Raw genomic sequence first — 113,401 nt, 5'->3', positions numbered from 1 at the left:
GGCGTCGATAAGCATTTTGTCTGCCATGTAAGCTGTGCTCCTCGGCGCAGCCTTGTTTTATACGAGAACAGGCCCGCCATAGGGACGGGCCTTTCATATGAGTGCAAGGATGTGCCGGAAATGAAGTCTCCTGCCGGGCGTCTGTAAACTGGCAGCATCCGGACCGACGGCGAGGCGCTTGGCCTGCTCCTGGTATCCGGTTCATGTGAAAACTGCTGCGACATCATTGGCCAGGCGGAACGACAATAATATATAGACCCCTTGGGGTCCGATGAATTTGCTCTCCTCAGAGCGGCGGTGGCAGCGCCACCGGGGTAGGTCTCCGGCCACGGCCGGAATTGATCCAGTTTCAGGATAAATGTAACGACGGCAGATGATTGCCCGATTTGCAGCGCCAGCGTCTTTTTCGATTGGCAGCCGGCGGGCATCTATCCCGTCAACACTTTTAACCCTCATTCGTGTTGTATGTTTTCTCTGTCATAATAGCAATAGGCTGGCTAAATATGCCATATTGTTGGTGGAATTTCCGGGTTAACAATTGGTTCACCAACGCCTGCGATTGTGGGGCGCAAACGCGCAAACAAACGTCCGGCGTGGTCGAAACGGTGCCGTTACCGGTGCTTTTCCGCCCCATTTATCGAAAATGACTGAAATACGGAATTTCTTGAAGACCATGAATTTCACGCGCAGCGCAGCGATATTCGGTGGGGCAGGGTCGCTTGGCGCGCGAATCGCGCGGCTTGCAGGCGCCCTTGCATTTTCCGTCGCGGCCCATGTCTCCGTCATCCCCGCAGCCCATGCCACCGAGCCGCTTGTCGCCCAGGAGGCGCGCATCATCGGCGACGAGGCACGAACGCGCATCGTTCTCGATTTTGCCGAGGAGCCGGAGTTCGATGTTCATTACCTCGATTCGCCGGCGCGCATCGTCGTGGATTTCCCGGCGGTCAATTTTGCCTTTCCCGCATCCGACCTCAAGCCGACGGGCCTCTTTTCGGATATACGCTTCGGCGGCATGGGGCAAAACAGCGCCCGTATCGTCTTGACGGCGAAAAAACCGGTGCAGGTGGCGATCGCCGAAACGAGGCAGGGTGAAGACGGCGCCTCTTTCCGTTTCGTGCTTGATACCGAAATCACCACCAAGGCAAAATTCGCGGAACTGGTGAAGGACCAGCAATGGCAGGCGCCCGCCCCGGCGACCACAGCCGCGATCACGCCTGACGACAAGACATCGCGGCCGGCGGAATTCGTCATCGCCGTCGATGCCGGCCATGGCGGCATCGACGCCGGCGCCACCGGCGGCACGACGGGTACGGAAGAAAAGGTCATTACGCTGATGTTCGCGAAGGAACTCGCGGAACGGCTGAACAGGGAGCCCGGCATAAAAGCGTTCCTGACGCGTGATTCCGATACCTTCCTCGCCTTGTCGGAACGGGTGACCATCGCCCGCCAGAACAACGCCAATCTCTTTATATCGCTACATGCCGATACGCTGAAGCAGAAGGGCATCCGGGGCGCCACCGTTTATACATTGTCTGACCGCGCATCGGACCGGCAGGCGCAGGAGCTGGCGGAACGCGAAAACAAGTCCGACCAGATCGCCGGTGTGGCGGCCTCCACCGAGCCGCCGGAAGTCGCCGATATCCTGCTTGATTTCACCCGCCGCGAAACCCAGGCCTTTTCGGTGACGCTGGCTGAAAACATCGTCTCTTCCTTCGAAGGGCAGGTCGGCCTCATCAATAATCCGCATCGTTACGCCGGTTTCATGGTTCTGCGCGCCCATGACGTGCCATCGGTGCTGCTGGAACTGGGTTTCCTGTCCAATGCGGAAGATGAAAAACTGCTTCTCGATGCCGAATGGCGCAAGAAGGTCGCCGACACGCTGGCAACCGCAGTGGGACGATACCGGGCCAAGGCCATGGCAAACGGCGGTTGAGCGCCCCGCACGGCACGGCGATGTTTGTGGTGATGTTGTTGCCGCCGTGCCGCTAAGGTCCAAAAAGCTGTTCAATTCTTGGGTCTTGCGGATGATTAAGGGCGCAAAGCCCTATTTTACTCACATTCGCCGCGTTACTCGGAAAGCGGATTCGGTGGCGATCCGCAAAACGGTGGAAACGCGATTTGCGGCGGTTGGTCCGGTAACATATCGGAGAATGCTGCCCGATCCGGCTTGTCATCGAAGGTATGGTGTGCAAAACGGCACGCGATATGCAAGGATGCGCCCGTATATCGTCGGGCGTTGATGGTTACGATTCGAATTATCGGTAGCTTGGTATGATCAGACTGATTGGATATTTTTTCGGCTTGGCCAGCGTGCTCTTCTTGTGCGCCGCCGCCGCCGGTGCGATTTATTTGCACGGCGTGACGAAGGACCTGCCGGATTACGCAGTTCTGAGCACCTATGAACCGCCGGTGACGACCCGCGTGCATGCCGGCAACGGCGCGCTGATGGCGGAATACGCCCATGAAAAGCGTCTGTTCCTGCCGATCCAGGCCATTCCCGACCGGGTGAAGGCGGCTTTCCTTTCGGCGGAAGACAAGAATTTCTACAATCACCCGGGCGTTGATATCTTCGGTCTTGGCCGCGCCATTCTCGTCAATATCCAGAACTTTGGCTCGGGCCGTCGTCCGGTCGGCGCTTCCACCATCACCCAGCAGGTGGCGAAGAACTTCCTTCTGACCAATGACCAGACCATCGACCGCAAGCTCAAGGAAGCCATTCTCTCCTTCCGTATTGAGCAGACCTATTCCAAGGACAAGATTCTCGAACTTTATCTCAACGAGATTTTCTTCGGCCTGAATTCCTACGGCATCGCCGGTGCGGCGCTCACCTATTTCAACAAGTCGGTGACGGAACTGACGATCGCCGAGACCGCCTATCTCGCATCGCTGCCCAAGGGGCCGGCCAACTACCACCCGATCCGCCGTGAAAAGGCTGCTCTCGAGCGCCGCAACTGGGTGATCGACCGTATGGCCGAAAATGGCTATATCACCGTGGACGATGCGACGGATGCCAAGAAGCAGCCGCTCGGCGTCAATCTGCGCCGCGGTGGCGCCCATATTTTCGCATCCGATTATTTCGCCGAGGAAGTCCGACGCCAGATCGTTGAAAAATACGGTGAGGAAGCGCTTCTCGAAGGCGGACTTTCGGTCCGCACCTCGTTCGATCCGCAGATCCAGATGGAAGCGCGCAAGGCCCTCCAGGACGGTCTGATACAATATGATGAACGTCGCGGTTTCCGCGGACCCGTCGAACAGATCGATACGACGGGCGACTGGACGGCGGCGCTCGCCAAGGTCAAGGGTTTGCGCGACGTTCCGGAGTGGAAAATCGCCGTGGTCCTCGCCGTTGCGGCCGATGGCGTCGATATCGGCGTGCAGGCGGATACGGAAACGGAAGAGGGCGACAAGCGCACCCGCGGCCACATCTCCGCAGAAAACATGCGCTGGGCCTATCGCGACGCGACGGGCAAGAAAGCGACCGCCAAGTCGCCGGTCGGCGTTCTGGCAGCCGGTGACGTCATCTATGCGCAGCCGCTTGCCAATTCCGGCAATGAGTACCGCCTGCGCCAGCCGCCGAAAGTGCAGGGCGGCATGGTCGTGATGGACCCGCATACCGGCCGCGTTCTGGCCATGGTCGGCGGCTTCTCCTATGCGCAGTCGGAATTCAACCGGTCCACGCAGGCGATGCGCCAGCCGGGCTCCTCGTTCAAGCCGTTCATCTACGCGGCGGCGCTCGACAATGGTTACACTCCGGCATCGGTCATTCTCGACGCGCCGATCGAGGTGGTTTCCGGCGGCCAGGTCTGGAAGCCGCAGAATTACGGCGGGGGTTCCGCCGGTCCGTCAACCCTGCGTCTCGGCATCGAAAAGTCCCGTAACCTCATGACCGTGCGTCTCGCGCAGGACATGGGCATGAATCTGGTGGCGGAATATGCCGAGCGCTTCGGCATCTATGACAAGATGCCGCCGCTTCTGTCCATGTCGCTCGGTTCCGGTGAAACCACCGTCATGCGCATGGTTTCCGCCTATTCGGTCATCGCCAATGGCGGCAAGCAGATCAAGCCGACCCTGATCGACCGCATTCAGGACCGTTACGGCAAGACGATCTTCCGCCATGAGGAGCGCGCCTGCGAAGGCTGCAATGCGACAAGCTGGCAGAACCAGGACGAGCCCGTCATCGTCGACAATCGCGAACAGGTTCTCGACCCGATGACCGCCTATCAGACGACCTCCATGCTGGAAGGTGTCGTGCAGCGCGGCACGGCGGCGGGCAAGATCAAGGTCGATCTGCCGGTTGCCGGCAAGACAGGCACCACCAACGATGAAAAGGACGCCTGGTTCGTCGGTTACACGCCGGACATGGTCGCCGGCCTCTATATCGGCTTCGATTCGCCTGCGCCGCTGGGTCGCGGCGGTACCGGCGGTTCGCTATCCGCGCCGATCTTCGGCGAGTTCATCGCCGATGCGGCAAAGCACATGGAGCCGAGCAAGTTCATCGTGCCTGCCGGCATGAACTTCGTCGCCGTCAACCGCAAGACCGGCATGGCGGCGGTCGAGGGCGAGCCTGACACCATCATGGAAGCCTTCAAGCCCGGCACCGGCCCGGCCGACAGCTTCTCCGTCATCGGTGCGGAAAACTACATGTCGCAGGAAGACATTCTGAAAACCTCGCCGCAGGCGCAGCAGGCCATCACCGGCGGTGGCGGCGGTCTTTATTGATCGCAAGTTCCGGAATCATCGGGGGGCGCGGGTCTTTACATCCGCGCCCCCCGCATTTATTTGAGCAACGAGTTTCAATGAAGGTGAAGAACCAGCGAAATGCGCAATGAAATCGTGAACGTAGTCGACGAAATCAAGCAGGCCATAAGCCTGCTGAGGAGGCATCTTTGACTGGGACCAGGCGATAAGACGACTGGACTGGTTGAATAACAAGGCAGAGGACCCGACCCTCTGGAACGATGCCACCGAGGCCCAGAAGCTGATGCGCGAGCGCCAGCAGCTGGATGACAGCATCAATGGCGTCAAGGCGCTGGAGCAGCAGCTCAAGGACAATATCGAGCTGATCGAACTCGGCGAGATGGAAGGTGACGACGAGATCGTCAAGGATGCCGAAGACGCCCTGAAGGCGTTGAAGAGCGAGGCGAACCGCCGTCAGGTGGAGGCCATGCTGTCAGGCGAAGCCGATACCAATGATACCTATCTCGAAGTGCATTCGGGCGCCGGCGGTACCGAAAGCCAGGACTGGGCGAACATGCTGCTGCGCATGTATACCCGCTGGGCGGACCGCGAAGGCTTCAAGGTCGAAGTGCTCGAAGTGCATGACGGCGAAGAAGCCGGCATCAAGTCTGCGACGATCCTCGTCAAGGGCCACAATGCCTTTGGCTGGCTGAAGACGGAATCGGGCGTGCACCGCCTCGTTCGTATTTCGCCCTATGACAGCAATGCGCGTCGCCACACATCGTTCTCTTCCGTCTGGGTTTACCCTGTCGTCGACGATTCGATTCAGATCGACATCAACGAGAGCGATTGCCGCATCGATACCTATCGTTCGTCCGGCGCGGGCGGCCAGCACGTCAACACGACGGATTCGGCCGTGCGTATCACGCATATTCCGACCGGTATCGCCGTTGCCTGCCAGCAGGAGCGGTCGCAGCACAAGAACCGCGCCAAGGCGTGGGACATGCTGCGCGCCCGCCTCTACGAGGTGGAGCTGCAGAAGCGGGAAGAGGCGGCAAACGCCCAGGCCGCATCCAAGACCGATATCGGCTGGGGTCACCAGATCCGTTCTTACGTTCTTCAGCCCTACCAGCTGGTCAAGGACCTGCGCACGGGCGTGGAAAGCACCGCGCCCGGCAACGTGCTGGACGGTGACCTGAACGAATTCATGGAAGCCGCTCTCGCCCATCGCATCAGCGGTGGTGCGGACGTGGAAGTCGCGGATATCGACTGAGACGCTTACGCGTCGATCGGGAAATTGCCCCTCGCAAGCCGATTGCGAGGGGTTTTTCGTTGGAGGACAGGCATGAAACAGGTGCTCTACATCGTCGACGTCCAGCCGAGCTTCAATCCGCCGGCTGCGCTGGTTGAGGAGATATCCGCGCTCGCCCTGACCATGCCGAGCATCGCCACCGTCGAGCGTCATGATGAGAGCGTAACGCCCTTCGAGCGGCAACTGGGCTGGAAGCCGGGCAGGGATGACATGTCGCTCGTCGCGGCGCACCACATCTTCATCAAGCATGGTTATGCCCCGCCAAAGGCAGCAATGGACCATCTGCTGTCCCTCAGGCCTGACAGGGTGCTGGTCTGCGGTATTCAGGCCGATACCTGCGTGCTGGCGGCCGGTTTTGCCCTGTTCGACGCGGGGCTGCATCCCACGTTGCTGCCATGGCTGACGGTCGGCTCCAGCCTCGACCGCAGCGGCGAACTCGGCGCAAGATTATGGAAACACCATTTCGGCGCGGTTCTGGCCGGGCCGCATGAGCTCGGCGTTTAGAAGTATTTCCAGGAAAAGTGGAGCCCGGTTTCCCATGCGGAAACGCGTGAGAACAAGGGGTTGGGACGTTTTCCCGATGCAGGGAAAAGCGAAAACGCTCCGGCGTCAGTTCGAGGCTTTTTCGATCTTCATCTCGCCAAGCTCGTCGATCAGGATCGTCCAGCTTTCGGCTTCCTTGGCCATCGGGTCCGTTTTCAGATAGACGGTGACGAACAGGCCGGGTGAATCCGATGCGCCATTCGAGCTTTCGGGACGAATATCCGTGACATAGGATTTCATCTGGTTGAACTCGTCCAGCTCGACATTCTCAAGGAGATTTGGTCCATCCGCCGTAAAGGCGATGCGCTGCAGGTAAATCTTGGCCGTCCCGTCGCCCTGGCGGATTGCGATCACCTTGTAATAACCGCGCGTGGGCGATGCCGGCGGCGGCCGCAGCTGGCCGTCAGTGCCTTCCCGTGGCTCCAGGTTCCTGTCTTCCCACATGCCGCTGCTGACAACGAATATCGCGGAGACAGGCAGTGTGTCGATCGCCGCTGTCTGTGCCCGTGCGGGAAGCACGGCGGTGGCGAAAATGAGGGCGGCGAGGATGAATTTTCTAGGTTGCATGGCCGTTACGAATGGTTGGCTTCAATTGTTGAACTGTTCGGCGAGAACCCGGTCGGACCATGAACGGTCCGGGTCCGAGAGAATTCGCGCTGTCCTGTCCTGCGATTGTGCGATTCGAACATGACGAACGGATTTCACCTCCGTATGGTCGGCCACGGCGTTCACCGGGCGTTTGTCCCGTTCCAGAACATGAATGTCGACAGTCACCTTATTCGGCAAAAGCGCGCCGCGCCAGCGCCGTGGCCGAAATGCGCTGACGGGGGTGAGCGCGAGAAGCGGCGATTCCAGCGGCAGGATGGGCCCGTGGGCGGAAAAGTTGTAGGCTGTTGACCCTGCCGGTGTCGCCACCATCATGCCGTCGCAGATCAGTTCCTCCAGCCGCACCTTGCCATCCACCTCGACACGCAGTTTGGCGGCCTGGTGCGATTGCCGGAAGAGGCTGACCTCGTTCATGGCAAGGGCGGTAAACTCGTCGCCATCGGAATCCGTCGTCGTCATGCGCAGGGGATGAAAATCATTGCCGCTCGCCACCGCGATGCGTTCGAGCAGGCCTTCCACCCGGTAATCATTCATCAGAAAGCCGACCGAGCCGCGGTTCATGCCATAGACCCGCTTGCCGGAATTCATCGTCTCGTTGAGGATCTGCAGCATGAACCCGTCGCCGCCGAGCGCGACGATCACTTCCGCCTCTTCGAACGGCGTATCGCCATAAACGCGTTTCAGTTCTTCCAGCGCCGTCTGAGCCTCCTCGGTGGTGGAGGCGACGAAGGACAGTGAACAGTTAGATTGCGACATCCGCTTCCCTCGACAACGGCGCAGGCGCATAGGGCCCGCAGACGATGCTGTAACCTGTTGAAGCGGCTTGCAATCTTGAAACGTTGAAGAAAACGCCGGGATCGCGAGCCGCAAGACGCATCCTTGGTACATGAAGACGGCGCCACGCGACAAGGCCTTTCGGGTAGCGAGGCGTTCCCCTGCCGCGCCATTACGCCACGCCGTTCCACAGCTTCTTGATTTCCGGCCCCTGACAAGGGTTGCGATGCGGGGCGGCGTGATGCAGTTTGCGCAGGGCAGGCCGAATGATGAATGGCAGGAGACGGATGTGCTGCTGAACTACAATATCTACGATGTCTTTACCGAGACGAAAATGGCGGGAAATCCGCTCGCGGTCATGTATGACGCTGACGATCTCGATCAAGCGACGATGCAGGCGATCGCAAGGGAAATGAACCTTTCCGAGACCGTCTTCATCAACCGTTCGGGCAACCCGGCCCACGCCGCCTCGCTGCGCATTTTCACCCCATCAGGTGAACTGCCTTTCGCGGGGCATCCGACCGTCGGCGCCGCCGTCGCCATTGCTGAGCGCAACCGCAAGGATGGCGATGACGATGTCGACATGGTCTGCGTGCTCGAAGAGAAGGTGGGTCCCGTCCGCTGCGCGGTGAAGATGCGTGCCGGCGCGGTCAGCTTCGCCGAATTCGACCTGCCGCGCAAATCGTCGCGCGTCGAGCTGCCGCTCGACCACGCCGCTCTTGCCGATGCGCTGGGCGTCAGCGAGGGGCATATTGGCTTTGAAAATCACGTGCCATCGATCTGGACGGCCGGCGTGCCGTTCCTGATGGTGCCGATGCACAACATCGCCACGGTTCGTGACATGGATTTCGACGCCAATCTGTGGCTGCGAACCGCGCCGCTGGTCGAAGGACTGCTGACGGCAGCCTACATCTACTGTCGCGGCGGCCTCAATCACGCGGCGAAATTCCATGCCCGTATGTTCTCCCCGGAAATGGGAATTGCGGAAGATCCCGCCACCGGCTCCGCCGCCGCTGCTCTTTCCGGCGCCATCCACCATTTCGACGGCCTGACGGACGGCCACCATCCGCTCCTGATAGAGCAGGGCGTTGAAATGGAAAGACCGTCCCACATCCACCTGCGCATGGACATCAAGGACAATGAAATCGCCCGCGCCCGCATTGGCGGCCACGCGATACGCGTCGCATCGGGTACGTTCGAGATTTGAGGTGAGCGTGACGGAATAAGTTCGCGCCGTTGAACAGCGACGCAACAGCCCGCAAGCTAAAGAAAAACCCCGGCCTTGACCGGGGTTTTATCATTTCAGCGCTAATTCAGTTCAGTTGAACCGCCCCGCCGCATGGGCAAGCATCGTATAGACCTTGCCGGTATCGGAGGTGAGGTAGGACTGGGTGACGGTGCGATCGCGGTCCGTGCGGGCCACGTCGGCAAGCAGCTTTTCGAAATCGGTGATGTAACGATCCACGGCGGTGCGGAATTCCGCTTCCCGCTCATATTTGCGCTTGATCTCGTCAAACGTCGTCTGGCCCTTCAGCGTGTAGAGGCGACGGGTGAAGACGTCGCGCTCGCCGCGCTGGTAACGGCGCCACAGTTCCACCGAGGCGTCGTGGTCGATGGCGCGGGCGATGTCGACCGAGAGCGAATTCAGCGATTCCACCATGTGCCGCGGGTTGCGGGTGTCGGCCGCACGGGTCGGCTGCTGTTCGGCGCTGGTGCGGGGAGCGGAAGCGGCAGAGGTCTCCTGACCGTCACGCGAGGCGCCGCGCAGCAGATCGCTGATCCAGCCACCGCCTTCTTCGCGACGTCCGGCAGGGTTGGCTGCAACCGGCTGAGCGGGTGCGGGCGCCTGACGGTTTTCGGTCTGCCGGTTTTCGACCTGGCGGTTTTCAAGCGGCAGGGAACCGCGTAATGCGGCCGGCGCGGGGGCAGGCTGCGGCTGCGCCGGGCGCTGCTGCACCGGAGCGGCTGCTGCCGGCTGCGGACGCGTCTCGACACGGCGCTCGGCGGCTGGCTGGGTAGCGGCAATGGCGCGGGCGACCGGTTCGGACACTTCCATCTGGTGGGCCGAACGGCCGACGAGCTGGGAAATATCCTGCAACGCCTTGATCTGCTCGGAAACGGCGCGACGCATGGCGGCAGCACTTTCCTTGGCTTCTTCCGGCAGGTCGAAGGCGCCACGTTTCAGTTCGGCGCGGGTTGCATCCAGTTCACGGCGGATATCGTGGCTGGAGCGGCGGATTTCGTCCGTCGCGCCGGCAAAGCGGCTGACGGCTTCCTCGACGGCCTGACGCAGCGTCTCCTTGAGGTTGGCGGCGGCGGCGTTGGATTTCTCCGAGGCGCTGCCCAGCAGGTTGTCGACCTCGGAAAGCGAGGACTCGACACCGCCGCGCAGGCGGCTGACCAGCTCGTCGGAATATTTCTGCGCGTCGGTCAGCGTGCTTTCAATCGAGCGGCTGGCATCCTGACCGGCAGAGAGCAGGGCGCCCCGCATGGTCTGTGCCGCCGAGCGGGCGCGCTGTTCGGTCTCATCGAGCGAACGGCCGATATCGGAGAAGGACGCCTGCAGATTGTCACGCAGATTGCCGGCAACGTTCTGCGAACGCTCCTCGGCCTCGTTGAGCGTGGTTTCCACCACACCGATGACGTTGCGCATGGCGCTTTCGATTTCCTCGGACCGCTTGACAAGGCCAACCGACAGGCTGCGCAGGGCGTCCTGACGTTCTTCCAGCGTGCCGACGAGGCTCGACTGGGCCGCATTGAGCAGTTCGGACGCCTGGCTCAGCACCTTCGAGTGTTCTTCGAAGCGACCGACGATGCCGGCAACCTGTGCCAGCGTCTGGCCGGAAATATTCGACAGGCGGTCGATCTTTCCTTCGAGCAGGCGGCTGGAGCTGGACACCATGTCGGCGGCCTGCGAAGCGCTATCGGAGAAGCGGGTCGCAGATGCATTCAGCGCTTCGTCGGCCGAACCGAATTCCTGCGCGGCCCGCTCCACGGCGGCGTTGAAGTTGGTCGCCGACTGCTCGACGATCTCGGCCATGCTGTTATGGGTCTGCGACAGCATATCCGTGCTCTGGCGGGTGGCGGCAACCAGCTTGTTGGCCGCATCGCTGCCCGAGCGGGCATATTTCTCGATACCCTGTTCGACGGCATCCGCCATGGCGGTATGCGTCTGCGACAGCATGTCGGTGCTCTGGCGGGTGGCCGCAACCAGCTTGCTGGCCGCATCCGTGCCGGCATTGGCGTAGTCGCTGATCGCCTGTTCGACCATGCCGACCATGCCGCTGTTGCTCTGCGACAGAAGATCTGCGCTTTGCTGGGCGGCGGAAACGATCTTTTCGGCGGCTTCGCGGCCGATGGTGGCATATTCGTCGACGACGGGCTTGGCCTTTTCCTCGATCAGGCGCGACAGTTCGGCAGAACGGCTGGCCAGCATCGAGTTGAGTTCGCGGGTGCGGTTGTCCAGCGCCGAGCGGATGGATTCACCGCGTGCGTCGAGGGCGGATTCGACACCCGTGAGCGTCTCGGAGATGACGCCAACCTGCGAACGGACGACGGCTTCAGCCTCGGCAACCTTGTTGACGATGATGTTGCCCGCTTCGGAGAAGGTCTGGGCGACGGCTGCGGCCTGGCCGGAAAGGCGTGTCTGCGCATCCGAGATGCGGGTGACGATCTCGCCGGAACGCTCCTCGATGGCCTTGGTGAAGGCCTCGTTCTGAGCCTGGACCTGTTCGGCAAATTCCGAGCCGGATTTGGCAAGCAGGGCAGAGGAGCGAACCGCTTCATCGCCAATGCTCTGGGTGGCGGATGTGACCGCGCCGCGCAGGCTGACAGCGAGATCGCTTGCCTTGCCTTCAATGGTGCGGTTGACGTTTTCGAGGCCGATCGTCAGCGCCCGGTCCATGGTGCCGAGGCGTTCGTCGATACGGGCCGTACCGGTATCGAAAGTTTCGGCCAGACGGCTGGTACGGTTTTCGAACGTGTCCGCGACACGCGTGGTCTGCTCGTCCAGAATGCCGGTGATGCGCTCGGCTGCCTCATCGCTGGTGCGGGCAAACACAGCCGTCTTGTCTTCCAGCGCTTCGGCAAAGCGGCGGCCGGCATCTTCGATCGAGGTGTTCACATTGGCCAGATCGCCGCCGACGCGTGCCTGCAGCGTATCGAGCGAAGTTTCGATACGGGCGCCGGTCTCGTCGAGACGGGTGGTGACATTGCCAATGGAAGTTTCGATTTTCGAGGACAGGGCATCCGTCGCACCGCCGATTTCGCGGGCGGCTTCACCGATCTTGACGGCGATGTCGCCGGCGCTGTTGCGAAGGCGCTCCTCCAGCGTTGCGGCACTTCCGTCGATTGCCTTCTGCAGCGTGTCCTGCTGGGTTTCGAGCGACAGTTCGAGCATGCTGGCGCTGGAGGCGACAGTGGTGCCGATCATCATCGCCTGCTCGGACAGCATATCGCCCATCTGGGTCGTGGCGGAGCTGAGCGTTGCGGCAAGATCCGCCTGGCGCTGGTCGAGTGCGGTGCGGATATCCTCGTGCGATTGCGACAGGTTGCTTTCGAGACGCGAGACGCCTTCTTCCACCGTCTGCGCAAAACGGGTGCTGCCGTCTTCAACGACGCTTTCGATGCGGTTGGCCGCGCCCGAGACGCTCTGCTCGATCAGGCCGCTATTGCGCTCCAGCGAGCCGGCGATGCGTTCCGCCTGCGAGCCGAGCATGGTTTCCAGCCGCTCGTGACCGCTGGCAAGAGCGTTTTCAAGCGTGAAGGCGGTGGCTTCGAGACGCTGGCCGACGCCGGCGGCTGCAAGCGAAAGCGACGATGCCCTGGCATCCATCGCCTCGGCGATCCGCTCTTCGACACCGGAAATCGTCATGTCGAGCGCCATGGTGCGGCTGTCGAGTGCCTCTGCGATGCGTTCTTCCGCACCGGAGACGATGCCGGAAAGGGCGGCTGTACGGCTGTCCAGTGCGCCGGCAATCCGGTCCTCGACGCCGGAAACGGCGCTGTGCAGGGCGGCCGTACGGCCATCGAGAATATCGGCGATCTTTTCCTCGACACCGGAGAAGCTCATGTCGAGCGCCAGCGTGCGGCTGTCGAGCACGTCGGTGATCCGCTCTTCCGCGCCGGAAACGACGGTCTTCAGCGAATCGGTGCGGCTGTCGAGTGCGCCGGCGATACGGGTCTCGGCGCCAGCCACCAGCTCGCCAAGGGCTGCGGTGCGCGTGTCGAGCGCTTCGGTGATTTTTTCCTCTGCGCCGGAAAATGCCATGTCGAGCGCCATGGTACGGCTGTCGAGCGCATCGGCGATGCGTTCTTCCGCACCGGAGACCACGGCGTTGAGTGCGGCGGTACGGCCATCGAGCGTTTCCGCGATCCGGGTCTCGGCACCGGCGACAACGTCGCCGAAGGTGGCCGTGCGGCTGTCGAGCGCGCCGGCGATCTTCTCTTCGGCGCCGGCAACAATGCCGGTGAGGGCGGAGGTGCGGTTGTCGAGCGTTTCCGAAAGCCGTTCCTCGACATTGGCGAAGGTCATGTCGAGCGACAGGGTGCGGCTGTCCATGGTGTCGGCGATGCGCTCCTCGACACCGGAAATCGCGCTGGAAAGAGCAGCGGTGCGGCCGTCGAGCGTATCGGCGATACGGCTTTCCGCGCCGGAGACGACATCGTGCAGGGCGGCCGTGCGGCTTTCCAGCGTGTCGGAAATACGGTCCTCGATGCCGGAAACCGCGCCGGTGATGGCGGCGGCCCGGGTCTCGAGCGTTTCGGCAAGGCGGCGCTCGACATCGGCAACGACGGTGTTGATCGCGGCGGCGCGTTCGTCAAGCATCGCGGCAAGACGCTCGGCCGTGCCGGAAACCGAGCCGGTAATCGCCATCGAACGGCTGGCGAGAGCCTCGTCGAAACGGTTCTGGCTGGCAGAGAGAGCACCGAACAGGGCGTTGCTGCGTTCCGCCAGCACGGCGTCGATCTTCTCGTGCGAGGTGGTGAAGGCGTCGGTGATTTCGGCGGTGCGCTGGCCGATCGCGTCGCTGAAGGCGCGGGTACGGCTTTCAAGCGCGCTTTCCAGCATTTCCTGACCTGTGCCCAGCGCGGTTGCGAGCGCCAGCGACTGGTCGGTCATGGTGCTGCCGATACGCTCCAGGCCGGCGTTCAGCATTGTATCAAGCGCTTCGGAGCCGCCGGCAACGGTTTCGTTGATGCGGGCGAGGCTTTCCATCAGCTTGCTGTCGAGGCTGCCGGCGCGCTGGTCGAAGGCGCTGGCGAATTCCGCCACATGCTCGTCGAAGGCCGAGTTGACCTGGCCGACGGTCGCCTGCAGCCGCTCCTCGTAAAGGCCGGAGCGAAGATCGAGATCCATGATCGCATCGTCTGCCGTGCTCTGCAGGCTCTGGCGGAAGGAGAGGCCCTTTTCCTCAAGCGTCGTGGACAATTTGTCGAGAACGGTATCCAGCGAACCGCCGATGATCTGCTGGCCGCGATCGATGTTGCGGTTGAGTTCGAGCGTGCGCGTGGACAGCGTTTCGTTGAGCTGACGGGTGCGTTCCTCAAGCGCGCTGTTTAGGCTTTCGACACCGCTGTCGAGCGTCGAGGCGTGGATCGCGAAGCGTTCGAGCAGCACTTCACCGCGCTCGTCCAGCGTCGAGGTGAGGTTGTGCAGGCGCATGTCGAATTCGTTGGAAATCGTCGTGCCGGAGGAATTCAGGGCCTGAAGCAGATTTTCGGTCTTGGCGGCGATCAGGCTGCCCATCGCTTCGGTGGAGGCGCGCGATTTTTCCAGCAGCGCGGCCGAGCGGGTGTCGATCATCGAGGCGAAAGCTTCGCCTGTCGTGGCGATCCGCATGGAAAGCTCTTCGCCGACGATGGACAATTCTTCCTTGATCTGTTCCTGCGCGCCGACGATGGAGGAGCGGATGCGCTCCGCGTGGTTGACAATGGCGTCACGCTCCGCGGTCAGTTCCTGCACGAGGCTGCGCACGCGCAATTCATTGTCGGCATAGCTGCGCTCAAGCGCGTTGACTTCGGAATGAACCAGCGTTTCGAGTTCCGTCGCGCGGGCAATGGTGCGCTCGATACCGTCATTCATGGCCGAAACTTCGCGGCGAACCGCCTGGCCGACGGACATGATGCGGTCGGAGGCAACGGTTTCGGGCTCTGCCAGGCGAAGGGCGACTTCGGCCATCGACCGGGCGGCGTTGCGCAGGTCGCGGGCGCGCGCCATCATGATCGCGAAGGCGAAGAACAGCATGACGGGGACGAGGATGCCGACGACGATCGCCATCAGGCCGGGAATTGCCGTGAGATCGGCAAGCGAGCCGATGTTCCAGAGGGCGTTGCCGTAAAGAAGATGCGCGACGCCAAGGCCGCCAAGCGCCCAGATCACCGACATGATCGTCGCATTTCTGATCGCGCCGCCGATGGAGCCGCCCTCGAGTGATTTCAGGATCACGGCCGGGCTGCGCTTGGAGCCGTCATTGGCCGCTTCCAGATTGGGCGATCGGGGCGCCTGTTCGGCAGGCGCACGCGCGGCGGCCTCGGGAGCAGGGGTCTGTCTGCTTGCTTCCTTCAATCTGGCCTCCGGCTGCTTTGGCGCTGCGGTTTTCCGCGATTCCGGCTTTTCTTCGAAAGCGCCGAGCTGCAGGGCGTCTTCCAACGCCTGAAATGCAGTCTCGTCGACAGAGTCGCTGATCTTGTTATTCGCCATGCGGTTACGCCTCGTTACACATACGCCCGGCTTCATGCCGTTGACCACTTGCGACCCGCAAGCGGACTGCCGCCATCATGCCAGCGGAACGTTGTCCCCGTAAAAGGGACGAATTCCGCCACTTACCAAATCCCGAATTGCTGGTGATCCAGCTTTCGGGCGAAATTACATCACTGTGCCGTAATAACAAAGCTTGTGCTTAAGCCCTGCGGGAACGGCAGTACCGTAGTGACACATTTAGGTGTTCGAAACAATTAATGCGGATTTGCGGCGGTCGCGAAGTGTCGGCTTTTTAACAGTTTTTAAACCTGAGTTTCACGCTGAACGCCTTGTTTCGCATAAGTTTAACATAAATTAACCATAGCAGAAGATTTTCGCCCGCGTCACGCCGTAATTTAAGCCGATAGCACCGGTTTGAATGCCTGAATACGACACAGATGTGACACGAAACAGGAAACGGTGAGACAAGGAATTTCAGCCATGGCAGCGGTCAGTATTGCTTTCGAAGCTCCGGATAATTGCGGCGGCGCGCCGGTCGCCACGAAGAAGCCCATCGATTTCGATCATCTCGGTCGCCAGACGATGGGCGACAAGGATCTGGAGATCGAGGTGCTGCAACTTTTCAGCCGCAACGCCCGCGCCGCCCTGCACGAGATCGCCGACGCCGACGACAGGGCGGTAAAGGCAAGCGCCCACCGCCTGAAGGGTGCTGCGCAGGCCGTCGGCGCTTCCGCCGTGGCCGCGGCCGCGGCATCGGTGGAGGACAAGGGCAAAGACAGCGCGGCGATTGCCAAACTCGCGGCAGCCATTGTCGAAGCGGAAAACTTCATCCTCAAGCTTTGCCGCTGAGGCCGAACTTATCAAATCTGCCATTTTGCAAGGCCGGTTGCGTCTGGACGCCCCTGAAGCGGGTTGCCAAGCGCTACCGGCCTTTCTATGTGTTTAGAACAGTTCTTAGATCACCATTTTGGATTCCGGCATGACAAAACTGACCATCGTTGCCTTTGACGGCACGCCCCATGAACTCGATGTGAGCAACGGTTCCACCGTCATGGAGAATGCGGTACGCAACTCCATTCCCGGCATCGATGCGGAATGTGGCGGCGCCTGTGCCTGTGCGACCTGTCATGTCTATGTCGACGACGCCTGGACGGAGCGCGTCGGCGGCCCGGAACCGATGGAAGAGGACATGCTGGATTTCGCCTTCGACGTGCGCCCGACCTCGCGTCTTTCCTGTCAGATCAAGATGAATGACGAGCTTGACGGTCTCGTCGTTCACGTTCCCGAGCGTCAGGGCTGAGGGTTTCAGCTTTATTGCGCGCAGAAAAAGCCCCGCTCACCTGGTAGCGGAGAGCGGGGCGAGGCGGGTACGCAGCATGCAGGCGAGGGAGGAAACACCTGCGAGCCCTCAAGTGCGCACCGGGAGAACCGGAGATGGTTCCAGGCGCCAGACCCGCTGCGGGCCACAACCACCAAAACCATATCAACAAGCTACAATGAGTCTCGGCGACGGCACCATGACGAGAAGTCACGGGTGAGATCGGACATGACGTAACGTCATGTCCGCGTCTTTGGCCGTAAGGGCCCGCGTCTTTAGCCGTAAGGGAAGGACAGGACGCCCCTGCGTCTAGCGGCGGCTCTGACCCTGTTCGAGCCGGTTTTTCAAAAGCCGCGTCATGCGTGCATCGAAATTTCTCGATTCCACCACATCGAAACGCATCTGATCCCGGTCGTGTTCGTCCATCACCGTCTGGGTGATCTTACCGACCATTTCCTGAAGTGTTTCGCAATTCTTCTGCGGACGAAGCGCCTTCAGTTGCCTTTCGAGCGAGCGGGCGTGGGTGCGGGCGATTTCCGCGTGGCGTTCCTCATGGCGCTTGATATCGGCAAGCAGCGTATCCCAGATGAAGGCGAGTTCCGCCGTGGTGCGGCGACGGTTTTTCCATCGTGGCAGCAGGATACGGGTGTTCAGAAGCACCTTGGCCGTTCCGACGCTGCACTGGCCGTTCTTCTCCACATAGGTGAGCTCGCCGCCGAACTTGATCTCGGTCGCGCCGGGATGGCGCGCGCCGGTATTGCGTGTCAGCGGACCATGCCTGGAAAGCTGCTGGTCGAGGTCGGCGGCGGTTTTACCGGTGATCGAGAAATAGGAGTAGGTCTTGCGGACAATGGTCTCGGAAAAAGCCGGTCCGGGCGAAGAAAGTGCCAGCGCGCCCGCAAGGGCGGCGCAAAGAGCACGTGATGATTTGGTCATGACCCGGCCTTCCGGTTGAACTTGAAAAACGTTTGCTGCATAGGCGGAGCGGAACCTATAAGAATTGGCATAACATTCCGTTATTCCCGAAAGGCGCGTGTTACGTGATAACAGCCGGCAGCAACGTGTGGCAAGCGGCCCATGGCCGCTCCCTGAAACTTGATGGGCGTGGCCGTATTATGGCCATCGTCAATGCCACGCCCGATTCCTTTTCCGATGGCGGCCGTTATCTTGCCGTCGATGCGGCTTTTTCCCATGCGCTGACCTGCGTGGAAGAAGGGGCCGACATCATCGATATCGGCGGCGAATCCACCCGTCCGGGTGCCGCCCCGGTGACGGCGTCCGAGGAGCAGGACCGGGTGTTGCCTGTCATCGAGAAACTGCGCCGCGAGACGGACGTGCTGATTTCCGTCGATACCTATCGCGCCTCGACCGCAAGGCTTTCGATCGAGGCGGGCGCGCATATCGTCAACGACGTCTTCGGCCTGCAGAAGGACGGGGAAATGGCCGGCGTGGTCGCCGCCGCCCGCGCCGGCATCTGCATCATGCATACCGGCCGCGATCGGAAGAAACGCGACGATGTCATCGAGGACCAGTTCGAATTCCTCAATCGCTCGCTCGAGGTTGCCGACGATGCGGGTATTGCCCGTGATGCCGTCGTACTCGATCCCGGTTTTGGTTTTGCCAAGGACGAGGCGGAGAATGTCGAACTGATGGCGCGTTTCGGAGAGCTTGCCGCTTTCGGCCTGCCGGTTCTGGCCGGCACGTCGCGCAAGCGTTTTATCGGGTCGCTGACGGGCCGGGATGCGGCGGAGGGACGCGATATCGGAACGGCGGCGACCACCGCGATCCTCAGGCTGGCGGGCGCTTCGATTTTTCGCGTGCACAATGTCGCCGCAACGCGTGATGCACTGGCAATCGCCGATGCGGTTCTTGCCAAAACGTCGGCAAAGGCCGATGCCTGGAGTTCGTCAGGTTCAATCTGAACCTGACGAACTCCAGCTTATTTTGTTTTCGTTTGTCTTTTCGGGAAAGCCGGTTCCAGTTTTCCCTGACAAACTCTAGATCAACGAGTGCCGGAATGCCGTGTCCCGAAGAAGGCGCGGCTCTCCGGTAAAACAGTCCTGCCATGGAGGCGATGCGATGAGCCGCTATACCATCATCCTGAAAAACTGTTCCTTTTTCGCCCGTCATGGTCTTCTCGAGCAGGAGGAAGTGCTGGGCCAGCGCTTTTTTGTCGATGCCGAGATGGAGGTCGAGGCCGGTGATGCGCTGGAAACCGACGATATCGAAAACACCGTCGATTATGGCGTGGCCTTCGCCGTCATCGAAAAGATTGTCGTCGGTCAGCGCCGTTATCTCATCGAGGCGCTGGCGAATGACATCGCCAAGGCGCTGCGCGCCCGTTACCCGCAGATCGTCTGGCTGCGCATCACGGTGCGCAAACCGTCGGCACCTGTTCCCGGCATTCTCGATTATGCGCAGGTGAGCGTTGAACACCGTGCCTGAGAAGATGACCGTCGCCGCCCTGGGTCTCGGCGGCAATATCGGCGATCCCGCCGCCGCCATGGCAAGAGCGCTGCGCGAACTCGACGCGCATGGTGATTGCCACCTGCTGGCCGTCTCCAACCTTTACCGCACGCCGCCATGGGGCAAGACCGATCAGGCCGATTTCTTCAATTGCTGCGCGCTGGTCGAAACCTCGCTCACGGCGCCCGCGCTGCTGCAATTATGTCTCGACATCGAAAAGGGCATGAAGCGGGTGCGGACGGAGCGATGGGGGCCGCGCACCATCGATATCGATGTGCTGACCTACGGGAATGAGTCTATCGTTACGGAAAGCATCGAGGTGCCGCATCCGCGCATGACGGAGCGGGCTTTCGTGCTGATGCCGCTCGCCGATATCGCGCCTGACCTCGAAGTCAAGGGAAAGCCGGTACGGCAATGGCTTCAGCAGGCGGACAGGAGCGGCATCGTCAGCGCAAATGAAAAGCGGGAGTGGTGGACACTCCCGCCTGCTGATGTCTGAAAGAACGATGGCTCTTATGGCTTGATGGAGCCGACGGCGATCTGGTCGATGTCGCGGGCCAGCGTCACGCCGATGACCGGGATCATCTGGTCGGCGACCTTGACCGAAATGGTGATATTCATCGAATTGTCGTTCGAGACACGGGCGACCATGGCGCCATTGAGCTTGGAGCGGTTGATGCCGACGACGACCTTGTCGCCACTGACCTGTCCGGAGGTGATGTCCAGTCCCTTGCCTTCGGCGCCATCGAGGAACTTGCCTTCGTAGCTGCTGCCCTTCTGGCTGATGATGGCGGACATGGGCTGGCTGAAGACGCCGACGCGGCAGGTGCCGCCAAGCTTGATGCCGGTCTTTTTGTCATCAAGCGGTTCGCCCGTCAGATCGCAGGTGAATTTGGTGCCCTTGTATTTGCCCGCGACGATTTCGCCCGGACCTTTCCAGACACCGGCAACGGAGCGGAAGAACACGTCGTCGCGATCGCGCGATGCCGCATGGACGTCAGACAGGCCAAAGCCGCCGCTGACGGACAATATGGCGGCAAGTCCGCCCACAAGCGAAAAGAAGCGCGAATACATGATACTTTCCCCGGCGAAGAAGCCTGTTCGATAGGCGGCAATCTACCGGCGGAATGGTTAATGCTTGGTTTATTTCACTCTCATTTGCGGCCTTGTCCGTAACCTTTTGAACCGCCCATGCCTTGCCACTCAGGCTTTTTCACCGCTTTTTCCGCCGCTTAAATCGGGGGTGAGGTCAGACATGAAATCGCCGATCCCCGGCCGCTTCACCGCCCTGAACGGCAGCGGGCGGCAAAGATCCATCGCCGCAATGCCGATTCGCGCCGTCATCAGGCCGTTGATGACGCCTTCGCCGAGTCGTGCCGAGAGTTTCGAGGCGAGGCCGTGGCCAAGAACCTGCTGGGCGAGCCCGTCACCGACGGCGATCGAACCTGTGACGGCGAGATGGGCGACGACGTCGCGCAACAGCCTGAGCATGCCGAGCGTGCCGGGGCGGCCGCCGTAAAGCTCCGCCATGGCCCGCACCAGCCGCGTCACCTCGAACAGCACGTAGGCGAGATCGACTATGGCACGCGGGCTGACGGCGGTGACAACGGAGACCCGCTTGGAGGAATTGAGGATGAGGGCGCGGGCCTGCCGGTCGAGCGGTGCGAGCAATTCACGCTCGGCAAGCTCGATCAAATGTGGGCCATCGATGACATCGTTTTCCGTATCCTTCAGCGCTGCGCGCCCCTTGGCTGTTTCGGCGCGGTGGGAAAGCACGGCATTGAGGCGGGTGATGACGGCGCGGGCGGGTTTAGGGCTCTTGTCGAGGCTTGCCGTCTCGGCATCGGCCTTGAGCGACTGCACGGCGTTGAGCCGCATGATGCCGAAGACTTCCCGCCCGACAAGGACGAGAACGGCGAAAAGCGCCACGATAAGGGCGATGCTGGCCGTATAACCCAGCCAGTCGGAGCGGGAGAACAGGTTGCGGATAAGCTGATCCGCCCAGAGGCCGAAGGCGAGCGAGAACAGGATGCCAAGCGCGCCGAGCGCGAGCTTGGCGAAAGAGAAGCGGCTTTTCTTCGGCGAGGCCACCGGCAAGGCAGCGGCATCGATTTCCTCCGGCGCCAGAAACGGATCGTCCTCGTCCGGCGTCAACGAAATCTCGGTGTCGAAGCTCCTTGGCGCGCGTTTCTGCGCCGGCGACGGCCGTGCCGTCTCCTCGGTCTCGAGCGTGAAAGCCGCCGGGCGCCGGGCCTGCGGGTCGTTTTGTGTGGGAGCCTTCATGCGAGCTTGTCTCCGAACAGGAACTGCATGGCGCGGTCGAGCCTGATATGCGGAACCGAAAGCCGGATGCCGCCGCTGCCCGGCTCGTCGACGTTGGGTGGGCGGAAACGCACGACATTGACATCCGGCAGCGATGCCTTGTCGCCATCCTGATCGATGCTGCGGAAAAGCGGCTCGGGGTCTTCGGGCAGGTCGCCGGGAAAGATCGCCGTCTTGCGATTACCGTCGAAGGTCTCGCCATTGATCGTTTCACCGGCCATTGGCGTGCCGACGATGACGGGCAGTTCGTGGCCATCCTGTCGCACGCTTGCCTCTCTGGTGGCGCGCACGGAAGCGAGCGCCATGACCTCGATGCCGGCACCGTTCATGCCGATGGTGGTGATGGCGCGGTCCACCAGACGGCGGGTCAGCCGCTCCAGCCGGTCATGGCTTTCATGGTGCAGATGGTCTGCCTTGGTGGCGGCGATCAGCACCTTGTCGATGCGCCGGCCGATCAGCGAGGATAACAGACTGTTGGTGCCGGGGCGGAAACAGGCAAGCACATCGCCCAGCGCCCGCTCCAGATCCTGAACGGCTTCCGGACCGCGATTGACGGCCTGCAGCGTGTCGATCAGCACGATCTGACGGTCGAGACGGGCGAAATGCTCGCGGAAGAAGGGTTTGACCACGATCGACTTATAGGCGTCGTAACGCCGCTCCATCATCGCGCGCAGCGAACCCTTGGGTGCCTTCTCGTCCGTCAGGCCCGGAAGCGGCGCGAAGGTCAGCGCCGGAGAACCCTCCAGGTCGCCGGGCATCAGGAAACGGCCGGGCGGCAGGGTGGAGAGCGATCTCTCGTCGGATTTACAGGCCTTCAGATAGGCCGCGAAACTCTCAGCCAGACGGCGGGCCGTCATTTCGTCGGCCGGTGCATTGATGTCGAGCGATGAGGCGATCGCCAGCCATTCCTGCGCCAGCTCGGCGCGGATGCCGCTCCCGGCAAGTGCGACGGTCGCATCGCTGAACTGCTTGTAGTCCTGTGACAGAAGCGGCAGGTCGAGCAGCCATTCGCCGGGATAGTCGACGATATCGATGGAAAGCTTGCCGGCCGAGAACCACCGGCCCCAGCCGCTGGCGCTCTGGTAATCCAGCGTGATCCTGAGTTCCGAGATTGCCCGCGTCGAATCCGGCCACAGCCTGTCGCGCACCAGCGCCTGAATATGGTCTTCGTACTGGAAGCGCGGAATGGCGTCGTCCGGCTGCGGTTCTAGGCGCACATTCGAGACGCGGCCTGACCGCATGGCCTCGAACAGCGGCAGCCGACCGCCATTCAGGAGATTATGGACAAGGGAAGAAATAAAAACCGTCTTGCCCGCCCGTGACAGGCCGGTGACGCCAAGCCGTAATGTCGGATGGGTGAGGTTGCTCGCACGGTCGGCCAGATTATCGAAAGCGATCAGCGCGCTGTCTGTCAGGGACGTAAGAGAAGGCGGCAATGGCGGTTTCCTGGCTGTGTTTAACGGTCACGGCTGCAATATAGGAAGGTGCGGTTGCCCAAAAAAGAAGCGCCCCGGTCGATTTTCACGAGAGCTGCCATCGGCGGCAACATCCTGACGCTTCGTTGCGGCTAATTGCCCGGTGAGAGAAAATCAATGAGCCGCCAGCGATCCCCGCCATTTGCCGCGCTGTCATCATGATCAAGCACGGCAAGCCCAGACGTCGGAAAACCGGAGGGCAGGGCGGCGTGCAGCAGATCCTCGCCGATCATCGCTTCCAGCGTCGCCTCCATGGTGGGGTTGTGGCCCACCAGCATCACCGATCCCACATCCGTCTGTGCGGCGATGAGGGAAAGATAGGTTTCGCTGCGGGCATTATACATCTCATCGACATAAGCGATTTCGATGCCTTCGTTGAAGGCGCGCTGCCAGGCCTGCGTGGTCTGCCGGCAGCGTGCGGCGGTGGAGGACAAGAGCATGTCGGGGCGGTAACGCCGGTCGGCGGCAAGGTCGGCAACGATCTCCGCCTCGGCAAAACCCGCCTCGTTCAATCCACGGTCGAAATCGCGTTCCCCCGGCGCCGCCCAGGCGGCCTTGGCGTGGCGCAAAAGATAAACTCGCTTCGGGTGAGAATCTGTCAAGGGCGGGAACCGGCGTTCGAAACTTAAGGCACGGCCCGGATGCTACAGGATAGGATCGCGGGACCGCAAGTCCTCTTTCCTGTTGGCAAGTCGCATTGAAGTGATCGAAGAACAGATCGCTTCGACGCCAATAAAGAATAAAAATTAGTCATTTAGATGATTTTTGTGTCAGTTTTAAAAATGCCTGAAAACTGATCTGCAGACTTGAACCGGCCTATATCATTGGAGTATACACCGCCGCATTGAGATGTTCTTCGAGGAGAATCGCGTTGAGTGAGAAGATCGATCTTAGCAAATATGTACTCTCGGAAGACGACGAGTTCATGAATGCCAGCCAGCGGGCCTACTTCCGCGCGAAGCTGGTCGCCTGGAAAAATGACATCCTGAGAGAAGCGCGCGAGACCCTCGGACATCTCGCCGAAGAAAGCGCCAACCACCCCGATCTCGCTGACCGGGCTTCTTCCGAAACAGACCGGGCGATCGAACTTCGCGCCCGTGACCGTCAGCGCAAGCTGATTTCCAAAATCGATGCGGCTCTTCAGCGGATCGAAGACGGCACCTACGGTTTCTGTGAGGAAACGGGTGAACCTATCGGCCTCAAGCGTCTTGACGCCCGCCCGATAGCGACACTTTCCATCGAGGCGCAGGAACGTCACGAGCGTCGCGAAAAAGTTTATCGCGACGAATAACAAGGCTGCTGTGCCGGACGCTGCGGCGAACCGGCCATCTCAAGCACCGGATATACAAAAGGGCACGGAATTATTCCGTGCCCTTTTGCATTGAAGCTTCATGCGTGCCGCCTCAGCGGTCGCGGGTAACGGAAAGCTCGCCGAAAATACGCGCCATTTCTTTCTGCACGTCACCATCCGGCGACGCTCCGGTGACGGGTGGCGAAACGGGTTCGTTTTTCTGCTGCTTTTCCGGGGCGGCGTCAATCGACGGTTCATTGTCCGCCTCCCGGCTCTTGGCTATCTCCGCTTCGAGAAAGCTCTCGAAATCGCTGGCCAGCTCATCGGAAAATTTCGGCTCAGCGTCATTGGACGCAAGGAGCGGATTTTCCGGTTTCGGCGGGAAGGGGGCCGGCGGTGCATCCTGCTCGGACTTGAGGCCGGGAAGAACCCGCTCGCGCGCCGCGTCGAGAAAATCTGCGGCGCTGGATTGATCGAGTACCGGCTCACGTGCGGCAAAAACCGGTGGAGCGATTACCGTCGGCCGTTCTTCTTCCACCTTTGCCTGTGCGGGAGCTGGCGATACCACGGGTGTCGGTGCCTGAACCGGAGCGGGTATGAAAGGCTCCGTCCGACGCGGCTCGTTTCTTTCGCTGGCGACATCGAGCGATGCAGCTGCGACGGGCAAAACGGCAGCTGCGGGAGCTGCCGCAACAACCGGTGCGGGCGAAGGTGCAGGGCGCGGGGTTTCCCTCTCGGTTGCGGCCTGCCTTGCCGCCGGAGCGGGCTCGCGGACAGCAACGGGCGGTGAGACGGGTTGGGGCTGGGGTGGCGTCGACGGGCGCGGCGGCAGCGGCGCGGCCGTGGTCGCTGGTTGTGCCGGGCGAGGGGCGGCGGTGGCCGGCTCCGGCCGTTGCGGCTGCCTTGCCGGTTCCTGCGATACGGAAACCGGGGCTGCTGCCGGAACGGGCTGCTGGGGCGGCAGCGCGGCGCGGCGCTCCTGCGGGATCGGCGGTTCTGTCCGCTTCTGCTCGCTTTCCTGACGCGGAAGCGCCTTCAGTTCGGGCTCCTGCACCTCCCTGACAATCGGGATCGCCCCGATGCCGCTCTCGATGACGATATCGGTCGGTCCGCCGATCATGACCAGATGTTCGACGTTGTCGCGGCGCACCAGCACCAGCCGGCGGCGTGCATCCACGGCTGTCGCGTCGAGAACCTGCAGGCGCGGCTGGCGGTTGCGGCCGCCGCGGATAAAGGGCGCCGAGCCGCTGCGCCTGCGCAATATCCACAAGGCAATCGCCAGAACGAGAAGCGCCACACCCACACCGACAACGGCGACGATGAGACGGTTTCCATAGGTGCCGATAAAATCTTCCATCATGGAGATCATCCCTTCAGATTTTTTCGGGCAATTAATATTGCCGTGGTTCTTATAGTGTGAACGTCAAGCAGGAAAAGACGATTTTTTTGGGCGCGATACAAGGTTTATCCGCCGTCGTCCCTCTTGAACACAAAACCGGTTGACGTGGCTTTCGGTTCCCTCGCCGTCTGAAAGGCCTGTGTATTGCGCCTTTCAAAGCGTTTTCGCTGTGCGTTTTTAAGCCTTTGTGGCCCGGCGGAGCTTTTTGATGCTCAAGCGAGTTGCTACAAGAAATTTTAACGCCCGATTCCGTCGAGGACCCGTGGCTGACCGAATGACGACCTGCACGACTGCGAGGCCAAGATGACACGGGTGCGCGAGACAAGCGACAACGACCTTCCGCTGGTGGACAGGCGTGCCCGTTCCGGCACGGTCTTGCGTATCCTGCTGCTCGCACTGGTGTTGATCGCCGCTGCCGCCGCCTTCGTTTATTTTAAGAATTCCCTGGAAAACGAAATCGTGCTCGGCATTCTCGGCGTGCTGGCCATGATGGGTATCTTTTTTCTGGTCTCGTCGATCATCGGTTTCATCGAGGTCATGCCGCAGTCACAATCGGACGGGCTCGCCCGCCGTTTCCTGTCGGCCCATCCCGAAGGCACGCTGATCACCGATGCCAAGGGGCATATGGTCTATGCCAACGCCACCTATTGCCGCATGAGCGGTACCACGAAGGCGAGCGACATACAGAGCCTCGAGGCGCTGCTGTCGCGCAGCCGGGAATCGACCGAAGCGCTCTACCGGCTCATCAACGTGCTGCGGGAAGGCCGTGACGGTTACGAGGAATTCCGGCTGCTGAAACCGCTGGGTGAAGATGCGAGCGCAGGCCCCCACTGGTACAGGCTTAAAGGCCGGGTGCTGAAGGATGCGGGCGGCGAGGGGCTGCACGTCTTCCAGATCGCCGACATCACGCCGGAGCGCGAGGATCAGGAACGGTTTTTCCGCGAATTGCAGAATGCCATCGACTATCTCGATCACGCACCCGCCGGTTTCTTTTCCGCCGGCCGTAAGGGTGAGATCGTTTATCTGAATGCTACTTTGTCGGAATGGCTCGGTATCGATCTGGCGCAGTTTTCGCCGGGCTCGATGACGGTGGCCGATATCGTCGCCGGCGAGGGCATGGCGCTGATCGAATCCGTTCATCCGCAGGGCACCGCCAAGCGCACCGAAATCCTCGATCTCGACATGCGCCGGGTGAACGGCCAGAGCATGCCGGCCCGTCTTGTGCATCAGGTCACTTCCAAGGACGGCGCGCCGGGTGAGAGCCGGACAATCGTTCTGATGCGCCCCAAGGGGCAGGAGGATACGGAATCCTCTTCCGCCATGCGTTTCACGCGCTTTTTCAACAATACGCCCATGGCGATCGCCTCGCTTGATGGCGAAGGCCGCATTTTGCGCATCAACGCGCCCTTCCTCAAGCTGTTCTCCGGTGTTGTCGGACGTGACGATATCGACCGCGGTGTGGCGCTCGAAACCGTCCTTCATGACAACGAGAAACCTCGGCTGGAACAGTCGCTGGCGGAGGCCAAGGACCGGCAGGGCGATATCGCGCCCTTCGATTCCCGTCACCCGAGCGACGAGACCAGGCATTTCCGTTTCTACGTCAACGCCGTCATCGATCAGGACGACGAGGCGCCGGAAGAGGTGGCGATCGTCTACGCCATCGAGGTGACGGAGCAGAAGGCGCTCGAAACCCAGATGGCGCAGACGCAGAAGATGAACGCCGTCGGTACGCTGGCGGGCGGCATCGCCCACGATTTCAACAATGTGCTCACCGCCATCCTGCTGTCTTCGGATCACCTGCTGCTGCAGGCCCGGCCCGCCGATCCGAGCTTTGCCGACCTCATGGAGATCAAGCGCAACGCCAACCGCGCGGCGGTTCTGGTACGCCAGCTGCTGGCCTTCTCGCGCAAACAGACCATGCGCCCGGCGGTGCTGAACCTGACCGACGTGATCGGCGATCTGCGTATGCTGGTCGACCGGCTGATTTCCGGCACCAATGTCAAGCTTGAGGTGGATTACGGCCGCGATCTATGGCCGGTGAAAACCGATCTGTCGCAATTCGAGCAGGTGCTGATCAATCTCTGCGTCAATGCGCGCGACGCCATGCCCGATGGCGGCAAGATCACCATCCGCACGCGCAATGTGGATGCGCAGGAGGCAGCCGCGCTCGGACGGCCGGAAGTTCCGGCGGAAGACATGGTCATGGTCGAGGTCGGCGATAACGGCACCGGTATTCCGCCTGAAATCATGGACAAGATTTTCGAGCCTTTCTTCACAACGAAGGAAGTCGGCAAGGGCACCGGCCTCGGCCTGTCGATGGTCTATGGCATCGTCAAGCAGTCCGGTGGTTACATCTATCCCGAATCGGAAGTGGGTAAGGGAACCGCCTTCCGTATCTACCTACCGCGCCATGTGGCGGAGGCCGTTCAGTCTGCCGGGCAGCAGCCCGGCGAGGCGGCGCTTGCCCCCGTCACAGTTGCCGAACCGGTGAAGGAAGAGCCGCTCGACCTGACCGGCAATTCCGCCGTCGTGCTTCTGGTGGAAGACGAGGAGGCGGTGCGGCGCGGCGGCAAGCGCATGCTGGAAACCCGCGGTTACACCGTGCACGAGGCGGGCTCCGGCACCGAGGCGCTGGAGGTCATGGAAGAGCTGGAAGGCAAGGTCGATATCGTCGTTTCGGATGTGGTCATGCCGGAAATGGACGGCCCATCGCTTCTGAGGGAGCTGCGCAAGTCCTATCCGGACCTGAAGTTCATCTTCGTGTCCGGTTATGCCGAAGACGCCTTTGCGAAAAACCTGCCGGCGGATGCCAAGTTCGGATTCCTGCCCAAGCCCTTCTCCCTGAAGCAGCTGGCGATTGCCGTGCGTGAAATGCTGGATGACAAGAAGTAGCGGCAGGGCGCAATGGCGGGGATTCGCGCTTGCCGTGGGTTGCCCTATCGTTTTTCATCGCGTCTGAAAACGCGCCGGCATCGCCCATTTCCGCCCGATTGCCCGCAGGATGCCGTAACGTCAGCACTTTTCCCGAGGTTTGCCTCTTCGCAAACGCAATAGTGATTGCACGCTTTCGCAAGGGGCTTAAAATCGCATCTTAACGACCTAGATATGAAGAGGCGAAGTTCTCCCTCCTGGCGATGAGCTGTCGGTTCGAGAACAGTTTGGAGAATGATGAAAGATGATCGCTAGGCCGATCTACATGCAGGGCGAGGGCGAAGGGGAAGACGGCGGCACCAACCGCGGAACGTCTGTTATCACCCGCGTCAAGCCAAAGACGAAAAGACCGAATTTGTACCGTGTTCTTTTACTGAATGACGACTACACTCCCATGGAGTTCGTCATCCACATTCTGGAGCGTTTTTTCCAGAAGGATCGCGAAGCGGCGACCCGCATCATGCTGCACGTGCACCAGCACGGCGTGGGCGAATGCGGGGTGTTTACATATGAGGTCGCAGAGACGAAAGTAAGCCAGGTCATGGATTTCGCCCGACAGCACCAGCATCCGCTGCAGTGCGTCATGGAAAAGAAATGAGGATCGCAACGTGCCAACTTTTTCCCCGAGTCTCGAGAAGGCGCTGCACCAGGCACTGACCTTTGCAAATGAGCGTCATCACGAATATGCGACGCTGGAACATCTCCTTCTGGCGCTGATTGACGATGCGGATGCCGCCGCCGTGATGGGCGCCTGCAATGTCGATCTCGATGCGCTGCGCAAGACCGTCAGCGATTACGTCGATAACGAACTGACGAACCTCGTGACCGGTTACGACGAGGATTCAAAACCCACATCCGGTTTCCAGCGGGTCATCCAGCGGGCCGTCATTCATGTTCAGTCATCCGGCCGCGAGGAAGTGACCGGAGCCAACGTGCTCGTGGCGATTTTCGCCGAGCGCGAAAGCCATGCCGCCTATTTCCTGCAGGAGCAGGAAATGACCCGCTACGACGCGGTCAACTACATCTCCCACGGTATCGGCAAGCGCCCGGGCACGTCGCAGACACGCACGCCGCGCGGTGCCGACGAAGCGGAAAGCGAAAACAAGGCGAGCCGCAGCAACCCCGAGGAAGAAGGGTCGTCCGCCAAGAAGCAGCAGGACGCGCTGAAGGCCTATTGCGTCAACCTCAACGACAAGGCACGGAACGGCAAGATCGACCCGCTGATCGGCCGTCACGAAGAGGTCAACCGCACCATCCAGATCCTCTGCCGCCGTTCCAAGAACAACCCGCTTTATGTGGGTGATCCCGGCGTCGGCAAGACGGCGATCGCCGAAGGTCTCGCCAAGCGCATCGTTGAAGGCAAGGTGCCGGAAGCGCTCGCCAACGACACGATCTTCTCGCTCGACATGGGCACGCTGCTCGCCGGGACCCGTTATCGCGGCGATTTCGAGGAGCGGCTGAAGCAGGTCGTCAAGGAATTGGAAGAGTTTCCGGGCGCGGTGCTGTTCATCGACGAAATCCACACCGTCATCGGTGCCGGCGCTACCTCCGGCGGCGCGATGGATGCATCGAACCTGTTGAAGCCTGCGCTGTCTTCGGGCGCGATCCGCTGCATCGGCTCGACCACCTACAAGGAATATCGGCAGTTCTTCGAAAAGGACCGCGCACTGGTGCGTCGTTTCCAAAAAATCGACGTCAATGAGCCGTCGATCGACGATACCATCGCGATCATGAAGGGTCTGAAGCCCTATTTCGAGGATTATCATCACCTCAGATATTCCAATGAGGCGATCAAGGCTGCCGTTGAACTGTCGGCCCGCTACATTTCCGACCGCAAGCTGCCGGACAAGGCGATCGATGTGATCGACGAAACCGGTGCCGCGCAGATGCTGCTGCCCGCTTCTAAGCGTCGCAAGCTGATCACCGAAAAGGAGATCGAGGCCACCATCGCAACGATGGCCCGCATTCCCCCGAAGACGGTGTCCAAGGACGACGAGATGGTTCTCGCCAATCTCGAAAAGGAGCTGCGCTCGGTCGTTTATGGTCAGGACATCGCCATCGAGGCGCTGGCAACGGCCATCAAGCTCGCCCGTGCGGGCCTGCGTGAACCGAACAAGCCGATTGGCTCCTACGTCTTCTCCGGCCCGACGGGCGTGGGCAAGACGGAAGTGGCCAAGCAGCTCGCCGCCTCGCTCGGTGTCGAGATGCTGCGCTTCGACATGTCGGAATATATGGAGCGCCATACCGTGTCGCGCCTGCTCGGCGCACCTCCCGGTTATGTCGGCTTCGATCAGGGCGGTCTTCTGACCGATGGCGTCGACCAGCATCCGCATTCCGTGGTGCTGCTGGACGAAATCGAAAAGGCGCATCCTGACATCTACAACATTCTGTTGCAGGTGATGGACCACGGCTCGCTGACCGACCATAACGGCAAGAAGATCGACTTCCGCAACGTCATCCTCATCATGACGACCAATGCGGGTGCGTCCGAAATGGCCAAATCGGCCATCGGTTTCGGTTCTTCACGCCGCACGGGTGAGGATGAAGAGGCGATCAACCGCCTGTTCACCCCGGAATTCCGCAACCGTCTGGATGCGATCATTCCGTTCTCGCCGCTGCCGACTGCCGTCATCCACAAGGTCGTGCAGAAGTTCGTCATGCAGCTGGAAACCCAGCTGTCCGAACGCAATGTCACCTTCGACCTGCATGAGGATGCCATCTCCTGGCTGGCGGAGAAGGGTTACGACGAAAAGATGGGCGCCCGCCCGCTGTCGCGCGTGATCCAGGAGAACATCAAGAAGCCGCTTGCCAATGAAATCCTCTTCGGCAAGCTGAAGAAGGGCGGCGTGGTCAGCGTCACCGTCGGCAAGAAGGATGATGGCTCCGATGGCCTCAAGCTCGAGGTCCTGCCGGAGACCGCTCCGGTGAAGCCGAAGCCCGAGGCGGAGCTGAAGGCGGCCAAGTCGCCCGGCAAAGCGAAGGCCAGGGCAAAACCGGCCTCGAAGGCGGCGAAGACCGCCGAGGAGGCGGATGTTCTGGTTGCCGAGGCCGACAAGTCGGACGAAGACAACAAGCCGCGCCGCAAGACCAACACGGTGCCGAAAGTGCCAAAGAAGAAGTGATCGCGGTTCTTGACCAATAACCGGTGCCGGGCGAAAGCCCGGCATTTTCATGCATAATGGATGACGAATGCAAACTGCCGACAGCGATGCCATCCCCCTGCGCGGCTGGTTCTTCAGGGGAATGCGGGGCATATTCTCGCTGCCCTCGCTCATTCTCATGACATCCTTCGTCGGTTTCAGTGCCTTTGCGCTGGAGTCCGGGGTGCCACGCGGCGAAGCGGTGTTCATGACGCTGATGATCTGGGCCTTGCCGGCCAAGATGATCCTGATCGGCTCCATGGTCGGCGGCGCCAATCTCGCCGCCTGTTTCCTGGCGGTGACGCTGTCCTCGGTCCGGATGATGCCGATGGTGGCCTCCATCGTGCCGGAGATGCGCGGTGCGAAGACGCCGACATGGATATTGCTGTTTCTCTCCCATTTCGTCGCGATTACAGCCTGGGTTTTCGCCACGCAGAATCTGTCGAAAGTGCCGCGTGAGGCGCGCGCCGCCTGGTTCGCCGGCTTCGGCATCACGCTCACCGTCGTCAACGCCGTCATCGTCGGCCTGTGTTACGGTGTTGTCGCGGCCTTTCCGCCGCTGGTCGCCGGCGTGCTGTTTTTCCTCACGCCGGTCTATTTCGTGGCCTCGATATGGGCGTCGGCCCGTCATTCCGTCGTCAAGGTGGCTTTCGTCATCGGTGTGATAGCCGGCCCCACCTTTGCGGTTATCGCGCCCGAATTCGATATTCTCTATGCCGGCATCGGTGGTGGGACGCTTGCCTATATGATCGACCGCTTCGTCTTCCGCCGAAAGATCAGAGCCGTGTCGCCGGAGAGTGAGCCATGATGACCGAGAACTGGTGGGCACCCTATCTGTTCATCGCCATCGCCGGCTGGCTGGCGACCGATCTCTGGCGCTGGCTCGGCGTTCTCGCCGGTAACCGGCTGAAAGAGGATTCCGAAGCGCTTTATTGGGTGAGGGCGGTTGCCACCTCGCTGGTCATGGCCGTTACCGCCAAGCTGATCGTCTTTCCGACCGGAACGCTGGAAACCACGCCCCTATGGCTGCGCATCGGCGCGGCAGCACTCGGTTTCCTGGCATTTCTGCTCGCCGGCCAGCGTGTCATCGTCGGCGTGGCGGTTCCGATCGTGCTTCTCGCCAGCGGGCTCTTTGTACTCGGTTTTTAATACGCGCCTTATCCGAATATTAAGCCCATTGTCGTATTTTGCCGCTGTCTGGAACAGGGGCGAAATTCCATGCGACTATTTTCGGCAGAACGATTTGTACTTGGCTTCATCGCCATGTTATTCGCTATCGATGCAATATTGATTGCCGCCAAAGGCATACGTGTCGATTATGCCGGATATCTTGTGTGCGTGCTGGCCGGCGCCGGCGTGTTCATCCTCGGCCAGATCTATCGCAAAAGCGGACGCGATTTTCGCATTGCCGCAGCCCTGACGTCTGGAGGGCTGTTCATCCTCTTCACGCTTGCCGCCTCGGTCTTTAATTACATGTTCCTGCCCGTCGCCTTTCCGGCGATCGATCATGTGCTTTTCAGTGTGGATGCTGCGTTTGGTTACAGTTGGGCAGGTATCGTCCTGTGGGCGGCGACACATCCTTGGATCGGAACAATCCTGTTCTTCGTTTATGCGACATCGCTGCCGCAGCTTCTGGTGATTGTTCTGACGCTGGGTTTTACCGGCAGGGAACGGCAGCTTCACCACTTTCTCGTAACCGGGGTGCTCGGCGCCTTTGCCAGCATTGTCTTCTGGATATTCTTTCCGACATTCGGACCGTCTGCCTATGTGCAACTGCCGCAGTGGATTTCGCAGGCGATCCCCCTGGCGGTCGACAATGGCTATGGCCAGGAACTCAACCGCCTGGCGGCGGAGGGCGTTAGCTATCTTTCTCCCAAAAACGTGCTGGGTCTCATCGGCTTCCCGTCGTTCCATATCTTCATGGCGGCAATGTCGGTCTGGTTCGTGCCGCGTCACTGGCTGGCGATGGCGGTGATCCTGCCGCTGAACCTCCTGATGCTGCCGGCCGTTCTTGTGCAGGGCGGCCATCATCTTTCGGATATTTTCGGCGGTCTGGTCGCTTTTGTCATCGTCTGCGCCGTCTCCGGCCGGCTGCTTGACCGGCTGTCGGCGAGGGAGCTTATTGGCGCGACGGCGACCGTTCCCGCTCAGGTCGTTGCGGCGGAATAATCACCCCGGCTCGCGCGGGCTTCCGCCACCAGCCAGTCGGCCAGAATTTTCGCCGGTGCGGTCATTTCCTCTGGCCGGATGAGCCAGTAATATTTGTCCGTATCGGCAGCCCGGTCGAAAAGCACGGTCAACTGGCCGCTAACGATCTCCTCTTGAAGAAGCTCAGTCGGACAGAGGCCGATGCCCTGTCCGGCTTTCAGCGCCGTGACGAGCAGATTGAAATCCGCGAAAATAGGACCCGCGCCATAGGGCAGGGACATGCCGGCGGCCGCAAACCAGTCCCGCCATGCCGTCTCCGTATCGTCGTGCAGCAATTCCGCCCGCAACAGGCTGGCCTCATCATTGAAGGGGCCGGAATTGGTCAGGTAGCCCGGCGTACAGGTCGGGCGCGTTTCGGCGCTGAACAACGCCACGGCATTTTCCCCGAAGGAGATTCCATGTCCGATGGTCAGATCGACCGGGCTTGCATGCGACCCGCCGGAGTAGCTGATCGACACCTGTATGTCTGGATGCAGGGCCCGGAAGCGAGGGAGCCGTGGCGTCAGAAAATGCGCCACCACCGAAGGCAGGCTGGCAAGGCGCACGGTCGTGCGGTTGCCGCCCCGGCGGACCCGTTCCACGCCGGAGGCGATCTGTCGCAGGCTGGCTGAGACCGTATTGCCAAATTCCTTTCCATCCGGGGTCAGCCTGACACCCCGCGCATGACGCTCGAAAAGAGCAACGCCAAGCCATGCTTCCAGATTGCGCACATGCTGGCTCACCGCCGTCGCCGTCATGCCGAGTTCCTGCGCGGCCAGGGCAAAACTTGCCTTTCTGGCGGCAGCTTCGAAAGCACGGAGGGTGGCGAGCGGCGGTAGTGTCATGATTGACAAGGGTAAGTGAGGCTTGGTCTGAGCGCAAGAAAAACCAATCTTGTCAGCCGGGCGACCGTGGCGCAATTTCACCTCGACAATATTTTTCTCCGAGGATTTCATGACTCCCATGCCTGTTACCGAACCCATGGATGCAGCCACACGCCGCGCCGTCCGTCCCGTTGTTGTTTATCCGAATGGCACGCTGGAAGTACCGGACCTTGCGCGTCTGGAGAAAGCGCGTGAAGGCATGGAGAAGATCGACGAGGTCATCGTGCCGCCGCGCGACGGTCGTACCTTCAATGTCCCCAAGGGACATTTCTTCCGCATCGTGAGCATCGAAGGTCCGCAGGTAGGGGATTTGAACCTCTGGAACGCCCATGATCTGACCGAACGGTTTTTCAGCGGCAAGACCCGCGCCCTGCACGCCACCCATGTTTCGGTTGGCAACCGGCTGTGGAGCAACCTGCCGTCCCTGCGGCCTATGGCGACCATCACCCATGATACGCTGTCATGGTATGGCTGGGATGAGGATGGCGGCGGCGTGCATGACGTGATCGGCACCCGTTGTGATCCCTATACCAACAGGCTGCTCAGCGGGGGTGACTACCACCATTGCTGCCATTCCAACCTGACCAATGCGCTGGCCTCCGCCAGGGGGCTGTCGTTCCGGCAGGCGGAACCACATGTGCATGATGTGCTGAATGTCTTCATGTGCACGGGTTTTACCCGCGACACGTACCAATATTTCATGAAGGCGAGCCCCGTGCGGCCGGGTGACTATCTGGAGCTTTTTGCGGAAATCGACCTCATCGGTGCGCTTTCGGCCTGCCCGGGTGGCGATTGCGGCTCGGCCCATTCCAGCGATGCGGCTGCCTGTTATCCGTTGAAGGTGGAAATATTCCGGCCGGATATGGCGGTGCTTGAGGGCTGGCCGTGGCCGGAAAGGAATGCCTATCGCCCTGTGGAGTGATGGCAAACATCACTGTCGTCATGCCGGACCAGATCCGGCATCCAGCCACGGCGCTTCTGCGCCGTGAGGAGTCTTTTGCGATCAAAGGCTTGATCGCACTGGACCCCGGATCCAGTCCGGGGTGACGGGATGCGGATGCCGAGGTACTGCCCAACGCCTGGGCGTCTTGGCACGCCTCAAGAAGCCAACGCCGCCTTTATCTTCTCCGCATGGGCCTTCAGCACTTCGCCATCGGCCATGGTGCCGGAATGCGGCTTCAGCGGCTCGCCTTCCTTGCGCGGAATGACGTGGAAATGCAGGTGGAACACGGTCTGGCCGGCCGCCGGCTCGTTGAACTGGGCGATGAAGACACCATCCGCATCGAAGGCTTCCTTCGCAGCGACGGCGAGTTTCTGCACCACGGGAATGGTTTTGGCCAGCACTTCCGGGTCGGCATCGAGCAGGTTGCGCGAACCGGTCTTCGGAACGACCAGCAGATGGCCGGGGGCCTGCGGCATCACATCCATGAAGGCCAGCGTGTGTTCGTCTTCGTAAAGCTTGTGGCTTGGAATTTCGCCACGCAGGATTTTAGCGAAGATATTGTTGTCGTCATAGGCGCTGGCCGTCATCGTGGTCTCTCCTCATGGCGGACTATACGTCCGGTTCCTGTCTCTCGCCCTTGCGGAAGGGCGTGTGTTCATCAAGATAATCGCCGATATGCTCGACTTCTTCGCGCTCGCGCTGAAGATAGTCGGCAATGGCACGGCGCAGGCCCGGATGGACGATGAAATGCGCTGAATGGGTGGTGACCGGCACGTAACCCCGTGCCAGCTTGTGTTCGCCCTGGGCGCCGGCTTCCACCCGTTTCAATCCCTTGGAAAGTGCGAAATCGATCGCCTGATGGTAACAGACCTCGAAATGCAAATAGGGATGATCCTCGATGCAGCCCCAATGGCGGCCATAAAGCGCATCCGAGCCGATGAAGTTGATCGCACCGGCAATATAGCGCCCCTCGCGTTTCGCCATCACCAGCAGCACATCGTCAGCCATGCGCTCGCCGATCAGCGAATAAAACTCCCGGGTCAGATAGGGCCGGCCCCATTTACGGCTGCCGGTATCCATGTAGAAGGCGAAGAACTGGTCCCATATGTCTTCGGTCAGATCGCTTCCGGTCAGCCAGTCGATCTCGATACCGTTTTCCAGCGCCGCGCGGCGTTCCTTTTTCAGCCCCTTGCGCTTGCGCGAGGAAAGCGCGTCGAGAAAATCGTCATGGTCACGATAACCGTCATTGATGAAGTGGAATTGCTGGTCTGTCCTGTGCAGGAAATCACGGGGCATAAGGGCTGAAAGGTCGTCTTCGGGCAGAAACGTCACGTGTGCGGAAGAAACGCCGATCTTTTCCGTCACCTGCGCGAGACCGGAGGCCAGAAGCGGCTTGAAGCGCGTGGCGTCTACTGTCTCGGAAACCAGCAGCCGCGGCCCTGTGGCCGGTGTGAAGGGAACCGAACATTGCAGTTTCGGATAATAATGGCCGCCGGCCCGCTCGAAAGCATCCGCCCAGCCATGGTCGAACACATATTCGCCCTTGCTGTGGTTCTTCAGATAGGCCGGTATCGCCCCGACCAGATCACCGGACGCGTTTTCGAGAAGTAGATGGTTTCCAAGCCAGCCGGTCTTGGCTGTCGCCGATCCGGACTCTTCCATCGATGATAGAAATGCATGGGAAATAAAAGGATTGTACGGTTTTCCTAACGTATTGCGCGAAGTGCCGGAAAGCTGTTTCCAGCTTTCCGGGTCGATATCCCCGAGGGATTGCGCAACGCGAATGGAATAGTCTTCTGTCATGCCGTGGCGGACGGGTTCTCTCTCGGGTCGAAACCTTCGAATGTCATCTGGTCCGCATATTTATAGGTAGTCTCGCGCGCATTTTCATCCCTGACGGTCCAGGTAATTACCGGAAGTCCGAGTTTTCTTTGCGCCTCGATGAAGCTGTTGGGCAGATGACCCCAATGATAGGAGATGAAATCGAGCCCCAGCTGCATCGCTTCGTCATGCTTGAAGAAGTCTTCCGGCTTGTCGCCTTCGGCGGTGAGCCCCAGCGGCCAGGGTGATCCCGCAGCCTTCAGGTCCCTCAGCAGATGGTGGTCGAAGCTCATCAGCGCCACATGGCCCTTATAGCCCTCGAGGTCTTCCAGAACCGCCTCGGCAAAACCGTCATCAACGCCTTCGCCGGCGCGGCCTTTCAGCTCGATGACCAGCGGCACCTTGCCGGCGCAGAGCGCGAGAAGCTGCTTGAGGGTAGGGACCCGGTCCCCGGTCTGGCCAACGGCAAGAAGGGACAGCTCGGCCGATGTGCGCTCGCGCACGTCGCCCTTGATGCCGGTCAGGCGGGCCATGTCGTCGTCGTGAAAGATCACCGGCACGCTGTCGGCTGCCAGCTGCACGTCGCATTCGATGGCGAAACCGGCCTCGATGGCACGGGAAAAGGCGGAAAGCGTGTTTTCCCATACCGCCTTGTTGAGATCATGATAACCGCGATGGGCGACGGGCTGAGCCGTCAGCCAGGAGAGTTTCAGCGTCATGCGTCGATTTCCACGATGGCGTCGATCTCGACGGCGGCATTGAAGGGCAGGCAGGCCATGCCGACGGCGGCGCGGGCATGTTTGCCGGCATCACCGAGAACATTGGCGAGAAGATTGGAGGCGCCGTTGATGACGAGGTGCTGTTCCACGAACTCCGGAACGGAGGCAACAAAGCCATTCAGCTTGATGACACGGCGGATTTTCGAGAGATCGCCATTCAACGCGGCCTTGACCTGTGCGAGAATGTTGACGGCGCATAATTCGGCGGCGCGCTGGGCGCCTGGCACGTCGACATCGCGGCCAACGAGGCCCGTCACCGCAATCTTGCCCGATTCCATCGGCAGTTGACCCGATACATAAAGCAGATTGCCGCTGATGGTGAACGGAACGTAGTTTGCGGCTGGTGCTGCCGCGACAGGAAGCGTAAAGCCAAGTTCCTTGAGGCGGCCTTCGATGACGTCCGACATTTTCGTCTCCGGTTTTGTTGTAAATCCTTCAAGAATCCGGCATTCAGAAGATGTTGATCCAAAAGCCGGGCGGTTGCTTGTACAATATGAGCGGCGAGTCCAACAGGAGATATTGCATGTTTGTCAGGACGCTTGGTTTCGTTGCCGCAACAGGGCTTATGACCGGCCTGTCAAACGCTGCCAATGCCGTGCCGGTCACGGTTCCCGATCTCGTCGCCCATCGTGCCGTCTACGATCTCGAACTCAAGGATGCGTCTGATCGCTCCGGCATCGAGGGCATGACGGGCCGCATGGTCTATGAATTCACCGGCTCGGCCTGTCAGGGCTACAAGACGGATTTCCGTTTCGTGACCCAGATCAACACCGGTGATGCGGTTCGCATGACCGACCAGCAGACCACGACTTTCGAGGATCTGGCCGCGAAGAAATTCACCTTCGAGACCAAGTCCTACACTGACGACAAGCTGGACAAGGAAGTGCAGGGCGCTGCGACTGACGGCACCGATGGCGTGAAGGTCGATCTGACCCGCCCGGATGCCCGTCAGGTCAATCTCGTCGCCAGCGAATTCCCGACCCAGCATATGTTTCAGGTCATCGAACATGCCAGGCAGGGAAAGCGCATCTTCGAATCCAGGATATTCGATGGTTCCGATGATGGCGATGAAAGCCTGATCACCTCGACACTGGTCGGCAAATCGCAGATGCCGAAGGATGGCGACGCGGACGCCGGCAAGGCGGGCGACTTCGCCAAGGCGGCATTCTGGCCGGTGACGATCGCCTATTACAATGACAAGACCGGCACCGACGCCCTGCCGATCTACCGCATGTCGTTCAAGCTTTACGAAAACGGAATCACCCGCGATCTGACGATGGATTACGGCGATTTCGTTCTGACGGGGAAGCTTGCGAAGCTTGATATTCTCAAGCCCGAAACCTGCGAAAACAAGCCTGTCCGCTGAAAGGCGGCTATTTCGCCGGTTTTTTCGCATAAATGCTTGCATTTTCATGCGGGCGACTGTATGCGGCTCACCATTCCACACGCGAAGCTTGGGATGTTCCGGGAGAAATCCGGTCCGTTCCGCCCGGTGGTGTCGATGAAAATCGGCGCTGTTCGCTTCGCGGGGGTTAAACCGGAAAAGGAGTAACAAGGCATGGCATTGCCCGATTTTTCTATGCGCCAGCTTCTGGAAGCTGGTGTTCACTTCGGCCACCAGACGCACCGCTGGAACCCGAAGATGAAGCCGTACATCTTCGGCGACCGTAACAACATCCACATCATCGATCTGGCTCAGACCGTTCCGATGCTGTCGCGCGCCCTTCAGGTCGTGTCCGACACCGTTGCCCGTGGCGGCCGCGTTCTGTTCGTCGGCACCAAGCGTCAGGCGTCCGAAATCATCGCCGACAGCGCAAAGCGTTCGGCCCAGTACTACGTCAACTCCCGCTGGCTCGGCGGCATGATGACCAACTGGAAGACCATTTCGAACTCGATCCAGCGTCTGCGCAAGGTTGACGAAATCCTGAACTCGGAAGGCTCCGGCTACTCCAAGAAGGAACGCCTGAACCTTGAGCGCGAGCGCGAAAAGCTTGAAAAGGCTCTCGGCGGTATCCGCGATATGGGCGGCGTTCCGGACCTGATGTTCATCATCGACACCAACAAGGAAAAGATCGCGATCGAAGAAGCCAAGCGTCTTGGCATTCCGGTCGTTGCGATCATCGACAGCAACTGCGACCCGGACCACATCGATTACCCGATCCCCGGTAACGACGATGCCTCGCGCGCCATCTCGCTTTACTGCGACCTGATCGCCCGCGCTGCCATCGACGGTATCGCCCGTCAGCAGGGCGCTTCCGGCCGCGACATCGGCGCTTCTGAAGAAGCTCCGATCGAGCCCGCTCTCGAAGACGAGGCTGGCGCCTGATATAGGCCCTGTCTGGCGGCGATTTCTTGTCGCCGTCTCCTCAACCAGGATATGACAAGGCCGTCAAAGACCTTCAGCGGGTTGACGGCCTTGTTCGTTTCAGACTGCTCCGCCACGTTTTCAGGAAACCGCTGGCGTCCGATGTAGTTGAAACGGAAGGCAGTCTTCATAACGCTGTCACACTTCGGCGGCACCCATCATCTCGATGTATGGCGACGCCGCAGCACTTGGGAATGCGCATGCCCCTTCTCGGAACCTTGCCGGTTTCAAAGGGTGTGCGGCCGGGTACAGTCATCACCCAGAACTTCGGCACGGCAAATTCCGCCTGCTGACCGATCGAACCGATAAGAGGCACACAATGACCGAAATCACAGCCGCAATGGTGAAGGAACTGCGCGAGAAGTCCGGCGCAGGCATGATGGACTGCAAGAAGGCTCTTGCTGAAACCAATGGCGACATGGAAGCGGCAATCGACTGGCTGCGCGCCAAGGGCATCGCAAAGGCCGACAAGAAGTCCGGCCGCACGGCTGCCGAAGGTCTGATCGGCGTCGCCACCATGGGTCACAAGGCTGTTGTTGTCGAACTCAACTCCGAGACCGACTTCGTTGCCCGTAACGACGCGTTCCAGGACCTCATCCGCGGTATCGCCCAGGTTGCCCTCACCACCGACGGCACCGTTGAGGCTGTTTCCGCCGCCAACTACCCGGCGACCGGCAAGAACGTTTCCGACAGCATCAAGGACGCCATCGCCACCATCGGTGAAAACATGACGCTGCGCCGTTCTGCAGCGCTTGAAGTTCCGCACGGCGTTGTCGCGACCTACATCCACAACGCTGCCGGCGACGGCATCGGCAAGCTCGGCGTTCTCGTCGCGCTGAAGTCGGAAGGCGACAAAGCCGTTCTGAACTCCATCGGCCGCCAGGTTGCCATGCACATCGCTGCAACCAACCCGCTCGCCATCCGCGCTGAAGAAGTCGATGCCGCCGTTGCAGAGCGCGAGCGCAACGTCTTCATCGAGCAGGCCCGCGAATCCGGCAAGCCGGAAGCCATCATCGAAAAGATGGTTGATGGCCGCATGCGCAAGTTCTTCGAAGAAGTCGCCCTTCTGTCGCAGGCTTTCGTCATCAACCCCGACCTGACCGTCGGCGCTGCCGTCAAGGAAGCCGAAAAGGAAGCCGGCGCGTCGATCGAAGTGACGGGCATGGTTCGCCTGCTGCTCGGCGAAGGCGTCGAGAAGGAAGAAAGCGATTTCGCAGCTGAAGTCGCAGCCGTCGCCAAGGGCTGATTATATTTACCCAATCTTGGGAAAACGGGAGGGCATCGCGTGACAACGCGGTGCCCTTCGTGTATCCGCGTTTCGGTTACATTTCCGAGGAGTCATGATGTCTTCCAAGCCGATCTACAAACGTGTTCTTCTCAAGGCTTCCGGTGAAGCCCTCATGGGTGATCAGGGTTTCGGTATCGATGTGGCGGTGGCCGACCGTATCGCCTCCGATATCGCCGAAGCGAGGGCGATGGGCGTTGAAGTCGGCGTTGTCGTCGGCGGCGGCAATATTTTCCGCGGCGTGGCCGTGGCCTCCAAGGGGGGCGACCGCGTGACCGGCGACCATATGGGCATGCTGGCAACCGTCATCAACGCGCTGGCGCTTGCAACCTCGCTGCGCAAGCTCAACATCGACACCGTCGTTCTCTCCGCAATCGCCATGCCTGAAATCTGTGAGAGCTTCTCCCAGCGCGCCGCCCTTCACCATCTGGCCCAGGGCCGCGTGGTGATTTTCGCCGGCGGCACGGGCAACCCCTTCTTCACCACTGATTCTGCCGCGGCCTTGCGCGCTGCGGAAATGGGCGCAGAAGCGATCTTCAAGGGCACGCAGGTGGACGGCATCTATTCCGCCGACCCGAAGAAGGACCCGACGGCCACCCGTTTTGACGAGCTGACCCATAGCGAAGTGCTCGGCAAGGGACTGGCGGTCATGGATATCGCCGCTGTCGCGCTTGCCCGCGAAAACCATATCCCGATCATTGTTTTCTCGATCCACGAGAAGGGTGGTTTCGCGCAGATATTGACCGGCGGCGGCCGCAAGACCATCGTGCACGACAAGTAATCCAAAAACGATGCCGCCCCCGGGGGCGAATTACGGCCGCGATGGCCGACAAGATGGAGTATCAAGATGAGTGGTGTTGACCTCAACGATATCAAGCGCCGTATGGACGGCGCCATCAATGCATTCAAGAGCGATATCGCATCGCTTCGCACCGGCCGTGCTTCGGCCAATATTCTCGATCCGGTGACCATCGAGGCTTATGGCTCGCGCGTTCCGCTCAATCAGGTCGCGAACATCACCGTTCCCGAGCCGCGCATGCTTGGCGTCAACATCTGGGACAAGTCGATGGTCAATGCCGTCGACCGCGCGATCCGCGAATCCAATCTTGGTCTGAACCCCATCGTGGATGGCCAGAACCTGCGCATCCCGCTGCCTGAACTCAATGAAGAGCGCCGTAAATCGCTCGTCAAGGTGGCCCATGACTATGCCGAAAAATCCAAGGTGGCGATTCGCCATGTGCGCCGTGACGGCATGGATGGTCTGAAAAAAGCCGAAAAGGACGGTGACATCGGTCAGGACGAAAGCCGTGGACAGTCTGAAAAGGTCCAGAAAATGACCGACGACACGATTTCGGAAATTGACCGCTTGCTTGGCGAGAAGGAAAAGGAAATCATGCAGGTCTGATATCGCTTGCGATAGACCTGTATTTTATTCGTTTTAATTCCGCTTCCTGTTACTGGATCGATATGCCGACGACGACACGTTCCTCCATACCCGAGCACGTCGCCATCATCATGGATGGCAATGGACGCTGGGCAAAACAGCGCGGTCTTCCGCGCGTGATGGGGCATCGCCGCGGTGTGGAGGCGGTGCGCGAGACCGTGCGCGCGGCCGGCGATTGCGGCATCAGCTATCTCACGCTGTTCGCCTTCTCATCGGAAAACTGGCGCAGGCCCGAATCCGAGGTGAGCGATCTGATGGGGCTCCTGAAGGCCTTCATTCGTCGCGACCTCGCGGAACTGCATCGCGAAAACGTCCGCGTTCGCATCATCGGCGACCGGCAGGGACTGAAAAACGATATTCGCTGCCTTCTTGAAGAGGCTGAACAGATGACGGCTGGCAACACCAAGCTGACGCTGGTGATCGCCTTCAATTATGGCAGCCGCGACGAGATTGCCCGCGCCACGGCGGCGATCGCCCGCGATGTCGCCGAGGGCCGTCTGGATGCCGCATCGATCACGCCGGAGATGATTTCGGCAAGACTCGACACTTCGGGTATGCCGGACCCGGATCTTATCATCCGCACCAGCGGCGAAGAGCGGTTGTCGAATTTCCTGCTCTGGCAGGCGGCTTATTCCGAGTTTCTGTTCGTTCCCGAATATTGGCCCGACTTCGATCGTCAGCGGTTCTTTTCCGCAATCGAGCAATATGCAACGCGTGATCGCCGTTTCGGCGCTCTCACCGAGCAGATTGCCGTGGCAGGCGCCTGATGAGCCGTGAACTCAGACTGCGGATCGTGTCCGCAATCGTCATGGCGGCGGTCATTCTGGCCGCGACCTGGTATGGCGGCATTCTGTTTCGCATCGTGGCCGGTCTTCTGGCGATCCTCATCTATTATGAGTGGTCGACGATCACCCGTCTGTCGGAGACCAATTCGACCGGCAATGCCTGGGGCTGGTTTGCGGTTGCGGTCATCGCCGGCAACACGATTTTCGGCGAACCTTCGCTCGATCTGCCGTTGCTCTCCGGCTTTACGCTGACGGCGGCGCTTTTTCCCGTCCTGCGCGGCAGGAACTGGTGGCTGGTGGGCGGCATCGTTTATGCCGGCCTGAGCGGCATATCGCTCGCGGCCATCCGCGGTGATGAACTGACCGGCTTCGTCTCCATCCTGTTCATTTTCGCTGTCGTCTGGTCGACGGATATCCTTGCCTACTTTGTCGGGCGCGCGATTGGCGGGCCGAAGCTTGCGCCGGCGATCTCGCCGGGCAAGACCTGGTCCGGGGCGATCGGCGGGGCCACGGCGGCGCTGATCGGCGGCGCGGCCGTATCTCTGGCCTATCATGGCCGCATCAGTGTGCTGGTGCTCGGGCTTGCGCTGATCCTCTCCATCTTCAGCCAGATCGGCGATCTCTTCGAATCCTTCGTGAAACGCCGTTTCCAGGTCAAGGATTCGAGCCATCTTATTCCGGGCCATGGCGGTTTCATGGACCGTGTTGACGGTCTTGTTTTCGCCTGCTTTACGGTATTCCTCATTGCTTTCGTGCATGCTGCGGCAACCGGCGACGTGCCCGGATCGGGCGGCGGTCTGCTGCCGGGCTTTTAAGCGGCGCGAAAGGTCACGACATAAAGGGCAGATTGTCATGAACACAGTAATGGCGGCGACCGGTTTTCTGACCGGCTATATCGTGCCCTTTATCCTGGTGCTTTCCCTGCTCGTTTTCGTCCATGAAATGGGCCACTATCTCGTCGGCCGCTGGAGCGGCATCCGCTCCACCGCCTTTTCCATCGGCTTTGGTCCCGAACTGATCGGCTTTACCGACCGGCATGGCACGCGATGGAAGATCTCCGCGATCCCGCTCGGCGGTTACGTCAAGTTTTTCGGTGACGAGGATGCGGCGAGCAAGCCCGACAGTTCCGGCCTGTCGCATATGTCGCTGGAGGAGAGGGCGCAAACACTTGCCGGCGCGAAACTCTGGAAAAGGGCGGCAACGGTTGCCGCCGGTCCCATCGCCAACTTCCTTCTCGCGATTCTCATCTTCGCGGTTCTGTTCGGCGTTTATGGCCGGATGATCGCCGACCCGGTTGTGGCCGAGGTGCGTGAAAACAGTGCCGCCGCCGCCGCAGGCGTGCTTGCGGGCGACCGTCTGGTCGCGATCGATGGCGAAAAGGTCGTGACCTTCGAGGATGTCCGCCGTTATGTCGGCATCCGTCCGGGCACGCCGATCACGGTGACTGTCGAAAGGGCAGGCGAGGAACTGAAGCTTCCCATGGTTCCGACCCGCACGGAAACCACCGACCAGTTTGGCAACAAGCTGGAAATGGGCATCATCGGCATCGTCACCGATCAGACCAGCGGCAATTTCCGCCATATCGAATATTCGCCGTCCGAGGCGCTGCTGGAGGGTGTGCGTGAGACGGGTCACGTCATCACCGGCACGTTCAACTATATCGGCAATCTCGTGACCGGCCGCATGAATGCCGATCAGCTGGGTGGTCCTGTCCGCGTCGCGCAGGCATCCGGCCAGATGGCGACACTCGGTATTTCCGCCGTCATCCAGCTTGCCGCCGTGCTTTCAGTGTCGATCGGACTCCTGAACCTGATGCCTGTCCCGGTTCTGGACGGCGGACACCTGGTGTTTTATGCCATCGAGGCCATCCGTGGCCGGCCGCTTGGCGCCGGCGCGCAGGAAGTGGCCTTCCGTATCGGCATGGCGATGATTTTGGGTCTTATGGTTTTTGCAACATGGAATGATATCAGCAGCTTGATTGGCTGAGGATAGTGTTTTAACGGTTTTGTTAGGGGCTTGTTTACCTTGTTTTTATGCCGAAGTGGCGAATGAGCCACTCTGGATCACGAAGTAAACAGAATTTAACGTTCTGACTTGCTTGTAGGGGAAAAGCAGGTAAAACGACGCACATGGCCGGAGTCGGGTTCCGCCCGCTGAGGGACAACGTAAAAAGGTAAGAATTGAAATGAAGGCTGGTTCAAGATTTTTGAACGCTGTGTCGGCGGTTGCGCTGTCTGCTGGTGTTTCTTCGGTTGTGGGCCTTGGCGTGCTTGCCTCTGCCGGCGTTGCACAGGCAGCCGTTATCAGCAGGATTGATGTTCGCGGGGCCGAACGGTCCGGTGCGGACGCCGTGCGTTCCAACATCACCATTGCGCCGGGTAAGAACTTTTCCAATTCGGACATCGATGAATCGGTGAAGCGTCTTTACGCCACCGGTTATTTCTCGAATGTCTCCATGCGCGTCTCCGGCAGCACGCTGGTCGTGACGGTCAACGAGAACCAGCTCGTCAACCAGGTGGTCTTCAACGGCAACCGCAAGATCAAGGACGACAAGCTCGCCGGTATCGTGCAGACGCAGCCGCTCGGCCCGTTCAATCAGGCAATCGTGACGGCGGATATCGCCCGCATAAAGGAAGCCTATTCCGCGATCGGCCGCAGCGACGTTGAAATCACCACGCAGACCGTGTCCGTTGGTCAGGGTCGGGTGAACATCGCTTTCGTCATCAACGAAGGTGAGCGCACCAAGATCGGCCGTATCGATTTCGTGGGCAACAATGCCTACAGCGACGGTCGTCTGGCCGCCGTCATCAACACCAAGAAGTCCAACATGCTGTCGTTCCTGACGCGTAAGGACGTTTACAACGAGGACAAGCTGCGCGCCGACGAAGAGGCGCTGCGCCAGTTCTATTACAACCGTGGTTATGCGGATTTCCGCGTCGTCTCCTCCGAGGCGGTGCTGGACGAATCCAAGAACGAATACAACATCTCCATCACGGTCGACGAAGGCCAGCGTTACAACTTCGGTAACGTTGCGGTCGAATCGACGGTTCCGGGTGTTGACGGTTCCGAGCTGCAGGGTCTGGTTGAGACCCGCCAGGGCGCAAACTACAGCGCCAAGGAAGTTCAGCAGAGCATGGAAGCGATTTCCAAGCGTGTTGCCGGCGAAGGTTATCCTTTTGCCCGGGTTACGCCGCGCGGCGACCGCGACATGTCCGGCAACACCATCGGTGTGACCTATATCGTCGACCAGGGCGAGCGCGCTTATGTCGAGCGCATCGAAATCCGCGGCAACACGCGTACGCGTGATTATGTCATCCGCCGCGAATTCGATATTTCCGAAGGCGATGCGTTCAACCAGACCGTCATCACGGCTGCAAAGCGCCGTCTTGAAGCGCTCGGTTACTTCTCCAAGGTCAATATCTCGACCGCCGGCGGCAGCGCGCCTGACCGCGTGGTGATCGTTGTCGACGTCGAAGACCAGTCGACGGGTTCGTTCGGTATCGGTGCGGGTTACTCGCAGAACGACGGTGTGCTGCTCGAAGCCTCCATCGAAGAAAAGAACTTCCTCGGTCGTGGCCAGTACATCCGTGTTGCCGCTGGTGCGGGCGAGGATGATGCCCGTAGCTACACGCTGTCCTTCACCGAGCCCTATTTCCTCGGCTATCGTCTTGCCGCAGGTTTCGATCTGTTCAAGAGCCAGAGTCGCAGCGAAGACTATTACGACTACGACGAGCAGGGCTTCACGCTGCGTGTGACCGCGCCGATTACTGAAGACCTTTCTACGACGTTCAAGTACACCTACAAGCAGATCAACTATGATGGCGAAGGTGATTGGCAGAACAACTCCAATCTTGCCGAGCCCTATCAGGATCTGATCAGAGGTGGTGACTGGACGCAGTCGATCATTTCGAACACCCTGAACTACAATACGCTCGACGACCGCAACATGCCGCGTGAAGGCTGGCAGGCTGCCCTGACGAACGAATTTGCTGGCCTCGGTGGTGATTCCGAATATTACAAGATTTACGCCAAGGCTCGTTTCTTCTACACGCTGTCTGACGAATACGATGTTATCGGCTCGCTTACCGGTCAGGCTGGTCACGTCATGCCGACGGGCGACAATCTTCTGGTCTTCGATCAGTTCAAGTTCGGTGGTCGTCAGGTTCGTGGCTTCAAGAACGACGGTATCGGCCCGCGCATCGGTTCCGACTCCATCGGCGGCACGACGTACTTCGCGGCTTCTGCTGAAGTCTCGGCTCCGATGCCCGGCATTCCGGAAGATTTCGGCCTGCGTCTTGCTGGCTTCGTCGATGCCGGCACCATGTATGGCAACAAGGTGTCCACCACCCAGACTGTCAAGGATGACAACTCCATCCGCGCGTCCGCTGGTATCGGCGTAATGTGGGCTTCGCCCTTCGGCCCGATCCGTGTCGACTACGCTGTGCCGATCGCCAAGGAAGACTACGACGAGGAACAGCGTTTCCGGTTTGGCATGTCCAACACTTTCTGATATCGGCAGTCCAGAACTGCAACTTTGAACGTTCTGGAGTTTCCGGCTGATGGAATACAACGCCTTTTTTCCGCCCCACGAGGGACTGCGATTGAAAGACATCGCAGACCGTTTTGGGGCGGAACTGTCTGATGAGACGGCAGGAGAACGGGTCATTCGGTCCGTTTCTCCAGTCTATCGGGCAAAACCCGATCAGCTCTGCTATATTCTTTCGCGCAAGAACCGCGATGAGCTGCAGACCTGCGATGCTGGCGCCGTCATTTGTGACGCGGCGCTTGTAGACATGCTTCCGTCCCACATCCCCGCCCTGATATCGAAAAATCCACATACGCTTTTTGCGCAGGTGGGTGCCTTGCTGCACCCTGCCGCCATGCGTCCGGGTCCGATAGCGCGAATGGAAGCCGAGATTTCTCATGCAGCGCATGTCGATCCATCCGCGAAGCTTGAGGCGGGTGTCGTCGTCGAGGCGCTTGCCGTGATTGGAGCAGGTGCCCATATCGGCGCTGGCACACGGATCGGCCCCGGCGTCATCATCGGGCAGGATGTGCAGATCGGGCGCGATTGCACCATTGCCGGCAGCGCAAGCGTTCTTGCCGCGCTCATCGGCAATAATGTGATTATCCACAATGGCGCTCGCATCGGCCAGGACGGTTTCGGTTATGCGCCGGGTCCGCGCGGCATGCTGAAGATCGTGCAGATCGGCCGGGTCATCATTCAGGACAATGTCGAGATTGGCGCCAACACCACGGTCGATCGCGGCACCATGGATGACACTGTCATCGGCGAAGGCACCAAGATCGACAATCAGGTCCAGATTGGCCACAACGTTCGCATCGGCCGCCATTGCGGCATCGTCAGCAAGGTCGGCATTGCCGGCAGCACCCGCATCGGCGACGGTGTGATGATTGGCGGCGCGGCCGGCATCAATGGCCATATCAATATTGGCGACGGCGTGCAGATCGCGGCGATGAGCGGTGTTGTGGCGGACGTGCCGGCAGGCGCCCGTTATGGCGGAACGCCTGCGCGTCCAATGAAATATTTCCTGCGCGACATGGCCGAGATTCTGGCACGCGCTGAAGGGCGTGATAAAAAAACAGGAGAGAAAAACAATGACTGACGAAACGAAGACGCTCGGCGCGGCTGACATTCTGGAAGTCATGAAGCTTTTGCCGCATCGTTACCCATTCTTGTTGATCGACAAGATCATCGATATCGATGGTAACAATTCGGCGATCGGCATCAAGAACGTCACGGTCAACGAACCGCATTTCACCGGCCATTTCCCGGATCGGCCGATCATGCCGGGTGTTCTGATCGTCGAAGCCATGGCCCAGACGGCAGGTGCGATATGCGCCCGCAGTCAGGGTGAGGGCGGTCATCTGGTCTACTTCATGACAATCGACAACGCGCGTTTCCGCAAGCCCGTGATCCCCGGCGATCGTCTGGAAATCCACGTCGTCAAGCAGCGTCAGCGCGGCAACGTCTTTAAATTCCATTGCGAGGCGAAGGTGGACGGCGCTCTGGTGGCGGAGGCCGATGTCGGCGCCATGATGATCCCCGAGGATCAGCAATGAGCACGATTGCCGCCTCGGCCAGAATTCACCCGACCGCCGTCATCGAAGACGGCGCGGTGATCGGTGAAAACGTCGTCATTGGCGCGCTGAGCTATGTCGGCGCGAAAGTCAGGCTGCACGACGAGGTCCGACTGCACAATCACGCCGTTGTTTCCGGCCTGACCGTCATCGGTCGCGGCTCGGTCATCCATTCGATGGCGGTCATCGGCGGTACGCCGCAGGCGGTTCGCCACGACGGTTCGGAGACGACGCTCGAGATCGGTGAACGCTGCGTCATGCGCGAAGGCGTGACGATGAATGCCGGCAGTTCCGATGGCAGCGGCAAGACCATTGTCGGTGACGATAATCTGTTCCTTGCCAATTCGCATGTGGCGCATGATTGCCGTCTTGGCAGCCACATCATCCTGTCGAACAATGTAATGCTGGCGGGTCATGTCACCATTGAGGATCGCGCCATTCTGGGCGGTGGTTGCGCCGTGCACCAGTTCACCCGTATCGGCCGCCAGGCCTTCATCGGCGGACTTTCGGCGGTCAATTACGATGTCATTCCCTATGGCATGCTGAATGGCAATCCCGGCATTCTCGGCGGCCTCAACGTTGTCGGCATGACTCGCGCCGGTATCGAGCGCGCCGATATCCACAAGGTCAGACGCGTTTACAAGGCGATTTTCGAGGCTGAGGGCACGATCCGCGGCAATGCGGCGGCCATCGACCGTAACGACTATCTGGATTGCCCGCAGGCGCTTGAAGTCATCGATTTCATCGGTGCGGATAGCGACCGCGCGATCTCTTCGCCCAACCGGGGCAAGTGAGCCGTGACAGGCGGCGGGCGTCTCGCCATTGTGGCCGGCAGCGGCCAGCTGCCGCTCTATGTGGCGGCCGCCGCCCGCGAGATGGGCGAAAACCCGTTCATTGTGCGGCTGCGCGATGATTCCAGCTTCGACTGGAGCGGTTTCGACAATGCCATCATCAGTGTCGGGGATGTTGCCGGGCTTGGCCGGTTGCTGCGGGAGAACCGTGTAGACCGCGTCGTCCTTTCCGGCGGCGTGGCGCGGCGGCCGGAGTGGCGCGAAATTCGCCCCACAATCGGCATCGTGCTGAAACTCCCCTCCATCGTTCGCACGCTGCTGTCGGGCGGCGACGACACCGTTCTGCAGATGGTCATCAAGATCATCGGCACGCTTGGTGCAAGGGTCATCGGTGCACACGAGATCGCACCCGGGCTGCTCGCCACCACCGGTGTTTTGGGCACTCAGAAACCCACCGACGAGGATTTTCGCGATATACGCAAGGCGGCCGACGCGGCGCTTGCGCTCGGTACGCTGGATGTGGGGCAGGGGGCGGTCTCTGTCGGTGGCCGCATCGTGGCCCTTGAGGGCGTCGAGGGCACGGATGCCATGCTGGCGCGTGTCGCGGCGCTGCGCGCTGAAGGTCGTATATCGCCCCGTCGCAGGGGGGTGCTGGTCAAGCTCTGCAAACCACAACAGGATGTGCGCGCCGACCTGCCGACAATCGGCATCGAAACCGTGGAAAACGCCCGGAAAGCCGGGTTAGCGGGTATTGCCGTCGAAGCCGGCCGGGCGCTTGTGCTTGATCGCGATGCGATGTTGAAAGCCGCCGATCAGGCGGGCATATTCGTCTGCGGCATCGATACGTCACTTGATGGAGACATGATTGGCGGGGATATGAGCGCATGACGGCGACATTAAAAGTGGCGGTTATCGCCGGCGAGGTATCCGGCGATCTTCTCGGCGCGGATCTGATCCGCGCGCTCAAGGCCCGGTATGCCGGTCCGATCGAGCTGGTGGGTGTCGGCGGTGAGGCGCTGGAGGCGCAGGGGCTGGTGTCGCTATTCGATTATTCCGAACTCTCCATCATGGGCTTCACGCAGGTCTTGAAAAAGCTGCCGAAGCTCATTGCGCGGATCAACCAGACCGCTCAGGCCATCGCGGCTGCGAAGCCCGATATTCTGCTGATCATCGACAGCCCGGATTTCACCCATCGCGTTGCGAAAAAAGTCCGCCGGCAATTGCCGCATCTGCCTGTTGTCAATTATGTCTGCCCCAGCGTCTGGGCCTGGAAGGAATATCGCGCCACCGCGATGCTGTCCTATGTCGATCACGTTCTGGCCCTGCTGCCCTTCGAGCCGGAAGCCATGCGCCGTCTCGGCGGCCCGCCGACGACCTTTGTCGGTCATCGCCTCAGCGTCGACCCCGATGTGCTCTCCGTACGGCAGAAGCGCGCGGAACGCTCTCTTCCGGCCGATGGCCAGCCGAAGACCATTCTTCTGCTGCCGGGATCGCGCTCCACTGAAACGACGCGGTTGATGGAGCCGTTCCAGCAGGCGGCAAAGGCCTTTGTGGAACGCAACGGCCCGACCCGGTTCCTGCTGCCCACTGTGCCGCGCCAGGAAAACCGTATCCGCGAACTGGCCGCAACGTGGCCGGAAGAAATCAGGCCGCAAATCGGCGCCGACCCTGCATTCAAGTGGAATGCCTTCGCGGAGGCCGATGCGGCAATCGCCGCCTCCGGAACCGTCATTCTGGAACTCGCACTCGCCGGCGTACCGACGATCTCGGTCTACAAGACCGACTGGATTTTCACCATGCTGAGCAAGCGGGTGAAAACCTGGACCGGCGCATTGCCAAACCTGATTGCCGACTATGCCGTCGTCCCGGAATATTTCAACGAGGTGGTACGGGCAGGTTCGATGCTGCGCTGGGCTGAGCGCCTGTCTCACGATACCATCGAACGCCGGGCGATGCTGGAAGGTTATGCGCTGGTGCAACGGCGTTTGCAGACGGATGTGCCTCCTGGTGAAACCGGTGCGGCCATTCTTCTTGACGTCCTGAAAAGCAAAAAATAGCCCCTCGGGAAAGCCCCATTCGCCGCGTCTTCAGCTGCCGGAACACCCATGTGCCGGCAAAGGATGCTGGCTGCCGTCTTGCCACTCCTGCAGGCAGGCAAGGGATCGATTTTACTGCATTTGATCGTTGGAACGGCAGACAGCTGACCATCGGGCGGTTCGCAACCCCGGAATTTTCGTCTGGCACACCGCTTGCTTTCAATCTTGTATGCAAGATAGCCATACATCCGAAAGCGCCCAGAGCGCGGTAGAAGACGCCATCATCTCCGGCATTTTATCCGCGCGCATCCGCCCGGGAACCCGCCTCAGCGAAAACCAGCTGGCCAGCCTTTTCAGCGTGTCGCGCACGCGCATTCGCGAGGCGATGATGCGGCTGGAAACGCGCGGCATCGTCACCGTCAGCCCGCGCCGGGGCTGGTTCGTGGTGGAGCCTTCCGCCGAAGAATCCATCAAGGTCTATGAGGCGCGGCGCATCATAGAATATGGGCTCTTGCGCAATCTTTCCGGCGTCAGCCAGGAAGGCATTGCCATCCTCGCCGATCATCTCGATGAGGAGAAGGCGGCGATTGCCAAAGGCGACCGCCAGCGCCTGACCTGCCTGATGGGTGATTTCCACATCCGCATCGCTGAAATCGCCGGCAACGACATCATCGTCGAAACGCTGCGCGACCTGACGGCGAGAACCATCCTCATCTCCATGCTCTATCAGTCCGATTTCCATGCGCAACAATCGCATGACGGACATTGCCGTATCTTTGAAGCGATCAAGGCTGCCGATTTTCATGGTGCCGCCGAACTCGCCATCCGCCATCTCGATGAAGTCGAAACCGGTCTCGATCTCACCCGCAGGCCGGATCCGCTCTACGAGCTTCGCCATTCCCTTTCACTTCAGCCTCTTTCCTCAAGCCCCAAGGAGTAATTTCCAATGATTTCCAGACGTTCATTGCTTGCCATCGCCGCGATTTCCGCAACGCTCGGTTTTTCGCCCGCAGCCTTTGCGGATGCGCTCGGTGATATCACCTCCCGCGGCACGATCCGCGTTGCCGTCCCGCAGGATTTCCCGCCCTTCGGCAGCGTCGGCACGGATATGGCTCCGCAGGGTTATGATATCGACGTCGCCAATCTGATCGGCGAAAAACTCGGCGTGAAGGTTGAACTCGTGCCGGTGACCAGCGCCAACCGCGTTCCCTATCTGCAGACCAACAAGGTCGATCTCGTCATTTCGAGCCTCGGCAAGAACCCGGACCGTGAAAAGGTCATCGACTTCTCCACCGCCTATGCGCCCTTCTTCAACGGCGTGTTCGCTCCGGATTCGATTGCCGTGGCCAAAGCGGAAGATTTGTCCGGCAAGACCATCGGTGTCACCCGTGGCGCCGTCGAGGATCTGGAGCTGACGAAGGTGGCGCCTGCCGATACGACCATCAAGCGTTATGAGGACAATAACGGCACGATTTCCGCCTTCCTCGCCGGCCAGGTGGAAGCCGTGGCCACGGGCAATGTCGTGGCCGCCGCCATTCTCGCCAAGAACCCGCCAAAGCGCCCCGAGCTGAAGTTCCTGATCAAGAATTCGCCCTGCTATATCGGCCTGAACAAGGAACAGCCGGCGCTGCTTGAAAAGGTCAATGCCATCATCGCCACCGCAAAGACCGATGGTTCGCTGAACACGATCGCGCAGAAATGGCTGAAAACCGACCTGCCGAAGGATCTCTGAGCAACCCGGAAAAATGCATGCGCCGGCCTCGCCTGAGACGGGACCGGCGCATGGTTTGTCCTCGCCGAAAGGAAGCATCGGGTGAAATACACATTCGATTTTGGATGGCTTCTCGAATATTATCCGCAGATCGCCAAGGGCATCGCCGTTACGCTGGAACTGATTGCCATCGGAGGCGTCCTCGGCATCGCACTCGGCATTGTCTGCGCCTGGGTGCGTGCGCTGGGGCCTAGATGGTTGCGGCCGCCGGTCGCCGCCTATGTGGAACTCATTCGCAATACGCCGTTTCTCATACAATTGTTTTTTATCTTCTTCGGACTGCCGTCGCTTGGCCTGCAATTGTCGGAACTGACCGCCGCCAACATCGCCATGGTGGTCAATCTCGGGGCCTATAGCTGCGAAATCATCCGCGCCGGTATTCAGGCGACGCCGAAGGGACAGTTCGAAGCGGGGGCAAGCCTTGCCATGACGCGTTTCGAAACCTTCCGGCATGTGGTGCTGGTGCCCTCACTGCAACGCATCTGGCCCGCTCTTTCGTCGCAGGTGGTGATCGTCATGCTCGGCTCGTCGGTCGTATCGCAGATCGCCGCCGAAGATTTGACCTTCGCAGCCAATTTCATTCAGTCGCGCACCTTCCGCGCCTTCGAAGCCTATATGGTCTCCACCGTCATTTATCTCGTGCTGGCCATTCTTCTCCGGCAGGTGCTGGTCATGGGCGGCAATCTCATCTTTCCACGCCGGAGTGTCCGATGATCGAATTCTCCACCTGGGATATTCTCAGAAACCTGCTGCTCGCCACGCGCTGGACCGTGCTGCTCTCGCTCGTATCCTTTGCGGGCGGCGGCATGGTGGCGCTGCTTTTGCTGTTCATGCGCATTTCCCGGAAAAAATCGATGCGGGCTTTCGCGCGTTATTATGTCGAGCTTTTTCAGGGTACGCCGCTTTTGATGCAGCTCTTCATCGCCTTTTTCGGCCTCGGCCTGTTGGGCATCGATGTGCCGGCCTGGCTGGCGGCGGGCCTGACGCTGATCCTGTGGGCAGCGGCCTTCCCGACCGAAATCTGGCGCGGCTGCGTTGAATCCGTCGCCAAGGGCCAATGGGAGGCGTCGGCGAGCCTTGCCATGGGACGCCTGCAGCAGATGCGTTATGTCATCCTGCCGCAGGCCATGCGGGTCGCCATTCCGCCGACCGTCGGTTTCTTCGTGCAGGTCATCAAGGGAACGGCCGTGACTTCGATCATCGGTTTCGTGGAACTGTCCAAGGCCGGCACGGTGGTCACCAACGCCACCTTCCAGCCCTTCACCGTTTATGGCCTCGTCGCCCTCATCTATTTCGCGCTGTGCTGGCCTCTGTCGAAGAGCAGCCAGATCCTCGAAAGGAAACTTAATGTCGCTCATCGAAATCACTGAAGTCCGCAAAAGCTATGGCAGTAACGAGGTTTTGAAGGGCATCAACCTCGATGTGGAGCCGGGTGAGGTCATCGCCATCATCGGCAAGAGCGGATCGGGCAAATCGACCCTGCTTCGCTGCATCAATGGGCTGGAGACGATTTCGGCCGGTTCCATCTCGGTTGCCGGCGCGCAGCTTCTCGAAGACGATCTGCATCTCAAAGCCCTGCGGCTGAAGGTCGGTATGATCTTCCAGCAGTTCAATCTCTTCCCGCACCAGACCGTTGGCGGCAACGTCATGCTGTCGCAGACCGTGGTGAAGAAGACGCCGAAACCGGAAGCGGAAGCCGTTGCCCGCAAGATGCTGGAACGGGTCGGGCTGGCGCATAAATTCGATGCCTATCCCGATGAATTGTCCGGCGGCCAGCAGCAGCGCGTCGCCATTGCCCGTGCGCTTGCCATGCAGCCGATCGCGCTGCTCTGCGACGAGATCACCTCGGCGCTCGATCCCGAACTGGTCGCGGAAGTGCTGGCTGTCGTTCGCGAACTCGCCGCCGAAGGCATGACGCTCCTGATGGTGACGCATGAGATGAAGTTTGCGCGCGACGTCTGCTCCCGCGTCGTCTTCATGCACGAGGGCAGGGTGCATGAAATCGGACCGCCGGAAGAGGTGTTCTCCAATCCAGCGACACCCGAACTCAAGCAGTTCCTGGGCGTTGCGGCGCGCCACTGAGAACCATTCGGATGTTCAACAAAAAAGGCCGGCGGGTGAAAACCTGCCGGCCTTTGATCTTAGAGGGTTTCGCGGCTTAGCGCTTGGAAACCGGAACGTAGTCGCGCTTGCCGGCGCCCGTGTAGAGCTGGCGCGGACGGCCGATGCGCTGCTGCGGATCTTCGATCATTTCGTTCCACTGGGCGATCCAGCCGACGGTGCGGGCGAGAGCGAAGAGAACGGTGAACATGGTCGTGGGGAAGCCGAGCGCCTTCAGCGTGATGCCCGAATAGAAGTCGACATTCGGGTAAAGCTTCTTCTCGACGAAGTAGGGGTCGGAAAGGGCGATCTTTTCCAGTTCCAGCGCGACCTGCATGATCGGATCGTCGGAGTTGCCGGTGGCTTCCAGCACTTCGTACATCGTCTTCTGCATGATCTTGGCGCGCGGGTCGTAGTTCTTGTAGACGCGGTGGCCAAAGCCCATCAGGCGGAACGGGTCGTTCTTGTCCTTGGCGCGGGCGATATATTCCGGAATGCGGTCAACCGTGCCGATTTCGTTGAGCATGTTGAGCGCCGCTTCGTTGGCGCCGCCGTGAGCCGGGCCCCAGAGGCAGGCGATGCCAGCCGCGATACAGGCGAACGGGTTCGCACCCGAGGAGCCGGCAAGACGCACCGTGGAGGTGGAGGCGTTCTGCTCGTGATCAGCATGCAGGATGAAGATGCGGTCCATGGCGCGGGCCAGAACCGGATCGACCTTGTATTCCTCGCACGGCACGGCAAAGCACATGTGCAGGAAGTTGGAGGCGTAATCGAGATCGTTCTTCGGGTAAACGAAGGGCTGGCCGATATGGTACTTATAGGCCATGGCGGCGATCGTCGGCATCTTGGCGATCATGCGCAGCGAAGCGACCATGCGCTGGTGCGGATCGGTGATGTCGGTCGAGTCGTGATAGAAGGCCGAGAGAGCGCCGACCGTGCCGCACATGACGGCCATCGGATGCGCATCGCGGCGGTAGCCGGTGAAGAAGCGGCTCATCTGCTCATGCACCATGGTGTGGCGCGTGACGCGGGTGTCGAAATCCTTCTTCTGCGCGGCCGTCGGCAGTTCGCCGTAAAGCAGCAGGTAGCAGGTTTCAAGGAAATCGCCCTGTTCGGCAAGCTGCTCGATCGGGAAGCCGCGATGCAAAAGAACGCCTTCGTCACCGTCAATATAGGTGATCTTGGATTCGCAGGAGGCCGTCGACGTGAAACCCGGGTCGTAGGTGAAGGAGCCCGTGTGTTTGTACAGCGTGCCGATATCGACGACGCTCGGCCCGATCGTGCCTTCCCTGACCGGGAGTTCGACCTGTTTATCGCCAAGTGTCACTGTAGCGCTTTTTTCCGTCATACTGATCCTCCGAAAACATGCGGGTGGGGGCGTTGAGACACGCCCCGCGGTTAAGCGTCTACCGATTAGCTATATGATCCTTGCGCCGATGCCAAGCTATTCGAAGGTCAAATTGTGCATTGCGGCAAACGCAATTACGCTGCCCGCGGCTTTATCGGCCACCGCAATTCAATCTCGGTCAACACACCGTTAAAGGAAGGGATTGCAATCCTCCGCGCCTGCCTGCAAACCTGTTTCCGGTGCGGCAGGGGCGCGGCGCGGATTGCTTGATCAAGGGGAAAAACAGCATTTCGGATATGCCGAAACGATGCGGGGAACCTTGCCCGGCACGCATGAAATCCTGTTTCCCGTTTGTCGCACCGGCGATGTCGCTGCCCACGATCTGCCGGCTCCTGTTCCCCGGCGCGGGCTGAAGGCCGCCATCGTCGAAAAACTCGCCGCCTGTCTCGCCGAGGAGCGGGCATTCGGCCATGGTTTCCTGTTCATTCCCGTCATGATCGGCTGTGGCGCGATCCTGTGGTTTTCTCTGGATGTCACACCATCGTCGTCCGTTCTGGCAATCGCATTCCTGCTTGCCGCCGGTCTGGCACTTTTTTGTCGATACGATACCGGCCTGTCGGCGGCGAGTTGCAGCATCGTCGCTTTTCTGTTGCTGGGCATGCTTCTGGCCGATCTCGAAACGAGGCGTGCCGGCACCGTGGTGCTGGATACACCCGTTACCACCACCATCACCGGTACGGTGACACGCCGGGAGGTCGATGCGCGCGGCGACTGGCGATATATGGTGAAACTTGTCGCAACGGAGGCGCCGAAACTGTCGCGCCCGCCGGAAAGGGTATCGCTGCTTGCGCGCGGCGGCGGTGAGCCGGTCGCACTTGGCGCCACCATTCGCGGCAAGGCGCGGCTTTCGCCGCCCTCCGGTCCGGCCCTGCCGGGGCTGAATGATTTCGCCTTCGCCTCCTACTTCAAAGGCGTGGGCGCGACGGGATTTTTCTACAAGCCGCCCCGGATGATAATGTCACCGAAAAGTGATGTTGCGGCTGCGACAGGTTTGCTTGAATGGGCCGATATGCGCCTTTATGGCCTTCGCAGCGCCATTGCCGAACGCATCCGCGGCACGATTGGCGGCGATGCCGGCGCTTTTGCTGCCTCCATAGTCACTGATGAGAGACAGGCCATATCGGCCGAAACCATGGAAGCGCTGAGGCTTTCCGGCCTTGCGCATATTGTCGCCATATCCGGGCTCAACATGGCGCTGGCCGCCGGCATCTTCTTCGTCGGCCTTCGGCTGGGCTTCAGCCTGTTTCCCGCCTTTGCGCAGCGCTGGCCCGTCAAGAAGATTTCGGCTTTCGCCGCTCTCCTGATGACGCTCGCCTATTATCTGATTTCCGGTTTTGCCGTCTCTGCCGAACGCGCCTGGCTGATGATGTCGGTGATGCTGATCGCTGTCCTTTTCGATCAACCCTCGCTCAGCCTCCGGAATGTCGCGCTTTCCGCCTTGGTCATTCTTGCGCTTTCACCTTCGGAGATCATGGGGCCGAGTTTTCAGATGTCCTTTGCCGCGACCATCGCGCTGGTATCCGCCTATGCCTGGTGGAGCCGCCGGCGCAGCGATCACGAGCGGCTGTCGATCGGTCGCAGACCGGCATGGATGATGGCAGGGGAAACGGCAGGGGCCATCATCGGCGGCGTCATCGTCACATCGCTGATTGGCGGGCTTTCGACAGCGATCTATTCGGCCGAACATTTCCACCGTGTCACCACCTATGGACTGTTCGCCAATCTGGCCGCCATGCCGCTGATGTCGCTGGTCGTCATGCCTTTCGGTCTCGTCGCCATGCTGCTGATGCCCTTCGGGCTCGATGCCCCGTTCCTGAAGGTTATGGGATATGGCATGGCGCTTGTCATCGAGGTTGCGGGGGAGGTCGCGTCCTGGGGTGGCAGCGCTGCGACAGGTCGGCCGCATGGCTGGTTCATCGGTCTTGCTTCCTCCGGTTTCCTGCTGCTGACGCTGCTGCGCAGCCGGCTGGCCCTGCTTGGCATCCCGGTTCTGCTCGTCGCTTTCGGGCTGTCGGCGACCATGGCCTATCGCGATGCGCCGGACCTGCTCATTCACGAGGACGGTGAACTGGTCGCGTTGCTGGAGGACGGCAAGGTCTATACGACAAAGACACGGCCGCAGGGTTTCGTTTATGGCCAGTGGCAAAGAGCATTGCTCTTACCGGAACAGCCCGTGCCGCCGGCCATCGTCAAAACCGGGACGGCGCCGACCCGTGTGGCTTTCGCCGCAAGGCCGAAACTGACCTCGCAGGAGCTGAGCGCCGTTGCACGGCAGATGACGGCGGCCCTGAAAGATGCCGAACCGGGTGTCTTCACCTGCGTGAGGGGCATATGGTGCGTGGCGCGCGCAGGCAGCGGCGAATGGATCGTCGTTCTTGAGGACGGCCGGTTTGCCGGAAAAGCCTGCGACATCGCCGATATAGTCGTTGTTTCCCGCAGAACCTCGTTTTCGCAGTGCCGCTCGGGAGCGCTGCTGCTCAACCGAGATATTCTGCGGCGTATCGGTTCGGTGGAAATGAACTTTGCCGGCAGCGAGCAGTCCGCGGTGGTCGGAAGGCTGCGCGCAGCCATCGCAGGGGCGGACAGGCCGTGGAGCGAACACCGCTATTATGACTGGAAGAGCGGCCGTTTCGAGCACGATGTACCCGAAAAGGTCCGGCAGCTGCTGGCGACGTCGCAGTGACCATCGCCAGCACAGGTCCTCAGGCCTTCAGGCGAAGATCGGCAGTCAACTCGCCAATACCGCCGATCTCCTCTTCATGCGCCGTATCGCGCCAGATTTCCTTCAATCCGGCCTCATACCATTCGCGCATGGCGGGCAGGGCGAGCAGCCGGTCGCAATAGGTTTTCGCGCCCGGTGAAAGATCGGCACCATAGGTCTGGAAACGGAATGCGACGGGGCAAAAGAAAGCGTCCACCGCCGTGAATTTCTGACCGGCAAGGTAGGGACCGCCGAATTTTGTCAGCCCTTCGCTCCACAGCGTATCGATGCGCTTGATATCGGCCGCAAGCCCGGCATCGCCGCCTTTCGGCTTGACCCGAATACCGACAGACATCGGATAGAGATTGCGCAGCGAGGAAAAGCCGGCATGCATTTCGCTCGCAGCCGAACGCGACCATGCCCGGGCCTGCTTGTCGCTCGCCCAGATACCCTGATGTCTTTCCGCCAGATATTCGGCGATCGACAGCGATTCCCATATCGTCACTCCCTCGTCGACAAGGCAGGGCACCTTGCCCGTCGGCGAAAAGCTGGAGAAGGCGACGCCTTCGCCGAACGGAACGAGTTTCTCATCGAAGGCGATACCGAGCGTGCGCATCAGGACCCACGGCCGCAGCGACCATGAGGAATAGTTCTTGTTGGCGATATAAAGATCATACATGGCTTGTCTCCCGGATATGACGCGCATTTCTATACCTGTCGGAGCGCTGCGGAATATCGAAAATAATCCATGGCACCCATAAACGCCTTTGATGAGTGGCAGCGGGCTGCTCAACGATAAATGTCACCATTTGGTGACGGATGGCGTCAAGCCCATCACACGGGCCGGAACCTCGCAGCGTTACCGAAACTCCATGCGGATGACGCACGGAATGCAACAGGCCGGGCTAAAATCGAAGCCGCAATATCATATGAAGACCGTAGCCGATGTTCAGCGGTACGGAATGAAACCGCTCCCGGGATGAATGTGTCAGCCCGGTTTCCACGTAGTCAGCCAACGTGCGGAATTGCCGCCATCCTCAATGGATATCTCTTCACCTGGGCGATGTTCGCCCCGAGAAGATGGCGGCCTGTACGGATCAATGGTAACGGCGGATCAGTCCAACCAGTTTGCCCTGAATTTTCACCCGGTCCGGCCCGAATATGCGGGTCTCATAGGCAGGATTGGCCGCCTCCAGCGCGATGGAGGCGCCCTTGCGGCGGAAGCGCTTCAGCGTCGCTTCCTCGTCATCCACCAGCGCCACGACAATATCGCCGGGGCTGGCGGTATTGCCATTGCGGATGATGACGGTGTCACCATCGAAAATGCCGGCCTCGATCATCGAATCGCCCTTGACCTCGAGAGCGTAATGTTCGCCCGAGCCCAGCATGTCCACCGGTACGGCCACGTCATGGGTATTGTTCTGGATGGCGGAAATCGGAACGCCGGCGGCGATGCGGCCCATGACCGGCACGGTAACGGCGCCGCCGAGATCGTTAGCGGGCGCCTTGGGGGCAGGGGCCGGTTCCGGCGCTTTTGGCTTGCCGAGACTGCCTTCGATGACGCTTGGTGAAAAGCCGCGCTGCGGCCGTGCACCCGGCGTATAGGCCTCAGGCAACTTGATCACTTCCAGCGCTCGCGCCCTATTCGGTAGCCGGCGAATGAATCCGCGCTCTTCGAGGGCGGTGATCAGCCGGTGGATGCCGGATTTGGAGGCAAGATCGAGTGCGTCCTTCATTTCATCGAAGGAGGGCGGCACGCCGGACTCTTTCATTCGTTCATGAATGAAGAGAAGCAATTCCTGCTGTTTGCGCGTGAGCATGAGGAAAACACCCTTGAGAATCGTAGTGGAGGTCGCGAAACAAATACAGAACGAACACTATATGTTCCATATGTGTTCCGCAATCCCCTAAAATTTCGTGAAGCTGCCATCTGTTGTTTTGATGATTTGCCTGAAAGCACGCAATTGTGCTTTTCTGCCGCCGGGACTGTTCCGGTGTCGCCTTGCCGGACCCGACAGCAGGAAGCAGGAAAATGACGAAACCCTATCGCGTCGACCATCTCGTACTGCCCGTCGAGCGTCTCGACGTCGCCGTCAGTCGCCTTGCAAACCTTGGGTTTACGGTCGCGCCGGCGGCTCTCCATCCGTTCGGCACACACAATGCCTGTGTTTTTTTCTCCGACGGCACCTATCTGGAGCCGCTCGCAATTGCTGACCCGGCTAAATATAACGCCTCGATTGGCAGAGGAGATGTCTTCACCGGGCGGGATCATGCCTTTCGGAAACACGCCGGAGGGGAGGGGTTTTCCGCTCTCGTCGCTGCAACCGAAGACGCCCTTGGGGATCACGACCGATTCGTGGTCTCCGGCCTGACGGCCGGTACTGTCTTTGAATTTTCGCGTCCGGTCAAAATGCCGGACGGTTCGCAGAGCGAGGCAGCCTTCCGGCTGGCTTTTGCAGCCAGCGGTTCCGCCGCGGATTTCTTCCTGTTCAGCTGCCAGCGGCTGCAGGCCCTGCCGGGCGACCGCTCGGCGCTGGAGCGCCATGCCAATGGCGTGTCCGGTCTCAGCGAGATCGTCCTGTTTGTCGGTGATGATCCGAATGCCGCACGCCTGATAGAGACGGTTTTTGGCTGCGGCGGCAAAATATCACCGGACGGTGATGTGGTTTTTGCAACCGGCAATGCGTGCATAAGATTGACTGAGAATCCGGCCTTCAGTGAAAAAGCGCATGATGTTGTCGGGCAGGGTGGCGGACTGCGCGGTGCAGGCATCGTCCTTTCCGTCGGCGATCTTGCCGTGACAGCGGCGGCGCTTGCTGCTAATGGCGTGTTCTGCATGGAAACGGGCGGCCGTCTGGTGGTGCCCGCAGCACCCGGCCAGGGCGTTGCCTTCGCCTTCGAGGAAAAATAATGAGCGTTACGAACAATCTCAAAGTCACCGCCGGCGACGGCGCCAGCAAAGTTTCTTTCTCCAACAGCGAGCGCTTTTCGCTGATTGCCGGCCCGTGCCAGATGGAAAGCCGCGAACATGCATTCATGATCGCCGGCGTCCTGAAGGAGCTTTGTGATAAACTTGGAATCGGGCTTGTCTATAAATCCTCCTTCGACAAGGCGAACCGTACCTCGCTTTCCGGCAAGCGCGGCATCGGCCTTGAGAACGCCATGCAGGTCTTCGCCGATCTCAAGAAGGAGTTCGGTTTTCCTGTCCTGACCGACATTCACACCGAAGAACAATGCGCCATCGTTTCCGAAGTGGTGGATGTGCTGCAGATCCCGGCCTTTCTCAGCCGCCAGACGGATCTTCTCGTCGCTGCCGCCAAGACCGGCCGCGTCATCAATGTCAAGAAGGGCCAGTTTCTGGCCCCCTGGGACATGAAGAATGTTCTGGCCAAGCTGAACGACAGCGGTAATCCGAATGTGCTTCTGTGCGAGCGCGGCGCCTCCTTCGGTTATAATACGCTGGTCTCCGACATGCGCTCGCTGCCGATCATGGCCTCGCTTGGTGCGCCCGTCGTCTTCGACGCCACCCATTCCGTGCAGCAGCCGGGCGGGCAGGGTGGTTCCACCGGTGGCCAGCGCGAATTCGTCGAGACGCTGGCGCGCGCGGCCGTGGCCGTCGGCGTGGCCGGCCTCTTCATCGAGACCCATGAGGACCCGGACAATGCGCCTTCCGACGGTCCCAACATGGTTCACCTGAAGGACATGCCGAAACTGCTCGAAAAGCTTTTGGCCTTCGACGCCATTACCAAAGCCTGAAGAACCGGCGCGGTTCGTGCCAATCGATTTTAAATGGCGGGCGCTCCGTTTCTGCCGCCCGCCGTCATTGTAATTTCTTCGCCATCGTCTAAGACAGGCGACGGAAAATATCTGTTCCATTCCCAAGGGAGAGACCATGACTGCCATTACCGATATCATCGCGCGCGAAATCCTCGACAGCCGCGGCAACCCGACCGTTGAAGTCGATGTTTATCTCGAAGACGGCTCCATGGGCCGCGCCGCCGTTCCTTCGGGCGCCTCCACCGGTGCGCATGAAGCGGTTGAGCTGCGCGATGGCGGCAAGCGTTATCTCGGCAAGGGCGTGGAAAAGGCAGTCGAAGCCGTCAATACGGAAATCTTCGACGCCATCGGCGGTTTCGATGCCGAGAACCAGATCCAGATCGACCAGACGATGATCGCGCTTGACGGTACGCCGAACAAGTCGCGTATTGGCGCCAACGCCATTCTCGGCGTATCGCTTGCCGTCGCCAAGGCTGCGGCTGAAGCTTCCGGCCTGCCGCTTTACCGTTATGTCGGCGGCCCGAACGCGCATCTGCTGCCGGTTCCGATGATGAACATCATCAATGGCGGCGCTCATGCCGACAACCCGATCGACTTTCAGGAATTCATGATCCTGCCGGTTGGCGCGGAGAACATCCGCGAAGCCGTGCGCATGGGTTCTGAAGTGTTCCATACGCTGAAGAAAGAACTGTCCGCTCAGGGCCACAACACCAATGTCGGTGACGAGGGCGGTTTCGCACCGGGTCTCGAAAGCGCGCCGGCAGCGCTCGATTTCATCATGAAGTCGATCGAAAAGGCTGGCTATCGTCCGGGCGAAGACATGTATGTCGGCCTCGACTGCGCATCGACCGAATTCTTCAAGAACGGCAAATACGTTCTCGAAGGTGAAGGCCGTACGCTGGAATCCGGCGCAATGGCTGAATACCTCGCGGAACTCGTTGCCAAGTACCCGATCATCTCCATCGAAGACGGCATGGCTGAAGACGACTGGGACGGCTGGAAGGCGCTCACCGATCTGATCGGCAACAAGTGCCAGCTGGTTGGCGACGATCTCTTCGTCACCAATTCCGCCCGCCTGCGCGACGGCATCAAGATGGGTGTCGCCAACTCCATCCTCGTCAAGGTCAACCAGATCGGTTCGCTTTCCGAAACGCTGGATGCAGTCGAAACGGCGCACAAGGCCGGCTACACCGCCGTCATGTCGCACCGTTCGGGGGAAACGGAAGATTCCACCATCGCCGACCTCGCGGTTGCCACGAACTGCGGTCAGATCAAGACCGGTTCGCTCGCCCGTTCCGACCGGCTCGCGAAATACAACCAGCTGATCCGCATCGAGGAAATGCTGGGTCCGCAGGCTGCCTACGCCGGCCGTTCCATTCTGCGCGGATAATTCGCGTCTGGTTTTACGATGCAGCCCGCCGCTTTGGCGGGCTCATTTCAGGGGTGAGCGGTATCATCCGCATTCCGTCACCCCGGACTTGATCCGGGGTCCAGCGCGATCAAGTCCTTGATCGCGGGAGACTCTTTCATGGCGCAGACGCGCCGTGGCTGGATGCCGGATCAAGTCCGGCATGACGAGGTTTCTTCTGGCGTCGTCACCGTTCTAAGCCCGCCTCCCGGCGGGCTTTTTCATGCCCATTTGCCGATTGGAATTTAAGGTCAACGGATAGTTAAACAATCCGGCTTAGTCTTCAGACTCACGTTATGCGTTTTAAGGCTTCTCTGCGGCATGTGGACCAGACATCATAAAAAGAGACGATTCGGCCGTTTGATCGTTCCGGCCATCACGATCGCTTTTCTTTCCTATTTCGGGTATCATTCCATCCATGGCGACTTCGGCCTTCAGGCGACGGAGCGGCTGGAGCGGCAGCGTCTTGCCCGCACTGCGGAGCTTGCAAAGTTGACGCAGGCGCGCACGGCACTGGAGCGGCAGGTGGAATTGTTGAGTGACGGTTCGCTGGAGCGGGACATGATCGATGAGATTTCCCGTTACCAGCTGAATATGTCGCGTACGGACGAAATCGTCATCATGAACACATATTTCTAATTAACCGAAATCAGGTTAATTTAACATTTGTGATTTATTCACAGCATCTTAGCGTGAATATGTGCCATGCGTTTAAAGCATTGCTGCATGGCATTTTCTTGCATATGGTACGCGCCACTCTATCCATTCAAACGGCAACTCAGGGAGGGATGAATGGCGCCGCGAAAACCAGCGACCGTATCCGGCCGCAAGACAACGGCAAAGTCCGCAACCGAATTCACCGGCAAGAACAGCCCGGACTTCTCGAAGGAAGAAGAGCTTCACGCCTATCGTGAAATGCTTTTGATCCGCCGTTTCGAAGAAAAGGCCGGCCAGCTCTACGGCATGGGCTTCATCGGTGGTTTCTGTCACCTCTATATCGGTCAGGAAGCTGTCGTCGTCGGCATGCAGATGTCGCAGAAGGAAGGTGATCAGGTCATCACCGCTTACCGCGACCACGGCCATATGCTCGCACTCGGCATGAGCGCCCGCGGCGTCATGGCCGAACTGACCGGCCGCAAGGGCGGTCTGTCGAAGGGCAAGGGCGGCTCGATGCACATGTTCTCCAAGGAGAAACATTTCTACGGCGGCCACGGCATCGTCGGTGCGCAGGTCTCGCTCGGCACCGGTCTTGCCTTCGCCAACCGCTATCGCGGCAATGACAACGTCTCCGTGACCTATTTCGGTGATGGCGCCGCCAACCAGGGCCAGGTCTACGAGAGCTTCAACATGGCTGCTCTCTGGAAACTGCCAATCATCTATATCGTTGAAAACAATCGTTATGCGATGGGCACCTCGACCGCCCGCGCCACCGCCCAGTCGAACTACTCGCTGCGCGGCCAGTCCTTCGGCATTCCCGGCATCCAGGTGGATGGTATGGATGTGCGCGCCGTCAAGGCCGCCGCCGATCAGGCGCTGGAACATTGCCGTTCCGGCAAGGGTCCGATCATTCTGGAAATGCTGACCTACCGTTATCGCGGTCACTCCATGTCCGACCCGGCGAAATACCGTTCCAAGGACGAAGTGCAGAAGATGCGCTCCGAACATGACCCGATCGAACAGGTCAAGGCACGGCTTCTGGAGCAGGGCTGGGCAAGCGAAGACGAATTGAAGGCCATCGACAAGGATGTCCGTGATATCGTCGCCGACAGCGCCGACTTCGCCCAGAACGACCCCGAGCCGGATGCATCCGAGCTCTACACCGACATTCTGCTCTGATCGGGAAAGGGAAAACCATGCCTGTAGAAATTCTTATGCCCGCCCTTTCCCCGACCATGGAGGAAGGCACGCTTTCCAAATGGCTTAAAAAGGAAGGCGACAAGGTCACCTCCGGCGACGTGATTGCCGAGATCGAAACCGACAAGGCGACCATGGAAGTGGAAGCCGTGGATGAAGGCGTCATCGGCAAGCTGCTGATCGATGCCGGCACCGAAGGCGTCAAGGTCAATACGCCGATTGCCGTTCTCATTCAGGAAGGCGAAAGCGCCGACGACATCTCTTCTTCCGCCAAGAAGGAAGAGCCGAAGGCTGAAGCCGCAAATTCCGGTTCTGATGCCGCCGGCGGCAAGACCCGCGAAGCTGCCGAAGAGTCGAGCGCTGCCAAGGAAGCCGCCAAGGTTCCGGCAGCCCCGAAGATCGATGTCGCAGCCGATCCGGATATCCCGGAAGGTACGGAAATGGTGATGACGACGGTGCGTGAAGCACTGCGCGACGCCATGGCCGAAGAAATGCGCGCCGACGAAAAAGTCTTCGTCATGGGCGAGGAAGTCGCCGAATATCAGGGCGCCTACAAGATCACCCAGGGCCTGCTGCAGGAATTCGGCGAGCGCCGCGTCATCGACACCCCGATCACCGAGCATGGTTTTGCCGGTATCGGCGTCGGTGCGGCGATGACCGGCCTGAAGCCGATCGTCGAATTCATGACCTTCAACTTCGCCATGCAGGCGATCGACCAGATCGTCAACTCGGCGGCCAAGACGCTTTATATGTCGGGTGGCCAGATGGGTGCACCGATGGTGTTCCGTGGTCCGTCCGGTGCTGCTGCCCGCGTCGGTGCACAGCATTCGCAATGTTACGCCGCATGGTACAGCCATATTCCGGGCCTCAAGGTCGTCATGCCCTACACGGCAGCCGACGCCAAGGGTCTGCTGAAAGCAGCTATCCGCGATCCGAACCCGGTCATCTTCCTTGAGAATGAAATTCTCTACGGTCAGAGCTTCGAAGTGCCGAAGCTCGATGATTTCGTGCTGCCGATCGGCAAGGCGCGCATTCATCGCAAGGGCAAGGATGCGACCATCGTTTCCTTCGGCATCGGCATGACCTACGCGATCAAGGCGGTTGCGGAACTCGAAAAGCTTGGCATCGATGTCGAACTGATCGACCTGCGCACCATTCGTCCGATGGATCTGCCCACGGTCATCGAATCGGTCAAGAAGACCGGCCGTCTGGTGACGGTGGAGGAAGGATTCCCGCAGTCATCGGTCGGTGACTTCATTGCCAACCAGGTCATGCGCGCCGCTTTCGATTATCTCGATGCGCCGATCCTGACGATCGCCGGCAAGGATGTTCCGATGCCTTACGCGGCAAACCTCGAAAAGCTGGCTCTGCCGAACGTCGATGAAGTCGTTCAGGCCGTCAAAACCGTCTGCTACAAGTAAGGGGAGGCGTTTCGATGCCGATAAACATCACCATGCCTGCCCTTTCTCCGACGATGGAAGAGGGCAATCTGGCCAAGTGGCTGGTCAAGGAAGGCGACAAGGTCGCACCCGGTGACGTGATCGCCGAGATCGAGACCGACAAGGCAACCATGGAAGTGGAAGCCGTGGACGAAGGCACTGTTGCCAAGCTGGTCGTTCCGGCCGGCACCGAAGCCGTCAAGGTCAACGCCCTGATCGCCATCCTCGCCGCCGAAGGCGAGGACGTGGCCGAGGCGGCAAAGGGCGGCGCTGCCGCTCCTGCCAAGGCGGAAGCAAAGGCCGAGGCACCCAAGCAGGAAGCCAAGGTAGAAGCTGCTGCCCCGGCAGTCGCTGGAAACGGTTTTGTCGGTAATGCAAGTCCAGCTTCGGCTGGAGGCGACCGTGTCGGCAATGGCGCTCCAGCGTCGGCGTCCGGCGAGCGCATCTTCGCTTCGCCGCTTGCCCGTCGCCTTGCCAAGGAAGCCGGTCTCGACCTCTCGGCCGTCTCCGGTTCCGGCCCGCATGGCCGTATCGTCAAGACCGACGTGGAAAAGGCTGCCGCTTCCGGCGGTGCCAAGGCCGCACCGTCTGCTGCAGCAGCTGCTGGCGCACCGGCTCCGGCGCTTGCCAAGGGCCCTTCCGACGAAGCGGTTCTCAAGCTCTTCGAACAGGGCTCCTACGAGCTTGTGCCGCATGACGGCATGCGCAAGGTCATCGCCAAGCGTCTGGTCGAATCCAAGCAGACGGTTCCGCATTTCTACGTCTCCGTGGATTGCGAACTGGACACGCTTCTGGCGCTGCGCGCCCAGCTCAACGCTGCCGCTCCCGAAAAGGACGGCAAGCCCGCCTACAAGCTGTCGGTCAACGACATGGTCATCAAGGCGCTGGCTCTTGCCCTGCGCGATGTGCCTGACGCCAACGTCTCCTGGACGGAAAGCGCCATGGTCAAGCACAAGCACTCGGATGTCGGCGTCGCCGTTTCCATTCCGGGTGGCCTGATCACGCCGATCATCCGCAAGGCGGAAGAAAAGTCGCTCTCCACCATCTCCAACGAGATGAAGGACTACGGCAAGCGCGCGAAAGAGCGCAAGCTGAAGCCCGAGGAGTATCAGGGCGGCACGACCGCCGTGTCCAATATGGGCATGATGGGCGTCAAGAGCTTCTCCGCCGTCATCAACCCGCCGCATGCCACCATCCTGGCGGTCGGCGCGGGCGAACAGCGGGCAGTCGTGAAGAACGGCGAGATCAAGATCGCCAACGTCATGACGGTTACGCTTTCCACCGACCACCGCTGCGTCGATGGCGCGCTCGGAGCCGAGCTGATCGGCGCCTTCAAGCGCTACATCGAAAACCCGATGGGCATGCTGGTTTGATCGGAGAGTGACATGGTGAAGTCGGTCCTCTGCTTTGGCGATTCCCTCACATGGGGATCAAATGCGGAAACGGGTGGCCGGCACAGCCATGACGATCTATGGCCGAGCGTCTTGCAAAAGGCGCTCGGGCCTGACGTGCATGTGATCCACGAAGGGCTGGGCGGTCGCACCACCGCCTATGACGACCACACCGCCGATTGTGACCGCAATGGCGCCCGATTGCTGCCGACGCTGCTGCACAGCCACGCGCCGCTGGATCTGGTCATCATCATGCTCGGCACCAACGACATGAAACCGGCGATCCATGGTTCGGCCATTGTCGCCATGAAGGGTGTCGAGCGGCTGGTGAAACTCACGCGCAACCACGTCTGGCAGGTGCCGGACTGGGAAGCGCCTGACGTTCTGATCGTCGCGCCGCCGCAATTATGCGAAACGGCCAATCCGTTCATGGGCGCGATCTTTCGTGATGCTATCGATGAATCGGCGATGCTGGCTTCCGTCTACAGGGACCTTGCCGACGAACTCGATTGCGGCTTTTTCGATGCCGGGTCCGTTGCCCGCACGACGCCGGTGGATGGCGTTCATCTCGATGCTGAAAACACGCGGGCCATCGGGCGCGGGCTGGAGCCCGTCGTCCGCATGATGCTCGGACTTTGACACTCATTCTCATTTCGGAGCGGTTTGCCGTCATCCGAATAAGACAAGGCAGGATTTCCAATGGCTCAATCTTATGACGTCATCATCATCGGTTCGGGACCGGGCGGTTATATTGCCGCGATCCGCGCAGCCCAGCTCGGCATGAAGGTTGCCGTCGTGGAGCGCGAGCATCTGGCCGGCATCTGCTCCAACTGGGGCTGCATTCCCACCAAGGCCCTGCTGCGCACCGCCGATGTCATGCACACCGCCACTCATGCCAAGGATTACGGCCTGACGCTGGAAGGCTCGATCAAGCCGGACGTGAAGGCAATCGTCGCCCGCTCGCGCGGCATTGCCGCTCGCATGAACAACGGCGTCGGTTTCCTGTTCAAGAAGAACAAGGTCGATATCATCTGGGGTGAAGCCAAGATCACCAAGCCGGGTGAGATCGTCGTTGGCAAGTCCACCAAGCCGGTGGTTCAGCCTCAGGGTCCGGTTCCGAAGAACACGCTGGGTGAGGGCACCTATACCGCCAAGCACATCATCGTCGCCACCGGCGCCCGCCCGCGCGCGCTGCCCGGCATCGAGCCGGATGGCAAGCTGATCTGGACCTATTTCGAGGCGATGAAGCCGGAAGAACTGCCGAAGTCGCTGCTGGTCATGGGTTCGGGCGCGATTGGCATTGAATTCGCCAGCTTCTACCGCACCATGGGCGTCGACGTCACCGTCGTCGAAATCATGAGCCAGGTCATGCCGGTCGAAGATGCAGAAATCTCCGCCTTCGCCAAGAAGCAGCTGGAAAAGCAGGGCATCAAGATTCATCTGGAAACCAAGGTTTCCAAGGTCGAGAAGGGCGCGAACTCCATCACCGCGATGCTGGAGAAGAAGGACGGTTCTTCCGAGAAGATCACCGCCGACCGGATGATTTCCGCCGTTGGCGTTGTGGCGAATGTCGAAGGCATCGGCCTTGAGGCCGTTGGCGTGAAGACCGATCGCGGCTTCATCGTCATCGACGGTTACGGCAAGACCAATGTGCCTGGTATCTACGCCATCGGCGATGTCGCCGGCCCGCCGCTGCTCGCCCACAAGGCCGAACATGAGGCCGTCATCTGCGTCGAAAAGATTGCCGGTCTGCCGAATGTTCACCCGATGGACAAGCTCAAGATCCCCGGCTGCACCTATTGCAACCCGCAGGTCGCCTCGGTCGGCCTCACCGAAGCCAAGGCGAAGGAACAGGGCCGCGACATCCGCGTCGGCCGCTTCTCCTTTGCGGCAAACGGCAAGGCGGTCGCTCTCGGCGAAGATCAGGGCATGGTCAAAACCATCTTCGACAAGAAGACCGGTGAGCTGCTCGGCGCGCATATGGTGGGTGCGGAAGTCACCGAACTCATTCAGGGCTTCGTCGTCGCCATGAATCTCGAGACGACCGAGGAAGATTTGATGCACACGATCTTCCCGCATCCGACCATTTCGGAATCGATGAAGGAAAGCGTGCTCGACGCCTATGGGCGTGTGCTGAACGCATAAGTGCCGCGTGATGCCCGGCATTGTCTAACCTTGTCGGGTGTCCCATATGTCTCAACGCCGGTTCCTCAACGGAACTGTTCTTCAGGGAGCGTGGGAATGGAAAGTGTAGGCTGGATTGCAGCAATCATCATCGGCGGTCTCGCCGGCTGGCTTGCGGGCAAGCTCATGGATATGCGCTTCGGCATCTTCATGAACATCATTCTCGGCATTGTCGGCTCGGTTGTCGCCGTCGCCGTCCTTCGCACCCTTGATGTCTTCGTGCAGGACAGCAGGCTCGGTTATTTCGTCACGTCTTTCCTCGGCGCCAGCCTTTTGCTGTTCCTGGCAAAGCTGGTACGGCGCTGAAAATGCTTCGTGACCGGAAAGGGCTTACGCTTTTTCTGGAATTGTTCTAAAGCATCCGGCCAACAGGTGTTTAGATCGCCACAGGCGATGGAAGCAGGTTTTAAATGGTCACTATTCTCGACAGAACGTCGTCCGACGAAAAGCGCATCCGCCACCCGGAAAAGGCGCATCGGCCCGATACCGAGGTCATGCGCAAGCCGGAATGGATCCGCGTCAAGGCGCCGACCTCCAAGGGCTATCACGAGACGCGCGAACTGGTGCGCAGCCACAAGCTGGTAACGGTGTGCGAGGAAGCCGGCTGTCCGAATATCGGCGAATGCTGGGATAAGAAACACGCGACCTTCATGATCATGGGTGAGATCTGCACCCGCGCCTGCGCCTTCTGCAACGTCGCGACCGGCAAGCCTAATCCGCTTGACATGGACGAGCCTGAAAATGTCGCCAAGGCCGTCAAGCAGATGGGCCTTTCCCACGTCGTCATCACCTCGGTGGACCGCGACGATCTCGCCGATGGCGGTGCTGAACATTTCGAAAAGGTCATCTGGGCGATCCGTGCCGCGTCTCCGACGACGACCATCGAAATCCTGACCCCCGACTTCCTGAAGAAGCCCGGTGCGCTGGAGCGCGTCGTGGCCGCCAAGCCCGATGTCTTCAACCACAATATGGAAACCGTTCCGGGCAATTATCTGACGGTCCGCCCCGGTGCGCGCTATTTCCACTCCGTGCGCCTCCTGCAGCGCGTCAAGGAACTGGACCCCACCATGTTCACCAAGTCGGGCATAATGGTCGGCCTCGGTGAAGAGCGTAACGAAGTGCTGCAACTGATGGACGATCTGCGCAGCGCCGACGTGGATTTCCTGACTATCGGCCAGTACCTGCAGCCGACCCGCAAGCACCACAAGGTCGAGGCTTTCGTGACGCCGGAGGAATTCAAGTCCTACGAAACGGTCGCCTATACCAAGGGCTTCCTGATGGTGTCCTCCAGCCCGCTGACCCGTTCCTCCCACCATGCCGGCGACGATTTTGAGCGCCTGCGTGCAGCCCGCGAGAAGAAGCTGCTGGCGGCTGCGGAGTAAGGGGCAAAGGTTCGGCGACATAGGTTGCTGGATCGGGCGATATACGCTCTCTCCACCGTCATGCTCGGGCTTGTCCCGAGCATCTGCGACCTATCGATTGTACGATACGTGATTGGATCCTCGGGACAGGCCCGAGGATGACGTGAGTGGGAGGCGAGGCTTGTGAAATGGCTCAGCCGCCTGTTGCCGGCCCTCAACCCAATCACGCCACAATCTTCTCGGGCCGATGCGCCCGCATGCACAAGATCACGCTCAGCACCACCGAGCAGATCGCTACGATTTCGACAATGGTCGGCCCGCGTCCTTCCCACAAAAACCCGTAAAGCAGCGCAAACAGCGTCTCGAACAGGATCATCTGTCCGACCAGGGTGAGTGGCAGCAGGCGGCTCATGCGGTTCCAGAAGGCATTGCCGAGAATGGAGGCGGTGAAACCGAGCCCGGCGGCGATGGCGGCGAAATGCAGCCAGTCTCCCGTGCTATGGCTTTCTCCACCAAATCCGAAGGCCGGAATGGCGAGCAGCAGCGCAAGCCCGCCGGTTACGACACCCGTCATCATGTTCCAGTCATCGGCGCTGACATCGTGAAGACGCGACAGCCAGCGGGCATTGCCGACAGCAAAGGCCGTCCATGAGGCCAGCGCGCCGAGAGCACAGGCAAGACCGATGATACGGGACACATCCAGCCCGGCATCGTTTTCCGTCAGCGACTGCCAGGAAATGCCGATAATGCCGATGGCACCGAAGGCAAGCGACGGCCACAGCCGCTTCAGCGACACCGCGCCATGGTCGCGGCTGCCGATGATGGTGACGGCGACAGGCAGGAAGCCGATGATGATGGAGGTGAAAGCAACACCGCTCAGCTTCACCGCCGTTGATATGAAGACGTAATAGGCGATATTGCCGATCATGCTCAGCCAGCCGAGCGCGAACCATTCCCGCGCGCCGAAATGCGCCGATACCCGTTTCAGACGTGGCCCGATGATGATGAGGGAAATCAGCCCATAGGTGAGATAACGCGCCGTCGATAATTGCAGGGCCGAAAAATCCGGCACGAGTTTCGGAGCGAGAAAGATGCCACCCCAAAGTGCGCCTGCCAGCACGCCGTAAAAAACACCGAGACCCGTTTTGTTGTTCATGTCATGTCACATCCGCATTCGCATTTGCCCGCGATGTGCCACAGCCCCTTGCGGCTGTCTTGACAAAAACTCCTGAGGACTTGTCCGCCGCTATGATTGCGGGTTTTTAGAGGGTTGTGCGTTCACAGTGGATCGAGGTGCGTGTGGCTTTACCCCCCTCTGCCCTGCCGGGCATCTCCCCCTCAAGGGGGGAGATCAGCAGGAGGCGCTACCGCCACTTCATTCGCAAACGTTGAAAGAGGCGAGACGCAGCCGCTTGTCGATCTCCCCCCCTTGAGGGGGAGATGCCCGGCAGGGCAGAGGGGGGTAAAGCCACACGCACCCCTCGATCTGCTGAGAACGGACGACCTCCTGAAAGCTCAAATCTAATGAATGCCGCGGTTCCGGCGATAGGTGGCCGGCGTTTCACCCACCGTATTACGCATGGCGCGGGTCAGCGCCGTCTGGTCGGAAAAACCGGCCCTGAGCGCGATTTCCGCAATCGGCAGGCTGGATTCGCTGAGGAGTGTGCAAACCTTGTCCATGCGCAGACCAGTAAGCCAACGGTGAGGCGGGAGACCGAATTCTTCGAGAAACAACGCGTGCAGGCGGCTGTCGCTGATCGTCACGCAGGCCGCCAGCATCTCGATTGTCCAGGGAAAGAACGGCTCCGCCCTGACGACCGCACTGAGTTTGCGCAGGCGTTGGCGGATATCGGCTTTTTCAGTCGCGAGACTATCCACCAGCAGTGGCGCCCAGATCCCGGCGACATCGTCGCGCCGGCCGTCGATTTTGATGAGGTCGCGCATATAGGCGATCAATTGCCGTGTGTCCGGGGCAATATCGAGAAACGGCACGCGGGCGAATCTCTCCAGCGTCTGTTCGGAAACAGCACTTTCATCGATATCGACCACCAGCGAGTGATTGCTTGCCGTCGCTTCCTGTGTATGCGGTGCATCGCGGTGGATGAAGACGCCACGTCCGGTCGACAGTTCATCCTGCCGCCCCGCCACATCGATCCGCAGGCGGCCAGAGACCGGAAGAACGATCTGCACGAAACCGTGCCGCTCCTTCGGTCTTTCCTGCCTGTAGGTTCTGATATCGGCCGATGCGGATGTCATGACGCTGTCGTTTCCAGTGTGCAAAGAAATGGCCGCCTCGAAAAAGCGGCCAGTTTCATCGTTTGATTATGACATCGTCTTGAAGATTGGGCCAGCCGGCTTTATCGCTCAGCTATACGAAACGGCAATTAACAGTCTTCCTTGGCGGTCGATTCGCCGCGTTTGCGCTTGCGCAGAACCGGCTTGTTCTCTCTCGCCTCGCATTTTGCAACGTCGATAAGGTAGGCAAGCACGGGCATGCCGTTCATCGATGCGAGTTGCTTGGCGGATTCGAGAAGGTTGATGATGTTGGAAAAATCGTCCATCGGCTCACTCAGTGGCTCAAAGCGGTTATGTGTCGGGTCTGAACCCAAAGATGAATACGCGTGGGGAAATCGGGAGTGCCCGGCGCGTTTGCATCCAATGGGTGTAATATTAGTCGCAAATAAATAGCAATCCCTGCGGCGGGGTTGCAATAGTCAATTTTCCGTAACTGCCATGCGCAACGACAATACCCGCCTGGGTGCGGATATCCTTGCCGCAGGCAATCTCCCCGGTCATGACGAGGTTATGCGATGCCGAACTATCTTGAGACAGTGGAAGATGCCGCGACGATCGTCGCCGGGGCGCAACGCATCATGGTCGTCGGCTGTTCCGGGGGCGGCAAGTCGACGCTCTCGCAAAAGCTCGCAAGCAAATTTGGGCTTCGTTATATCTCCATGGACCGTGAAATTTTCTGGCTGCCCGGCTGGCAGGCGCGCCCGCGCGAGGAACAGCGGCAGAGGATAGCCGCCATCATCACCGAAGAGCGCTGGCTGATGGACGGCAGCAATCCATCCTCGTTCGACATGCGACTGCCGCGGTCCCACATCGTTCTCTGGGTGCGCATGCCGCGCTGGCTCTGCCTGTGGGGTGCCGTCAGCCGGGCGATCAGGGGGTATGGCAAGGCGAGGCCGGAAATGGCGGAGGGATGCCCCGAACGGATAGACGTCGATTTCCTGCGCTATATCTGGAACTTCGAACGGCGTCATGCCCCGCTCTTCGAGCAGAATTTTGCGCTTTATGGCGGCGATGTGCCTGTATTCCAGCTGAAAAGCCGAAAACAGTTTCGCCGCCTTCTTGATCTTCTTGTTGCCGGGGATTAACTGCCGCTTATGCCACAGTTCGAAACGCATCGCCTCGTCAAACACTCGCCAGACCGCATGTACGACCTCGTCGCCGATGTGGAAAAATATCCGCAGTTTCTGCCGCTTTGCGAGGCGCTCATTGTCCGCTCGCGCAAGGAACGTGATGGCAAGGTGCTGCTGGTGGCGGATATGACGGTGGGCTACAAGGCCATTCGCGAGACCTTCACCACGCAGGTGCTGCTGAACCCGGCCGAGCGCGCCATTGATGTGAAATATATCGACGGGCCGTTCAAATATCTCGACAATCGCTGGCGTTTCGAAGAATCGGAAGATGGTGGCTCGGCCATTCATTTCTTCATCGATTATGAATTTAAAAGCCGCCTGCTCGGCGCCGTCATGGGGTCGATGTTCGACCGGGCTTTCCGCATGTTTGCGGAAGCCTTCGAGACCCGCGCCGATAAAATTTACGCCGACCCGGCCTGATTGAGGGTAATCAGCATCTCAAGTGCGGTTCTGACGGTCGCAAGCCGGATTTCCGTGCGGCCGATCTCGCCGTAACGCATTTCATGATGCAGGATTTTACCGCCGCGCGCCTTGGCGACCAGATGCACCAGGCCAACGGGCTTGTCGGCGGAACCGCCGCCCGGACCGGCAATGCCGGTCACGGCCACGGCAAAATCCGCGCGTGAGCGGAACAGCGCGCCATGCGCCATCTGCAGCGCCGTCTGCCGTGATACCGCGCCGAATGTGGCAAGCGTGCCAGTGCCAACCCCCAGCATGTCCATCTTGGATTCGTTCGTATAGGTGACGAAACCACGGTCGACGACGGCGGAGGAGCCGGCAATTTCCGTCAGGGCACCGGCGATCAGGCCGCCCGTGCAGCTTTCGGCGGTCGAGACCATGACGCCACGGGCGGTGAAATCAGAGATGATCCGCCGCGCCAGTTCTTCTATGTCAGCGGGAAAGAGGCTCATAACGGTCTGCCCCTGTAAACGACGGTAGCGGTGGCGATTGCCGCGATACCCTCACGGCGGCCGACGAAGCCGATCGTCTCATTGGTCGTCGCCTTCACCGAGCAGCGCTCCAGCGCAATCCCGAGCATGTCGGAGAGCGCTTCGCGCATGGCCTGCCGGTGCGGACCGATGCGGGGCGCCTCGGCGATCAGTGAGACATCGGCATTCATGATCGTGCCGCCATTGTCGCGCACCACCTTGGCCGCATGTTCGAGGAAGATGCGCGAGGCCGCCCCCTTCCATTGCGGATCGGAAGGCGGGAAGTGATCGCCGATATCGCCGGCGCCACAGGTGGCGAGCAGCGCATCCGTCAGCGCATGCAAAGCCACATCCGCATCCGAATGACCTTTGAGTTTCTGGTCGTGTTCGATGAAGACGCCGCAGAGTGTCACACCGTCTCCAGCCTCCAGCTGGTGCACGTCGTAACCATTGCCGGTACGCACGTCGGGCAATGCGTGAGAGAGCTTTTCATCGGCCATGGCGATATCCCGCTTGAGAGTGAGTTTCACATTGTCGACCGAACCTTCGGTCAGTGTCACCGGCAGTCCCGCCCATTCGGCAATCGATGCATCATCGGTAAAATCGGACTTTCCCGAGGCGGCAGCGGCGCGATGCGCTGCGAGAATGTCATCATAAGCGAAGCTCTGCGGGGTCTGCGCGGCATAAAGTCCCTGACGGGAAACCGTCTCCACGACGCGGTCATCCGAACCGCGTTTCAACGTGTCGGTAACGGGCAGGGCAGGCAGAACGCCCCGAGCGCCTTCCGCGTGCAGCGCCACGATACGCTCCAGCATGTCCGTGGCGACGAAAGGCCGCACGGCGTCATGGATCATCACATGGGTGAGATCGCGGGAGGAGAGCGCCTCCAACCCCGCCAGCACCGATTGCTGGCGTGTCGCGCCGCCCGTCACCGTGACGATCCGCTCACCGGCATCAAGCCGCTCAAGGATCGGCGACAGCAGTGCTGCATCGTCGGCATGGCTGACGATCACGATGGGGCAGGCGCTGTCCCAGCCCAGAAAGGTCGATACCGTGTGCTCGATGACGGCTCTGCCGCCGATCGGGCGATATTGTTTCGGCCCTTCCTCGGGGGAGCCTGCCCTTTCGCCGCGCCCGGCGGCGACGATGACGATGCCGAGTTTCATAGTACTTTCCTGCATTGGTCATATGCTTTGCGCGCAACCCTTAACGGTTGACAGTCCTGCTCTAGCGTTTCAAAACCCGGATGGCCAGCCCGATAAGACGCGCATTTACCCTGCACGCCGCAGGATCGTCCGGCATGGCATGTCCCGAACCTGCACAATTTGCCACCGACCGCAAAACAGGCAGGCAGCCGCGCAGCAAATAAAAGATGCAACCCTCTAAAAGTGCTTGGCAACTGCGCAAACACTGTCTAAAAATAATGCAAATAACCCTTCTGCATGAAAGATCATCAGTTGCCCCTTCCGCAGTTGTCAGAACCGTTTAGCATCGGCTCAGTCACGATCCGTAATCGTGCCGTGCTGGCGCCCATGTCGGGCGTGACGGATCTGCCGTTCCGACAGCTCGCCTGGCGTTATGGCGCCGGCCTTGTTGTCACGGAAATGGTGGCAAGCCGTGAACTCGTCGCCAACCGAGGGGAATCCTGGGCGCGGCTGAAAAATGCCGGCATGGTTCCGCATATGGTGCAGCTTGCCGGGCGCGAGGCGCATTTCATGGCCGAGGCAGCGAAGATCGCGGCCGATAACGGCGCGGGAATCATAGATATCAACATGGGTTGTCCGGCCAAGAAGGTGACGGGGGGCTACTCCGGTTCGGCGTTGATGCGCGATCCCGATCATGCGCTCTCTCTGATCGAGGCGACCGTCAAAGCGGTTGATGTGCCCGTGACGCTGAAGATGCGGCTCGGCTGGGACGAAAACACCATCAACGCGCCCGAAATTGCCTGCCGCGCCGAAGCGGCAGGGGTTCAGCTCATCACCATTCACGGCCGCACCCGTATGCAGTTCTACGAGGGACGGGCGGACTGGAACGCTATCCGCACCGTTCGCGAGGTGATTTCCGTGCCGCTGATCGCCAATGGCGATATCGAGACCGCAGAAGATGCACGGGAAATTCTCCGCCGTTCAGATGCGGATGCCGTCATGGTCGGGCGTGGCGCGCAGGGGCAACCCTGGCTGCCGGCTGTGCTGGCCGGGCACGCCGCCCCGCAACACGCCGAGATCGCTGGTATTGCCGTCGAGCATTACGAGATGATGCTGGAATTTTACGGAAGGGAAGCCGGTCTCCGGCATGCCCGCAAACATCTGGGTTGGTATCTCGACCGTTTCGCGATTGAGAGCGCCACGCCTGACAAGGCTAAAATCATGACATCGCGTGACACGGGGGAGGTGGCTGATCTGCTGCGCTCCGCCCTTAGCGAAAATGCGGTCGAAGACGCCGCAAGGAAGGCCGCATGAGCGCTGACAAACACAGCCCGGCAGATGGAAACGCGCTTGCCATGGCGGTTCTGAACGCGGTGCAGAACCCCGTTATTCTGGTGGACGCCGAAGGTTTCATCGCCTTCGCCAATTGGGAAGCCGAAGCCTTTTTCGGGGCGAGCGCCTCCCATCTCGCGCGCTACCGCGTTTCCACCTTCATTCCCTTCGGCAGCCCGTTGCTCGCACTGATCGATCAGGTGCGGGAGCGCCGCGCGCCGGTCAACGAATACCGCGTCGATCTGAGTTCGCCGCGTCTTGGCCAGGACAAGCTGGTCGATCTTTATGTCGCGCCCGTTGTCAGCGAACCGGGATCGGTGGTCGTCGTCTTTCAGGAAAGGTCGATGGCCGACAAGATCGACCGGCAACTGACCCATCGTGCCGCTGCCCGTTCCGTTACGGGCCTTGCCTCGATGCTCGCGCACGAGATCAAGAACCCGCTGTCCGGCATTCGTGGCGCCGCCCAGCTGCTGGAGACTTCGGTTGCCGATGAAGACCGGGCGCTGACGCGGTTGATCTGCGACGAGACCGACCGCATCGTTTCGCTGGTCGACCGCATGGAGGTGTTTTCCGACGAGCGGCCGGTGGACCGCATGCCGGTCAATATCCACTCCGTGCTCGATCATGTGAAGGCCATCGCCAAGGCCGGCTTTGCCCGCAATATCAAGATTTCGGAAAATTACGACCCGTCGCTGCCGCCGGTTTATGCCAATCGCGACCAGCTGGTGCAGGTCTTCCTCAATCTGGTGAAGAATGCGGCGGAAGCCGTGGGCAACCAGCCGGATGGCGAGATCATCCTCACCACCGCCTATCGTCCCGGCATGCGGCTTTCGGTCGCCGGCAGCCGCGAGCGTATCTCGCTGCCGCTCGAATTCTGCGTGCATGATAATGGTCCGGGCGTTCCGGCCGATCTCCTGCCGCATCTTTTCGATCCCTTCATTACCACCAAGACGAATGGTTCGGGCCTCGGGCTGGCGCTTGTCGCCAAGCTGATCGGCGCCCATGGCGGCATTGTCGAATGCGACAGCCAGAACCATCGCACGACTTTCCGCGTATTGATGCCCGTCTCGCCGGAAGTGGCGCTCGACGACAGCACTTTGCCGAACACGACAGGAAATGACCTATGACAGCTACGATCCTCGTCGCCGATGATGATGCCGCAATCCGCACGGTGCTGAACCAGGCGCTGAGCCGCGCCGGTTACGACGTGCGCATCACCTCCAATGCCGCAACGCTCTGGCGCTGGGTTTCGGCAGGTGAGGGCGATCTTGTCGTGACCGATGTCGTGATGCCCGATGAAAACGCCTTCGATCTGCTGCCGCGCATCAAGAAGGCCCGCCCGGACCTGCCGGTTCTGGTCATGAGTGCGCAGAACACCTTCATGACGGCCATCAAGGCGTCGGAAAAAGGCGCTTACGATTACCTGCCGAAGCCCTTCGATCTGACGGAACTGATCGCCATCATCGGCCGCGCCTTGTCGGAGCCGAAGCGCAAGCCGGCCAAGCTCGATGACGACATGCAGGACGGCATGCCGCTCGTTGGCCGCTCGGCGGCGATGCAGGAAATCTACCGCGTTCTCGCCCGCCTGATGCAGACCGACCTGACGCTGATGATAACGGGCGAATCCGGTACGGGTAAGGAGCTGGTGGCCCGCGCGCTGCATGATTACGGCAAACGCCGCAACGGCCCCTTCGTCGCCATCAACATGGCGGCAATTCCGCGTGACCTGATCGAATCCGAACTCTTCGGCCATGAGAAGGGTGCCTTCACCGGCGCGCAGAACCGCTCGACCGGCCGTTTCGAACAGGCCGAGGGTGGCACGCTGTTCCTCGATGAAATTGGCGACATGCCGATGGATGCGCAGACGCGCCTGCTGCGTGTGTTGCAGCAGGGCGAATATACGACGGTGGGCGGTCGCACGCCTATCCGTACCGATGTCCGCATCGTCGCTGCCACCAACAAGGACCTGAAACAGTCGATCAATCAGGGCCTGTTCCGCGAAGACCTCTATTATCGCCTGAACGTCGTGCCGCTGCGCCTGCCGCCGCTGCGTGACCGCGCCGAGGATATTCCCGATCTGGTGCGCCATTTCATCCAGCAGGGTGAGAAGGAAGGTCTTGAGGGCAAGCGTTTCGAGAGCGAAGCTCTTGAGGTCATGAAGGCCTATGCCTGGCCGGGCAACGTGCGCGAGCTGGAAAACCTGATCCGCCGCCTGATGGCGCTTTATCCGCAGGAAGTCATCACCCGCGAGATCATCGAGCAGGAACTGCAGTCGGATGTTCCCGACAGCCCGCTCGACAAGATGGCGGTTCGCACCGGTTCGCTCACCATTTCGCAGGCGGTGGAAGAAAATATGCGGGATTATTTCGCCAGCTTCGGCGATGGCCTGCCGCCGCCCGGCCTTTACGACCGTGTGCTGCGCGAACTCGAATATCCGCTGATTCTCGCCGCCCTGACGGCGACGCGCGGCAACCAGATCAAGGCTGCCGATCTTCTTGGCCTGAACCGCAATACGCTGCGCAAGAAAATCCGCGAGCTTGGCGTTTCCGTCTATCGCAGCTCCCGCCCCACGTGAGAATGTTGACAAGGTTGCATTTGTCGTTGCATTTTCGCCACATTGTGTTGCTTGGAAAACACTAGGAAGGAAGGGATTCGCCAATATGCGGTGAGTCTCGCCTGACTTCATGATTGTGGCGCTGGCTGGCCAGCGATTGGGAGTAGTGCATGCGGAAACCCGCCGCCGAAAACGCCGTTGCCGACGAAGCAGCGGGAATGGTGGTTGCCGATCGCAGGATGTCTTTCGCTTTGCCGGGGCTGGTGCTCGCTGGCGTCGCGCTCGTCTGTGCCATCATTACCCTCTTCGTGCTGCTGGGCGTGACGCCGATCGCACCGACATCGAATGTCGTCATCGCTTCGGTCGTCATCAATTCGATCTTCGTGATCGGGCTGATCTTTCTCATCGGCCGGGAAATTAACCGCCTGCTGAAAGCGCGCAAAAAGGGCAGGGCGGCCGCACGCCTGCACGTGCGCATCGTCGTGCTTTTCTCCATCGTGGCAATCACGCCCGCCGTGCTTGTCGCCATCTTCGCCAGCCTGACGCTGAATGTCGGCCTCGACCGCTGGTTCTCGATCCGAACCCAGTCGATCGTCGATTCCTCCAGCAATATCGCCCAGGCCTATATGATGGAGAATGCCGGTTATCTTCAGGGCCAGACCCTGTCGATGGCCACCGACCTCGACCGCAATCGCGCGCTTTTTTATCTCGACCGCACCGGCTTCGTCGACCTGATGACCCGTCAGGCCAAGGGGCGCGGCCTGCTTGGCGCGTTTCTGGTGCAGGAGGATGGCGACGCCGTCGCGCAGGCCGATATCAAGACGGAAAAACCGCTTCCCGCCATTCCGCATGACGCGCTGGAAAAGGCCGCCGCCGGTCAGCCGACGCTGATCCCGCCGGGGATCACCAACCTCGTTGGCGCCATCATCAAGCTCGAAGGCATCAGCGGCACCTTCCTTTACACCGTGCGCGCCGTTGATCCCAAGGTGATGGGCGCGATGCGGCTGATGGAGGAGAACCGCGCCGAATACAAGGCGATGGAGGCGGGCCGCGCGCCGCTGCAGATCGCCTTTGCCATCCTCTATCTCGGCTTTGCGCTGATCGTGCTTCTCGCCGCCATCTGGACGGCAATCGCGGTGGCCGACCGTATCGTGCGACCGATCCGCCTGCTCATCAGTGCCGCAGACAGTGTCGCCACCGGCAACATGCATGTTCTGGTTCCCGTCCGCGCCGTCGATGGCGATGTCGGGCGCCTGTCGCGTACCTTCAACAAGATGGTCTCGGAACTGCGCAGCCAGCAGGAGCAGATCATCGAGGCCAAGGATGATATCGACGATCGCCGCCGCTTCATCGAAGCCGTGCTGTCAGGTGTCACCGCCGCCGTCATCGGTGTCGACGAGAACCGCAGGATCACCATCGTCAACCCATCCGGCGAAGAGTTCCTGGCGCTGAATTCCGAGCAGCTCATCGGCGCGCAGCTGTCGGAGATCGCGCCGGAAATCGAACAGGTCGTGACCGAGGCCAACACCTGGGCGCGTGGCAACTTCCGCAAGCAGATAAACATCATGCGACGCGGCAAGGAACGGACACTGAATGTGCAGGTGACCCGTGAGGATGCCCGCGACAGCCGCGACAGCTACGTCATCACCCTCGATGACATCACCGACCTCGTCATTGCCCAGCGCTCGACGGCATGGTCGGATGTGGCGCGCCGCATCGCGCATGAAATCAAGAACCCGCTGACGCCGATCCAGCTTTCCGCCGAGCGCATCAAGCGCCGTTTCGGCAAGCAGATCGACGAGAGCGACCGCGCCGTTTTCGATCAGTGTACGGACACCATCGTCCGGCAGGTCGGTGATATCGGCCGGATGGTGGATGAATTCTCGGCCTTTGCGCGTATGCCCAAGCCGACGAAGGAAAAGTCGGATCTGCGCGCGATCCTGAAGGATGCGGCGTTCCTGCGGGAAATCAGCGCCGCCGACACCAGGTTCACGACGGAGCTGGGCGATATCCCGCTGGAGGGCATGTTCGATGCCCGCATGCTGGGGCAGGCCTTCGGCAATCTCATCAAGAATGCGACCGAAGCGATCGAGGCGGTGGAAGGCGAAAAGCGGCCGGGCATGATCCTGGTACGCGCCTCCTTCGACGAAGCCAACTCCCGTTTTGTCGCTGACATCATCGACAATGGCCGCGGCCTTCCCGTCGAGAACCGTCACCGCATTCTCGAACCATACATGACGATGCGGGACAAGGGCACGGGCCTTGGTCTGGCCATCGTCAAGAAGATCATCGAAGAGCATGGCGGGTATCTGGAACTCCACGATGCCCCGCCTGAGTTCGATCACGGCCACGGCGCCATGATCAGAGTGCTGCTGCCCTATATCGAGGCGGTCGGCGGCGAAAATAACAAGGAAGCAGCATATGGCGTCTGATATTCTGGTCGTGGATGACGAGGCGGACATTCGCGAAATCGTAGCGGGCATCTTGTCCGATGAAGGCCATGAGACGCGCATGGCGTTCGACAGTGACAGCGCGCTGGCCGCCATCTCGGAGCGTGTGCCGCGCCTGATCTTTCTCGACATCTGGATGCAGGGCTCGAAGCTCGACGGTCTGGCGCTGCTTGACGAGATCAAGAGCCGCCATCCCGAAATCCCTGTCGTCATGATTTCCGGTCACGGCAATATCGAAACCGCCGTCAACGCCATCAAGCGCGGCGCCTTCGATTTCATCGAAAAGCCGTTCAAGGCCGACCGCCTGATCCTGATAGCCGAGCGGGCGCTGGAAAACTCCAAGCTGAAGCGCGAGGTTCAGGAACTCAAGAAACGCACGGGTGACGCGGTTGAACTCGTCGGCGCCTCGCTTGCGGTGTCGCAGCTTCGCCAGACCATCGACAGGGTTGCGCCTACCAACAGCCGCATCATGATCCTCGGCCCCTCCGGTTCCGGCAAGGAACTCGTGGCCCGCATGGTGCACAAGAAGTCCTCGCGTGCGAGCGGCCCCTTCGTGGCGCTCAATGCCGCGACGATCACGCCGGACCGCATGGAAATCGCGCTCTTTGGAACGGAAGGCCTGCCGGGGCAGCCACGCAAGGTCGGCGCGCTGGAAGAAGCTCATCGCGGCGTGCTTTATCTCGATGAAGTCGGCGAAATGCCGCGCGAGACGCAGAATAAGATCCTGCGCGTGCTGGTCGACCAGCAGTTCGAGCGCGTCGGTGGCGGCAAGCGGGTGAAGGTGGATGTGCGCATCATTTCCTCGACCGCCCATCACCTCGAAAGCCTGATCGCCGAAGGCCAGTTCCGCGAGGACCTCTACCACCGTCTGGCCGTCGTGCCGGTGAAGGTGCCGGCGCTCTCCGAACGGCGCGAGGATATTCCCTTCCTCGTCGACATGTTCATGCGCCAGATTTCCGAGCAGGCCGGCATTCGCCCGCGCAAGATCGGTGACGACGCCATGGCCGTTCTCCAGACGCATGACTGGCCAGGCAATATCCGCCAGCTGCGCAACAATATCGAGCGGCTGATGATCCTTGCCCGTCCCGAAGGCGGCGAGGCGCCGATCTCGGCCGACATGCTGCCATCGGATATTGGCGACATGCTGCCGAAGATTTCGGCGCAGGGCGACCAGCACATCATGACCCTGCCGCTGCGCGAAGCCCGTGAAATGTTCGAGCGGGATTATCTGGTGGCCCAGATCAACCGTTTCGGCGGCAATATTTCACGGACGGCGGAATTTGTTGGCATGGAAAGATCGGCGCTGCATCGCAAACTGAAATCTCTCGGCGTATAAGGAACGAAGGCCAGGTCGCCGTAACAGATATTCCGTCAGAGAGACAGCATGAGAGTCATCATTTGCGGCGCAGGGCAGGTGGGTTACGGCATCGCCGAACAATTGTCGCGCGAGGATAACGAAGTATCTGTCATCGATACGGCCGCACCGCTGATCACCGCCATCACCGAGACGCTGGATGTGCGCGGATACGTTGGCCATGGCGCGCATCCGGACATGCTGGCCAAGGCCGGTGCGGACCAGGCCGACATGATCATTGCCGTGACGCTGCATGACGAAATCAACATCGTCGCCTGCGAGGTGGCGCACGCCTTGTTCAGCGTTCCCACCAAGATTGCCCGCATACGCGATCAGAGCTATCTGAGGCCGGAATATGCCGATCTCTTCAGCCGCGAGAACATGTCCATCGACGTGACGATTTCGCCGGAAGTGGAAGTCGGAAAGATGGTGCTCAGGCGCATCGCCTTTCCGGGCGCCACCGATGTCGTGCGTTTTGCCGACGACACGATCTTCATGCTGGCCATCGAATGCATGGAGGACTGCCCGGTCATCAATACGCCGCTGCAGCAGCTTTCCAATCTCTTTCCGGACCTCATCGCCACGGTTGTCGGCGTCTATCGCGACGGCATTCTCAAGGTGGCGCATTCCTCCGAGCAGTTGCGGGTCGGCGATCTTGCCTATGTCATCTGCCAGCGCCAGCACGCCCGTCGCACCCTGAGCCTCTTCGGTCATGAAGAGCAGGAGGCGCAGCGCATCGTCATCGCGGGCGCCGGCAATATCGGTCATTTCGTCGCGCACAAGATCGAGGAGATGCAGCCGAAGACCCGGGTGAAGATCGTCGAAGCGGATCGCGACAGGGCTGTTGCCGCATCGGAGCAGCTCAGCAACACCATCGTTCTGCACGGTTCGGCACTCGATCAGAAAATTCTCATGCAGGCGGATATTCAGGACGCGGACCTGATCGTCACGCTCACCAATAACGATCAGACCAATATTCTGGCTGCGGTGATGGCCAAGCAGCTCGGTTGCAAGTCCAACCTTGCGCTGCTGAACAGTTCGTCCTTCCACGATGTTGCGGCCTCGCTCGGTCTCGATGCCTATATCAACCCCCGTGCCGTCACCATCTCCCGCGTGCTCCAGCATGTGCGCAAGGGCCGCATCCGTTCGGTATACGCCGTCCAGCGCGGCTCGGCGGAGGTTATCGAGGCGGAAGCGCTGGAAACATCGCCGCTGGTCGGCCAGTCCTTCCGCGACATCGATATGCCCGACGGTGTGCGCATCGGCGCGATTTATCGCGATGGCGTGGTGATCCGCCCGGACGGCAGCACGAAAATCAAGGCGAAGGACCGTGTCGTGCTGTTTGCGTCTGCGGATGCGGTGCGCGACGTGGAACAGCTTTTCCGGGTTTCGATACAATATTTCTGACTGTTTCGAATCGAAAAAGCGGGTCAATACTCGTACTCATTCGGCTGTTTTGACCGTTGCGGAACAGGACACGATTTGATACCAGAGTTGCAGGCTGGCCAAGCGGGGGATGTGACTTGGCCGGTTGATTATTGATTGATTATTTTCCGGTATCCCTGCCGGCAAAAAAGAAAGAAGCGGCGCCATGGCGGAACGTTCTCAAAACCTTCAGGATCTTTTCCTCAATACCGTTCGTAAGCAGAAGATTTCGCTCACGATTTTCCTGATCAACGGCGTCAAGCTGACGGGCGTTGTTACCTCCTTCGACAATTTCTGCGTGCTTTTGCGCCGTGATGGTCATTCGCAGCTGGTCTACAAGCATGCGATCTCCACCATCATGCCCGGCCAGCCGATGCAGATGTTCGAAAGCGAAGAAGGCGCGGCCTGATCAGGCTCCCTCCGGCGGTATATTCGATATAAGCTGACCCGGACCGGAACGTTTCCGGTTCTGTCAGGTTGAATTCAATGGCCGTCCGTGTGGATTCGGTTGGCCGAAATGTTCTTTCTGGATAAGGCCAAGCCCCATTTCGACACGCGACACCTCGAACGAATCGATCATTCCGGAGCAGGAAAAGCACCGCGACGACATGCGCGCTGTGGTGCTCGTGCCCGTCCTCAAGCAGCCGCGTGAAACGCGCGATGCGGCCGCCGCCCCGGCCGCGCCCGGCCGTTCGGTCGAGGCCAAGCTCGAGGAAGCCAAGGGTCTGGCGCTCGCCATCGATCTGGAAGTGACGCAGGGTCTGATCGTTTCCGTCAACCAGCCGCGGCCGGCAACGCTGTTTGGAACCGGCAAGATCGAGGAAATCGGCCATCTTCTCGATGAAACCGATTCCGGTCTCGTCATCGTCGATCATCCGCTGACCCCGGTGCAGCAGCGCAATCTCGAAAAGCAGTGGAATTGCAAGGTCATCGACCGCACCGGTCTGATCCTTGAAATCTTCGGCCGCCGCGCCTCCACCAAGGAAGGCACGCTGCAGGTCGACCTCGCGCATCTGAACTACCAGAAGGGCCGCCTCGTCCGAAGCTGGACCCACCTTGAGCGTCAGCGTGGTGGCGCGGGCTTCATGGGCGGTCCGGGTGAAACCCAGATCGAAGCCGACCGCCGGCTTTTGCAGGAACGCATCGTCAAGCTGGAACGCGAACTGGAGCAGGTGGTGCGCACCCGCCAGCTTCACCGCGCCAAGCGCCGCAAGGTGCCGCATCCGATCGTGGCTCTCGTCGGTTATACCAATGCCGGCAAATCCACGCTGTTCAACCGCATCACCGGTGCTGGCGTTCTGGCGGAGGACATGCTCTTCGCCACGCTCGACCCGACCTTGCGCCGCATGAAGCTGCCGCATGGCCGCACCGTCATCCTGTCCGATACGGTCGGTTTCATTTCCGATCTTCCGACGCATCTGGTCGCCGCTTTCCGTGCCACTCTGGAAGAGGTGCTGGAAGCCGATCTCGTTCTGCATGTGCGCGACATGTCCGATCCGGACAATGCCGCGCAATCGGCTGATGTGCTGCGTATTCTCGGCGACCTCGGCATTGACGAGAAGGAAGCGGAAAAGCGCATCATCGAGGTCTGGAACAAGATCGACCGTCTGGAACCTGAAGCGCATGACGCCATCCTGCAGCGCGCCGAAGGTCGCTCGGATATCCGCGCCGTGTCGGCCGTCACGGGCGAGGGTGTCGATGCCCTGATGGACGAGATATCAAAGCGTCTGTCCGGCGTTTTGACGGAAACGACCGTCGTGCTTTCCGTCGAACAATTGCCGTTGATCTCCTGGGTCTACAGCAATTCCATCGTCGACGGCCGTGAAGACCACGAAGACGGCTCGGTTGCGCTCGATGTGCGCCTGTCCGAAGCGCAGGCGGCAGAACTGGAGCGGAAGCTCGGAAAAACGACTGTCCGCGAACGCGAGGACTGGGAGCGCTGAGCGCTCCGACAAGGATGCGAGGATGACGTCGGCGTGATTGGCTCGACGCACCACCCATTCTTCTGACGGTGCCAGTCAAAGCGTTCTCAGCATCCCCGTGATCAGGAGGAAACCGTATCGAGCGCGCGTTCGATTCGCTTTGCCGCCTGCCACAAATCTTCCATCCTCTCGAGATCGGCGTCTTCCAGCGTCTCGCCATTTTCCTTCAGAGATGTTTCTATGTGATTGAAACGACGGCGGAATTTCGTATTCGTGCCGCGCAGGGCATTTTCGGGATCGGCCTTGACGTGGCGGCCGATATTGACGAGGGCGAAGATGAGGTCGCCGAGTTCGTCCGAAACCTTTTCGGGTTTTCCCTCCGCAAGCGCCTCACGCAGTTCCGCGATTTCTTCCTCGATCTTGTCGAGGATCGGAGCCGGGTCCGACCAGTCGAAACCGACGCGGGCGGCCTGTTCCTGTAGCTTGAGCGCCTCGGTCAGCGCCGGCTGGCTGCGCTGCACGCCGCCCAGAAACCCGGCCTTGAAATCCTCGGTGATGCCCCGACGCGCCCGGCGTTCCGCGCGCTCGCGTTTTTCCTCGGCCTTGATCTGGTCCCATTGCAGCTTGACGCTATCAGGTGTGTCGGCGTCGGAGACGGCGAAGACATGCGGATGGCGGCGGATCATCTTTGAGGTGACGGCATGCACCACGTCGCCAAAGGCGAATTCGCCTCTTTCCTCAGCCATGCGGGCGTGGAAAACCACCTGCAGCAGAAGGTCGCCCAGCTCCTCGCAAAGATCGTCCATATCCTTGCGCTCGATCGCGTCGGCGACTTCATAGGCCTCTTCGATTGTATAGGGTTTGATCGTCTCGAAGGTCTGCACGACATCCCATGGGCAGCCGGTTTCCGGCTGGCGCAGGGCTACCATGATCTCGATCAGGCGGGAAATATCCTTCGAGGCTTCCATATGTCTCAAACCTTCATTCTTTGTTTCATGCTGCGTCCGGATGGAAAACCGCCACGCGGTTTTCCTGGAAATGTCCTAGTTGAGCGGAATGTCATTGTCGCTTTTTGACGATTGATAGCTGGTTGAAAGGTCGTCATAGGCGGCCTTGATGCGGGCCGTCTGCGCCCTCAGCGCGGTTTTCAGCGGATCGTCTTCGCCTTCCACCAGATCGGCGACAAAATACGAATTCCAGAAGGCGTTGTTGCGGCGATAACCGCCCGGCTCCAGCCCGAAGACCTCCTTCAGAATTTTGAGATCATGCGGGATTGCGAAAGCGTCGCGGGAATCCTCATGGCTGAAGAAGGAGTAGAAATTGTCGAAACCGGCCCAGGTGATCGCGGACATGCACATGGTGCAGGGTTCGTGGGTGGAAAGGAATATCAGTTCCTTCGTATTCGGCTTCTCGCCCAGCTCGTAAAACCGCTTCAGTGTGTGCACTTCGCCGTGCCAGAGCGGATTTTCCAGCTCGTTATTGGTTTCCGCGACAACAAGCGAGAGGTCGGACTTGCGCAGGATCGCGGCACCGAAAACCTTGTTGCCGAGGCTCACGCCACGCGCGGTCAACGGCAGGATATCATGTTCGATGACGTCGAGAAGGCGGGCGGCGAGGCTGTGGCTGGTCAAGGGTCTTATCCTTCGTTCCGCTTGCAAAAAAGCGGTCTTCGCATGGGGAAATCGACAATAAATTGTCGCTCCTTGTTCGGCGCGGGCGCCCGCTTTGTCAAGGGATTCGCAAGGGAAACCGGGGAGGTGCCGGGCTGCGAAAAACCAGTGCCGGTTTGTTTTCCTCCAAAACCGGGGTCTTCGAGAAATAAAAATCCAGGTGTCGGAAAGGCTTGAATTTCTGTTTCTTCAATCTTGTGCGGCAATGCGGGATATATGTCCAATGCACAACGAACATGATTTTTCCGCTGCTGGCGACCGCCTTTCAACCTTCCCCGCATTCTTCCGGGTTGAGGGACGGCAGGTCGCTGTTTTCGGAAATGGCGACGAGGCTTTCGCGAAGGTAAGGCTGCTCGCCAATACCAATGCACATATCATCGTTTACGCGGATCAGCCTGAAGCGGATTTTTCCCGCTATCTTCGGGAAAACGGTATCGATCACCGGGTTCTGGCTTTCGCCGGTCGGCTGGTTCAGGGCGCGACGCTGGTCTTTGCCGCCACCGGAGACGAGGCGCTGGACCGTGAGATCGTCACCGTTGCCCGCGCCGCGAAAATTCCCGCCAATGCGGTGGATCAGCCGGAGTTCTGCGATTTCTTCACCCCCGCGCTTGTCACCCGCGCGCCAGTCGCCGTCGCCATCGGCACGGAAGGGGCGGGTCCGGTTCTTGCCCAGATGATCCGCGCCCGCATCGACCAGATGCTGTCGCCGTCGCTCGGCAAGCTTGCGCGTCTCGCCGTACAATATCGCGATGCCGCCGAGGAAAATGTGCCGAAGGGCGCCTTGCGCCGCAAGTTCTGGCGGCGGTTCTTTTCCGGCGCGGTCGCGGATGCGGTCGCCATCGGCGATACCCCTTCCGCCCGTCAGGCCGTCGACCGCCTGCTGCAATCGCCCGAACGCAGTGAAGGCCGCATCTGGCTCGTCGGCGCCGGTCCCGGTGCGGAAGACCTGCTGACGCTGCGCGCGCAGCGCGTGCTGATGGAAGCCGATGTGATCGTTTACGACGCGCTGGTGCCGCAGGCGATTGTCGATATGGGCCGCCGTGATGCCGAAAGGCTTTCTGTCGGCAAGCGCAAGGGCTGCCACAGCAAGTCGCAGGAAGAGATCAACCGCCTGCTGGTGCGCCTCGGCAAGGATGGCAAACGCGTTGTGCGCCTCAAATCCGGCGATCCGCTGGTCTATGGCCGGGCGGGCGAGGAAATGGCGGCGCTGCGTGACGCCGGTATTGCCTATGAGATCGTACCCGGCATCACATCGGCCTTCGCCGCGGCTGCGGATTTCGAATTGCCGCTGACGCTGCGCGGTGTCGCCTCGTCGCTGATTTTCACCACCGGCCACGATCTGACTGGCGATGTGCTGCCCGACTGGGCGCGGCTTGCCGTCTCCGGGGCCACCATCGCCGTCTATATGGGCCGCAGTGTCGCTGCTTCGGTCGCGAAACGGCTGATCGAAGCGGGGCTCGGTGTGGAAACGACCGTCGCCGTCATCGAAAACGCCAGCCGCGCGGATCGCCGCCTGCTGCATGGCACATTGAACGATCTGCCCGAACTCGAACATCGCGATGAACTGACCGGTCCGGTCATGGTCATCATCGGCGATGCGGTGGCGGGCGCCAATTTTGACAGGTCCGAGGCGCTTGCATTGCCAGTGCAGCCGGCGGATTTCAAACGGGAGTATGTAAATGGTTGACAAGGTTTTGACCGCCAACCGCCTCAGCGATGGTATTGCCGTCTGGCTCGATGCCAGTGGCGAGTGGACGGAGAACCTGCAGGGGGCGATCGTTGCGCGCCACGCGGAGGCCGTCGCCTCGTTTGAGGAAATCGGCAAGCGGGATTTCTCCGCCAACAAGGTCGTGGATGTCGCCGTCATCGATGTCGTCGAGGAGAACGGCAAGCTCTGGCCGACGCGCCTTCGCGAACGCATTCGCGCCGCCGGCCCCACCGTGCACTATGCCACCGGCTTCAAGCCGGCCGATGCAGCATTTATCGCAGTCTGAGGAAGAATATGTACCGTTACGACGAGTTCGATCACGCATTTGTTGAAGGCCGCGTGGCACAGTTTCGCGATCAGGTCGAGCGCCGGCTGTCCGGCGAACTGGCCGAGGACGCGTTCAAGCCGCTGCGCCTGATGAACGGCGTCTACCTCCAGCTGCACGCCTATATGCTGCGTGTCGCCATTCCCTACGGTACGCTGAATTCCAAGCAGATGCGGATGCTGGCCCACATCGCCCGCAAATATGACCGGGGTTACGGCCATTTCACCACCCGTCAGAACATCCAGTACAACTGGCCGCGCCTTTCCGACACGCCGGATATCCTGTCCGAACTGGCGAGCGTGGAAATGCACGCGCTGCAGACGTCCGGCAACTGCATTCGCAACGTGACCGCCGATCATTTCGCCGGTGCGGCCGCCGATGAGGTTGCCGATCCGCGTCCCTATGCGGAAATCCTGCGTCAGTGGTCTTCCGTGCACCCGGAGTTCTCCTTCCTGCCGCGCAAGTTCAAGATCGCTGTCACGGGTGCCGAGCGCGACCGCGCCGCCATTCAGGTTCACGATATCGGCCTGCATCTGAAAAAGAACGACAGGGGCGAGATCGGATTCGCCGTCTATGTCGGCGGCGGACAGGGCCGCACACCGATGATCGCCAAGAAAATTCGCGACTTCCTGCCGGAAGAGGACCTCTTGTCCTACACCACGGCCATCATGCGCGTTTATAACCTGCACGGCCGTCGCGACAATAAATACAAGGCGCGCATCAAGATCCTCGTGCATGAGACCGGTGCGGAAGAACTGGCCCGCCAGGTCGAGGTTGAATTCGCGGAGCTGAAAAACACCGAGTTGAAGCTGCCGGATGCCGATATTGCGGCAATCACCGCTTATTTCGCGCCGCCGGCGCTGAAGGACCGGCCGGAAGGCTGGGAGAGCCTGGCGCGCTGGAAGCGGGCCGATGAAGGTTTCGCCCGTTTTGTCGAGCAGAACGTCGCGCCGCACAAGCACCCGGATTACGGCATGGTGACCATCTCGCTGAAGCCGATCGGCGGCATTCCGGGCGATGCGACGGACGAGCAGATGGAACTCGTCGCCGATATTGCCGAGGAATATGCCTTCGACGAAATCCGCATCAGCCACGAGCAGAACATCATCCTGCCGCATGTGGCGCTGGCCGATCTCGAGCCGGTCTATCGCGCACTGGTGGGTGCGGGCCTTGCCACCGCCAATGCGGGGCTGATCACCGATATCATTGCCTGTCCCGGGCTGGACTATTGCGCGCTCGCCAATGCCCGCTCCATTCCGGTGGCGCAGGAAATTTCCACCCGCTTCGGCGCGCCCGAGCGTCAGGCGGAAATCGGTGAGCTGAAGATCAAGATTTCCGGCTGCATCAATGCCTGCGGCCACCACCATGTCGGCCATATCGGCCTGCTGGGCGTGGAAAAGAAGGGCGCGGAACTCTACCAGATCACGCTCGGCGGATCGGGTGACGAAAACACCTCGATCGGTGAGATCATCGGCCGCGGCTTCGAGCCGGAAAAGGTGACCGACGCCATCGAGACCATTGTCGATACCTATCTCGGGCTTCGCCTTTCGAAGGAAGAGATTTTCCTCGAAGCCTATCGCCGCGTCGGACCGCAGCCATTCAAGGATGCGCTTTACGGTTCCGCTGCAGAAGCCGCCTGAGGAGAATGCCATGACGAAAATCTGGAACCGCGACGGCTTCGTGGAAAACGATGCCTGGGTGATCGAAACGGAAGAGGTGAAGGCCGGAGCAGATCAGAAGCCGGTGTTGTCGCTTGCCGATTTCCTGGTTCGTGCCGCCGAAAGCAACGATATCGGTCTCGGTGTTCTGATTACACCGGCGGATGATGTCATCCAGCTCGGCCCCTATCTCGACCGTATCGACCTTGTCGCCATAAGCTTCCCGGCCTTCAATGACGGCCGTGGTTTCAGCCACGCCTCGCTGCTGCGCAGCCGCCTCGGTTTTGCCGGCGAGGTGAGGGCGGTTGGCGATGTGCTGATCGATCAGGTGCCGCTGATGCTGCGCACGGGATTTACCAGCTTTGCCGTGACGAACGGTACGGCCATTCGCCGCCTGTCGGAAAATCGCCTGCCGGAAATACCGGTCTATTACCAGCCGACAGCCAAACCGGCAGCAGTTGGCGAGGCCTATAGCTGGCGTCGGCGTGCGTCCCTGTGACACGTTGCGCGGAAATATGATTTTTTGATACATATTTCCTGAGCACATAGCAGTTCTGACATTCTCATGCCTTCAAACCTCGGCAAAAATGGTATAATTGCCCGGTTGGAGAATGTCGCTTATCGAATGAGAATGGACGGAACCTGAAATGAACGCGCCAGCCAAGACGGAAGATTTCGCGATCAAGATACCCGACGGTGTTTACGCCGAGACGGTTTTATCGGTGGAACATTATACGGATCACCTGTTCCGTTTCCGCATGACGCGTCCGGCCGGCTTCCGTTTCCGCTCCGGCGAATTCGCCATGATCGGCCTGATGGTCGGCGACAAGCCGATCTACCGCGCCTATTCCATCGCCAGCCCCGCCTGGGACGAGGAACTGGAATTCTTCTCGATCAAGGTTCCGAATGGTCCGCTGACATCGCATCTTCAGGCGATCAAGCCCGGCGATACCGTCCTGATGCGCAAGAAGCCGACAGGCACGCTGGTTCTGGATGCGCTGACGCCCGGCAGACGGCTTTACATGTTCTCCACCGGCACCGGCATCGCGCCTTTCGCGAGCCTGATCCGCGATCCCGAGACCTACGAGAAGTTCGAAGAGGTCATCCTGACCCATACCTGCCGTGACGTGGCCGAGCTGAAATATGGCTTCGATCTGGTCGAGGAAATCAGGAACCACGAATTCCTGAACGAAATCGTCGGCGACAAGCTCAAGCATTATGCGACCGTCACCCGTGAGGACTACCCCTTCCAGGGACGTATCACCACGCTGATCGAAAACGGCAAGCTGTTTGCCGATCTCGGTGTTCCCGCCCTCGATCCGGCCGTCGATCGCGGCATGATCTGCGGTTCCTCCGCCATGCTGAAGGATACCAAGGAACTGCTTGAAAAGGCTGGTCTCACCGAAGGCGCCAACAACAAGCCCGCCGAATTTGTGATCGAGCGCGCTTTCGTCGGCTGACGGTGGCGTTTCTCCCGTAACGAATAAAAAAGAAGGCCCACAATGCCTCCTTTCTGTTTTAAGGCTTATGCGGGGAGACGAAACAGCAAGTCGTTCAGCTGGAACATCCGCAGGCGATGACGCGTTAGCGTTCGAAAGAAATCGAACCTGCGAAGTCGTCCAATGGGAAAAACTGAGAGAATCCGCACTACAATCATCGCCTTGGCGGCAAGCCTTTTTGCCGCGCTGCCCGCTCTTGCCGATGAAAGCGCTTTTCTGTCTTCCCTTCAGGGCACATGGACGGGCAAGGGGACGGTGATCACCCGTATCGGCGCGCCGGCCATCAACGTTAACTGCACGCTGAACTCCGATGCCCGGCAGACCGCGCTGCGCATGTCAGGCACCTGCCGCGGGCTTCTGGTGGTGAAGCGCGCTATCGCCGCCGATCTGGCTGCAAGCGGCGCACGTTACAGCGGCACCTATACCGGTCCATCCGGCCGCCCTTCGGCACTGGCCGGCAATCGCCGCGGAAATTCGATCAACCTCACCGTTCGCTGGAACCGCGATATCAACGGGGACCGCGTCGCCGCCATGACGATCGAAAAGATCGGCAATAACGGCCTGCGGCTGCGTACCACCGACAGGGACGGCAGGACCGGCAAGACGGTGGTGACGAGCGATATCAGGCTGGTGCGGTGACTATATTCCACCGATCTTGACGAACCGGATGAGAGACCCGGTTCTCACCTGAATTCGAGCAGCAGAGGGCAATGATCAGAAACCTCGGGCTCTCCTACAACGTCGAAGTGATCAATCGTCACTGCCGAATTGACCAGCATGTAGTCCGCATAACGGTTCTGCTTGGTATAGTGCGAGGTGCGGGTATCGGTATAGCCGCGTGTCGTGACGAGTTCGATGAGATCAAGCTCTTTCAGAACAGTGAATGTCTCACTCTCCGGCAGAACGTTGAAATCGCCGCAGACGACGATCCGGTCACCATCCTGCGCGATATTCCTGACGAGCTGGACGAGACGCTTTGCCTGCGCCAGCCGTGCGGGGCTATCGTGTTTGCCCTCAAGGTCCCGCAGGCCGTGCATATGGGCGATGACCGCCGGCTGGCCGTTCCTGAAATCGAAGACGCGAACGGCATGGGCGGTGCGCGATCGCGGATGGTCGCCGTATCCATCCGCTGAAAAGCTTCCGTGAACGAAACCCTGCGCCTGCGCGATGACGGCTATGGATTTACGAATGAAGGTTGCCAGTCCCCATTGCGAGGGATAGCGCACCTCGCCGTGCCAGAGATCACCCTGAGCCGCCGGGCAAAAGACCGCCACATGGTCGGGCAGGGCGTCCGAGACATCCCGCAGGAAGTTTGCCCGCTGCGGCAGTTCGATGCCATGGTCACGATAGGTCAGCCAGTCCTGCGTGGCGGCTGGCGTATGCACCACTTCCTGCAGGCACAGAATATCGGGATCGGATGAGGACAGATAGGCAAGAAGCTCGTCGTTCAGCTTCCCACCCCAGCCGTTCAGGCAGATCAGACGCATTCGCGCTCCATTGCTAGCGGATTACCCGATCCGGTTTAGCATGGAGCCGATGGCGATCAATCCTGCTCTGCCGTTTTTCCGAACCTGAACTGCAACCATCAAACAATAAAGGCCCGGATTGCTCCGGGCCTTTGCCTGTTCCGTCGGCCGAATGCTTTATTCGGCCGCCTCGGCATAGTCCTCCATCGGAGGGCAGGTGCAGATGAGGTTGCGGTCGCCATAAACATTGTCGATGCGGTTGACCGGTGACCAGTATTTGTCGATGCGGAAGGCGCCGGGCGGGAAGCAGCCCTTTTCGCGGCTATAGGGACGATCCCATTCGCCGACGAGGTCTTCCACCGTGTGCGGCGCGTTTTTCAGCGGGTTGTTGAGCTTGTCGGCGCGGCCCTCCTCGATGTCGCGGGCTTCCTCGCGGATCGCCAGCATGGCATCGCAGAAACGGTCGATTTCCGCCTTGGTCTCGGATTCCGTCGGCTCGATCATCAGCGTGCCGGCCACCGGCCAGCTCATGGTCGGTGCGTGAAAACCGCAATCGATGAGGCGCTTTGCCACATCGTCCACCGTCACGCCGCAGCTGTCGGCGAGCGGTCGGGTGTCGATGATGCATTCATGCGCCACGCGACCGGTCTCGGACTTGTAGAGCACGTCGTAAGCGCCCTTCAGCCGTTCGGCGATATAGTTGGCGTTGAGGATCGCCACCTTGGTCGCCTGCGTCAGCCCTTCGCCGCCCATCATCAGGCAATAGCTCCAGGAAATCGGCAGGATCGACGGCGAACCGAAAGGAGCTGCAGACACCGCACCCTCACGACCGTCCGTCGCCGGATGGCCAGGCAGGTGAGACGCCAGATGCGCCTTGACGCCGATCGGGCCCATGCCCGGGCCGCCGCCACCGTGCGGAATGCAGAAGGTCTTGTGCAGATTGAGGTGCGAAACGTCGGAGCCGATATCGCCGGGGCGGGCAAGGCCGACCATGGCGTTCATGTTGGCGCCGTCGAGATAGACCTGTCCACCATGCTTGTGGGTGATCTCGCAAATCTCGCGAACCGTCTCCTCGAACACGCCGTGGGTGGACGGATAGGTGATCATGCAGCACGAGAGGTTTTCCGCATACTGCTCTGCTTTTGCACGGAAATCATCGATATCAACGTCGCCGTTTTCACGTGCCTTCACCGGCACCACCTTCATGCCCGCCATCTGCGCCGAGGCTGGGTTGGTGCCATGCGCGGACGTCGGAATGAGGCAGATATCGCGATGCGTATCGCCATTGGCGAGGTGGTAGTTGCGGATGGTCAAAAGGCCGGCATATTCCCCCTGCGCGCCGGAATTCGGCTGCATGGAGAAGGCGTCATAACCCGTGACCGAGCACAGCTTTTCGGAAAGATCATCGATCATCTCCTTGTAGCCAAGCGCCTGATTGGCGGGTACGAAGGGATGGATGTCGGAAAATTCCGGCCAGGTGATCGGCAGCATTTCCGCCGTGGCGTTCAGTTTCATGGTGCAGGAACCGAGCGGGATCATCGAGCGGTCAAGCGCCAGATCGCGGTCCGAAAGACGGCGGATGTAGCGGGTCATCTCGCTTTCGGCACGGTTCATGTGGAAGATCGGATGCGTCATGTACTGGCTGGTGCGCAGCAATTCCTTCGGCAGGCGATAGTCCGGCTCGAAATCCGAAATCGAGAAATTGCCGCCGAAAGCACGCCAGACGGCCTCAAGCGTTGCCGGGCGCGTGCGCTCGTCAAGGCTCATGCCGATCTTCGTCGCGCCGACCTTGCGCAGGTTGACGCCTTCCGCCACGGCCGAACGCAGGATGACGCCCTGCATATGGCCGACTTCGACGGTAATCGTGTCGAAGAAAGTCTCCGGTTCAATGGTGTAACCGAGCTTTTCCAGTCCCTTGGCCATCAGCACGGCCTTCTGGTGGGTCTGCTGGGCAATCGCCTTGATGCCCTGCGGGCCATGGAAGACGCCGTACATGGAGGCCATGACGGCGAGCAGCACCTGCGCGGTGCAGATGTTCGACGTCGCCTTTTCGCGGCGGATATGCTGCTCGCGGGTCTGTAGCGACAGGCGATAGGCGCGGTTGCCGCGCGCATCGACCGAGACGCCGACCAGACGACCGGGCATGGAACGCTTGTGCGCATCCTTCACGGACATGTAAGCCGCATGCGGACCGCCGTAGCCGACCGGAACGCCGAAACGCTGCGAGGAGCCGATGGCGATGTCAGCGCCCATTTCGCCAGGAGATTTCAGGAGCGTCAGCGCCAGAAGGTCGGCGGCGACGGCGGCAATCGCACCCGTCTGGTGCAGACGGGAAATCAGGCCGGAGAAATCGCTGACATGGCCGTGGGTGCCGGGATACTGGAAGATCGCGCCGAACACGTCGACGGGATCGAGATCGGCGAAGGGATTGCCGACAATCACCTTCCAGCCGAGCGGGGCCGCGCGGGTCTCGATCAGCGCGATGGTCTGCGGGTGGCAATTGGCGTCAACGAAGAAGGCGGTCGCCTTGGACTTTGCGACGCGCTGGCACATGGCCATGGCTTCGGCAGCGGCGGTCGCTTCATCGAGCAGCGATGCATTGGCAACATCGAGGCCGGTCAGATCGCAGACCATGGTCTGGTAGTTCAGCAGCGCCTCAAGGCGGCCCTGGCTGATTTCCGGCTGGTAGGGCGTATAGGCCGTGTACCAGGCCGGGTTTTCCAGAATATTGCGCTGGATGACCGGCGGCGTGATGGTGCCGTAATAGCCCTGGCCGATCAGCGAGGTCAGGACCTGGTTCTTGTTGGCCGTCTCGCGAAGACGATCCAGCGCCTCGCGTTCGGTCAGCGCCGCACCCCAGGTGAGCGGCACCTTCTGGCGGATCGAGGAGGGAACGGTGGCGTCGATGAGCGCGTCGAGGCTCTTGTAGCCGACGACCTTCAGCATCTCAGCCATTTCCGACGGCGACGGCCCGATGTGACGCCGGTTGGCGAAATCATAGGGCTGATAGTCGGTGAAATGGAATTCGGTGGGCGTCGTCATTACGCGATCAGCTCCTTGTAGGCCGCTTCGTCGAGCAGCGTATCGGCATCCGCAACGTTGGAAAGCTTGAGCTTGAAGAACCAGCCAGCACCCTGCGGGTCCGAATTGACCAGCGAGGGGTCATCGACGATGGCCTGGTTGATTTCAACCACTTCGCCATCCAGCGGACAATAGACGTCGGACGCCGCCTTGACGGATTCAACGGTTGCGGCCTCGCCATCCTTGGCGAAGGTTGCGCCCACTTCCGGCAATTCAACGAAAACGAGATCGCCAAGCTGTTCAGCGGCGTGGCTGGTGATGCCGACGGTTGCGACATCGCCTTCGAACTTCAGCCATTCGTGTTCTGCGGTAAATTTCAGCATCGTATTCTCTCCGGAGATGGGATGAAATTATCGTTTATAGGTGGGCTTGATGAAGGGCAGGGCGGCGACGGTGACGGGCAGGTACTTGCCGCGCACTTCCGCGAAGATCGCCGTGCCGGGAGCAGCGTGGGAAACAGGCACGTAACCCATGGCGACCGGACCTTCGACCGAGGGGCCGAAACCGCCCGACGTCACTTCACCGATTTCCGTCTTGCCTTCGGCATCCGCGAAAAGCTTCGAATGGCCGCGCACCGGCGCCTTGCCCTCGGGCTTCAGGCCGACGCGGCGGCGCGATGTGCCGTCCTTGAGTTCGCCGAGAATGCGCTCCGCCCCCGGAAAACCGCCTTCGCGATCACCACCGGCGCGGCGCGCCTTCTGGATCGCCCATTCCAGCGAGGCTTCGATCGGGGAGGTCGTGGTGTCGATATCGTTGCCGTAGAGACAAAGGCCGGCCTCAAGACGCAGGCTGTCGCGCGCACCAAGCCCGATGGCTTCGCAATCGGGATGTTCGAGCAGGGCTTTGGCGATTTCCTCCGCCTTGTCGGCGGGTACCGAGATTTCAAAGCCGTCTTCACCGGAGTAACCGGAGCGCGAGATGATGCAGGGCACATCGTGCAGCGGCACTTCCTGCACGTCCATGAATTTCATCTCCGAAACGCCCGTCCACAGTTCGGCCAGCACCTCTTCGGCACGCGGTCCCTGCAGCGCGATCAGGGCGCGGTCATCGAGAAGGGTGATCTCGCAGGTGTCGGAAAGATGCGCCTTCATATGGGCGACATCGGCATCCTTGCAGGCGGCGTTGACAACGACGAAGAGGTGATCGCCACGGTTGGTGATCATCAGGTCGTCGAGGATACCGCCGTTTTCATCGGTGAAGAAACCGTAGCGCTGGCGGCCTTCCTTGAGGCCGAGAATATCCACCGGCACCAGCTTTTCGAGCGCAAGTGCGGCATCTTCATTGTTGCCGGACTTCGCCTTCAGGATCACTTGGCCCATATGGGACACGTCGAACAGGCCGGCGGAGGTGCGGGTCTGAAGGTGTTCCTTCAGCACGCCGGCCGGATATTGCACCGGCATGTCGTAACCGGCAAACGGCACCATGCGGGCGGCAAGCGAAAGATGCAGGGAATGCAGCGGCGTGATTTGAAGCTCGGCGGTATCGTCCAAGGACGCCTCCAGGGTTGCGCGAAAGATCGCGCGGGCTCAGGTCATGACGCGAAAAACGCGCCGGGTTCAAGAGCCCCCTCTGTCCTTGTCGCCTGAGATTGTTATCCCTTCGGCGAGCCGTCCTTATGAAAGGTGGCTTCTCTCCAGAGTTCCGTCGTCACCGCTGGTCCTTTTGCCTGAGAGTTTCCGGGGCGGTTGCTCCTTCGGCACCGCAGTGAAGCGGTTTCTCCCAACGATGATGCGACGCTCATTATCTGCGAAGCCCCGCTGTTGGCAAGGACCAAATGACGCATCTGAACAGATTCTTGCTCCATCTGCGCCATTGCCACCGCAATACGTGGCCGCGTCCCGCAAGCACGGCTTCTTTCAATCGGATTTCTTCTCCGGCAGGCCCTTGTGTTTCGTTGAGGCGAAATCCGCAAGTTCCTTTTCTGTCATGGACTTCTCCATGCTTTTTGAAGCACCTTTTAAACTGGATTTCTTCACGTCGCCGCGTTTGGCGGCCAGTGCCGCGCCCGCGGCTTTCTGCTGGGCTTTCGATTTGGCTGGCATGTCGGATCTCCCTTGAAACATCGTTTCGACAGGAAAATGCCCCCTTGTGTCGATTGTTCCCTTGCAAGTGTTAAGCCTGCGGCAAAATTCCCCTTTGAAACGGCAGGAAAGCGGGATATCGCCTAGACCATGAATGCAAATCGAAAACCATGGCTGACGGGGATGGAGAAAATGCTTCGCATTTTCTGCGCGACCCTGATGTTGTCGCTCGGTTTTGCCCATAAGCCGGCGCTTGCCGTGGCGCCTGCCATTGCTCTGGACGAGAGTTACCGGCTGCCGGACGGCACCTTTGCGGAAATCTGCCTTGGCCACGGTGATGGCATCAACGCTTCCCATCCCGGCAATGATCAGCCCCATTCCGGCGATGCCATCCTGTTCTGCGAGGCCTGTCTGCTGGCCTCGTCCATTCTTCTGCCTGTGCCCGATACGGCGGGCTGGCTGAAGACGGAGTTTGCCTGGCTCGACAATCGTCTGGCCGCTGAATGGAGCTTCCGCTCCGTTCTGACGATCCGCAAACCGGCCGCGCGCGGCCCGCCGTCCCTGTCCGCCTGATTATTCGTTTTACGGGATCATCGCCGCCGGCTGGCGGCACGGAGCGGCTGCCGGGCCCTGAGGGGCGCAGTCGCAGGGACAAGCAAATGAAAACCACCAAGATCATCACCTGCACTCTCTTCGCCGCATCGGTTTCGACCGCACCGGCTTTCGCCCACGCCACGTTTGTGGACGGTTCGGCCGAACAGGACAGCACCATCGTTGCCGCCCTTCAGGTGCCCCATGGCTGCGACGGCGGGCTTGCCACGACAGAGGTGCAGATCAAGCTGCCGGAAGGCTTCATCTCCGCCAAGCCGCAGCCCAAGGCCGGCTGGGAGCTGGAGATCATCAAGGGCGACTACCAGAAGGTTTACAAGAACCACGGCAAGGAGATCAAAAGCGGTCCGGTCGAAATCCGCTGGAAGGGCGGCGAGCTGCCGGACGAGTTCTACGACACTTTCGCCGTGCAGGGAAAAATCTCCGGCATCGAGGTCGGGCAGGATCTGCCCTTCAAGGTAACGCAGCTGTGCGGCGACAAGGGCAAGGTATCCTGGGATGAGGTTGCCGCCGCAGGTGTCGATCCGCATTCTCTGAAAAGCCCGGCGCCGACCATCAGGGTTGCGGCGAAGGCCCATGCCGGCGGCCATGATCACGCCGCCATGGATATGGATGTCGTGAAGGCCGGCAGCCTCGAAGTATCGGGCGGCGCGACCAAGGCCATGTTGCCGGGCCAGCCGGTAGGGGGCGGTTACGTGACGATCAAAAATGCCGGCGATAGCGACGACAAGCTCATTGGCGTCGAATCCGCCGCGGCAGGCCGGGCCGAAATTCACGAAATGGCCATGGTCAACGACGTCATGAAGATGCGCAAGCTGGATGACGGTATCGTCATCCCCGCCGGCCAGACGGTGGAGCTGAAGCCCGGCGGCCTGCACATGATGTTCTTCGACGTGAAGAAGCCCTTTGCCGAGGGTGATAAGGTGCCGGTAACGCTCATCTTCGAAAAGGCGGGCAAGGTTGAGATCGTGCTCTCGACGGGCGCGGCCAAGGGCGGTGACGACAAGAGCGGGCACCAGCACAACTGACAGTAAAAAGAGGCTGCCGGAATGCAATACCTATCCGGCAGCCTCAGTTTTTTCGGCCATTCTTATTTTGTAACGGTCAGCCTGGCCTGCATGCCTGCTTCGTAGTGACCCTTGATGTTGCAGAAGAGGAGATAGGTGCCGGGCGCAAGCTTCGCCTTCAGCCGCCCGTCGCCGCCAGGCTTCAGATCGGCCACTTCACCAAGGTTCTTCAGCTGTTTTTCATCGACGCGATGCCCCGTCGTGTTCAGGGGGATTTTTTCGTCGGCCGACCTCAGCTTCACGAGGATAATCTCGTGCCGCTCGCTCATGGCGTCATTATGCACCTGAAATACCGCGTCTCCGGCTTTGACCGTCTTCTGGTCGAGGGCAAGGGTCATGGACCCTCCGCCTTCACCGCCTTCCGTCACTTTTATGGTGGTGGCAGCAAAAGCAGGCGCTGATACCATCAGCAAAGCAGCGAGGGCGGTTGCGTGGCGGATCGGTAATGTCATGACGCTCCTCCAATGGACACTGGAGGATTAGGATTTCTAACTGACAGCAACCTGAACGAGTGAAATTAAACTGACATAAATGAAGCGATACATCCAAAATTATTTATATATATAAGATATTAAATAGTTTTTTTATTTTCATTCTCTTCGTATGCCTGCAGGGCCTGCTCAAGAGTTGCCTGCTGTTCGTGGCGCTGGCTTGCGGCTGTCAGAAAATAAAGCGTCAGCGCCGGCGGCTTGATGGCCGTCATCAGGGCTCTAAGCTGGAAATCATCGCCGTTTTCGGCCTTGCGCGCCAATTCGTGAATGGCTTCTTCCACCTCGCTCCTGCGCGGCACGCGCTGCGACGGCTTCACGGCCTCCAGCGCATAGGCTGCCGTATTCGCAGAAACGGAAAGAACCTGTGTCATCCAACCCCCGGCAATCTTCGCTGACCCTTAAAATCTGGAGACTAACACCGGCGCCTTGTTGGAAGGCTAAATCGCGGGTGTGCAATTTAATCGTATTTTAATGGCCGAAAGCGCCGGGCAAAGGGGTTTCACCAACCGTTCCCATGGTCTAGAAATACGTCGGACTGCCCGGTCCGGCCATTTCCCCGGAGATACAATCCCCATGCTCAATATCGCTCTTGTCGCCGCAGGCGGCGCAATCGGTTCCGTTTTCCGTTATCTGGTCGGCGTGTGGAGTGTGCGACTGGCGGGGTTGAATTTCCCCTGGGGGACGCTGGCGGTCAACGTGGCCGGATCTTTCCTGATCGGTCTGCTGGTCGAGCTTGTGGCGCGTCGGCTGAACGCCTCGATGGAGATGCGCCTGTTTCTCGTCACCGGCGTACTCGGCGGGTTCACCACTTTTTCGTCCTTCTCTCTCGATGCGGTCTCGCTGTTCGAGCGCGGTGCGCTCGGGCTTTCGGCCGTTTACGTGCTTGCAAGCCTTGTGGTTTCCATCGCCGCGGTTTTCGCCGGGCTGGCCTTGGGCCGCAGTTTGTTCTAAAGGCTTGGTCCAAACGGCGCGCCGGTCAATAGGGCGCGCGATCAGGACAGAAAGACTGGAAATTTCATGGCAGGTATCGAGCATATCAAGGTCGAGGCCGACGAGGCCGGTATGCGCCTCGATCGCTGGTTCAAGATTCACTATCCCGGGCTTGGTTTCGGGCAGCTGCAGAAGCTGCTGCGCTCCGGCCAGGTGCGCGTGGATGGCGGCCGGGTGAAGACGGATGCGCGGGTGCAGCCGGGACAGATGGTGCGTGTGCCGCCGGTCGATTCCGATATGAAGACCAAGACCGGCCCGATCGGCTCGAAGGACCTCAAGCATTCCGAAGATGGCGAGCTTCTGGCGCGCATGCTGCTGCATGAGGATGACAAGGTCTTCGTTTTCAACAAGCCGGCCGGCATTGCCGTGCAGGGCGGTTCGGGCGTCACCCGCCATATCGATGGGCTGCTGGAAGCCTGGACCAACCAGAAGGGCGAAAAGCCGCGTCTGGTGCACCGCCTCGACCGCGACACGTCGGGCGTGCTGGTGGTTGCCCGCACCCGGGGCGCGGCGCAGAAGCTGACGGCCGCCTTCCGCGAACGCGATACCAAGAAAACCTATTGGGCGCTGGTCAAGGGCGTGCCGCGTAAGCATCAGGACAAGATTTCCACCTGGCTGGTCAAGGAACAGACGATGGATGGCGATCGCATGCGCATCGCCAAGCATGGCGAGGAGGGGGCCGACCACGCCATTTCCTATTACCGCGTCATCGATACCGCCGCGCAGAACCTCGCCTGGCTGGAAATGGAGCCCTATACCGGTCGCACCCACCAGCTGCGCGTTCATGCGCTGCATATGGGCCATCCGATCATCGGCGATCCCAAATATTACATCGACGATCCGAACTGGGATTTCCCGGGTGGTATTCAGAAGCGCCTGCACCTGCATGCGCGTCATATCGACATACCGCATCCTTCCGGCGGCCGGCTTCGGGTCAGCGCGCCCCTGCCGCCGCATATGGTGCAGACCTGGAACCTGCTCGGTCTCGACGTGGCCGATGGCGATAGGGAAGACTGAAAACGATGAAGCTGGTTCTTTTCGATTGCGACGGCACGCTCGTGGACAGCGCCGGCCTGATCCATGCCGTGATGTCCGAAACCTTTGCCGATTTTGGCAAGCCGCGGCCTGATCTCTCCGAGACCAAGGCGATCATCGGCCTGACGCTGGATATCGCTATCGCCCGCATGCTCGGTAAGACGCATGTGGATGAGGAGGCGCTGGCGATGACGCGGCGTTACAGGGAAGTTTATCATCCGCTGCGCGAGCGTCCTGAAATGACGACGCCGCTCTTCGACGGTATCGCGCCACTGATCGAAACGCTTTCGAAACGGGATGACGTGCTGATCGGCGCGGTGACCGGCAAGGGCCGGCGAGGGCTCACGCATATTCTCGAGACGCACGGCTTTGCCGATCACTTCATCGTCTCACGCACGGCGGATGACTGTCCCTCCAAGCCGCACCCGGCCATGGTGATGGAATGCTGCCATGAAACCGGCATGGTTCCGGCCGATACTGTCGTGATCGGCGATGCGATCTATGACATGCAGATGGCCAAGGCCGCAGGCGCGAAAGCCATCGGTGTCGCCTGGGGTTATGCCTCGGTTGACGATCTCTGGAAGGCGGGCGCCGATGCCGTCGTCAGCCACCCGCGCGAAATCCCGGCCTATGTGCCGGCCGATAATCTCTAGTGACCTTTTCTACCCGACTGATGAGGACGTGCCATGCGTGATCTCCTGAACGACCTTTCGGAGGGACTGAGCCATCCCGACCCGATCCTGCGCGCGCAAATCCAGATGCAGAAGCCGTTACCGAAACGGTTCTACAAGGATGTCACCGTCGCCGAGGCGGAGGAGGGTGGCTTCACCATCCATCTTGATGGCAAGCCGCTGCGCACTCCGGCCAAGAAGCCGCTGATCGTGCCGACGCAGGCGCTTGCCAGCCTGCTTCGCGATGAATGGGATGCGCAGAAGGAAGTGGTGAACCCGGTGGTCATGCCGGTATCGCGGCATGTGAACACCGCAATCGACGGCGTCGCCACCGACACCCAGGCGGTTTTCGAGGATATCCTCCGTTTTTCCTCCTCCGATCTCCTGTGTTACCGCGCGGGCGATCCGGAAGCGCTGGTTGCGCGGCAGACGGACCATTGGGATCCGGTTCTGGACTGGGCGGCCAATGTGCTCGGCGCCCGTTTTATTCTTGTCGAAGGCGTCATGCATCGCGACCAGCCGCGTGAGGCAATCGCGGCCTTCGCGGTGACGCTGAGGAAATACGATACGCCGATTGCGCTCGCCGCACTGCACACCATGACGTCGCTGACCGGTTCCGCCATTCTGGCTTTGGCGCTGGCGGAAGGAGAGCTGACGCTGGAGGAGACGTGGGCGCTCGCCCATCTCGACGAAGACTGGACCGCCGAGCAATGGGGTGAGGACGAGGAGGCGCTGGAACGCCGTGCCGTCAGGCTCATCGACATGCGCGCCGCGCTCAACGTTCTGGAGTCGCTGAAGAGCGCCTCTTAACGCTTTTCTAACCCTGATCGCCGAACATGCGGTTACCTCACGTTAGGGGAGCCGCTGATCATGAACACCACGCTGGAACGCCTTGGCATTGTCGTGCTGGCGTGTTTCGCGCTCATGTCTTTCAGGCTGGAACCGGAAGCGACAAATACCGACCGGCTGCTTTACGATGTGCGTGGCGCATTTGTCGCCGCACGCCCGGATGTCGCGCCGGCGCTGATGCAATCCATCCATGCGCAGGTACAGAGCGCAATCCGCACGACGGCGCGTGGCGAGACAAGGCCGCGCGTGGTGTTGACCATTCGCCTCACATCCGTCACGCGCGCACCGTTCCTGTTCGGAGAGCGGGCCTCGGCCAAGGTGATTGTCCGTGCCGCAGCGGTGGCGACGGGTGAGGTGATCGCCGAGGCGAAATTCACCGCCACTGTCGTTAGCTTCGATAATCAGTCAATCGAGCAGGAACTCGCCTATGGCGTTGCCGAACGGGTAATCCGCGAATTCCGGCTGAGCCGCCCCGGCCCTACGACACTGGCAACGGCGCTTTTTCCGTAAAAGACGCAAGGCGGGGGCGCGAAAGCCAATCGTCTGCCGTTTGCTCTGCAAACTCACCCCCCGGAAAAATCGCATCTCAACGCCTTGAAACTCACATACGTTACGTATCTTAATTGACATACGCTGCGTACGTCACTATCTCGCATACGTAACGTATGTGAAGGGGCGTTCGAAGCTTTGAAAGCAATGCTTCGCCCGTCCATTGCCACTCAGCCCAAAAGAGAGATGCAAATGACCAAACGCGAAGCGATTTTCCCCGCCAACAGGCACGCGCTATATGAAGAGCACGGCTATTCCGCAGCTATTCGATCCGGCGATCTCCTTTTCGTTTCGGGCCAGGTTGGCAGCCGTGCCGATGGAACGCCTGAACCAGACTTTGAACGTCAGGTCCGGCTGGCCTTTGAAAATCTCAAGGCCACGCTCGCTGCAGCGGGTTGCACCTTCGACGATATCGTGGATGTGACGACGTTCCACACGGACCCGGAAAACCAGTTCGGAACGATCATGACCGTCAAGCAGGAGATTTTCAGCAAGTCGCCTTACCCGAACTGGACTGCTCTGGGTGTCAACTGGCTCGCCGGCTTCGATTTCGAGATCAAGGTCATCGCCCGCATCCCGTAATGTCGGGTCAGGCCCGAAACGGCGGCGCTGCAAGCGCGCCGCCAGCTTGCTTTACATCCTTATCCGAGACGGTCGGCGTGCCACTTCAGGTGGTCATCCATGAAGGTGGAGATGAAATAATAGGAATGATCGTAGCGATCGTGCATGCGCAGCGTCAGGCCGATATCCGTGCCCTTGATCGCTTCTTCGAACAGCCAGGGGCGCAGGCCCTTTTCAAGGAAACTGTCGGCCTTGCCCTGATCGATCAGGAATTCAGGAAAACGTGCACCATCCTCGACCAGCGAGCAGGCGTCATATTGGCGCCATGCGGCCCGGTCGGCACCGAGGTATTTTTCCAGCGCCGGTTCGGACCAGTCGGCGGAAGAGGGGGCGACAATCGGCGCAAAGGCGGAGCAGCTTTTGAACCGGTCGGGATTCCTGAGCGCGATGGTCATCGCGCCATGGCCGCCCATCGAATGACCGAAGATGCCCTGGCGGCTCATGTCCGCGCGGAAATGCTGGCCGATAAGGGCTGACAGCTCTTCCGTGACATAGCTGTACATATGGTAGTGCTCCGACCACGGTTCCTGCGTGGCGTCGAGATAAAAGCCGGCGCCCTTGCCCATCTGCCAGTTGGTCAGCTCGTCCGGCACGTCATTGCCGCGCGGACTCGTATCCGGGCAGACGATGATGAGACCGAGTTCCGAGGCCATGCGGCGATATTCGCCCTTTTCCATCACATTGGCATGGGTGCAGGTGAGGCCGGAAAGATACCAGAGAACCGGGCAGGGCTCGTGGATCGCCTTCGGCGGCACATAGACCGCAAAGGTCATTTCGCATTTCAGGGTTTCGGATGTGTGCGAAAACACGCCCTGCATGCCGCCAAAGGCCGTATTTTGCGAAATGATGTTCATGAAGCCATTCCTTTAAGAAAGTTCCCGGTTCAGCCCGCAAGCGAGACAGCGGCATTGACCGCCGCCGCCACCAGAACCGTGTTGAAGAAGAAAGAAACGATGGAGTGCAGCAGCGTCACCTTGCGCATGGCGGTGGTGGTCACGCCCACATCCGATGTCTGCGCCGTCATGCCGATCACCACGGCAAAATACAGGAAGTCATAACCGCATGGCTCTTTCGTCGCCGGAAAATCCATGCCGCCGCGATGCTGGCGCTTGCCGTCCACCGTCGCCGGCCGCCAGTATAGATGCGCATAGTGCAGGGCGGTCATCGTGTGGATTGTCAGCCAGCCGAAGATCACCGAGGCAAAGGCGATAAGCAGGGTCCAGACCGTTTCGCCCGTATGGTTGAGCGCCTGAAACAGCGAGACGACGGCAACGCCGACCGCAAGCAGCGTGACGGCAATGATGGCGATCGCCGGAAGATCGTCGCTATCGGCATGGACCTTCAGATGCTGCGCCGTCAGTCCCGGCAGGCGAAGGGCAACCAGCGCCAGATAGGTCAGGAAAAAGAAAACGGCGGCAATCTCTATGGCAAGGGCAGGGGCAAATGCCAGCGCCAGCGCGAGGCTGAAGGCGCCGACGAGAAAGGCAATGACGAAAGGCCGATGGCGACGATAGGCATCGCCGCCGGGATTAACCGGGCCCTTGGGGCTGGCTGGACTCTTTGGATTTGCCGGGGTCATGGGCGACGCCTTTCTGTTTGCAGTGTCACTTTTTGACACGGCGGCAGAAACGGTCAAGCGTCTCCAGAAAGGCGGAGCGGTCACGCGGTGAAAAGGCGGCGTTATATCCCTTGCTTTCACCCGTTTCGCGCAGATGCGCGCCAAGATCACGCATCGCGGTCGCCATGCCGATATTCGACTGGTCGAAGACGCGCCCCGTCGGTC

At 60.3% G+C, this 113,401-nt stretch carries 109 protein-coding genes and 1 riboswitch (2 of these 110 cut by a window edge); of the genes, 74 read left to right on the top strand and 35 right to left on the bottom strand.

Translation table 11 applies throughout. The features are described 5' to 3' along the window. On the bottom strand, positions 1–27 hold the start of the coding sequence (locus JZX88_RS07175; RefSeq protein WP_206913107.1) for a ribonuclease E/G. The gene continues 2,889 nt to the left of window position 1, outside the view; 27 of the gene's 2,916 nt are visible here — the first part of the coding sequence; the start codon lies at positions 25–27; the stop codon falls past the left edge of the window. 646 nt (positions 28–673) lie between these two features. On the opposite strand from JZX88_RS07175, the gene JZX88_RS07170 reads away from it, so the two are divergent. The 4 genes from JZX88_RS07170 (at position 674) to JZX88_RS07155 (ending at position 6,493) form a co-directional block, all read left to right on the top strand. Then, a complete protein-coding gene (locus tag JZX88_RS07170; protein ID WP_206913106.1) occupies positions 674–1,933 on the top strand; it encodes an N-acetylmuramoyl-L-alanine amidase in 1,260 nt (419 codons plus the stop codon). A 338-nt stretch (positions 1,934–2,271) separates the two neighbouring features. After that, a complete protein-coding gene (locus JZX88_RS07165) occupies positions 2,272–4,719 on the top strand; it encodes a penicillin-binding protein 1A (protein WP_065115483.1) in 2,448 nt (815 codons plus the stop codon). Between the two features lie 99 nt (positions 4,720–4,818). Next, positions 4,819–5,950 (top strand): peptide chain release factor 2 gene (prfB, locus tag JZX88_RS07160; RefSeq protein WP_161987956.1). Its coding sequence is split into 2 segments (ribosomal slippage): positions 4,819–4,887 and positions 4,889–5,950, totalling 1,131 coding nucleotides; the frame shifts between segments, so codons are not numbered across the junction. A gap of 72 nt (positions 5,951–6,022) precedes the next feature. Beyond that, positions 6,023–6,493, top strand: a complete 471-nt coding sequence (locus JZX88_RS07155; RefSeq protein ID WP_206913105.1) for a cysteine hydrolase family protein — start codon at positions 6,023–6,025, stop codon at positions 6,491–6,493. Positions 6,494–6,598: 105 nt separating this feature from the next. Here the strand turns inward: JZX88_RS07155 and JZX88_RS07150 are convergent, their stop codons facing one another. Together JZX88_RS07150 and JZX88_RS07145 are read right to left on the bottom strand one after the other, a co-directional pair. Next, positions 6,599–7,099: a hypothetical protein gene (locus JZX88_RS07150; protein ID WP_065115485.1), complete on the bottom strand. Its 501-nt coding sequence runs from the start codon at positions 7,097–7,099 to the stop codon at positions 6,599–6,601. Between the two features lie 21 nt (positions 7,100–7,120). Then, the gene (locus tag JZX88_RS07145; RefSeq protein ID WP_065115486.1) at positions 7,121–7,894 is read right to left on the bottom strand and encodes an NAD kinase; all 774 of its coding nucleotides are present in this window, start codon (positions 7,892–7,894) and stop codon (positions 7,121–7,123) included. 307 nt (positions 7,895–8,201) lie between these two features. On the opposite strand from JZX88_RS07145, the gene JZX88_RS07140 reads away from it, so the two are divergent. After that, positions 8,202–9,119: a PhzF family phenazine biosynthesis isomerase gene (locus JZX88_RS07140; RefSeq protein WP_206913164.1), complete on the top strand. Its 918-nt coding sequence runs from the start codon at positions 8,202–8,204 to the stop codon at positions 9,117–9,119. A 111-nt stretch (positions 9,120–9,230) separates the two neighbouring features. Here the strand turns inward: JZX88_RS07140 and JZX88_RS07135 are convergent, their stop codons facing one another. Continuing rightward, entirely contained in the window at positions 9,231–15,614 is a 6,384-nt protein-coding gene (locus JZX88_RS07135; protein ID WP_206913103.1) for a hypothetical protein, read from the bottom strand. Between the two features lie 480 nt (positions 15,615–16,094). Here JZX88_RS07135 and JZX88_RS07130 point away from each other — a divergent pair, with 480 nt between their 5' ends. Together JZX88_RS07130 and JZX88_RS07125 are read left to right on the top strand one after the other, a co-directional pair. Next, positions 16,095–16,463 (top strand): Hpt domain-containing protein, encoded by a 369-nt coding sequence (locus JZX88_RS07130; RefSeq protein ID WP_174029339.1) that lies wholly within the window; start codon positions 16,095–16,097, stop codon positions 16,461–16,463. 130 nt (positions 16,464–16,593) lie between these two features. Then, on the top strand, positions 16,594–16,914 hold the full coding sequence (locus JZX88_RS07125; protein WP_065116198.1) for a 2Fe-2S iron-sulfur cluster-binding protein: 321 nt from the start codon (positions 16,594–16,596) through the stop codon (positions 16,912–16,914). A 327-nt stretch (positions 16,915–17,241) separates the two neighbouring features. Here the strand turns inward: JZX88_RS07125 and JZX88_RS07120 are convergent, their stop codons facing one another. After that, positions 17,242–17,868, bottom strand: a complete 627-nt coding sequence (locus JZX88_RS07120) for a DUF922 domain-containing Zn-dependent protease (protein ID WP_065115489.1) — start codon at positions 17,866–17,868, stop codon at positions 17,242–17,244. A gap of 179 nt (positions 17,869–18,047) precedes the next feature. On the opposite strand from JZX88_RS07120, the gene folP reads away from it, so the two are divergent. The 3 genes from folP (at position 18,048) to folK (ending at position 19,897) form a co-directional block, all read left to right on the top strand. Next, complete coding sequence (gene folP, locus JZX88_RS07115) at positions 18,048–18,854, top strand: dihydropteroate synthase (protein WP_206913101.1); 807 nt, start codon at positions 18,048–18,050, stop codon at positions 18,852–18,854. Between the two features lie 157 nt (positions 18,855–19,011). Then, entirely contained in the window at positions 19,012–19,377 is a 366-nt protein-coding gene (folB, locus tag JZX88_RS07110; protein ID WP_003502532.1) for a dihydroneopterin aldolase, read from the top strand. Between the two features lie 4 nt (positions 19,378–19,381). Beyond that, complete coding sequence (gene folK, locus JZX88_RS07105; protein ID WP_206913163.1) at positions 19,382–19,897, top strand: 2-amino-4-hydroxy-6-hydroxymethyldihydropteridine diphosphokinase; 516 nt, start codon at positions 19,382–19,384, stop codon at positions 19,895–19,897. Positions 19,898–19,911: 14 nt separating this feature from the next. Here the strand turns inward: folK and JZX88_RS07100 are convergent, their stop codons facing one another. From JZX88_RS07100 to JZX88_RS07085, 4 genes are all read right to left on the bottom strand, one after another. Continuing rightward, positions 19,912–20,472 (bottom strand): hypothetical protein, encoded by a 561-nt coding sequence (locus tag JZX88_RS07100; RefSeq protein WP_065115492.1) that lies wholly within the window; start codon positions 20,470–20,472, stop codon positions 19,912–19,914. Positions 20,473–20,601: 129 nt separating this feature from the next. Beyond that, on the bottom strand, positions 20,602–21,681 hold the full coding sequence (locus JZX88_RS07095) for a YcjF family protein (protein WP_206913100.1): 1,080 nt from the start codon (positions 21,679–21,681) through the stop codon (positions 20,602–20,604). Then, positions 21,678–23,156: a YcjX family protein gene (locus JZX88_RS07090; protein ID WP_142855668.1), complete on the bottom strand. Its 1,479-nt coding sequence runs from the start codon at positions 23,154–23,156 to the stop codon at positions 21,678–21,680. The genes JZX88_RS07095 and JZX88_RS07090 overlap by 4 nt, the downstream gene beginning before the upstream one ends. Before the next feature lie 131 nt (positions 23,157–23,287). Then, complete coding sequence (locus tag JZX88_RS07085) at positions 23,288–23,764, bottom strand: histidine phosphatase family protein (protein WP_246753454.1); 477 nt, start codon at positions 23,762–23,764, stop codon at positions 23,288–23,290. 302 nt (positions 23,765–24,066) lie between these two features. Between JZX88_RS07085 and dksA the strand changes: the two genes are divergently transcribed. After that, positions 24,067–24,486, top strand: a complete 420-nt coding sequence (dksA, locus tag JZX88_RS07080; RefSeq protein WP_046800250.1) for an RNA polymerase-binding protein DksA — start codon at positions 24,067–24,069, stop codon at positions 24,484–24,486. Positions 24,487–24,598: 112 nt separating this feature from the next. Here the strand turns inward: dksA and JZX88_RS07075 are convergent, their stop codons facing one another. Continuing rightward, on the bottom strand, positions 24,599–25,855 hold the full coding sequence (locus tag JZX88_RS07075) for a flagellar biosynthetic protein FliO (RefSeq protein ID WP_206913096.1): 1,257 nt from the start codon (positions 25,853–25,855) through the stop codon (positions 24,599–24,601). A gap of 333 nt (positions 25,856–26,188) precedes the next feature. Here JZX88_RS07075 and cckA point away from each other — a divergent pair, with 333 nt between their 5' ends. The 6 genes from cckA to JZX88_RS07045 all read left to right on the top strand — a co-directional run bounded on the left by cckA (position 26,189) and on the right by JZX88_RS07045 (position 34,125). Continuing rightward, complete coding sequence (gene cckA, locus JZX88_RS07070; RefSeq protein ID WP_206913094.1) at positions 26,189–28,777, top strand: cell cycle histidine kinase CckA; 2,589 nt, start codon at positions 26,189–26,191, stop codon at positions 28,775–28,777. Between the two features lie 283 nt (positions 28,778–29,060). After that, positions 29,061–29,414 (top strand): ATP-dependent Clp protease adapter ClpS, encoded by a 354-nt coding sequence (clpS, locus tag JZX88_RS07065; RefSeq protein WP_035242552.1) that lies wholly within the window; start codon positions 29,061–29,063, stop codon positions 29,412–29,414. A 10-nt stretch (positions 29,415–29,424) separates the two neighbouring features. Next, on the top strand, positions 29,425–31,938 hold the full coding sequence (gene clpA / locus JZX88_RS07060; RefSeq protein ID WP_065115498.1) for an ATP-dependent Clp protease ATP-binding subunit ClpA: 2,514 nt from the start codon (positions 29,425–29,427) through the stop codon (positions 31,936–31,938). Between the two features lie 67 nt (positions 31,939–32,005). Beyond that, on the top strand, positions 32,006–32,764 hold the full coding sequence (locus tag JZX88_RS07055) for an AzlC family ABC transporter permease (protein WP_065115499.1): 759 nt from the start codon (positions 32,006–32,008) through the stop codon (positions 32,762–32,764). Next, the gene (locus JZX88_RS07050) at positions 32,761–33,105 is read left to right on the top strand and encodes an AzlD domain-containing protein (protein WP_206913092.1); all 345 of its coding nucleotides are present in this window, start codon (positions 32,761–32,763) and stop codon (positions 33,103–33,105) included. The genes JZX88_RS07055 and JZX88_RS07050 overlap by 4 nt, the downstream gene beginning before the upstream one ends. A gap of 69 nt (positions 33,106–33,174) precedes the next feature. After that, entirely contained in the window at positions 33,175–34,125 is a 951-nt protein-coding gene (locus JZX88_RS07045; RefSeq protein ID WP_206913090.1) for a phosphatase PAP2 family protein, read from the top strand. On the opposite strand, the gene JZX88_RS07040 is transcribed toward JZX88_RS07045, so the two are convergent. Then, entirely contained in the window at positions 34,104–34,988 is an 885-nt protein-coding gene (locus JZX88_RS07040) for a LysR family transcriptional regulator (protein ID WP_206913088.1), read from the bottom strand. The two genes, JZX88_RS07045 and JZX88_RS07040, sit on opposite strands and share 22 nt — an antisense overlap. A 118-nt stretch (positions 34,989–35,106) precedes the next feature. Here JZX88_RS07040 and JZX88_RS07035 point away from each other — a divergent pair, with 118 nt between their 5' ends. Next, a complete protein-coding gene (locus tag JZX88_RS07035; protein WP_371741105.1) occupies positions 35,107–35,949 on the top strand; it encodes an urea carboxylase-associated family protein in 843 nt (280 codons plus the stop codon). Positions 35,950–36,125: 176 nt separating this feature from the next. Here JZX88_RS07035 and JZX88_RS07030 read toward each other — a convergent pair whose 3' ends face one another. From JZX88_RS07030 to JZX88_RS07015, 4 genes are read right to left on the bottom strand one after another with little or no spacing between them, the layout of a single operon-like run. Beyond that, positions 36,126–36,557 carry an HIT family protein gene (locus JZX88_RS07030; protein ID WP_110759817.1) on the bottom strand — a complete coding sequence of 144 codons (432 nt, stop codon included), beginning with the start codon at positions 36,555–36,557 and terminating at the stop codon, positions 36,126–36,128. A 22-nt stretch (positions 36,558–36,579) separates the two neighbouring features. After that, complete coding sequence (locus JZX88_RS07025) at positions 36,580–37,773, bottom strand: GNAT family N-acetyltransferase (RefSeq protein ID WP_206913083.1); 1,194 nt, start codon at positions 37,771–37,773, stop codon at positions 36,580–36,582. Then, positions 37,770–38,510, bottom strand: a complete 741-nt coding sequence (locus JZX88_RS07020) for a glycerophosphodiester phosphodiesterase (protein WP_206913081.1) — start codon at positions 38,508–38,510, stop codon at positions 37,770–37,772. Before JZX88_RS07020 ends, JZX88_RS07025 begins: the two co-directional genes overlap by 4 nt. Continuing rightward, entirely contained in the window at positions 38,507–38,977 is a 471-nt protein-coding gene (locus tag JZX88_RS07015) for a RidA family protein (protein ID WP_065115506.1), read from the bottom strand. Before JZX88_RS07015 ends, JZX88_RS07020 begins: the two co-directional genes overlap by 4 nt. 116 nt (positions 38,978–39,093) lie before the next feature. Between JZX88_RS07015 and JZX88_RS07010 the strand changes: the two genes are divergently transcribed. From JZX88_RS07010 to JZX88_RS06920, 19 genes are all read left to right on the top strand, one after another. Next, positions 39,094–39,936 carry a cell envelope integrity EipB family protein gene (locus JZX88_RS07010; protein WP_110759813.1) on the top strand — a complete coding sequence of 281 codons (843 nt, stop codon included), beginning with the start codon at positions 39,094–39,096 and terminating at the stop codon, positions 39,934–39,936. Between the two features lie 192 nt (positions 39,937–40,128). After that, the gene (gene rpsB, locus JZX88_RS07005) at positions 40,129–40,896 is read left to right on the top strand and encodes a 30S ribosomal protein S2 (protein ID WP_003502558.1); all 768 of its coding nucleotides are present in this window, start codon (positions 40,129–40,131) and stop codon (positions 40,894–40,896) included. Positions 40,897–41,254: 358 nt separating this feature from the next. Continuing rightward, positions 41,255–42,181 carry a translation elongation factor Ts gene (gene tsf / locus JZX88_RS07000; protein WP_065115508.1) on the top strand — a complete coding sequence of 309 codons (927 nt, stop codon included), beginning with the start codon at positions 41,255–41,257 and terminating at the stop codon, positions 42,179–42,181. A gap of 97 nt (positions 42,182–42,278) precedes the next feature. Further along, positions 42,279–43,001, top strand: coding sequence for a UMP kinase (gene pyrH / locus JZX88_RS06995; RefSeq protein WP_065116199.1), 723 nt, complete (start codon positions 42,279–42,281; stop codon positions 42,999–43,001). A 66-nt stretch (positions 43,002–43,067) separates the two neighbouring features. Beyond that, on the top strand, positions 43,068–43,625 hold the full coding sequence (gene frr, locus JZX88_RS06990) for a ribosome recycling factor (RefSeq protein WP_065115509.1): 558 nt from the start codon (positions 43,068–43,070) through the stop codon (positions 43,623–43,625). 62 nt (positions 43,626–43,687) lie between these two features. After that, positions 43,688–44,431, top strand: coding sequence for an isoprenyl transferase (locus tag JZX88_RS06985; RefSeq protein WP_065115510.1), 744 nt, complete (start codon positions 43,688–43,690; stop codon positions 44,429–44,431). Next, positions 44,431–45,264 carry a phosphatidate cytidylyltransferase gene (locus tag JZX88_RS06980; protein ID WP_065115511.1) on the top strand — a complete coding sequence of 278 codons (834 nt, stop codon included), beginning with the start codon at positions 44,431–44,433 and terminating at the stop codon, positions 45,262–45,264. Before JZX88_RS06985 ends, JZX88_RS06980 begins: the two co-directional genes overlap by 1 nt. Before the next feature lie 49 nt (positions 45,265–45,313). After that, complete coding sequence (rseP, locus tag JZX88_RS06975; RefSeq protein ID WP_206913162.1) at positions 45,314–46,435, top strand: RIP metalloprotease RseP; 1,122 nt, start codon at positions 45,314–45,316, stop codon at positions 46,433–46,435. A gap of 199 nt (positions 46,436–46,634) precedes the next feature. Then, on the top strand, positions 46,635–48,959 hold the full coding sequence (bamA, locus tag JZX88_RS06970) for an outer membrane protein assembly factor BamA (protein WP_065115513.1): 2,325 nt from the start codon (positions 46,635–46,637) through the stop codon (positions 48,957–48,959). A gap of 49 nt (positions 48,960–49,008) precedes the next feature. Continuing rightward, positions 49,009–50,076: a UDP-3-O-(3-hydroxymyristoyl)glucosamine N-acyltransferase gene (gene lpxD / locus JZX88_RS06965; RefSeq protein ID WP_206913079.1), complete on the top strand. Its 1,068-nt coding sequence runs from the start codon at positions 49,009–49,011 to the stop codon at positions 50,074–50,076. Beyond that, on the top strand, positions 50,069–50,533 hold the full coding sequence (fabZ, locus tag JZX88_RS06960; protein ID WP_065115515.1) for a 3-hydroxyacyl-ACP dehydratase FabZ: 465 nt from the start codon (positions 50,069–50,071) through the stop codon (positions 50,531–50,533). Before lpxD ends, fabZ begins: the two co-directional genes overlap by 8 nt. Beyond that, a complete protein-coding gene (gene lpxA, locus JZX88_RS06955) occupies positions 50,530–51,345 on the top strand; it encodes an acyl-ACP--UDP-N-acetylglucosamine O-acyltransferase (RefSeq protein WP_065115516.1) in 816 nt (271 codons plus the stop codon). The genes fabZ and lpxA overlap by 4 nt, the downstream gene beginning before the upstream one ends. Before the next feature lie 3 nt (positions 51,346–51,348). Then, the gene (locus JZX88_RS06950) at positions 51,349–52,230 is read left to right on the top strand and encodes an LpxI family protein (protein ID WP_181424012.1); all 882 of its coding nucleotides are present in this window, start codon (positions 51,349–51,351) and stop codon (positions 52,228–52,230) included. Further along, the gene (gene lpxB, locus JZX88_RS06945) at positions 52,227–53,399 is read left to right on the top strand and encodes a lipid-A-disaccharide synthase (RefSeq protein WP_110759808.1); all 1,173 of its coding nucleotides are present in this window, start codon (positions 52,227–52,229) and stop codon (positions 53,397–53,399) included. Before JZX88_RS06950 ends, lpxB begins: the two co-directional genes overlap by 4 nt. A gap of 208 nt (positions 53,400–53,607) precedes the next feature. Continuing rightward, positions 53,608–54,318, top strand: a complete 711-nt coding sequence (locus tag JZX88_RS06940; RefSeq protein ID WP_065115519.1) for a GntR family transcriptional regulator — start codon at positions 53,608–53,610, stop codon at positions 54,316–54,318. A gap of 6 nt (positions 54,319–54,324) precedes the next feature. Then, complete coding sequence (locus tag JZX88_RS06935; protein ID WP_174029354.1) at positions 54,325–55,110, top strand: transporter substrate-binding domain-containing protein; 786 nt, start codon at positions 54,325–54,327, stop codon at positions 55,108–55,110. Between the two features lie 81 nt (positions 55,111–55,191). After that, positions 55,192–55,863, top strand: coding sequence for an ABC transporter permease subunit (locus tag JZX88_RS06930; RefSeq protein WP_206913078.1), 672 nt, complete (start codon positions 55,192–55,194; stop codon positions 55,861–55,863). Beyond that, on the top strand, positions 55,860–56,519 hold the full coding sequence (locus tag JZX88_RS06925) for an amino acid ABC transporter permease (RefSeq protein WP_206913077.1): 660 nt from the start codon (positions 55,860–55,862) through the stop codon (positions 56,517–56,519). Before JZX88_RS06930 ends, JZX88_RS06925 begins: the two co-directional genes overlap by 4 nt. After that, entirely contained in the window at positions 56,497–57,231 is a 735-nt protein-coding gene (locus tag JZX88_RS06920; RefSeq protein ID WP_035217484.1) for an amino acid ABC transporter ATP-binding protein, read from the top strand. The genes JZX88_RS06925 and JZX88_RS06920 overlap by 23 nt, the downstream gene beginning before the upstream one ends. Before the next feature lie 76 nt (positions 57,232–57,307). On the opposite strand, the gene gltA is transcribed toward JZX88_RS06920, so the two are convergent. Then, positions 57,308–58,597 (bottom strand): citrate synthase, encoded by a 1,290-nt coding sequence (gene gltA, locus JZX88_RS06915; protein WP_065115522.1) that lies wholly within the window; start codon positions 58,595–58,597, stop codon positions 57,308–57,310. A 307-nt stretch (positions 58,598–58,904) separates the two neighbouring features. On the opposite strand from gltA, the gene JZX88_RS06910 reads away from it, so the two are divergent. Next, positions 58,905–61,340 (top strand): ComEC/Rec2 family competence protein, encoded by a 2,436-nt coding sequence (locus JZX88_RS06910; protein WP_206913076.1) that lies wholly within the window; start codon positions 58,905–58,907, stop codon positions 61,338–61,340. A 19-nt stretch (positions 61,341–61,359) separates the two neighbouring features. On the opposite strand, the gene JZX88_RS06905 is transcribed toward JZX88_RS06910, so the two are convergent. Together JZX88_RS06905 and lexA are read right to left on the bottom strand one after the other, a co-directional pair. Then, positions 61,360–62,037 carry a glutathione S-transferase family protein gene (locus tag JZX88_RS06905; RefSeq protein ID WP_065115523.1) on the bottom strand — a complete coding sequence of 226 codons (678 nt, stop codon included), beginning with the start codon at positions 62,035–62,037 and terminating at the stop codon, positions 61,360–61,362. Positions 62,038–62,455: 418 nt separating this feature from the next. Continuing rightward, entirely contained in the window at positions 62,456–63,178 is a 723-nt protein-coding gene (lexA, locus tag JZX88_RS06900) for a transcriptional repressor LexA (RefSeq protein ID WP_065115524.1), read from the bottom strand. 212 nt (positions 63,179–63,390) lie between these two features. Here lexA and JZX88_RS06895 point away from each other — a divergent pair, with 212 nt between their 5' ends. From JZX88_RS06895 to lipA, 12 genes are all read left to right on the top strand, one after another. Beyond that, positions 63,391–64,269: a VOC family protein gene (locus JZX88_RS06895; protein ID WP_206913075.1), complete on the top strand. Its 879-nt coding sequence runs from the start codon at positions 63,391–63,393 to the stop codon at positions 64,267–64,269. Continuing rightward, a complete protein-coding gene (gene kdsA / locus JZX88_RS06890; RefSeq protein WP_142855685.1) occupies positions 64,269–65,114 on the top strand; it encodes a 3-deoxy-8-phosphooctulonate synthase in 846 nt (281 codons plus the stop codon). The genes JZX88_RS06895 and kdsA overlap by 1 nt, the downstream gene beginning before the upstream one ends. A 136-nt stretch (positions 65,115–65,250) precedes the next feature. Further along, on the top strand, positions 65,251–66,525 hold the full coding sequence (gene eno / locus JZX88_RS06885; RefSeq protein ID WP_065115527.1) for a phosphopyruvate hydratase: 1,275 nt from the start codon (positions 65,251–65,253) through the stop codon (positions 66,523–66,525). Between the two features lie 138 nt (positions 66,526–66,663). Continuing rightward, a complete protein-coding gene (locus JZX88_RS26290; RefSeq protein ID WP_256436287.1) occupies positions 66,664–66,792 on the top strand; it encodes a hypothetical protein in 129 nt (42 codons plus the stop codon). 72 nt (positions 66,793–66,864) lie between these two features. Beyond that, on the top strand, positions 66,865–67,182 hold the full coding sequence (locus JZX88_RS06880; RefSeq protein WP_065115528.1) for a septum formation initiator family protein: 318 nt from the start codon (positions 66,865–66,867) through the stop codon (positions 67,180–67,182). A gap of 153 nt (positions 67,183–67,335) precedes the next feature. Beyond that, a complete protein-coding gene (pdhA, locus tag JZX88_RS06875; protein WP_065115529.1) occupies positions 67,336–68,379 on the top strand; it encodes a pyruvate dehydrogenase (acetyl-transferring) E1 component subunit alpha in 1,044 nt (347 codons plus the stop codon). 17 nt (positions 68,380–68,396) lie between these two features. Then, positions 68,397–69,818 carry a pyruvate dehydrogenase complex E1 component subunit beta gene (locus JZX88_RS06870; protein WP_206913074.1) on the top strand — a complete coding sequence of 474 codons (1,422 nt, stop codon included), beginning with the start codon at positions 68,397–68,399 and terminating at the stop codon, positions 69,816–69,818. A gap of 14 nt (positions 69,819–69,832) precedes the next feature. Next, the gene (locus tag JZX88_RS06865; RefSeq protein ID WP_206913073.1) at positions 69,833–71,209 is read left to right on the top strand and encodes a pyruvate dehydrogenase complex dihydrolipoamide acetyltransferase; all 1,377 of its coding nucleotides are present in this window, start codon (positions 69,833–69,835) and stop codon (positions 71,207–71,209) included. 12 nt (positions 71,210–71,221) lie between these two features. Then, complete coding sequence (locus JZX88_RS06860) at positions 71,222–71,866, top strand: SGNH/GDSL hydrolase family protein (protein ID WP_052818476.1); 645 nt, start codon at positions 71,222–71,224, stop codon at positions 71,864–71,866. A 60-nt stretch (positions 71,867–71,926) separates the two neighbouring features. Beyond that, positions 71,927–73,372 (top strand): dihydrolipoyl dehydrogenase, encoded by a 1,446-nt coding sequence (gene lpdA / locus JZX88_RS06855; RefSeq protein WP_206913070.1) that lies wholly within the window; start codon positions 71,927–71,929, stop codon positions 73,370–73,372. 96 nt (positions 73,373–73,468) lie between these two features. Further along, positions 73,469–73,717 (top strand): GlsB/YeaQ/YmgE family stress response membrane protein, encoded by a 249-nt coding sequence (locus JZX88_RS06850; protein ID WP_065115534.1) that lies wholly within the window; start codon positions 73,469–73,471, stop codon positions 73,715–73,717. Positions 73,718–73,821: 104 nt separating this feature from the next. Next, positions 73,822–74,793: a lipoyl synthase gene (gene lipA / locus JZX88_RS06845; RefSeq protein WP_065115535.1), complete on the top strand. Its 972-nt coding sequence runs from the start codon at positions 73,822–73,824 to the stop codon at positions 74,791–74,793. Positions 74,794–74,995: 202 nt separating this feature from the next. Here lipA and JZX88_RS06840 read toward each other — a convergent pair whose 3' ends face one another. The 3 genes from JZX88_RS06840 to JZX88_RS06830 all read right to left on the bottom strand — a co-directional run bounded on the left by JZX88_RS06840 (position 74,996) and on the right by JZX88_RS06830 (position 77,333). Continuing rightward, positions 74,996–75,928, bottom strand: a complete 933-nt coding sequence (locus JZX88_RS06840) for a DMT family transporter (protein WP_206913069.1) — start codon at positions 75,926–75,928, stop codon at positions 74,996–74,998. Between the two features lie 365 nt (positions 75,929–76,293). After that, entirely contained in the window at positions 76,294–77,028 is a 735-nt protein-coding gene (locus tag JZX88_RS06835; RefSeq protein ID WP_206913067.1) for an AraC family transcriptional regulator, read from the bottom strand. Positions 77,029–77,156: 128 nt separating this feature from the next. Then, the gene (locus tag JZX88_RS06830; protein WP_003496171.1) at positions 77,157–77,333 is read right to left on the bottom strand and encodes a hypothetical protein; all 177 of its coding nucleotides are present in this window, start codon (positions 77,331–77,333) and stop codon (positions 77,157–77,159) included. A 249-nt stretch (positions 77,334–77,582) separates the two neighbouring features. On the opposite strand from JZX88_RS06830, the gene JZX88_RS06825 reads away from it, so the two are divergent. Together JZX88_RS06825 and JZX88_RS06820 are read left to right on the top strand one after the other, a co-directional pair. After that, entirely contained in the window at positions 77,583–78,152 is a 570-nt protein-coding gene (locus JZX88_RS06825) for an AAA family ATPase (RefSeq protein WP_110759787.1), read from the top strand. Between the two features lie 9 nt (positions 78,153–78,161). Further along, positions 78,162–78,617 carry a type II toxin-antitoxin system RatA family toxin gene (locus tag JZX88_RS06820; RefSeq protein WP_065115539.1) on the top strand — a complete coding sequence of 152 codons (456 nt, stop codon included), beginning with the start codon at positions 78,162–78,164 and terminating at the stop codon, positions 78,615–78,617. Here the strand turns inward: JZX88_RS06820 and JZX88_RS06815 are convergent. Together JZX88_RS06815 and JZX88_RS06810 are read right to left on the bottom strand one after the other, a co-directional pair. After that, on the bottom strand, positions 78,599–79,108 hold the full coding sequence (locus tag JZX88_RS06815) for a CinA family protein (RefSeq protein ID WP_206913066.1): 510 nt from the start codon (positions 79,106–79,108) through the stop codon (positions 78,599–78,601). The genes JZX88_RS06820 and JZX88_RS06815 overlap by 19 nt on opposite strands. Continuing rightward, entirely contained in the window at positions 79,105–80,292 is a 1,188-nt protein-coding gene (locus tag JZX88_RS06810) for a bifunctional 2-C-methyl-D-erythritol 4-phosphate cytidylyltransferase/2-C-methyl-D-erythritol 2,4-cyclodiphosphate synthase (RefSeq protein ID WP_206913161.1), read from the bottom strand. Before JZX88_RS06810 ends, JZX88_RS06815 begins: the two co-directional genes overlap by 4 nt. 276 nt (positions 80,293–80,568) lie before the next feature. Here JZX88_RS06810 and dusB point away from each other — a divergent pair, with 276 nt between their 5' ends. From dusB to hflX, 8 genes are all read left to right on the top strand, one after another. Further along, positions 80,569–81,585: a tRNA dihydrouridine synthase DusB gene (gene dusB / locus JZX88_RS06805; protein ID WP_206913064.1), complete on the top strand. Its 1,017-nt coding sequence runs from the start codon at positions 80,569–80,571 to the stop codon at positions 81,583–81,585. Further along, on the top strand, positions 81,582–82,730 hold the full coding sequence (locus JZX88_RS06800; RefSeq protein WP_206913060.1) for a nitrogen regulation protein NR(II): 1,149 nt from the start codon (positions 81,582–81,584) through the stop codon (positions 82,728–82,730). The genes dusB and JZX88_RS06800 overlap by 4 nt, the downstream gene beginning before the upstream one ends. Then, complete coding sequence (gene ntrC / locus JZX88_RS06795; protein WP_003521350.1) at positions 82,727–84,178, top strand: nitrogen regulation protein NR(I); 1,452 nt, start codon at positions 82,727–82,729, stop codon at positions 84,176–84,178. Before JZX88_RS06800 ends, ntrC begins: the two co-directional genes overlap by 4 nt. A 149-nt stretch (positions 84,179–84,327) precedes the next feature. Continuing rightward, the gene (locus JZX88_RS06790) at positions 84,328–86,589 is read left to right on the top strand and encodes a PAS domain-containing sensor histidine kinase (RefSeq protein ID WP_065115544.1); all 2,262 of its coding nucleotides are present in this window, start codon (positions 84,328–84,330) and stop codon (positions 86,587–86,589) included. After that, complete coding sequence (locus tag JZX88_RS06785; RefSeq protein ID WP_065115545.1) at positions 86,579–87,943, top strand: sigma-54 dependent transcriptional regulator; 1,365 nt, start codon at positions 86,579–86,581, stop codon at positions 87,941–87,943. Before JZX88_RS06790 ends, JZX88_RS06785 begins: the two co-directional genes overlap by 11 nt. A gap of 27 nt (positions 87,944–87,970) precedes the next feature. Further along, complete coding sequence (gene trkA, locus JZX88_RS06780; protein ID WP_262517098.1) at positions 87,971–89,368, top strand: Trk system potassium transporter TrkA; 1,398 nt, start codon at positions 87,971–87,973, stop codon at positions 89,366–89,368. A 184-nt stretch (positions 89,369–89,552) separates the two neighbouring features. Further along, complete coding sequence (hfq, locus tag JZX88_RS06775) at positions 89,553–89,795, top strand: RNA chaperone Hfq (protein ID WP_003496145.1); 243 nt, start codon at positions 89,553–89,555, stop codon at positions 89,793–89,795. Positions 89,796–89,994: 199 nt separating this feature from the next. Continuing rightward, on the top strand, positions 89,995–91,329 hold the full coding sequence (gene hflX / locus JZX88_RS06770) for a GTPase HflX (RefSeq protein WP_210347401.1): 1,335 nt from the start codon (positions 89,995–89,997) through the stop codon (positions 91,327–91,329). 101 nt (positions 91,330–91,430) lie between these two features. Here the strand turns inward: hflX and mazG are convergent, their stop codons facing one another. Together mazG and JZX88_RS06760 are read right to left on the bottom strand one after the other, a co-directional pair. After that, positions 91,431–92,276, bottom strand: coding sequence for a nucleoside triphosphate pyrophosphohydrolase (gene mazG / locus JZX88_RS06765; RefSeq protein ID WP_174031337.1), 846 nt, complete (start codon positions 92,274–92,276; stop codon positions 91,431–91,433). Positions 92,277–92,351: 75 nt separating this feature from the next. Further along, positions 92,352–92,939, bottom strand: a complete 588-nt coding sequence (locus JZX88_RS06760; RefSeq protein ID WP_206913058.1) for a deaminase — start codon at positions 92,937–92,939, stop codon at positions 92,352–92,354. Between the two features lie 262 nt (positions 92,940–93,201). Between JZX88_RS06760 and cysG the strand changes: the two genes are divergently transcribed. The 6 genes from cysG to JZX88_RS06730 all read left to right on the top strand — a co-directional run bounded on the left by cysG (position 93,202) and on the right by JZX88_RS06730 (position 98,807). Continuing rightward, positions 93,202–94,665, top strand: coding sequence for a siroheme synthase CysG (gene cysG / locus JZX88_RS06755; RefSeq protein WP_206913056.1), 1,464 nt, complete (start codon positions 93,202–93,204; stop codon positions 94,663–94,665). Next, the gene (locus JZX88_RS06750; protein WP_065115551.1) at positions 94,658–94,972 is read left to right on the top strand and encodes a DUF2849 domain-containing protein; all 315 of its coding nucleotides are present in this window, start codon (positions 94,658–94,660) and stop codon (positions 94,970–94,972) included. The genes cysG and JZX88_RS06750 overlap by 8 nt, the downstream gene beginning before the upstream one ends. Positions 94,973–94,980: 8 nt before the next feature. Further along, positions 94,981–96,651: a nitrite/sulfite reductase gene (locus JZX88_RS06745; RefSeq protein ID WP_174031343.1), complete on the top strand. Its 1,671-nt coding sequence runs from the start codon at positions 94,981–94,983 to the stop codon at positions 96,649–96,651. A 10-nt stretch (positions 96,652–96,661) separates the two neighbouring features. Then, entirely contained in the window at positions 96,662–97,168 is a 507-nt protein-coding gene (locus JZX88_RS06740; protein ID WP_206913054.1) for a DUF934 domain-containing protein, read from the top strand. A 148-nt stretch (positions 97,169–97,316) separates the two neighbouring features. Then, positions 97,317–98,129, top strand: a complete 813-nt coding sequence (locus tag JZX88_RS06735; RefSeq protein WP_065115554.1) for a ferredoxin--NADP reductase — start codon at positions 97,317–97,319, stop codon at positions 98,127–98,129. Positions 98,130–98,291: 162 nt separating this feature from the next. Continuing rightward, positions 98,292–98,807: a hypothetical protein gene (locus JZX88_RS06730; RefSeq protein WP_065115555.1), complete on the top strand. Its 516-nt coding sequence runs from the start codon at positions 98,292–98,294 to the stop codon at positions 98,805–98,807. A 44-nt stretch (positions 98,808–98,851) separates the two neighbouring features. Here the strand turns inward: JZX88_RS06730 and JZX88_RS06725 are convergent, their stop codons facing one another. From JZX88_RS06725 to JZX88_RS06705, 5 genes are all read right to left on the bottom strand, one after another. Next, a complete protein-coding gene (locus JZX88_RS06725; RefSeq protein WP_206913052.1) occupies positions 98,852–99,655 on the bottom strand; it encodes an endonuclease/exonuclease/phosphatase family protein in 804 nt (267 codons plus the stop codon). Between the two features lie 156 nt (positions 99,656–99,811). Continuing rightward, the gene (gene gcvP, locus JZX88_RS06720; protein WP_206913051.1) at positions 99,812–102,676 is read right to left on the bottom strand and encodes an aminomethyl-transferring glycine dehydrogenase; all 2,865 of its coding nucleotides are present in this window, start codon (positions 102,674–102,676) and stop codon (positions 99,812–99,814) included. After that, positions 102,676–103,038 (bottom strand): glycine cleavage system protein GcvH, encoded by a 363-nt coding sequence (gene gcvH, locus JZX88_RS06715; RefSeq protein WP_142855703.1) that lies wholly within the window; start codon positions 103,036–103,038, stop codon positions 102,676–102,678. The genes gcvP and gcvH overlap by 1 nt, the downstream gene beginning before the upstream one ends. Positions 103,039–103,065: 27 nt before the next feature. Next, entirely contained in the window at positions 103,066–104,205 is a 1,140-nt protein-coding gene (gene gcvT, locus JZX88_RS06710) for a glycine cleavage system aminomethyltransferase GcvT (RefSeq protein WP_206913050.1), read from the bottom strand. A gap of 154 nt (positions 104,206–104,359) precedes the next feature. Further along, positions 104,360–104,447: riboswitch (glycine riboswitch) on the bottom strand. 124 nt (positions 104,448–104,571) lie between these two features. After that, entirely contained in the window at positions 104,572–104,757 is a 186-nt protein-coding gene (locus JZX88_RS06705; RefSeq protein ID WP_065115560.1) for a DUF3008 family protein, read from the bottom strand. Between the two features lie 171 nt (positions 104,758–104,928). Here JZX88_RS06705 and JZX88_RS06700 point away from each other — a divergent pair, with 171 nt between their 5' ends. Beyond that, positions 104,929–105,309 carry a hypothetical protein gene (locus tag JZX88_RS06700; RefSeq protein WP_246753444.1) on the top strand — a complete coding sequence of 127 codons (381 nt, stop codon included), beginning with the start codon at positions 104,929–104,931 and terminating at the stop codon, positions 105,307–105,309. Between the two features lie 86 nt (positions 105,310–105,395). Next, on the top strand, positions 105,396–106,373 hold the full coding sequence (locus tag JZX88_RS06695; RefSeq protein WP_206913048.1) for a copper chaperone PCu(A)C: 978 nt from the start codon (positions 105,396–105,398) through the stop codon (positions 106,371–106,373). Positions 106,374–106,435: 62 nt separating this feature from the next. Here JZX88_RS06695 and JZX88_RS06690 read toward each other — a convergent pair whose 3' ends face one another. Both JZX88_RS06690 and JZX88_RS06685 read right to left on the bottom strand, forming a co-directional pair. Further along, positions 106,436–106,864: a plastocyanin/azurin family copper-binding protein gene (locus JZX88_RS06690; RefSeq protein ID WP_206913047.1), complete on the bottom strand. Its 429-nt coding sequence runs from the start codon at positions 106,862–106,864 to the stop codon at positions 106,436–106,438. Between the two features lie 119 nt (positions 106,865–106,983). Next, positions 106,984–107,274 (bottom strand): hypothetical protein, encoded by a 291-nt coding sequence (locus JZX88_RS06685; RefSeq protein WP_142855708.1) that lies wholly within the window; start codon positions 107,272–107,274, stop codon positions 106,984–106,986. 202 nt (positions 107,275–107,476) lie between these two features. Here JZX88_RS06685 and crcB point away from each other — a divergent pair, with 202 nt between their 5' ends. From crcB to JZX88_RS06655, 6 genes are all read left to right on the top strand, one after another. Then, positions 107,477–107,854: a fluoride efflux transporter CrcB gene (gene crcB, locus JZX88_RS06680; RefSeq protein ID WP_206913046.1), complete on the top strand. Its 378-nt coding sequence runs from the start codon at positions 107,477–107,479 to the stop codon at positions 107,852–107,854. Positions 107,855–107,920: 66 nt separating this feature from the next. Next, complete coding sequence (locus tag JZX88_RS06675; RefSeq protein WP_065115566.1) at positions 107,921–108,910, top strand: RluA family pseudouridine synthase; 990 nt, start codon at positions 107,921–107,923, stop codon at positions 108,908–108,910. 5 nt (positions 108,911–108,915) lie between these two features. Next, positions 108,916–109,581, top strand: coding sequence for an HAD family hydrolase (locus JZX88_RS06670; protein ID WP_110759765.1), 666 nt, complete (start codon positions 108,916–108,918; stop codon positions 109,579–109,581). A gap of 33 nt (positions 109,582–109,614) precedes the next feature. Continuing rightward, positions 109,615–110,409: an ATP12 family chaperone protein gene (locus JZX88_RS06665; RefSeq protein ID WP_065115568.1), complete on the top strand. Its 795-nt coding sequence runs from the start codon at positions 109,615–109,617 to the stop codon at positions 110,407–110,409. Between the two features lie 60 nt (positions 110,410–110,469). Beyond that, positions 110,470–110,958, top strand: a complete 489-nt coding sequence (locus JZX88_RS06660) for a hypothetical protein (protein ID WP_065115569.1) — start codon at positions 110,470–110,472, stop codon at positions 110,956–110,958. A gap of 231 nt (positions 110,959–111,189) precedes the next feature. Then, positions 111,190–111,579 carry a RidA family protein gene (locus JZX88_RS06655; RefSeq protein WP_065115570.1) on the top strand — a complete coding sequence of 130 codons (390 nt, stop codon included), beginning with the start codon at positions 111,190–111,192 and terminating at the stop codon, positions 111,577–111,579. A 59-nt stretch (positions 111,580–111,638) separates the two neighbouring features. Here the strand turns inward: JZX88_RS06655 and fghA are convergent, their stop codons facing one another. The 3 genes in view from fghA to JZX88_RS06640 are tightly spaced (at most 29 nt apart) and all read right to left on the bottom strand, a layout consistent with a single transcriptional unit that may run on beyond the window. Beyond that, positions 111,639–112,472, bottom strand: coding sequence for an S-formylglutathione hydrolase (gene fghA, locus JZX88_RS06650; protein ID WP_110759758.1), 834 nt, complete (start codon positions 112,470–112,472; stop codon positions 111,639–111,641). 29 nt (positions 112,473–112,501) lie between these two features. Further along, on the bottom strand, positions 112,502–113,197 hold the full coding sequence (locus JZX88_RS06645; RefSeq protein WP_206913045.1) for a DUF1345 domain-containing protein: 696 nt from the start codon (positions 113,195–113,197) through the stop codon (positions 112,502–112,504). Positions 113,198–113,222: 25 nt separating this feature from the next. Next, on the bottom strand, positions 113,223–113,401 hold the 3' portion of the coding sequence (locus JZX88_RS06640) for a YaiI/YqxD family protein (RefSeq protein ID WP_110759754.1). It continues 277 nt past the right edge of the window; 179 of the gene's 456 nt are visible here — the last part of the coding sequence; its start codon lies beyond the right edge, outside the window — the gene reads right to left on this strand; its stop codon occupies positions 113,223–113,225.

Origin of the sequence: Agrobacterium sp. OT33 (assembly GCF_017313365.1) — a bacterium.
In the GTDB taxonomy this organism is placed as follows: domain Bacteria; phylum Pseudomonadota; class Alphaproteobacteria; order Rhizobiales; family Rhizobiaceae; genus Agrobacterium; species Agrobacterium rhizogenes_A.
The sequence above is the reverse complement of the archived record's forward strand: the minus strand, read 5'-3'. Positions and strand labels throughout refer to the sequence as shown.

Bases quoted from the DNA above. Each gene is read 5' to 3' on its own strand.
- JZX88_RS07170 (WP_206913106.1), top strand. From the start codon at position 674: ATGAATTTCACGCGCAGCGCAGCGATATTCGGTGGGGCAGGGTCGCTT.
- JZX88_RS07165 (WP_065115483.1), top strand. From the start codon at position 2,272: ATGATCAGACTGATTGGATATTTTTTCGGCTTGGCCAGCGTGCTCTTC.
- JZX88_RS07155 (WP_206913105.1), top strand. From the start codon at position 6,023: ATGAAACAGGTGCTCTACATCGTCGACGTCCAGCCGAGCTTCAATCCG.
- JZX88_RS07150 (WP_065115485.1), bottom strand. From the start codon at position 7,099: ATGCAACCTAGAAAATTCATCCTCGCCGCCCTCATTTTCGCCACCGCC.
- JZX88_RS07145 (WP_065115486.1), bottom strand. From the start codon at position 7,894: ATGTCGCAATCTAACTGTTCACTGTCCTTCGTCGCCTCCACCACCGAG.
- JZX88_RS07135 (WP_206913103.1), bottom strand. From the start codon at position 15,614: ATGGCGAATAACAAGATCAGCGACTCTGTCGACGAGACTGCATTTCAG.
- JZX88_RS07130 (WP_174029339.1), top strand. From the start codon at position 16,095: ATGGCAGCGGTCAGTATTGCTTTCGAAGCTCCGGATAATTGCGGCGGC.
- JZX88_RS07125 (WP_065116198.1), top strand. From the start codon at position 16,594: ATGACAAAACTGACCATCGTTGCCTTTGACGGCACGCCCCATGAACTC.
- JZX88_RS07120 (WP_065115489.1), bottom strand. From the start codon at position 17,868: ATGACCAAATCATCACGTGCTCTTTGCGCCGCCCTTGCGGGCGCGCTG.
- folP (WP_206913101.1), top strand. From the start codon at position 18,048: ATGGCCATCGTCAATGCCACGCCCGATTCCTTTTCCGATGGCGGCCGT.
- folB (WP_003502532.1), top strand. From the start codon at position 19,012: ATGAGCCGCTATACCATCATCCTGAAAAACTGTTCCTTTTTCGCCCGT.
- folK (WP_206913163.1), top strand. From the start codon at position 19,382: ATGACCGTCGCCGCCCTGGGTCTCGGCGGCAATATCGGCGATCCCGCC.
- JZX88_RS07100 (WP_065115492.1), bottom strand. From the start codon at position 20,472: ATGTATTCGCGCTTCTTTTCGCTTGTGGGCGGACTTGCCGCCATATTG.
- JZX88_RS07095 (WP_206913100.1), bottom strand. From the start codon at position 21,681: ATGAAGGCTCCCACACAAAACGACCCGCAGGCCCGGCGCCCGGCGGCT.
- JZX88_RS07075 (WP_206913096.1), bottom strand. From the start codon at position 25,855: ATGATCTCCATGATGGAAGATTTTATCGGCACCTATGGAAACCGTCTC.
- cckA (WP_206913094.1), top strand. From the start codon at position 26,189: ATGACACGGGTGCGCGAGACAAGCGACAACGACCTTCCGCTGGTGGAC.
- clpS (WP_035242552.1), top strand. From the start codon at position 29,061: ATGATCGCTAGGCCGATCTACATGCAGGGCGAGGGCGAAGGGGAAGAC.
- JZX88_RS07055 (WP_065115499.1), top strand. From the start codon at position 32,006: ATGCAAACTGCCGACAGCGATGCCATCCCCCTGCGCGGCTGGTTCTTC.
- JZX88_RS07050 (WP_206913092.1), top strand. From the start codon at position 32,761: ATGATGACCGAGAACTGGTGGGCACCCTATCTGTTCATCGCCATCGCC.
- JZX88_RS07045 (WP_206913090.1), top strand. From the start codon at position 33,175: ATGCGACTATTTTCGGCAGAACGATTTGTACTTGGCTTCATCGCCATG.
- JZX88_RS07040 (WP_206913088.1), bottom strand. From the start codon at position 34,988: ATGACACTACCGCCGCTCGCCACCCTCCGTGCTTTCGAAGCTGCCGCC.
- JZX88_RS07035 (WP_371741105.1), top strand. From the start codon at position 35,107: ATGCCTGTTACCGAACCCATGGATGCAGCCACACGCCGCGCCGTCCGT.
- JZX88_RS07030 (WP_110759817.1), bottom strand. From the start codon at position 36,557: ATGACGGCCAGCGCCTATGACGACAACAATATCTTCGCTAAAATCCTG.
- JZX88_RS07025 (WP_206913083.1), bottom strand. From the start codon at position 37,773: ATGACAGAAGACTATTCCATTCGCGTTGCGCAATCCCTCGGGGATATC.
- JZX88_RS07020 (WP_206913081.1), bottom strand. From the start codon at position 38,510: ATGACGCTGAAACTCTCCTGGCTGACGGCTCAGCCCGTCGCCCATCGC.
- JZX88_RS07015 (WP_065115506.1), bottom strand. From the start codon at position 38,977: ATGTCGGACGTCATCGAAGGCCGCCTCAAGGAACTTGGCTTTACGCTT.
- JZX88_RS07010 (WP_110759813.1), top strand. From the start codon at position 39,094: ATGTTTGTCAGGACGCTTGGTTTCGTTGCCGCAACAGGGCTTATGACC.
- rpsB (WP_003502558.1), top strand. From the start codon at position 40,129: ATGGCATTGCCCGATTTTTCTATGCGCCAGCTTCTGGAAGCTGGTGTT.
- tsf (WP_065115508.1), top strand. From the start codon at position 41,255: ATGACCGAAATCACAGCCGCAATGGTGAAGGAACTGCGCGAGAAGTCC.
- pyrH (WP_065116199.1), top strand. From the start codon at position 42,279: ATGTCTTCCAAGCCGATCTACAAACGTGTTCTTCTCAAGGCTTCCGGT.
- frr (WP_065115509.1), top strand. From the start codon at position 43,068: ATGAGTGGTGTTGACCTCAACGATATCAAGCGCCGTATGGACGGCGCC.
- JZX88_RS06985 (WP_065115510.1), top strand. From the start codon at position 43,688: ATGCCGACGACGACACGTTCCTCCATACCCGAGCACGTCGCCATCATC.
- JZX88_RS06980 (WP_065115511.1), top strand. From the start codon at position 44,431: ATGAGCCGTGAACTCAGACTGCGGATCGTGTCCGCAATCGTCATGGCG.
- rseP (WP_206913162.1), top strand. From the start codon at position 45,314: ATGGCGGCGACCGGTTTTCTGACCGGCTATATCGTGCCCTTTATCCTG.
- bamA (WP_065115513.1), top strand. From the start codon at position 46,635: ATGAAGGCTGGTTCAAGATTTTTGAACGCTGTGTCGGCGGTTGCGCTG.
- lpxD (WP_206913079.1), top strand. From the start codon at position 49,009: ATGGAATACAACGCCTTTTTTCCGCCCCACGAGGGACTGCGATTGAAA.
- fabZ (WP_065115515.1), top strand. From the start codon at position 50,069: ATGACTGACGAAACGAAGACGCTCGGCGCGGCTGACATTCTGGAAGTC.
- lpxA (WP_065115516.1), top strand. From the start codon at position 50,530: ATGAGCACGATTGCCGCCTCGGCCAGAATTCACCCGACCGCCGTCATC.
- lpxB (WP_110759808.1), top strand. From the start codon at position 52,227: ATGACGGCGACATTAAAAGTGGCGGTTATCGCCGGCGAGGTATCCGGC.
- JZX88_RS06940 (WP_065115519.1), top strand. From the start codon at position 53,608: ATGCAAGATAGCCATACATCCGAAAGCGCCCAGAGCGCGGTAGAAGAC.
- JZX88_RS06935 (WP_174029354.1), top strand. From the start codon at position 54,325: ATGATTTCCAGACGTTCATTGCTTGCCATCGCCGCGATTTCCGCAACG.
- JZX88_RS06925 (WP_206913077.1), top strand. From the start codon at position 55,860: ATGATCGAATTCTCCACCTGGGATATTCTCAGAAACCTGCTGCTCGCC.
- JZX88_RS06920 (WP_035217484.1), top strand. From the start codon at position 56,497: ATGTCGCTCATCGAAATCACTGAAGTCCGCAAAAGCTATGGCAGTAAC.
- gltA (WP_065115522.1), bottom strand. From the start codon at position 58,597: ATGACGGAAAAAAGCGCTACAGTGACACTTGGCGATAAACAGGTCGAA.
- JZX88_RS06910 (WP_206913076.1), top strand. From the start codon at position 58,905: ATGCGGGGAACCTTGCCCGGCACGCATGAAATCCTGTTTCCCGTTTGT.
- JZX88_RS06905 (WP_065115523.1), bottom strand. From the start codon at position 62,037: ATGTATGATCTTTATATCGCCAACAAGAACTATTCCTCATGGTCGCTG.
- lexA (WP_065115524.1), bottom strand. From the start codon at position 63,178: ATGCTCACGCGCAAACAGCAGGAATTGCTTCTCTTCATTCATGAACGA.
- JZX88_RS06895 (WP_206913075.1), top strand. From the start codon at position 63,391: ATGACGAAACCCTATCGCGTCGACCATCTCGTACTGCCCGTCGAGCGT.
- kdsA (WP_142855685.1), top strand. From the start codon at position 64,269: ATGAGCGTTACGAACAATCTCAAAGTCACCGCCGGCGACGGCGCCAGC.
- eno (WP_065115527.1), top strand. From the start codon at position 65,251: ATGACTGCCATTACCGATATCATCGCGCGCGAAATCCTCGACAGCCGC.
- JZX88_RS26290 (WP_256436287.1), top strand. From the start codon at position 66,664: ATGGCGCAGACGCGCCGTGGCTGGATGCCGGATCAAGTCCGGCATGAC.
- JZX88_RS06880 (WP_065115528.1), top strand. From the start codon at position 66,865: ATGTGGACCAGACATCATAAAAAGAGACGATTCGGCCGTTTGATCGTT.
- pdhA (WP_065115529.1), top strand. From the start codon at position 67,336: ATGGCGCCGCGAAAACCAGCGACCGTATCCGGCCGCAAGACAACGGCA.
- JZX88_RS06870 (WP_206913074.1), top strand. From the start codon at position 68,397: ATGCCTGTAGAAATTCTTATGCCCGCCCTTTCCCCGACCATGGAGGAA.
- JZX88_RS06865 (WP_206913073.1), top strand. From the start codon at position 69,833: ATGCCGATAAACATCACCATGCCTGCCCTTTCTCCGACGATGGAAGAG.
- JZX88_RS06860 (WP_052818476.1), top strand. From the start codon at position 71,222: ATGGTGAAGTCGGTCCTCTGCTTTGGCGATTCCCTCACATGGGGATCA.
- lpdA (WP_206913070.1), top strand. From the start codon at position 71,927: ATGGCTCAATCTTATGACGTCATCATCATCGGTTCGGGACCGGGCGGT.
- JZX88_RS06850 (WP_065115534.1), top strand. From the start codon at position 73,469: ATGGAAAGTGTAGGCTGGATTGCAGCAATCATCATCGGCGGTCTCGCC.
- lipA (WP_065115535.1), top strand. From the start codon at position 73,822: ATGGTCACTATTCTCGACAGAACGTCGTCCGACGAAAAGCGCATCCGC.
- JZX88_RS06840 (WP_206913069.1), bottom strand. From the start codon at position 75,928: ATGAACAACAAAACGGGTCTCGGTGTTTTTTACGGCGTGCTGGCAGGC.
- JZX88_RS06835 (WP_206913067.1), bottom strand. From the start codon at position 77,028: ATGACATCCGCATCGGCCGATATCAGAACCTACAGGCAGGAAAGACCG.
- JZX88_RS06830 (WP_003496171.1), bottom strand. From the start codon at position 77,333: ATGGACGATTTTTCCAACATCATCAACCTTCTCGAATCCGCCAAGCAA.
- JZX88_RS06825 (WP_110759787.1), top strand. From the start codon at position 77,583: ATGCCGAACTATCTTGAGACAGTGGAAGATGCCGCGACGATCGTCGCC.
- JZX88_RS06820 (WP_065115539.1), top strand. From the start codon at position 78,162: ATGCCACAGTTCGAAACGCATCGCCTCGTCAAACACTCGCCAGACCGC.
- JZX88_RS06815 (WP_206913066.1), bottom strand. From the start codon at position 79,108: ATGAGCCTCTTTCCCGCTGACATAGAAGAACTGGCGCGGCGGATCATC.
- JZX88_RS06810 (WP_206913161.1), bottom strand. From the start codon at position 80,292: ATGAAACTCGGCATCGTCATCGTCGCCGCCGGGCGCGGCGAAAGGGCA.
- dusB (WP_206913064.1), top strand. From the start codon at position 80,569: ATGAAAGATCATCAGTTGCCCCTTCCGCAGTTGTCAGAACCGTTTAGC.
- JZX88_RS06800 (WP_206913060.1), top strand. From the start codon at position 81,582: ATGAGCGCTGACAAACACAGCCCGGCAGATGGAAACGCGCTTGCCATG.
- ntrC (WP_003521350.1), top strand. From the start codon at position 82,727: ATGACAGCTACGATCCTCGTCGCCGATGATGATGCCGCAATCCGCACG.
- JZX88_RS06790 (WP_065115544.1), top strand. From the start codon at position 84,328: ATGCGGAAACCCGCCGCCGAAAACGCCGTTGCCGACGAAGCAGCGGGA.
- JZX88_RS06785 (WP_065115545.1), top strand. From the start codon at position 86,579: ATGGCGTCTGATATTCTGGTCGTGGATGACGAGGCGGACATTCGCGAA.
- hfq (WP_003496145.1), top strand. From the start codon at position 89,553: ATGGCGGAACGTTCTCAAAACCTTCAGGATCTTTTCCTCAATACCGTT.
- hflX (WP_210347401.1), top strand. From the start codon at position 89,995: ATGCGCGCTGTGGTGCTCGTGCCCGTCCTCAAGCAGCCGCGTGAAACG.
- mazG (WP_174031337.1), bottom strand. From the start codon at position 92,276: ATGGAAGCCTCGAAGGATATTTCCCGCCTGATCGAGATCATGGTAGCC.
- cysG (WP_206913056.1), top strand. From the start codon at position 93,202: ATGCACAACGAACATGATTTTTCCGCTGCTGGCGACCGCCTTTCAACC.
- JZX88_RS06750 (WP_065115551.1), top strand. From the start codon at position 94,658: ATGGTTGACAAGGTTTTGACCGCCAACCGCCTCAGCGATGGTATTGCC.
- JZX88_RS06745 (WP_174031343.1), top strand. From the start codon at position 94,981: ATGTACCGTTACGACGAGTTCGATCACGCATTTGTTGAAGGCCGCGTG.
- JZX88_RS06740 (WP_206913054.1), top strand. From the start codon at position 96,662: ATGACGAAAATCTGGAACCGCGACGGCTTCGTGGAAAACGATGCCTGG.
- JZX88_RS06735 (WP_065115554.1), top strand. From the start codon at position 97,317: ATGAACGCGCCAGCCAAGACGGAAGATTTCGCGATCAAGATACCCGAC.
- JZX88_RS06730 (WP_065115555.1), top strand. From the start codon at position 98,292: ATGGGAAAAACTGAGAGAATCCGCACTACAATCATCGCCTTGGCGGCA.
- JZX88_RS06725 (WP_206913052.1), bottom strand. From the start codon at position 99,655: ATGCGTCTGATCTGCCTGAACGGCTGGGGTGGGAAGCTGAACGACGAG.
- gcvP (WP_206913051.1), bottom strand. From the start codon at position 102,676: ATGACGACGCCCACCGAATTCCATTTCACCGACTATCAGCCCTATGAT.
- gcvH (WP_142855703.1), bottom strand. From the start codon at position 103,038: ATGCTGAAATTTACCGCAGAACACGAATGGCTGAAGTTCGAAGGCGAT.
- JZX88_RS06705 (WP_065115560.1), bottom strand. From the start codon at position 104,757: ATGCCAGCCAAATCGAAAGCCCAGCAGAAAGCCGCGGGCGCGGCACTG.
- JZX88_RS06700 (WP_246753444.1), top strand. From the start codon at position 104,929: ATGCTTCGCATTTTCTGCGCGACCCTGATGTTGTCGCTCGGTTTTGCC.
- JZX88_RS06695 (WP_206913048.1), top strand. From the start codon at position 105,396: ATGAAAACCACCAAGATCATCACCTGCACTCTCTTCGCCGCATCGGTT.
- JZX88_RS06690 (WP_206913047.1), bottom strand. From the start codon at position 106,864: ATGACATTACCGATCCGCCACGCAACCGCCCTCGCTGCTTTGCTGATG.
- JZX88_RS06685 (WP_142855708.1), bottom strand. From the start codon at position 107,274: ATGACACAGGTTCTTTCCGTTTCTGCGAATACGGCAGCCTATGCGCTG.
- crcB (WP_206913046.1), top strand. From the start codon at position 107,477: ATGCTCAATATCGCTCTTGTCGCCGCAGGCGGCGCAATCGGTTCCGTT.
- JZX88_RS06675 (WP_065115566.1), top strand. From the start codon at position 107,921: ATGGCAGGTATCGAGCATATCAAGGTCGAGGCCGACGAGGCCGGTATG.
- JZX88_RS06670 (WP_110759765.1), top strand. From the start codon at position 108,916: ATGAAGCTGGTTCTTTTCGATTGCGACGGCACGCTCGTGGACAGCGCC.
- JZX88_RS06665 (WP_065115568.1), top strand. From the start codon at position 109,615: ATGCGTGATCTCCTGAACGACCTTTCGGAGGGACTGAGCCATCCCGAC.
- JZX88_RS06660 (WP_065115569.1), top strand. From the start codon at position 110,470: ATGAACACCACGCTGGAACGCCTTGGCATTGTCGTGCTGGCGTGTTTC.
- JZX88_RS06655 (WP_065115570.1), top strand. From the start codon at position 111,190: ATGACCAAACGCGAAGCGATTTTCCCCGCCAACAGGCACGCGCTATAT.
- fghA (WP_110759758.1), bottom strand. From the start codon at position 112,472: ATGAACATCATTTCGCAAAATACGGCCTTTGGCGGCATGCAGGGCGTG.
- JZX88_RS06645 (WP_206913045.1), bottom strand. From the start codon at position 113,197: ATGACCCCGGCAAATCCAAAGAGTCCAGCCAGCCCCAAGGGCCCGGTT.